We start from the raw sequence: 115,343 nt of genomic DNA, 5'->3' as shown, positions 1-115,343 counted from the left end.
GCGCGACCTGCGCGTGCTGCAAAAGCAGGGGAAAGTTGTTCGTCAGCATGGGCGGGCAAAGCGTATTAATCGCGGAGCCGATGAAAGCAGCGACCCGTTTACGGCGCGTCTGAAAAGCCATCTCAACAGTAAAGCGGATATCGCCCACCGAGCGCTTGCCTGGATTGTGCCGGGAATGGTAGTGGCGCTGGATGCCAGCTCAACCTGCTGGTATCTGGCGCGCTTGCTGCCGGATATTCCACTCACCGTTTTTACCAACAGTGAACGTATCTGCCATGAGCTTGGGAAGCGTGAACAGATCCAGCTCATCAGTACCGGTGGCGTACTCCAACGCAAAGATGCCTGCTATATCAAAGCCCCGCTCGCAGCACACCTTAAGTCTCTGGAGATCGATCTGTTTGTGTTTTCCTGCGAAGGGGTCGACAGCAACGGCACGTTATGGGACACGCGCAGCTGGAATGCTGAATATAAAACCCTGCTGCTTAAGCGTTCAGCTCAGTCGATATTGCTGATCGACAAGAGCAAGTTTGATCGTGTGAGCGATGTACGGATCGGTGAGCGGGTTGATATCACTGAAATTATTACGGAAGGCGAGGCGACTTCACTCGCTACAGGTAAAGTTTAACGCCTTATAAATAAGGCGTTTTGTAGTTGTCTTCCAGCAGAGCACGAGTCCGCGACAGCGATTGTGCTTCCTCATCTCTGAGTTGTTGATAAACCGCCTCAAGCCGGGCGAGGATTGCATTTTTCATCCGTGGCTGGTGGGCGAGAATTTCACTGAGCACGGACCCATAAATTTCTTCTTTCACGCGATAAGGATGCATTTGATGGCGGTTGTGCCACTTTTGCTCAACAAGTGCTGAAGTAATATTGATATTTCCTTCCGTAAACCGGGCGATATTTTCATTTTTTATCAGCACCAGCGCGGCGATATTATCACGCAATAAAGTGTTCTCGGGCGTCGTATCGTTTGTTGAAACGGTATCCTGCACAATGGGTAATTGTATATCTGACATTGAGATTACTCGTCGAAGGAATAAAATATCGGCCAGCCTTTTTCCTGGGTTAACTGATTTACCCAGATTTGCGGCGCATGTTGACTTATCTGCAATTTTTTATCTTCTATTAGCATTTGCAAATCGGCCGAACTGATTTTTTCTTGTTCTATAAGTTCATTTAACACCGTCACCATGGCTTCAATTTTCACCGCGCAAAATAAACGCTCTTTTAAATGGCGATCGTTTTCTTCAAGCAGTGTATTTTTTGCCTGCCCGGCGTAATGATTGACGCTGAGAATTGTTTTCTCTAAATCTAAAAGATTATCCCGAGGATTTACGGTTAGGGCGCTATCTTCTGCTGATGGAGTAATTTCAACCTGCAATGCAGGAAGCATGACTGGCACCAGGTTGTTGGGCAGCATTTGAGATGTCCTTTAAAATCAACGGAATGAAGTTCATAGAAACCACGTGTGGCGTTGACATTAGTTTGCCTCAAAATTACTATAAAAAAAACAGGAGCCCTCATGCAAAGCGTCTTTTATTCAATTGTATTAATACTGTTGTTGCTGTGCGGCGTATTGGTGCTAATGCGTGAAAAATCCCATGCCAGAGTCAATCCAATCCCTCAAGCTTCCCCTAAATTAAATTTCTCTGACACCGATGAACGAGAAGATTACTTTGCAAAGTTAATTTCGAAAATAACGCCTGACTATTATTGGCGAGTCAGTCATGAATATGTGGATTTTGCCTACGCCACGATAAAGCAGATGAGAGTCGAAGAGTTGAGTGTGAACCGTGAACTGTTTAATGCCCAGCGGCGATGCAGTGACTTAAATTCAGCCATTTATCGCTATTACGATAACCTGCGCAAACGCTGTGCAGAAGGTGAAAAAGTCCCGTTTGCCGATATTGAAGTACTCAATCTTCGCCAGTGTTTCGATGAGTTCAGCCAGCATGCCTATCCCGAGTTGGTGGCTTTGGTGTGGCCGCATTACCAGCGTCCAGAGGTCGATCTCGCCAACGTTTAAGCACCCCTCACTTTCAGCTTGAATTCCTATCAGGCTGTTTTTTCAAGTTTAATAGCCAGTGTCTATTAATGGACTAAATTATGAGTGGCTAAATTTCACTCACTGGTTATTATTTGCTCACCCAAAAGGAGTTGTTCGTCACGTTGCCATTAATCAGGTAATAGTCTGTTTGCCTTATTTTGAAAGATATTATTTATGCCTCGTTTTAAAAATCTCGTAGCCCTGATATTTGTTGTTGCACCTTTAATGTTTAGTGCCAATTCCTTTGCTTTTAATATGCCAAAGGAATTTGCATCAATAGGAACAAAATCTGTTTCTCATAAAAATAGTTTTTTTGAAAAAGAAAATTATACAAAACAAATTAATGGTAGCGATGACGGTAATATTCGCTCGGCCATACTGTCGCAATATTCCAACTGGAAAGGAACGCGTTATCACCTTGGTGGCACGACGCACAAAGGAGTGGATTGCTCAGCGTTGATGCAGCATATCTTCAGTGAATCGTTTGGCAAGTCACTACCAAGAACGACCACACAGCAAATCCAAAATGGTGAGCAGGTCAGCAAAGAAACGCTTAAACCCGGCGATTTAGTCTTTTTTAAAACTTCACCAGGCATGCGCCACGTGGGGGTTTATGTTGGTGATAATAAGTTTATTCATGCTTCCAGCAGCGAGGGTGTCACGATGTCATCGCTCGCCAATCATTATTGGGTTGATCATTACGAAACGGCACGCCGTCTGAATGTGATGAGTTAAACAACAATTATTAGCTGATATTTAACGCTAATCTTTTGCCACCTCTTCGCCGCTTTTGCCTTTTACCCAGGCAATGCGGCGGCGGAGCATTTTTTTCACCGCCCGCCCTGTGGTGTTTAACCAACCGGTTGGGCGCGGATCTGCAAGCATGCTCAAAGCGCGGGCATAATCCAGCACCAGCCCCGGCGTCCACGCCATGGTTTCGGCACGTTTGCGCAGTTGCAACGCAACCCACAGCTCGGGTGTCGACATCAATTTACCCATCGCCACCCAGAATCCACGCTTTTGCCACAACCTGCCGACCGACCCCTCAAGTGCCGCTTCTAATGCGCGCGCAACACTACTCGAACAGTTTCTGTAGGTCAGGTTGTAGGAATCATTCTGCCGATAGGTTTGCCAAAATTCTTTAAGCCGCGCTTCGCTGTAATTACGGATGCGTACTTTTCTTGTGGATGGGCACCACTTTGCGGACTCGGTCGCATAATCTGGCTGGAAAACTCCCGGTACATTGTTTTCCGGTGTGGCTCGTAACAGACGAGCAAACTCATCCGGTGACTGATCAATCAGTTCTGCAGGATAGAGGCTTATGTAAACGCCGCCTGGGGATTCAAGTGCCGCATGGCCCGTTGAGATAACGCCATTGCGATCGACAGCGGCGATATAACGGCTAATGACTGGGCGGGGTATGGTCTCGCCGGGTGCTGAGCCAACGGGCGTCCAGACATGCACAGTCAGTGCTTTTTCGTCGTCGTCCGGTGGGCCGTCCCACTCAACGATGTCTGGGGGAAGATGATCGGCTTCTTCCATAAACACCGAGCCTTTAAGTCCCGGATTTTCTGCGGCATTTTTAACACGATTGGCGAGTATAAACAGGTTCCAGCCCGCAAACGCTAAACCTAAACCGAGGCAATAAGGTACCGTCCCGACGTAGTTCGTCGGCCAGGGCTGGAAGAAAAATATCGCCAGCAAAATTTCGGCAATCCCTCCCCATAATGCGGGTCGCCATCGGCGATAACGCACCACCACCGCTGAAGCGATTTGCAAAGCGCCATCGAATAAAAACAACAAGCCAAAGATCATCGCCAGCACGAAGTTACCATCATGCTGACCGGCTAAAATCAGCAATGCTGCAACGGTAAATACGCCACCTTTTACGTAGCGCAATATGCGCTGCCCGCCCATGCCGCTATGAGCAACCATCAGGGTTGCGCCGCCTTCGAGCAATAATAAACAGGCAAAAGGTTCGATAGGGAAGAACAGCGAGCCATCCAAAGCATCAATAAAGATAACCACGCCAGCAATGAGTGTCATCCAGCCGAAACGACGCAGCCCGCGCCAGTGAGAACGCAGAAAATCAACGCCGAGCAAGATCAGGGTAAGCCGCATCATGGAGATTTTTCCGTTAATCATTCCCCCCAATATATAGTCCACCTGGTGCAAGTCCGATATCACCATCAATGACAAAAATTATCAGGTAGCGTAATAATTCGTGATTCATATTTTTATGATTAACTGAAAAAGATGAATGATTAAATTAGTTACCACGCTCACGATTTTATCCAAAACTGAGCGTTTGAAATGGATAATGCCAGTTCCATTGCTAGTATCGTTTTGCGAGTCTTTCATCCGTAAGAGGATACAATGAAAAATAAAAATGGCCTTGTAGTGAGTTGCTTTCTGACAGGAGTGGCTGCGTTATGGAGTGCGCAAGGGACGGCAGCGGAACAAAACAAGGAAGTAAAAATCATTCGTGATGAATATGGCGTTCCCCATATTTATGCCAACGACACCCGAAATCTGTTTTATGGCTATGGCTACGTCGTGGCGCAGGACAGACTTTTTCAAATGGAAATGGCACGCCGCAGCACGCAGGGAATCGTCGCAGAAGTGCTGGGCCAAAAGTATCTCGAGTTTGATAAAGACATCCGGCTTAACTATTGGCCTGCCAGTATTCAGGCCCAGATTGATGCATTACCCGCCGAAGAAAAAGCGATCCTTCAGGGCTATGCCGATGGCATGAACGCCTGGATCGATAAGATTAATGCCGATCCCGGCAAACTACTGCCAAAAGAGTTTTCTACGCTCGGCTTTAAACCGCAGCACTGGCAGCCTTTTGATGTGGCGATGATCTTCGTTGGCACGATGGCGAACCGTTTCTCTGACAGCACCAGTGAAATTGATAACCTTGCGCTCTATAACGCGCTGAAAGATAAATATGGTGAAAAGCAAGGCATGGGGGTTTTCAACCAAATCAAATGGTTAGTTAACCCTTCAGCCGCAACCACCATCGAACCTGCCGAACATCGCTATCCGTATCAGCTCACAAATCAGGCCACGCAGCTTGCCTACAATTTACCGCGCTACGACCAGACTCCACCGATGCTTGAAAGGCTGGCAAAAGGCAATGATGGTGCTTTGCTGGCGCTGAGCCATGAGCAAAATAAACAGGTTATCGAAGATCAGTTTGAACGTAGTGGCGCGAATGGCCTCGCGGGCTTTCCTACCACCAGTAATATGTGGGTCATCGGCAAGGCAAAAGCGGCGGATGCAAAGGCCATTATGGTTAATGGGCCGCAGTTTGGCTGGTACGCACCGGCATATACTTATGGAATTGGCCTGCACGGCGCAGGCTACGATGTGGTGGGCAACACGCCATTTGCCTATCCGGGCCTGGTGTTTGGCCATAACGGAACCCTCTCCTGGGGAGCGACCGCAGGCTTTGGCGATGATGTCGATATCTTCGCCGAGAAACTCGATGCCAAACGGCCTGATTATTACCAGCATCAAGGGCAGTGGGTGAAAATGCTCAGCCGCAGCGAAATCATTAATGTGAAGGATGGCGCACCGGTTTCTTTCACTATCTACCGAACGGTTCACGGCAACGTTATCAAAAACGATCCGCAAACCTCCACGGCGTATGCAAAATCCCGCGCCTGGGAAGGCAAAGAAGTCGCTTCATTGCTGGCCTGGACGCATCAGATGCAGGCCAAAACCTGGTCGCAGTGGACGAATCAAGCGGCAAAGCAGGCGCTAACCATCAACTGGTATTATGCTGATAAACAAGGAAATATCGGTTATGTACATACAGGTGCGTATCCGCAGCGTAAACCTGGTCACGATCCTCGCCTGCCGGTTCCCGGAACGGGTGAATGGGACTGGGATGGCATCCTGCCATTCGCCAGCAATCCGCAAATCTACAATCCGAAATCGGGCTACATCGCTAACTGGAACAATGCGCCAGAAGAGGGTTATCCGGCATCGGATCTTTTTGCTTTCTTGTGGGGAGGGGCGGATCGAGTTGATGAGATCAAAAAGCTTATCGATGAACAGCCGAAACTCACTCACGAGCAGGCATGGGGCATTATTGCGAAGACCAGTCGGCAGGATCTGAATCTACGTTTATTCCTGCCATCCATAAAGCATGCGGTTCAGGAATTGCCAGCCAACGATCCGCGCCGCCAGCTTGCCGACATGCTTGCGAGCTGGAATGGTAATAATCAAATGAATACGGATGACAAAACCTGGCAGCATCCAGGCTCGGCGATCTTAAACGCCTGGCTGACCAGCATGCTAAAACAAACGGTTGTCACTGCGGTTCCCGCGCCGTTTAACAAATGGTACAGCGCCAGCGGTTATGAAACGACGCAGGATGGCCCAACGGGTTCTATGAATATCAGCGTGGGTGCCAAAATTCTCTACGAAGCATTACAAGGTACGCGTTCGCCCGTTCCGCAGGCGGTCGATATCTTTGGTGGAAAGTCGCAGGATGAGGTTGTCAGAAACGCTCTGCAAGAAGCCTGGCAACAACTTTCACAACGCTATGGCACCCAACCGGCAAGCTGGAAGACGCCTGCGATGCCGCTGACCTTCAGAGCGAATAACTTCTTTGGTGTTCCCCAGGCAAACGCCGATGAAGCGGTGCACCAGGCGGAGTATCAAAACCGTGGCACAGAAAACGACATGATTGTGTTTGGCGCGCAGGGTGAGGAAGTGCAGGCGTGGGATGTGGTTGCACCCGGGCAAAGTGGGTTTGTCGCACCTGACGGTACACCTGCGAAGCACTATCGCGACCAGCTTGAGATGTATAAAACCTTTGGCCGAAAACCGCTGTGGCTCACCCCTGACGAGGTCAGTGCACATAAAGAAAGTGAAGAGGTTATTCAGGTTGAGTAGCAGGGGGTAATCGATTAAAAGCATGCACCCGTCTGTTAGACGGGTGTTTTGTTAGCTTAAACAACGGCTATTTCTTCTTTGTTGCGCCTCATCACACCTTCAACTCCTCCGCCAGCTGTCTGGTCTATACCACATTGAATCTGCGTGAATGAAAGTTGAGGATTTTCAGTATTACCTTAAGGCAGCACCATCATTAATCAACCAGACTTATCCTTTACCTTAATAAGGATGTCTTGTTATGCGCCATTTTTTTATGTCGATTTTCTCAAGCCCGGAGTCGTTGCTACAGGTCATCAGTCATCAGGAAATTATCGAAGCCCTGGAGGATGGTGACCGGATTATTATTGACCAGGACGGTTACGCCTCGGTTAACTTTAAAAGCAAAGAGGTACGACAAGACTTCCTGCGTCATGTTAACGCTCTGAAGAGGGCGTAACATGGGAACGGCAATATTCATGGTGCTAATGGTTTGCGGTTACTGGTACACCAGTCGCGACCTGTCTACACGCTTTAAAATCAAGCGCTCCTTCGGCTGGGATGTCTATTTTCTTGTCGCGCTGTATGGCTGTATTTTCGTCCTGCAAGGCGTGCTCGCAACTGCTCTGATCTGGTTGCTGTTGCTCGGCTTGTCAGTCGGCGTTAATACTTTCCACCTTGCACCTCAGCACTATGCCAACTGGCAAATTGAGTTTATGAACTGGAGCTTTCTCGGCATTCAGGCTCCGGTCGTTATTATGCTGGCATTTGCCATATTATTTTGTCTCTATCGTTCTAACTGGGCTGGCAGCGCCAGACTGGATGGTGACGGCAGGAAAAAGCTGTATAAACGCCTGGCGCAATCGAGCGGTATCGAACAACTCCTGTATCAGTGTATGGAAGAGGGTGAGCTGGCGCTGGTGACGCTTAAGTCGAGGCGGATTTATGTAGGGATGATACATACGGCGACTCTGGAGTATGAAAAGACGGCAAATATCGTGCTGATCCCGATGCTGAGCGGCTATCGTGATGGTGAGAAAATGAATTTATGTATCGAGCATAATTACAGTAAGTGGTATGCAGAACATGACATTACTCTTGATTCAGAGCCCAGGAGTGCAATGGAATTCAGAAGGGTGATTATACTGGGTCAAATTGAGAGTCTTTCCCTGTTTGATCCCGCCAGTGCCAGCGCGCTGGCAATGGAGCAGCATCCTGAGAAAATAGACTGAGCCAGTTTCCAGGCCAGGATACAAACCCTTTCTCGACATTAATGTTGTGGTTAGTGGAGGGGAAAATGGGGTCTGTGCAGATTTTACAGGGATGGCGGCCACAGGGCCGCCCGATATTATTTTTTAGCTGATTTGGCTTTTCCGGATTTCTTCTGCGCTGCTGGTTCAATTTCAACCGGAGGTACCTTGCCAAGGTCAGTCCCGGTGACTGGATTTACCCCAGGGTCAGAGGCCGTACGGTTTGCCAGTTTTTCCAGATTCGCTTTCTGAGTTGCGGATAACGTGACACTAGCCGTCCCATCTCCACCATCAACAGCCGGTTCAGGCTGTGCCACATAGGTGAAGTTCTCGTCTGAATTCCAGCTGCCGCGGACATCGTTTCCTTCGGACATGTTGTAATAAACCGTCGCGTATTTCTCCACTGGAGGGAGTTTACCTGGCGGGAAATTGTTGCTGATAGCGTACAGCGCTTTTTCAAAAGACATCTGATGCGCCACTTCGCGAGTCATCAGAAAACCGAGTGCATCTTTCACGCCCACATCATCCGTGACATTAATCAGGCGTTCATAGAGGATCTTTGCCCGAGCCTCAGCAGCGATATTGGATCGCAAATCAGCTGTCACCTCGCCAATGGTATCGACATAGGCCGCTGTCCACGGCACGCCTGCGGAATTCGTTAGCGCAGGGCCGCCGCCATACAGAAGCGACGTCAGGTGGCTGTCATTACCGTTGCCAGTGATATTGCGGTATAACTCACCTTCTTTTTCCGCGCCTTCTGCAAGGTCACCTTTAGCGCCTTTATTAAGCATGCCAACCAGAGAACCAATAATCTCAAGGTGACTCAGCTCTTCTGTGGCGATATCCATCAGCAGATCTTTACGTCCCGGATCCTCATCACCCAGTCCCTGAGTAAAATACCTGCACGCAGCTGCAAGTTCCCCCTGGGGGCCGCCGAACTGTTCAAGAAGAAGATTAGCGAGGCCCGGATTAGGACCCGCAACACGAACGGTATACTGCAGTTGTTTTACATGTCTGAACATAGCTCACTCCGATTAAGGAAAAGGTAACAGGTGCCAGCTCTGTGGCCGGTCACGCGTCATTTTTTGTCGGCTTCACTGGCGTGAATAATTTCCTTATCTGCGCAGTCAATATCAGACAGGTCATGAATAAATAAATTTTCAAATGGACTGTTCTTTATCTCTGGCAGGTTTCCCTATAGCCAATGAAAAATGCGATGCATCTTGCCTGTGCGGTGTTTAAGCCTGGCACAACTTTGCTGATGGTGAATTCGCTAAAGTCTGTTAGCGTCCGTCCAGCAAATTTTTGCTTCGAGTGTTTAAATATTGATGCGATTGTAAATCATTGAAATTGATGAAAATAAAAAGAAAGAGGAAAAAGTGTGAAACTGTTTTAAAAGCAAAATAGAATAGTCTTAAAGTGTCACTAAGCCGCTTTATGGCAATTCAGTGGAAATGATATTGTGAAAATTAACACTCGCGTTGCCATATTATTGAGGTCAGAAAAGAGTCACGAAAATTATTTAATGGCACGGTGATGAGAGTTTTGATTGGATCCTGAGTCTGTGTCAGACCAGCTATTATCTTGCTGGTCTATGGTTTAAATTTTTCTTTCTGGTTTAATCACTCAAAATGCATATAAAAGAGGGTGGTGGGAGTTCACTCCCTGAGAAAAATGATTAAAATTAAAGATCATCCGGGGTGGTGCGTAGCAAGCTTTCCAGAACATTCCTAAAAATGTCTTTCTGCACATCACACTTTTCTGTTTCCAGAAGTTCAATGAGTTTAATTATAATGTCTTTATTGGTCACTAAGGCTTTGGATGACATGAGTTGCTGAGTAATGGTTCTCAAGGCCATATGTTCATTTTCATACGGAAGAGGTGTTTCTGACTGAGGAAGAGCGGGCTTAAAATCTGTATGGGGTAATATCATTCATTTCTCTAAAATAGTGTTGCAGGAATAAATATCTGCATTGTTTTGATGCAGCCATTTCAAGGTAGTTTAAAAACAAGTAATTTACAAGTTGTTAACTTTTTATTTTCTCAAGCGGGCTTTTCTTACCCGACAATTTTCATTTAGCATTATGACGATAAATCATGCTGATAGATTAATTAGCGTAATGTATTTCTAATGTTACTTTTCGACATGTTTGTTCATTTTTTATCTGTTTAATCATTTATTCTTGCCGGGATTGTCAGCAAGGATTTTTTTATTTATCGCTGTTGTACAATTTGCATTATCGCAACTACATTTATTGCTCATTTAACAAAAGAGAGTTGATGTTCCAGATGGCCGATATGATGCATGATCAGGTGGTTCACTGTATTCCAGAGCAGTTTCTGGCTAATTCAGCGCTGCTTATTTCTGTTAAACAGGAATTGTTGATCAAAAACCAGGTGGTAACCCGTGACAGTCTTAAAATGGCACTTGTTAATAAAATGAAGCGTGAGCCTAATGCTATTCTTGCTGATCTATACAAGCAGATAATTGGTTATTACAGCTAAAAAATTACTTTAACTAATTCTGCCGGATAGCGTAAATATTATTTTATAATGCTACCACCCTTGCCGCGTTAAATTTTCACGTAGGGTGGTCAACTGGTTAATTCTGGGTCGTGATGGAAGATTGAGTAACCCTGTTCACGCCAGTATTCCAACTGTTCTTTCTGACGAGCGGTAATGAGTTTTCCGGCCCATACAAATATATGGTGACCTGGGAAGAATTCGGGGCGCGGTAATTCAACGGGTTCTGCCAGAATATCTATATGCCAGCCCTGAGTGGACAGGCGCCATGCTTCAAGCCACAAACGAGTCCGGTCGGGATCATCCCAACTTATCAGCAGGGCAGGTTTTCCCTTCCGTTTACGGGATAAAATGAGCTGGTTTGCAACATATTCAATCAGTGCACCATCGAGCAGACCACAAATATTGCGCACCGTATTTTGTTCGAACCCAAGCCGTTGACGAACGGGAATGTAGACGTGATCAATCAGAGTCGCAGCATCAAATTGCTGACTATATTCCACAATTTTGCAACGTAGAGCATCCGGGCGCACACACCTTAAAATACTGATCAACTCTTCCTGTTGTGTTACCCAACCTTTATCTAAAGCCCCCTGGTTTGTATCAAGAATCGCCTTTACCTTACTTACCGATATCCCTGACTTTATCCAGCGTTGAATTTCTTCAATACGCTGAATATCTGCTTCATCAAACTGGCGGTGCCCGCCTTCACTGCGCAGGGGTTTGAGCAATCCATATCTGCGTTGCCAGGCGCGCAAAGTCACTGGGTTAATTCCGCACTTGTCTGCCACATCACCGATACTGTAAGAAGCCATAAGTCCCCCTTAAAGGTATGCCATCCTTGTTTAAAACTTCCAAAAACATTGTACAACTTAGTCGAGACTGTACAACATTAATTTAATCTTATTCCTATATGTATACAAACTCAGATGATATGCGAGAAGGCAGAACATCGGGCGTTTAGTGCATTGCCAGCACCGCTTACTCATAAAAATTTCTCATACTTTCAACATTATAGGATTTTTCTGAGTTTCCAGTAACCAGAAAAATTGCTCCGCTATGACCAGTACCAGGCTACTGAAAACAAGTACTGTGAATACAATAGCGGCAGGAGGTTGTTAAGTTCAGAACGTAATGGTGTACAGTTTTTAAAAATTCACAATCAACGTAACTAATTGATATTAAATCGCATTACCTTTATGCGATATTAATTTTTAAAAAATTGTACAACTTTGCCTGTACAAAACGAGCATGTGCATTTAACTTTAACCAAAACTTAACTACTGGCAGTAAAAGAGAAGCTTATATGCAACAGGGCGCTTACAATCCTTCCATCAATGCATCCGTGGCAGATTTTATGTCTGCCGTGAATGAGCCATCCGAGCAGGCGGTGATGGGTAAAGTGGTCAGGGATCTACTTAATGATGGGCAGCGTTTGAGCCGGAGAACACTGTGCACCAGGCTGTTAAGCCAGCTAGAGCGGGCTTCTTGCAAAAAAGAACAAGCCATTTATCAGACTCTGGTTGGATATCTTTTTGTTCGGTAATGCATTAATAACGAGTCCTGTACTAAATGATGAGTTCTGAATTTTTTGCATTGTCAGAGATGAAGGGAAATAGATTGTAGCATGATGCGAAAACTGTAATCTTCGCAGTAACACTCTGTGGAAAAATCCATATCTGATGATAAGTTAGATGCGTGTCTTAATATAAAAACCTGAATAACAGGTGCCAGTTGGCACAGCATTTTGATGATAAACAAAATTTTAATTTCAACCGGAGTCCATTATGATTCAGACATTATCAGATAATTTACATCATCTGCCTTCAGGGACTCGGGATATAGTCAAAGCGATTGAGGCTGGTTTATTAGCTCAGCATGGTTACATTGCTGAACAGGATGTGGTGTTTGAATTACTTTCCTGGATGGAAAAAAATGAACACAGCATCCTTCGTGAAATATATGCTCAGGCGCTAGAGTACGTGATCAGCAAGGATTATGTTCCTTCACAGCAGGACATTGCGGCTCACACAGAATATAACCACAGCGTCGTCCAAAATATTATCGTCCAGGAATAATCTATATTTAAGGCTTCATGCAGCAATTTCTCGATTCATGTCTAAAATTAAAGTGTATCACCCATCACCATTCATACCGCTACGGCGGTAATAAGGAGTCACTTCATGAACGAAGATCGTATCAGTGGAAACTGGAAACAATTTAAGGGAAAAGTGAAAGAGAAGTGGGGGCAGTTGACCGACGATGATCTGGATGTGGTTGAGGGCAAGCGTGAACAACTGGCTGGCCGTATTCAGGAGCGCTATGGTTATAATAAAGACCAGGCCGAGAAAGAGCTTAAAACCTGGGAAGATGATAATCGCTATAAGTGGTAATCTTCTCTACGGCAGCCTGAACAGGCTGCCGTAAGCAATACCTGTTAACGCCTTTATTTTTCAAATCTGAATTAATTCTGCACTAATCCGTAAACCGACTATTCTCTGCAGCAAACTTATTTTATCTGAATGACCATAAAGCCTCGGTATGCTTTAACGTTGCTCATTAAATTAACACCAGCATTATTTGGTGCGATATATATTAGCGTGTGGAATAACAAACGGGTAGTTTGTCGTTCAGAGGCAATGTCACTCCAGGCGAAAGGGCTGCTTGTTGATTAACTATCCGTTCCGGCAAGCTCTCCTAGCCAGGCAATAAGCTGACTACTTCCAGGTTGGCTCAGGGTTCGTTGAGGCCATGCGAGAAAATAGGGCTTACTGAGCGGAAGACTGAGCTCATCCACGATGACAAGCGTGCCTGATGCGAGTTCATTGGCAATCAAATTCCGCTGGCCAAGTATCACCCCCGCGCCTGCAACAGCTGCATCCAGTGCCAGTGAAGTGAGATTAAAGATAAAGGAGGGTTGCGGTTCCGGTTCTTCCATCTCTTTAGCATGAAACCAGTCACGCCAGTTGGGTAGAAAACGCCCCTCATTCCCCCAGTCGAGATGAATCAGTGGCGCTTCGCTTAACAGCTCCCGCCCCTGATAACGCGCAATCAGTTTCGGGCTGGCTACAGGTAGCACCTCGTCGTGAAATAAAAACTTCTTTTCCAGTTGGGCGTAGCGTTCTTCACCAAAACAGATGACAAAATCGGCATGCATGGTGTTGAAATCTACCTGCGCATGGGTGCCGTGTAACGCCAGGTCAACATCCGGGGTGCGGGCACGCCAGTTATGTAGCTCAGGCAGTAGCCATTTGGTTGCCAGTGAAGGCAACGTGTAGAGCGTTAATCGTGGGGCTGCAGCGGCATAGCGAAGGTTTTGCTGACCCAGAAGCAAAATATCAAAGGCTTCAGTGACATAGCGTAGATATTCTTTGCCTGTTTCGGTCAGCATCACGCCGTTGGGGGTGCGGACAAAAAGAGCGCTGCCTAGTTGTTCCTCCAACTGACGAATTTGTTGGCTAACCGCGGCAGGGGTGAGGGCCAACTGAGCTGCCGCTTTTGCAAGGCTTCCCAATTCAGCCGCCGCTTTGAACGAGTTGATCAGGCTGATTTTGGGTAATCGCAGCTGGGGTGCAGGCATTAATATTTCCTTTTCAAGGTATTAAGTATTTATCGTTATCTACTCAGCGCGCAGGGGATTACAGTGAAATCACACCTGCTAACGATGAGAATTGCACATATGCCTGAATCCATTATTAGTCTCGATGCGCACCCGATTAATGATATCGCCTGGCGCCGTTCTTGCCGGGAGCAGTTGAACGCCAATGGTGTGCTGGTACTACGCCGGTTTTTGCAACCCGCAGCCCTGAATGCCATTATCGGTGAGGCCGAAAAACAGTGCCATCAGGCTTATCACACTTCCAGCAACCATAATGCCTACCTGATGAAAACCGACCCGGAATTCAGTGCTGAACATCCTCGCAACCGCGACATCGTCAGCACCAAGGGTTGTATTACCGATGATTTGATTGCCAGAGATTCGCCTTTGCGCGCGCTCTACAATAATGATCATTTTCAGTCGTTTCTCTGCGATGTATTGGGCGAAACGGCTCTCTATCCCTACGCTGATCCCCTCTCATCCATCAATATTCACTACGCACCGCACGGTAAGGAATTGGGCTGGCACTTTGATAACTCATCTTTCGCCATCACCTTGTTGTTACAAAAACCACTGGCGGGCGGAGTTTTTCAATATGTGAAGGATTTGCGTGATGCAGATGCCGGAGAGATGAATTACGACGGCGTGGGGGAAGTACTTGATGAGCGTCGTGCGGTGGATCAACTGGCGATGGATCCTGGCGATCTGGTGCTATTCCGCGGCCGTAATTCGCTACATCGCGTCACACCCACCGAAGGTGAGGTGACGCGAATGTTGGTGGTTCTGGCTTACAACACTAAACCAGGCATCGCACTGTCAGAAAATGCACGCATGACCTTCTATGGCCGCCTTTAATCGTCCGACCCGTTAAGTAACGCACGCCACCCACGCGCAAAGAATTGCTGAGTACGGAATGCCACCAGAGCCCGCCAGTCCTCATCGGCGGGCCAGAAGGCTTCGACTAAATCACGCTTGATTTCCTGGCCCTCGACATTGGCAGGATCGCCGGTGAGATGTAACCAGTGATCCTCACGTAAACGTCGATGCATCTCTTCTGCGGGATAGGTTCCACATTCCACTACCAGCGGCAGAATATGGGTGTCACGCAGCGCATTGAGCAGAAACTGAGACAAATAACCCGTTGCTGATGCCGCTATGCCAGTAGCGCTGTCGCGGCCTGCAGCGGTAAACACCAGCGTGAGTGCTTCCCCATAGATCCTCTTGCCCCACGCGTGGGCGGGATACTGTTGCTCGGCAACAGAAAGCAGCATCGGATGGCCCCAGGCTCCGGCACCGGTATGCAGATCAAAGCTGATAATGGTTCGAGCTATGCTGAGATGGCGTTCAATGATGGTTTGCATGGTTTTATAGGACCAGCCTGGTTGGCTGCCACCATAAAATAAACCCGTCGGATTTTGATATTGTCCAGCTTCGACTACCCGCTTCAGCGCGGGCCACCCTTCGGTGGACAACGCTGATATCAGTTGCTTATCGGACTGCGCCCGCTCACCGGAGTAGATATTGTGCCAGCGCAGATAATCGGGATTGCTGGGGAAGGGTTGCGAAAAATCGATGAAGTTACGGTTGAGATCGATATTATCTTCATTCACGCGTCGCAGGTGGGCTGCTCCCCAGGGATTAAGCAAATGAATCATCACCAGCGCGGTATCCGCAGGCAACTGTTCTTTTTCAAATCCCGCCAACCAGGCAATCTGACTTTCGGAACCGTAATAACCTTCCACCCCATGCGTACCTGAAATCACAAGCATCAAACGTGAGGCCGTCTCACTGCCAAAAAGTGCAACATCGGTAAAAAGTGATTCACCCTTTTGGCCACTAAGTGGATGCGGATACGAATGAAGCGTCCCGCCTTTGGTCTGCGCCATGGAAATAAAACGTGATCGCTGCGTGGTATAATCCGGTAATGGAATATTCGCTGACATCATGATTTATTTCCTTATGGATAAACCGAGTAATTAAAATATTTTTTCGCCAGACGATCATAAGTACCATTCTTATGCATCTCTGCCAGTGCCTGGTTAATTAATTGCAAGTTCTGGTTATCGTCTTTTCGTAATGCAATACCGGTGCCTTCACCAAATACTTTATTGTCGACAATAATGGCTTTTACCGCAAAATTCTTGCCTTGTTGCTGGTTAAGAAAGCCCTGCTCGGCGGAGACAATATTGGTCAGGCTGCCATCAAGGCGCCCGGAAACCAGATCAGGATAAATCTCCATCTGATTGGCGTAGGAGATGATATTGACGCCTTCCGATGCCCATTTGTCTTTGGCATAGGTTTCATGAATAGTGCCCTGTGCTACGCCAATGTTTTTGCCCCGTAGTGAAGCCATATCTTTGCTCAGTGTGCTGCTGTTCAGTGCGACCAGCGCATTCGGAGTGTTATACAGCATGTCACTAAATGCGACCTGTTCACGGCGCTTATCAGTCATTGCCATGGCTGAAAGAATCGCATCAAACTTCCTCGCATTCAGCGCAGGAATGGTTGCATCAAATCCAATTTCTACCCATTGGCAAGTCACTTTCGCCTGTGCGCAGATTGCATTGCCTAAATCAATATCAAACCCCTGAAGTGAGCCGTCAGTGGCTTTCGATTCAAACGGCGCAAACGTTGGGTCGACACCCAGACGTAAGATTTGCTGGGCGTAAACAGTATGACTTAATCCTGAAAATGCGAGTATCAGTGAGGCGAGAATATGTTTTTTCATTTTTATCTCCGAGGGGAGGTGCGCAGGTGAAATTATTATTCACACATAAATTAATTAACATGACGTTACTGTTTCCGCCAGTAAATATCTTACTTGATCCCTATTTTTTTCTTATAATTTCGGATGTGACACTGACGTAAGTAAAACTATCTACAGCATTAAATATTATTTAATACCGTGAATGGGAATGAATGTGGTTTATTTATATTAAATATTAAGCAGGTAATATATTGATTAAATTAACAGTTAAATACCCACGGGATAAATATGGAATATGCCGGTTTATCGATAGTGCTTAATGACCAGGGATGCGACGAATAATCGAACGAAGTTCGATGGAGAGTCCAAACTCCAGAAAGCAAAAAACCCGCCATAGGCGTAACGCCGTTAGTTTAAGAACGAGATTTCCGGGGCGACCACCGGGTTTGGCGTCCCTCCGGGAACCAAATCCCGGCATTTCCCCTAATTCATTGGCTTAAGTGAACGGCGTTAGCCATAGGCGGGTTCTTCTAAATGTGGTGCCCGGACTCGGACAAAAACGTCGGGAACGTTTTTGAATAGCATTTATGCTAGCCCCGAAGGGGTGAGTCGCAGGGATGCGACGAATAATCGAACGTAGTTCGATGAAGAGTCCAAACCCCAGAAAGCAAAAAACCCGCCATAGGCGGGTTCTTCTAAATGTGGTGCCCGGACTCGGAATCGAACCAAGGACACGGGGATTTTCAATCCCCTGCTCTACCGACTGAGCTATCCGGGCAACGGGGCGCATTAAACCGTAAAGGCCGTTTGGCGTCAACGCTTTTGTATTAATATGCCGTGCGTTTGCACGAATAGTGTGCTCCAGGTAGCAGCGTCGCCTTGAACAGCGGTGCAGAAGGTGCCATGATTGCGCGAAATTTCACATATCTGCAACGGGGCGCTTATTGATGTATATAGTCAATGATTACCAGCATCTCTCTATGGCGCTCTGCTGTATCCCGAAGACCCTTGCTCACCATGCGGTGAGGGCAACGCACGCTCACTGCAGGACAACAGTAAAATCAGGTGATGCCTGGTTTTACTGATGTCTGGCGGTCGGAGTGGGTATTATCCATCAGACCATCAAGACACATTCGCCGGGGAATGCTCCCTTTGCCGTGCCACAAGGCACTCACTCATCCTTGACCTCTGGGATTTGTGCATATGAAATCTTTGAAAATTGCCGCCAGCCACGATGTGGTTGCCTCACTTGAAACACATCGTGAAGTGGTTGCGCTTGATAGCACGGACTTTACCGATATCGCCGCCGTCGTCCTTTCTGTGGCGGATAGCCGCAGCGGTATTCTGGCATTACTGAAACGCACCGGCTTTTCGATTCCTGTTTTTTTAGCGGCTGATAGCGGTTCTAGCGTGCAAGAAGGCATCACAGGGCTGATAACCGGTACTGCGCAGGATTATCTGGAGCTGGAAACGGCAGCCGCTGGTTATGAAGATGCTCTGCTACCGCCGTTTTTCGATACGCTGACCAAATATGTGGCGATGGAAAACAGCACCTTTGCCTGTCCTGGTCACCAACACGGTGAGTTTTTCAAAAAGCACCCTGCGGGGCGCCAGTTCTATGATTTCTTCGGCGAGAATTTGTTTCGCGCGGATATGTGCAATGCCGACGTTAAACTCGGTGATTTGCTGATCCACGAAGGCTCTGCCAAACATGCGCAGAAGTTTGCTGCCAAAGTGTTTAACGCTGATAAAACCTATTTCGTGTTAAACGGCACCTCGGCTGCGAATAAAGTCGTCACCAATGCGTTGCTGACCCGGGGCGACCTGGTACTTTTCGACCGTAACAATCATAAATCCAACCATCACGGCGCGTTGATTCAGGCTGGGGCAACACCGGTTTATCTCGAGACGGCTCGCAATCCGTTTGGTTTTATTGGCGGTATTGATGCGCACTGTTTTGATGAAAAGTACCTGCGGGAATTGATCGCTGAAGTGGCTCCTGAACGTGCGCAAGAGAAACGCCCGTTTCGCCTCGCGGTTATCCAGCTTGGTACCTACGACGGCACAATTTATAACGCCCGTCAGGTGGTGGATAACATCGGCCATCTTTGCGATTACATCCTGTTTGATTCCGCATGGGTCGGTTACGAACAATTTATCCCGATGATGGCTGACTGTTCGCCACTGCTGCTGGATCTTAACGAGAACGATCCGGGTATTTTTGTCACTCAGTCGGTGCATAAACAGCAGGCCGGTTTCTCACAGACTTCCCAGATCCATAAAAAAGATAACCATCTGCGTGGGCAAGCGCGTTTTTGCCCGCATAAGCGACTGAATAATGCGTTTATGCTGCATGCCTCTACCAGCCCGTTTTATCCGCTTTTTGCCGCCCTTGATGTGAATGCGAAAATTCATGAAGGGGAGAGTGGCCGCCGTTTGTGGGCAGAATGTGTGGTGCAGGGGATCGAAGCGCGCAAAGCGATCATTAATAGCTGCACGATGATCAAACCGTTTATCCCACCCGTGGTTGCGGGTAAACCGTGGCAGGATCATCCAACGGATCTTATCGCACAGGAACGCCGTTTCTTCAGCTTTGAACCCGGTGAGAAGTGGCACGGCTTTGAAGGCTATGCGCAGGATGAGTATTTTGTCGATCCTTGCAAACTGCTGCTGACCACGCCGGGAATTGATCCGCAAACCGGGCAATACACGAAATTTGGCGTGCCTGCGGCGATCCTCGCAAACTATCTGCGCGAGAACGGTATTGTCCCTGAGAAGTCGGATCTGAATTCGATTCTGTTCTTGCTAACGCCTGCTGAAAGTAGCGGGAAAATGGCGCATCTGGTGGCGATGCTGGCGCAGTTTGAGCAGCATATTGAAGACGATACGCCATTGGCGGACGTACTCCCGACTATCTATCAGAAGTATTCACAACGCTACAAAGGCTACACGTTGCGTCAACTTTGCCAGGAGATGCACGATCTTTACGTCAGCTTTGCGGTGAAGGATCTGCAAAAAGCGATGTTCCGCAAAGCCAGCCTGCCTTCAGTCGCCATGAATCCACAGGATGCGAATAGTGAGTTTATTCGCGGTAACGTCGAACTGGTGCGTTTGAGTGCATCAGAAGGGCGTATTGCTGCCGAAGGCGCGTTGCCATATCCGCCAGGCGTGCTGTGCGTAGTGCCGGGTGAGGTGTGGGGCAGCGCTGCCCTGCGTTATTTCCTTGCACTGGAAGAAGGTGTGAACATGCTGCCGGGCTTCTCGCCGGAATTGCAGGGTGTGTATAGCGAAACGGATGCGGATGGGATTAAGCGACTGTACGGCTACATGATAAAATAACCGTCATACTTCAAGTTGCAGGTGCGTTGACTGCACCCGTGCGCCCCAGTCACATAGTTTCCTATGCTCCTGGGGACTTACGGTCTGGTCGCCTGCCTGCACCTCGAATTATTTAGGTTATTGCAACTCGTATCTTAGCAATCAGGCGACTGGCTGAACGGCCGCTGGTGTTCTGACGTGTTTATATTTGAAGAGTGCGACGAAGGCGAAGGCCAGTACCAGTGAGTAACCAGCGAAAATCAGCCATACGCTTTGCCAGTCGGTGATACCCGCCGTAGTGTAGTTCTCCACCACTTTCCCGCTGACAATCCCACCCAGGATGCAACCAAACCCGTTAGTCATCATCAGGAACATACCCTGTGCGCTGGCACGGATCTCTGGCTTCACTTCTTGTTCCACGAACACGGAACCAGAGATGTTGAAGAAGTCGAAGGCGCAACCGTAGACGATCATCGACAATACCAGCAAGATCGTGCCCATTGGTGTTGGATCGCCATAGGCAAACAAGCCGAAGCGCAACATCCAGGCGACGATACTGATAAGCATCACGTTCTTGATGCCGTAACGAATCAGGAAGAATGGAATCGTCAGGATAAATACGGTTTCAGAAATCTGCGAAATAGACATTAGCACTGACGCATGTTCGACAATAAAGCTGCTGGCGAACAGTGGATTCTGATCAAAGCTGTGGAGGAAGGTGTTACCAAACATATTGGTAATTTGCAGCTCGGCACCCAGCAACATAGAGAAGATGAAGAAAATCGCCATGCGCTTGTTTTTGAACAGTGCGAAGGCATCCAGCCCTAACATTGAGCTCCAGCTTTGGTTTTTCTGTTCGTTGGCAACCGGAATGTGTGGCAGCGTCAGGGTGAAAACCGCTAACACTAATGACAGCGTTGCACCGATATAAAGCTGCATATGGCTTAACTCAAAGCCTGAGAAGCTCACGCCCCACATGGCGAAAATGAAGCCGATGGTTCCCCAAATACGAATAGGTGGGAAGTCGCTGACGATATTCATTCCTGCGGATTGCAGGCGATAGTAAGAAATTGTATTTACCAGCCCAAGCGTTGGCATGTATGCGAGTGAGTTCAACAGGATAACAATGAACATCGCGCTCGGTGTGGTGACCTGTGCAGCAAAATACAAGGTGATGGCGCCTACCACATGACAGGCTGCGTAAATCCAGCGCGCACTAATCCATTTGTCCGCAATAATACCCAGCAGCGTGGGCATAAATACCGCAGCAATACCCAATGAACTGTATACCGCGCCAATGGACGCACCATCGAACTTGAGGGTGACGAACATGTATGAGCCGAGTGTAGTCAGCCAGCTCCCCCACAAGCAGAACTGCAGAAACGAAAGTACTTTAAGCTGCAGCTTAAGGTTCATGTAAATTTCCTCACAGGATTTTGATCATCAATGTTGCATTTCTAACATATACGTTTCGATATGTTGTAATCGTAACATTAGCAGTGCTGCGGGAGCATTTTTGGTACATTCAGCAAATAAATGAAAACATTCTCAAGTTACATTCGAGAATAGTGACCGGGGTTGCATTTTTTGCTCAAGAAAACGTGGAAAGCGCAGGGGAGTGGTATCTCCCGCCACCACAATGAGTGGCAGGAGACACAATAAACAGCGGATTAACGACGACGATAGCTCTTCTGCGCGGTGTTCACTTTGTACAGATAATGACGTGATTCCGATGAAGGGTGGCGTGTGGTCAGTGTTTGGTACACATCCCCTGGCGTCATGCTGTTAATAATGCTGTAGGCGCGGTTCTTATCGTTATTGAACACACGAAGCACACTGCCCGCACCACCGTTATACGCAGTGATCACGGCGTAGCGGCGTGAGGTTGGGTTATCAATCCCGCTCAAATAGCTGTCTTGCAAAATCGCCAGATAAGCCGTACCGGTATCGATATTGCTTTCAGGATCAAACAAGTAGCTACGACTCGGCTTGCCCCATTTGCCTTGTGATTTAAAGACATCAACCCCTGCGCTGTGCTGAACAACCTGCATCAGACCCAGTGCATCTGCGTGGCTTACCGCATACGGGTTAAAGCTCGATTCGGTCTGCATAATTGCCAGAATCAGGGATTCATCAACGCCATATTTCTTCGACGCTTTGCGCACCATGCCAAGGTATTTATGAGCACGTTTATCAAGGTGGTTTGGTACCAGATTGATAGTCACGCTATAAACAATTTTCAGCCCGGTACTGCGGCTTTTCATGCGTGTTTGTAGCAAGTAATCAGCAAATTTTGATGCCCGGCCTTCCCAGCGAATCGGCTGACCGGTGTTATCAAGAACCTGGCCATACAGGAACGGTTCTTTAGAGATAACCACATCGTTAACATCGGAATAGAGGTCGATCGAGCCCGGATCATCGCCCATCAGCAGCGTGCTGATAATCGCCTGACGCAAGTGCGCAGCAGGTTCAGTGCCGGCAATGGTTTCGATGGTAATCGTACCGTCGTCAAAGTTGATGTGGCTACGGGTCAGGTATTGGTCGGTATATTTCACGTAGTCTTTTGGACCCGCAATCAACACTTCCTTCATGCCCCAAATATTCTCGATGTTATGAGCAAATTGCCCCATCAAAATATCGAAACCATTCGTGTCCTTAACAAAAGCCTCGTTATAGGAGTCTTCTTTTTTGCTCGAACATGAGATGAGCAACGGGACAACCAGAGCTAGCGCGAGAAATTTTTTCATCGTTCCGTGTATGCGTTGTGCTTGATGTGTTGTGCATAAGGGCCGATGGCCCCTGTATTTTTATTTTTCTGGCGGCGTGTAGCCTTCGATATGGACTTCTTTGCCTTCGAACAGGAAGTTGACCATTTCAGCTTCCAGCTCTTTGCGGTGCTCTGGATTCATCATGCTCATTTTACGTTCGTTAATCAGCATGGTTTGTTTGGTCTGCCACAGAGCCCATGCTTCTTTAGAGATTTCGTTATAAATACGTTTGCCGAGTTCACCTGGATATAACTGGAAATCCTGGCCTTCTGCTTCACGTTGCAGGTAAGTACAAAAAATAGTTCTGCTCATTATTAATCCTCTTCAACGACTCGGGCGGGTTTCAGTACCACCGGATCGGCGTGTAATTGCTGTAAAAGACGCTCTACCGGGGCGGCCAGTCCTACGGACGGAGGCTGCGCTAAGTTATACCAGAGAGCGGTTCCTTCATCCATGCACCCGCTAAATGAAAGCACCGGGAGCCACATCGGAATAATATCTAAATGGAAGTGGCTGAAAGTATGACGGAATGCGGTTAATTGCGTGAGATTATCTGCTGGAATCTGGCGTTGTGCCAGCCAGTCGCGTAACTGCTGTTCTGTCTCAAACTGTGGGAAGCAGTACAAACCACCCCAAAGACCTACCGCCGGACGCTGAGAAAGCAAAATACTTTGCTGATGCTGCATCATCAGGAAATAGCCGGTGCGCTCGGGGATTGTCACCTTCGGTTTTTTTCCTGGGTAACTCGCCCAGCTATTATTGGCATAAGCGACACAAATATTATTCACCGGGCAAAGTTCGCATTTTGGCTTCGAACGCGTGCAAACCATCGCGCCCAGATCCATCATCGCCTGGTTAAACTGGCTAACACCTTTGGCTGGGGTGACTTGCTCGCTGATATCCCAAAGCTTCTTCTCAACATCTTTTTTCCCCGGCCAGCCCGACACGGCGTAACAACGTGCGAGTACACGTTTTACGTTGCCATCGAGGATCGGGAAATGTTTACCCAGTGAAAGTGAAAGAATAGCGCCAGCAGTCGAGCGCCCGACGCCGGGTAGCGCAGCCACTTCTTCATAGGTTTCCGGAAACACGCCATTGTGTTGATTCGCCACCATTTGTGCCGCTTTATGCAGATTACGGGCACGGGCGTAATAACCCAAACCGGTCCACAGATGCAGTACTTCGTCGAGCGGGGCATTGGCAAGATCGGTCACGGTTGGGAAGCGATCCATAAAGCGCTCAAAGTAAGGAATGACGGTGGTAACTTGCGTTTGTTGCAACATCACCTCAGACAGCCATACTTTATAAGGCGTTTTTTCGAGTTGCCATGGCAGGGTTTTGCGCCCGTATTTTTGATACCAGTCGAGAACCTGGTTGGCGAATTGCGGCGCTTGTATCATTGTGCCAGGTCATCCGATAAAAATATAAATTAGGGGGGCTGATTCCAGCACAGACGACTCCATACTGTAAACCGGAACTTTCTGGTGCTTGCTTCTCATCATTAACTTTGGATAATGCCCGTTTCCCGAACACTAACTCAAAGCCTGAACACCATGAAAAATGACGTCATCTCACCGGAATTTAATGAAGAAGGCCGCGCAATGCGCCGGATTCGTAGTTTTGTGCGCCGCCAGGGCCGCCTGACTAAAGGGCAGGAGCACGCACTGGAAAACTATTGGCCGGTGATGGGCGTTGAGTATCAAGACGCGCCGGTTGATTTTGCCGGGCTGTTTGGCAGCCAAGCGCCAGTGACGCTGGAAATCGGTTTCGGCATGGGGACGTCACTGGTCGCAATGGCAAAGGCTAATCCACAGCAGAACTTTTTAGGCATTGAAGTGCACTCGCCGGGCGTTGGGGCATGCCTTGCAACCGCTCATGAAGAGGGCGTTGAGAACCTGCGCGTGATGTGCCACGACGCGGTTGAAGTGCTGCAAAAAATGGTTCCTGACAATTCTTTATCTATGGTTCAGCTCTTTTTCCCTGATCCATGGCACAAAGCACGTCATAATAAGCGCCGTATCGTTCAGGTGCCGTTTGCCGAGTTGGTGAAAAGCAAACTGAAACTGGGTGGCGTGTTCCATATGGCAACCGACTGGGAACCTTATGCCGAACACATGCTCGAAGTGATGTCCTCTATCGATGGTTATCAGAACCAGTCTGAGAGTAACGACTACGTACCGCGCCCGGATTCGCGTCCGGTGACCAAATTTGAACAACGTGGCCATCGTCTTGGTCACGGCGTATGGGACTTAATGTTCGAGAGGGTAAAGTAATGGCAATTAATCGTAGCCGTCGTTTGCGTAAGAAAATGCACATCGACGAATTCCAGGAAGTGGGGTTCTCTGTTGCATGGCGTTTCCCTGAAGGCACCTCCGAAGAACAAATCGATAAAATCGTTGATGAGTTCATCGATGAAGTTATCGATAAAAATGGTCTGGCTTTTGATGGCGGCGGCCACCTTTCCTGGGAAGGCTTAATTTGCCTGCAGGAAATCGGCAAATGCACCGAAGAGCATCAGGCTCTGGTGCGCAAATGGCTAGAAGATCACAAGGCTGAAGACGTTCGCACTAGCGACCTGTTTGATGTCTGGTGGGATTGATCTTTACCCTAATCTTTCAAGCTGCATGTGCGTTGGCTTTCCTCGCTCACCCCAGTCACTTACTTAAGTAAGCTCCTGGGGATTCACTGCGTCGCCGCCTTCCTGCAACTCGAAATCTTTGGGTATAGACAGAATAAACAGGTCGGTGAAAACCGGCCTTTTTTTCAGGAGTAACTATGATTCGTAAGGCTCTAATGGGCGTTTTGCTGCTCACCGCGATGCAGGCGCAGGCCGACTATAAATGCAGCGTCACGCCTCGCGATGACGTGGTAATCAGCCCGCAATCAGTTCAGGTTGTTGGTGAGAACGGTAATCTGGTTATTGCCCCGGACGGCAGTCTGCAGTTCAACGGCAAACCCCACACATTAAACGCAACGCAGCGCCAGTTGGCGATGAATTATCAGCAAGCGTTGCGTACAGATCTCCCCTGGATTAACAACGGCGCATTGACCCGCGTTGAAAAAGGCCGTGTCGCGCTGGATAAAGTCATCGCTCAGGAAGTTGGGGAGAGCAGCAATATGCGTGGCCGCCTGACAAAACTGGATGCGCAGCTTAAAGAGCAAATGAGCCGTATTATCGAAACGCGTCAGGATGGTTTAACGTTCCACTATAAAGCGATTGATCAGGTGCGTGCCGATGGGCAACAACTGGTGAATCAAGCGATGGGTGGCATCTTGCAGGACAGCATCAATGAAATGGGTGCTAAAGCCGTTCTGAAAGGTGGCGGTAATCCGTTGCAGGGCGTGTTGGGTAGCCTCGGTGGGTTGCAGACCGCAGTGCAGAATGAGTGGAAAAATCAGGAAAAAGATTTCGAGCAGTTTGGCCGCGATGTTTGTAGCAAAGTCGTGACGCTGGAAGGGCAGCGCAAAGGGCTGGTCGAAACATTAAAATAAGGTTTTAGCCGTTGTAGGGTAGATAAGCGTAGCGTCATCCACCATTTGTCGGGTGACGCTGCGCTTACCCGACCTACAAAAAAGCTGTGTCATTAGTCTAATGGCGGGTGAAACACCCGCCATTATGATTAACGCATAAACGCGGGCTGTTTTTGCTCGTAAGCAGAAATGGAACCTTCGTGTTGCAGCGTCAGGCCGATGCTATCCAGCCCTTCTAACATGCAGTGGCGGCGGAAAGTATCGATGTTAAACGAGTAGCTTTTCTCACCCGCTTTGACCGTTTGCGCTTCCAGATCCACAACGAATGTGATCCCCGGATTTGCCGCAACCAGTTTGAACAACTCATCCACTTCTTCTTCGCTCAACGTAACCGGTAACAGCTGGTTGTTGAATGAGTTACCGTAGAAGATATCTGCAAAGCTTGGTGCGATAACCACTTTAAAACCGTAATCGGTTAACGCCCACGGTGCGTGTTCGCGTGAAGAGCCACAACCGAAGTTTTCTCGCGCCAGCAAAATCGAGGCACCTTTAAACTCCGGGAAATTCAGAACGAATTCTGGGTTTGGCTGCTGGCCTGCATCATCCAGAAAACGCCAGTCGTTAAACAGGTGCGCACCAAAACCTGTGCGAGTCACTTTCTGCAAAAATTGCTTAGGAATGATTGCGTCGGTATCAACGTTTGCGGCATCCAGCGGAACGACCAGGCCGGTATGTTGGATAAATTTCTCTGCCATGGTGTTTTCCCTTATTTCAACGTACGGATGTCAGCAAAATGACCGGATACAGCGGCTGCTGCTGCCATCGCCGGGCTCACCAGATGTGTGCGACCACCGCGGCCCTGACGGCCTTCAAAGTTACGGTTGCTGGTGGAGGCACAACGCTCACCCGGTTCCAGACGGTCGTTGTTCATCGCCAGACACATCGAGCAGCCTGGCAGGCGCCATTCAAATCCAGCTTCGATGAAAATCTTATCCAGGCCTTCAGCTTCAGCTTGAGCTTTTACCGGTCCAGAGCCTGGGACGACCAACGCTTGCACGCCTGGTGCGACTTTGCGACCCTTGGCAATCTCTGCTGCGGCACGTAAATCTTCAATGCGCGAGTTGGTGCATGAGCCGATAAATACTTTATCGATAGCCACTTCGGTCAGTGGGATCCCTGGTTTAAGGCCCATATACGCCAGTGCTTTTTCAGCGGAAGCGCGTTCAACCGGGTCGGCGAACGATTCTGGATTTGGGATATTTTCCGTAACCGAAATCACCTGGCCTGGGTTGGTGCCCCAGGTCACTTGCGGTGCGATATCAGCAGCATCCAGCGTGACAACCGTATCGAATTTTGCACCTTCATCGGTGCTGAACGTTTTCCACCAGGCGACGGCATCGTCCCAGTCTGTAGCTTTTGGTGCGTGCAAACGGCCTTTCACATAGTTGAAGGTTGTTTCGTCTGGCGCAACGATACCGGCTTTGGCACCCATTTCGATAGCCATGTTGCACAACGTCATACGTCCTTCCATCGACAGCGCCTGAATCGCGCTACCGCAGAACTCCACTACATGCCCGGTGCCGCCAGCGCTGCCGGTTTTACCGATAATTGCCAGCACGATGTCTTTGGCTGTGATGCCTGGTGCGGCGGTGCCGGTGACTTCAATCTTCATGGTTTTCGCGCGGCCCTGTTTCAGGGTTTGCGTTGCCAGAACATGCTCAACCTCAGAAGTCCCGATACCAAATGCCAGCGCGCCAAATGCGCCGTGGGTGGCGGTATGGGAGTCACCACAAACAATCGTCATACCTGGCAAAGTAATACCTTGCTCCGGACCCATCACGTGGACGATGCCCTGGAATGGATGGTTCAGGTCATACAGCTCAACGCCGAATTCTTTGCAGTTTTTCATCAATTCCTGCATTTGAATACGGGCCATCTCGCCAGAAGCATTGATGTCTTTGGTCTGCGTAGAAACGTTGTGGTCCATGGTGGCAAATGTTTTGCCTGGCTGACGCACCGGGCGCTTATGCGCACGCAAACCATCAAACGCCTGCGGAGAGGTGACTTCATGAACCAGATGACGGTCGATATACAGCAGCGGCGTTTCATCCACTGCTTCGTAGACGACATGGGCATCGTACAATTTTTGATATAACGTCTTCGCCATGATTATTTCCCCTCGGCCACGAAACGAGCAATAGTATCGCCCATTTCTTCGGTGCTGATTGCATTGCCATTGCGCGCTAAATCACCGGTACGGAAACCTTCTTCCAGCGCGATATTGATGGCGTTTTCGATGGCCTGAGCGGCCTCTTCAGCATCCAGGCTGTAGCGCAGTAACAGAGCTAAAGACAGAATCTGCGCAATTGGGTTAGCAATATTTTTACCTGCGATATCTGGCGCAGAACCGCCAGCAGGTTCGTACAGGCCAAAACCTTGTTCGTTCAGGCTGGCAGATGGCAGCATGCCCATCGAACCGGTGATCATCGCGCATTCGTCTGACAGAATGTCGCCAAACAGGTTGGAGCACAGCAGCACGTCAAACTGGGACGGATCTTTAATCAGCTGCATCGTGGCGTTATCAATGTACATATGAGACAGCTCAACGTCCGGATACTCTTTTGCGATTTCACCGACGATTTCACGCCACATCACCGAACTCTGCAGGACGTTAGCCTTATCAATCGATGTCACTTTATTACGACGTTTGCGGGCAGACTGGAAAGCAATGTGTGCGATACGTTCGATCTCGAAGCGGTAATAAACTTCAGTATCAAAAGCTTTTTCATGTGCGCCGGTGCCTTCGCGGCCTTTTGGCTGACCGAAGTAAATCCCGCCAGTCAATTCACGAACGCACAGGATGTCGAAACCGTTAGCGGCGATGTCAGCACGCAGCGGGCAAAATTCTTCCAGGCCCTGGTACAAACGTGCAGGGCGCAGGTTACTGAACAATTTAAAGTGCTTACGCAGTGGCAACAACGCACCACGTTCAGGTTGTTGAGCAGGCGGCAGGTGTTCCCATTTCGGGCCACCGACGGAACCAAACAGAATCGCATCGGCTTGTTCGCAGCCTTCAACGGTCACCGGTGGCAGCGGGTTGCCGTGACGATCAATGGCAATACCGCCAACGTCATATTGACTGGTGGTAATGCGCATATCGAAGCGCTTACGAACTGCATCCAGCACTTTCAGCGCCTGAGCCATAACTTCTGGGCCAATGCCGTCACCCGGCAATACTGCTATATGATGAGTTTTTGACATGTCACACGGTTTCCTGATTATTTTCTTTATTATGAGCTTTGCGTTGCAATTCTTTTTCGACGATGCCTGCACGCCAGATGTTATTCAGCACGTTGACCATCGCTTTTGCTGAAGATTCCACGATATCGGTCGCCAGACCTACGCCATGGAAACGGCGGCCTTTATGGGTCACAACAATATCTACCTGACCCAATGCGTCTTTACCTTGTCCTTTCGCAGACAACTGGTATTTCACCAGTTCAACATCGTAATGGGTGATGCGGTTAATCGCCTGGTAGACCGCGTCGACCGGGCCGTTACCTGTTGCCGCTTCAGACTGGGTTTCTTCGCCACATTGCAGCTGGACTGAGGCGGTAGAAATCACGCTTGAGCCAGATTGCACGTTGAAGTACTCCATGCGGAAATGTTCTGGCTCTTCTTGTTGCTTACCGATGAAGGCCAGGGCTTCCAAATCGTAGTCAAAGACCTGACCTTTTTTGTCGGCCAGTTTCAGGAAGGCGTCGTACAAAGAGTCCAGATTGTAATCGTCTTCTTTATATCCCATCTCTTCCATGCGGTGTTTCACTGCCGCGCGGCCTGAACGTGAAGTTAAGTTCAGCTGCACCTGATTCAGACCGATCGTTTCCGGGGTCATGATTTCGTAGTTTTCGCGGTTTTTCAGTACGCCATCCTGGTGAATACCGGAGGAGTGTGCGAAAGCATTGGAACCGACAATGGCTTTGTTGGCCGGAATTGGCATGTTGCACAACTGGCTGACAATTTGACTGGTACGGTAAATTTCATGGTGATTGATATTGGTATGCACGCCCAACATTTGACTGCGCACTTTAATCGCCATAATGACTTCTTCCAGCGCGGTGTTACCGGCTCGTTCGCCGATACCGTTCAGCGTACCTTCGACCTGGCGTGCACCCGCCTGGATCGCCGCGATGGAGTTACCGGTCGCCATCCCTAAATCGTCGTGGCAGTGAACAGAGATAATCGCTTTATCAATGTTTGGCACCCGGTTATACAGCGTCTGAATGATGCCACCGAATTGAACTGGGGTGGTGTAACCGACGGTATCTGGAATGTTGATAGTGGTAGCACCTGCGCCAATCGCGGCTTCAACAATGCGGCACAGGTTGTCGATTGGGGTACGGCCAGCATCTTCACAGGAGAACTCAACGTCATCGGTGTAGTTACGGGCGCGTTTTACGGAGTGGACTGCTCGAGCTAATACATCATCGAAGGTACTGCGTAATTTGGTTTCGATGTGCATGGTAGAGGTTGCCAGGAACACGTGTATACGAAACGCTTCGGCGATTTTCAATGCTTCAGCTGCAACATCAATATCTTTATCTACACAACGAGCGAGGCCACACACACGGCTATTTTTGATATTGCGGGCGATGGTTTGTACCGATTCGAAATCACCAGGAGAGGAAACCGGGAAACCCACTTCCATCACGTCAACACCCATACGTTCAAGTGCCATCGCTATTTGCAGTTTCTCTTTAACACTCAGACTTGCTTGTAATGCCTGCTCACCATCACGTAAGGTCGTATCGAAAATAATGACTTGTTGGCTCATGTTGTGGTCCTTTCTTGTCTTGGGGCCGTTGCTACGAGCAAAAAAAAACCCGCGCAGTGGCGCGGGTTTTTTTGTCTGGAGGCTTGAATCAACGCTTGTTGTCGCCCACCAGTCTACCGCGCAATGAAGTTGCGTTTAGTAGTAGACCTAGTAGGCGGACGGTGCGAATCATGTTTCAAGCTCCTGTGAATTCGTTATGCATTTATTGGTACTTGATCTGTCTTGCTGTGTCAACACTCGATTCTTTTAGTACGGGGTAATGGGGTGTAACTCTGGAATGGACAGTAGCAAATCATGCTGACAGATGCGGATTTCGTAACATATATAAAAAGTATGAAAAAGGATTTCTTACCTTCACAAGTAAAAATGAAATTATCAGAAACAGTTATAAACATGATGTTTAATACTTACGTTATTCATCATGGTTATGATTTGGGGGGATTATTGGTCATTTAGATTATTTTTAGGACTTTGGTATCTATTTTTATTAGCAGTTTTTTAGTAGAACGTTTGTTTCTGAAAAGGATATGTTATCAATGCTTAATATATTATTCATTGGACGAATCATTGTGTGTTAAGTCATTTTGTGATTTGATTAGCATGATCCAGAAATCAACTGACGAAGAAAAACCATATGAATTTAATGATTTATCAGGCTTGTCAGTCGCTAAAGTCGTGTTGGTGCATTAGAAGCCATTAGTTTATTCATTAATATCTAAACTATTTAGATGGCGTATTAATAGCATTAATCAGCATGTTCTGTTTAGCAAATGATAATAGGGGTAGCTCGCAGAGTGAATCTGCGAAAAAGGAATTGCAATCTTAGTGGAGTCTGACATGTCTGATGAATATGTAGAACAACCGGCAGTTCATGATGGATTTAAACCTCAACTGCGTTCTGTTGATTTAAATTTATTAACCGTATTTGATGCTGTAATGCAAATGCAGAATATTACACGCGCAGCGCAATCTCTGGGAATGTCTCAACCCGCAGTGAGTAATGCCGTCGCCCGACTTAAAGTGATGTTCAACGATGAGCTTTTTGTACGCTATGGGCGTGGCATCCAGCCTACTGCGCGGGCATTTCAGTTATTTGGTTCAATTCGCCAGGCATTGCAACTCGTGCAAAATGAGTTGCCTGGAGCAGGTTTCGAACCCACCAGTAGTGAAAGAATATTTAATATCTGCGTCAGTAGCCCTTTAGATAATATGCTGACCTCTGTCATTTTCAATAATATGAAACGCTTTGCGCCGGGTATTCAATTACTGTTTAAATCAGCTTTAAATAAAGATATTGAACACCAGTTGCGTTATCAGGAGACCGAGTTTGTAATTAGCTATAACGAATTCCGTCGCCCAGAGTTCACTTGTATCCCATTGTTTGAAGATGAAATGGTGCTGGTGGCCAATCAGAAACATCCACGCTTAATTAAACCGATTACCGAAGAAGATGTGTATAACGAAAAACATGCGGTGGTCTCTCTTGAGCGTTTTGCCTCATTTAGTGCTCCCTGGTATCAAACACCCGAAAAGTTAGCCTGCATCGCTTATCAGGGAATGGCATTGACCAGTGTTTTAAATGTCGTCTCGCAAACTCACCTGGTTGCTATCGCGCCACGCTGGTTAGCGGAAGAGTTTGCTGATTCACTACATTTGCAAACCTTCGAATTACCTCTCAAAAATAATACCGCGACCTGCTATTTATCATGGCATGAAGCTGCCGGCCGCGACAAAGGGCACCAGTGGATGGAAAAACTTCTGACCACGGTGTGCAGTAAATAGATTTAGGCGTTGAGACTTCATTCAGCCGGATGGTGGAAGCTATCCGGTTATTCTTCATTTGTTTAAATTTGTAGTTTTTTCCGCTGTTATTGCTTTCGCTCATTATCTCCTGCCAGACTAATAAACCCTCCAGCTAATTAGATTTAACCTGCAAATCATCCTTTCATGATATTTCCAATCATACTATTTGCTTATGCTCAGAGTTTTACTTCGTCAGATTAGGGTTTTGTAGTGTTCGTCAGGAACCGGTGTTTTGACGCGTGAAGATTGGCAATTGATTGCCTGATTTTCAACGGTTATGTTAGGCAGACTATCAAAATTAAAAAGACATATGCAGGGCGCAACAACCTGTCTCAACGACTTAGCCGAAATGGTTTCAGCGGTCGGTCAAACACGTAAGCCTGGAGGCAAACCATGGAGATGTTGTCAGGAGCCGAGATGGTCGTCCGATCGCTTATCGATCAGGGCGTTAAACATGTATTCGGTTATCCCGGAGGCGCAGTACTTGATATTTACGATGCGCTTCATACGATTGGCGGCATTGATCATGTGCTGGTGCGCCATGAACAAGCGGCAGTGCATATGGCTGATGGCCTGGCACGTGCGACGGGTGAAGTCGGTGTCGTACTGGTGACATCGGGGCCGGGGGCCACAAACGCGATAACCGGTATTGCTACGGCTTATATGGACTCCATTCCAATGGTGGTGCTGTCAGGCCAGGTCGCGACCTCCCTCATTGGTTATGATGCTTTCCAGGAATGCGACATGGTGGGGATTTCTCGCCCGGTCGTGAAGCACAGCTTTTTAGTGAAACAGGCGGAAGATATTCCTGCCGTTATCAAAAAAGCCTTCTGGCTCGCTGCAAGTGGTCGTCCAGGGCCGGTGGTGGTGGATTTGCCGAAGGACATTATGAGTCCGGCAAACAAGTTCCCGTATAGCTACCCTGAATCGGTCAGCATGCGTTCTTACAACCCGACGACTCAGGGCCACAAAGGGCAGATTAAACGCGCACTACAAACGTTGTTGGCCGCGAAAAAACCAGTCATGTACGTTGGCGGTGGTGCGATCACATCTGCCTGCCATGACGAACTACGCGTGCTGGCTGAAAAACTCAATATTCCCGTTGTCTCCTCCTTAATGGGGTTGGGGGCATTCCCGGGTACGCATCGCCAGGCATTAGGCATGCTCGGGATGCACGGAACTTACGAAGCCAACATGGTGATGCACAACTCCGACGTTATTTTCGGTGTCGGCGTGCGTTTCGATGACCGTACCACCAACAATCTGGCGAAGTACTGCCCGAATGCGACCGTGCTGCATATTGATATCGACCCGACTTCTATATCCAAAACTGTCGGTGCGGATATTCCTATAGTTGGCGATGCGCGGCAGGTGTTACAGCAGATGTTGGAATTGCTGGCGCAGGAAGATACCTCGCAATCTTGTGATGAAATTCGCGACTGGTGGCAGCAGATTGAACACTGGCGCGCGCGTCAGTGCCTCGAATTTGACAGAACTAGCGACAAAATTAAGCCTCAGGCGGTTATCGAAACCATCTATCGTCTGACAAAAGGCGAAGCTTACGTCACGTCGGATGTTGGCCAGCATCAGATGTTTGCCGCACTCTATTACACCTTTGATAAACCACGGCGATGGATTAACTCTGGTGGCCTTGGCACCATGGGCTTTGGGTTGCCGGCGGCACTGGGTGTGAAGCTAGCACTGCCGGAAGAAACCGTGGTTTGTGTCACCGGTGATGGCAGTATTCAGATGAATATCCAGGAGCTTTCCACTGCGCTGCAATATGGATTGCCGGTACTGGTATTAAACCTCAACAACCGTTACCTCGGCATGGTTAAGCAGTGGCAGGACATGATTTATTCTGGTCGTCACTCCCAGTCTTATATGGAATCTTTGCCTGACTTTGTGCGCGTCGCAGAAGCTTATGGGCACGTAGGGATCGGTATCAGCAAACCTGAAGAGCTGGAAAGCAAACTGATTGAAGCCCTGGAAGCGGTGCGCAACCAGCGTCTGGTCTTCGTTGATGTCACAGTAGATGGCACTGAGCATGTGTACCCAATGCAGATCCGTGGCGGTGGTATGGATGAGATGTGGTTAAGTAAAACGGAGAGAACCTGATTATGCGCCGGATATTATCTGTATTACTCGAAAATGAGTCCGGGGCGTTGTCCCGAGTGATAGGCTTGTTCGCTCAGCGCGGTTACAACATTGAAAGCCTGACGGTGGCTCCGACTGACGATCCTACGCTTTCACGGATGACTATCCAGACGGTAGGGGACGCGAAAGTTCTTGAGCAGATTGAGAAGCAACTGCACAAGCTGGTGGATGTCCTGCGGGTAAGCGAACTGGTGCAGGGCGCACACGTTGAGCGTGAAATCATGCTTGTGAAAGTGCAGGCCAGCGGTTACGGGCGTGAAGAAGTGAAGCGCAACGCAGAAATCTTCCGTGGGCAAATCATTGACGTCACGCCAACGCTGTACACGGTGCAGTTGGCAGGAACCAGCGATAAGCTGGACGCATTCCTGAATACCATTCGTGAAGTGGCAAAAATTGTCGAAGTGGCTCGCTCAGGCATTGTAGGCGTATCGCGCGGCGATAAAATCATGCGCTAGCATGTGGAAAGTGACTGAAAAGTAACCCGGTGAACGATGCCGGGTTTTTTTTTGCAAATTACCCATCAACTGCCAGCAAAAGCGGTTGCCCGAGTTATTATTCTGCGCTTAGATGATAAAATGAAACCATGACCAGGGTATGGTTATGGAAATCCTATATTAAGGGGCTACTGTGAAATTGGATGAAATCGCGCGCCTGGCTGGAGTTTCGCGCACCACGGCGAGCTACGTCATCAACGGTAAGGCAAAGCAGTATCGCGTCAGCGATAAGACCGTTGAGAAAGTTATGGCGGTTGTTCGCGAACATAACTACCACCCGAATGCGGTGGCCGCGGGATTACGTGCCGGGCGTACGCGTTCTATCGGATTAGTTATTCCAGACCTTGAGAACACCAGTTATACCCGTATTGCAAACTATCTGGAGCGTCAGGCTCGCCAGCGTGGCTACCAGTTGCTGATTGCCTGCTCTGAAGATCAGCCAGATAATGAAATGCGCTGCATCGAACACCTCTTGCAACGCCAGGTGGACGCCATCATTGTTTCCACCTCATTGCCGCCTGAGCATCCTTTCTACCAGCGTTGGGCGAACGACTCATTTCCGATCATTGCACTCGATCGCGCATTAGACCGTGAAAACTTCATTAGCGTCGTCGGTGCCGATCAGGAAGATGCGGAAATGCTGGCCAGCGAGCTGCGTACGTTCCCAGCTGAAACCGTACTTTATCTCGGCGCGTTGCCGGAGCTTTCCGTCAGCTACCTGCGTGAACAAGGTTTTCGCACTGCCTGGAAAGACGATCCTCGTGAAGTGCATTTCCTGTATGCCAACAGCTACGAACGCGAAGCCGCAGCGCAGTTGTTTGATAAATGGCTGGAAACCCATCCCATGCCGCAGGCTCTGTACACCACTTCATTTGCATTATTACAAGGTGTTATGGATGTAACCTTGCGACGCGAAGGGCAATTACCGACTGAGCTGGCTATTGCCACCTTCGGTGACCATGAGCTGCTCGACTTCCTGCAATGCCCGGTTTTGGCCGTTGCACAGCGCCACCGTGACGTTGCTGAACGTGTGCTGGAGTTAGTTCTTGCGAGTCTGGATGAGCCGCGTAAGCCGAAACCAGGCCTGACCCGTATTCGTCGTAATCTATACCGCCGTGGAAGTTTAAGTCGCCACTAACAAAAGATGGCAGTTCCGGCTGCCATTCTTAATTAAGAATATTCCCGTGTTATTTTTATTAGTCATTCTGGTAATTATTTTTCGCGGGTAATAGAGGAAACTTTATTTCATTAATCGATATAAGATGACCTTTAGAATTATTTTGTTACATAGCAATGTGTAAAAATGCCGGATAAATAAACAATAGCCATCTGATAAGTATCAATCTTCGCTCCAGCCCGCGCTTCGCCTGCATCTGGCGCTGTTATCCTCTCGAGAAATACCTTAAAATGCCGACCGCGTCGCAAACTGAACACTTCATATTTTACCTGTCAGGTTTTCAGTCGATTTAACGATATTTATGCTTATTGGCCATTTTTCTTTCAAATATTCATAACGTTAATTTTGCATCGTGAATGTAGCGCCTTTTCACGCCAGTCATTTATCAATCGCTTACGAGATGAAAATTATTTCCATCAGCGTTGTAGCTTGCTTGACAAGGTTTTCCTCCGCTCCGTAAACTCCTTTGGGTGGGAATTTGTGGGTGAAAGTGGTGGAAAGAGGATTTTAAGGGTGAGGCTGGCATGTTCCGTGGGGCAACATTAGTCAATCTCGACAGCAAAGGGCGGCTCGCCGTACCTACCCGTTACCGGGATGCGCTTGTCGAAACCTCTGAAGGTCAGATGGTCTGTACCATCGACATCCATCACCCATGCCTGCTGCTTTATACCCTTCCCGAGTGGGAAATTATTGAACAAAAGCTAGCTCGTCTGTCGAGCATGAACCCTGTAGAGCGTCGCGTGCAGCGACTGTTACTGGGCCATGCCAGTGAATGTCAGATGGATAGTGCCGGGCGTTTACTGTTGGCACCTGTTTTGCGCCAACACGCCGGGCTAACCAAAGAAGTGATGCTGGTTGGGCAGTTCAATAAATTTGAACTGTGGGATGAAACGACCTGGCATCAACAGGTCAAGGAAGACATCGACGCTGAGCAGGCCACGACGACTACGTTGTCGGATAGGCTGCAGGACTTGTCACTATAAATAATGATGGAAAATTTTAAACATACTTCGGTGCTGCTTGATGAGGCCGTGAATGGTCTCAACATTCGTCAGGATGGCATCTACATTGATGGCACGTTTGGTCGTGGCGGACATTCTCGATTGATTCTTTCCCAGTTGGGACCAGAAGGACGTCTGCTGGCTATCGACCGTGACCCACAAGCCATTGCTGCAGCACAAGCAATTGATGACCCGCGCTTCTCTATCATTCATGGACCTTTCTCTGAATTAGCTCAATACGCAAGCGAACGCGATTTGCTCGGCAAAATTGACGGCATTCTGCTGGACCTGGGTGTCTCTTCCCCTCAGCTTGATGATGCCGAACGTGGTTTCTCGTTTATGCGTGATGGACCACTGGATATGCGTATGGATCCGACTCGCGGCCAATCGGCTGCGGAATGGTTGCTGAGTGCAGATGAAGCGGACATTGCCTGGGTTATCAAAACCTTCGGTGAAGAGAAGTTCGGCAAACGTATCGCGCGCGCCATTATCGAACGTAATCGTGAACAGCCAATGACTCGAACTAAAGAGTTGGCAACGGTTGTGGCCGCGGCAATGCCGGTTAAAGACAAGTTTAAACACCCGGCAACCCGTACGTTCCAGGCTATTCGTATCTGGATCAACAGTGAACTGGAAGAAATTGAACAGGCGCTTAAAGGTTCAATTCCAACACTTTCACCTGGTGGCCGTCTGTCGATCATCAGTTTCCACTCTTTGGAAGACCGAATTGTTAAGCGCTTTATGCGTGAAAACACCCGTGGGCCACAGGTTCCGGCGGGGATCCCAATGACGGAAGCACAGCTGAATAAGCTCGGCGGCAGATACTTAAAATCGATTGGCAAAATGATGCCAGGCGATGAAGAAGTGGCGGAAAACCCGCGTGCACGTAGTTCAGTACTGCGCATAGCAGAAAGGACGAACGCATGATCGGCAAGGTGGCAGAAGCCCTGACTAAAGTTACTGGCCAACTGAGCAGTGGCGAGCGACATGCGCTACCAGCAGTGATTGGTGGTGACTTGTTGCGTAATGGGAAAATGCCACTGATTTTGTTTACCGCCATTATCGTTACCGCCATTTTCGTTGTCACCACCGCGCACCACACCCGTCTGCTTACCGCACAGCGCGAGCAAATGGTGGTGGAGCGTGATGCGTTAGATATCGAATGGCGTAACCTGATTCTGGAAGAAAACGCACTGGGCGATCATAGCCGGGTGGAGCGGGTCGCGACGGAAAAGCTGCAATTGCAGCATGTCGACCCATCGCAGGAAAACATCGTAGTTCAGCAATAAGGAATCGCGTGACAGATGAGAGCAGCGGCAAAAACGCTTAAACCGAAACGCCAGGAAGAACAGGCCAACTTTGTAAGTTGGCGTTTTGCGTTGCTTTGCGGTTGCATTTTGCTGGCGCTGGTTTTCCTGTTGGGGCGCGTTGCCTGGCTGCAAATCATTGCGCCGGACATGTTGGTACGTCAGGGCGATATGCGCTCCTTACGTGTTCAGGAAGTTTCGACTTCTCGCGGTATGATCAGTGACCGCGCGGGCCGTCCATTAGCAGTGAGTGTGCCGGTTAAAGCCATTTGGGCTGACCCGAAAGAGTTGCATGACGCAGGTGGCATCACGCTGGATAACCGCTGGAAAGCGCTGGCCGATGCACTGAAAATTCCTCTTGATCAGCTCGCTTCCCGAGTAAACAGTAACCCGAAAGGTCGCTTCATTTATCTTGCACGTCAGGTGAATCCAGATATTGGCGATTACATCAAAAAACTCAAACTTCCAGGTATTCATCTACGCGAAGAATCTCGCCGCTACTACCCTTCTGGCGAAGTAACCGCTCACCTCATTGGCTTCACCAACGTCGATAGCCAGGGGATTGAAGGCGTTGAAAAAAGCTTCGATAAATGGCTAACCGGTCAACCTGGCGAGCGAATCGTCCGTAAAGACCGCTTTGGTCGCGTCATTGAAGACATCTCCTCTACTGACAGCCAGGCCGCTCATAACCTGGCTTTGAGCATTGATGAACGCCTGCAAGCACTGGTTTACCGTGAGCTAAACAACGCTGTGGCTTTCAACAAAGCCGAATCGGGCAGTGCGGTACTGGTAGATGTGAACACCGGTGAAGTTCTGGCGATGGCAAACAGCCCATCCTACAACCCAAATAATCTTAGCGGCACGCCAAAAGACGTGATGCGTAACCGTACCATTACGGACGTTTTCGAGCCGGGTTCGACGGTTAAACCGATGGTGGTAATGACTGCGCTGCAACGTGGCGTGGTGCGTGAGAATACCGTCCTGAATACCGTGCCGTACCGCATCAATGGTCATGAGATCAAAGATGTGGCGCGCTACAGCGAATTGACCCTTACCGGGGTACTACAGAAGTCGAGTAACGTCGGGGTTTCCAAACTGGCGTTAGCGATGCCCTCCTCAGCGTTGGTAGATACTTACTCACGTTTTGGATTGGGAAAAGCGACCAACTTGGGGCTGGTCGGAGAACGCAGTGGCTTATATCCGCAAAAACAACGGTGGTCTGACATAGAGAGGGCCACCTTCTCTTTCGGCTACGGGCTAATGGTAACTCCGTTACAGTTAGCGCGTGTCTACGCAACGATTGGCAGCTACGGCGTGTATCGTCCGCTGTCGATTACGAAGGTTGATCCTCCGGTTCCAGGTGAGCGTATTTTCCCTGAGCCTTTGGTTCGTACCGTCGTTCATATGATGGAAAGTGTGGCATTGCCTGGTGGTGGCGGCGTGAAAGCGGCTATCAAGGGCTACCGCATCGCAATTAAAACCGGTACTGCGAAAAAAGTCGGTCCGGATGGACGTTACGTTAACAAATACATTGCTTACACCGCAGGCGTAGCACCAGCCAGTAATCCGCGATTCGCATTGGTAGTAGTAATTAACGATCCACAAGCAGGTAAGTATTACGGTGGTGCCGTCTCTGCACCTGTGTTCGGTGCCATCATGGGCGGCGTTCTACGCACCATGAATATCGAACCGGATGCTCTGGCGACAGGTGAAAAAAGTGAATTTGTAATCAATCAAAAAGAGGGATCAGGTGGCAGATCGTAATTTGCGCGACCTTCTCGCTCCGTGGGTGCCAGCATTACCTGCGAGAGCTCTGCGAGAAATGACACTCGATAGTCGCGTGGCGGCATCGGGCGACCTTTTTGTGGCTGTAGTCGGTCATCAGGCGGACGGGCGTCGATATATCCCGCAGGCAATAGCGCAAGGCGTAGCCGCTGTCGTTGCTGAAGCTGAAGGCGAAGCAACGGATGGCGAAATCCGTGAAATGCACGGTGTGCCGGTTATTTATCTGAGCCAACTGCATCAACGTCTTTCTGCTCTGGCGGGGCGTTTTTACAACGAGCCTTCGAGTGCATTACGTTTGGTGGGTGTTACCGGGACTAACGGGAAAACTACCACCGCACAACTGCTTGCCCAGTGGAGCCAGTTGTTAGGCGAAACCAGTGCTGTTATGGGTACTGTGGGTAACGGCCTGCTTGGCAATGTGAAACCCACTGAAAACACCACCGGTTCTGCCGTTGATGTACAGCAAGTGCTTGCTAACCTTGCCGATCAGGGGGCGACCTTTGCCGCTATGGAAGTATCTTCTCATGGCCTGGTCCAGCATCGTGTTTCCGCTCTGAAATTTGCTGCCAGTGTGTTCACTAACCTAAGCCGTGACCACCTCGATTACCACGGTGATATGGCAGGCTACGAAGCGGCCAAATGGCTGCTGTTCTCTGAACATGATTACGGCAATGCCATCATCAATGCTGATGATGAAGTCGGACGCAACTGGTTAACGCGTTTACCTGACGCCGTTGCCGTTACTATGGAAGACAATTTACAGCCGGGCTGTCGTGGCCGTTGGTTAAAAGCAACCGACGTGCGCTATCACGATGGCGGGGCGACCATTCGCTTCAGCTCTTCCTGGGGCGACGGAGAGATCGAAAGCCGCCTGATGGGCGCCTTCAACGTCAGCAACTTACTGTTAGCGTTGGCAACCCTGTTAGTGCTGGATTATCCCCTTCAAGAACTGCTGAAAACGGCCCCGAGCCTGCAACCGGTTTGCGGCCGTATGGAAGTTTTCAGCGCACCGGGTAAACCGACGGTGGTGGTGGATTATGCCCACACCCCGGATGCTCTGGAAAAAGCGTTACAAGCGGCTCGTTTGCATTGCAGCGGTAAGCTGTGGTGCGTATTTGGTTGCGGTGGCGATCGCGATAAAGGCAAGCGTCCGATTATGGGCGGCATTGCTGAACAGTATGCAGATATCGTGGTTGTTACCGATGACAATCCACGTACCGAAGAGCCGAATGCAATTGTGGCTGACATTCTGGTTGGCATGCTGGACGCGGGTCGCGCATATGTCGTTGCAGGCCGTGCCGAAGCGGTAACCAATGCAATAATGCAGGCGCAAGAAAATGATGTAGTTCTGCTGGCCGGTAAAGGCCACGAGGACTACCAGATTGTTGGTATACGCCGTCTGGACTACTCCGACCGTGTCACTGCCGCCCGTTTGTTGGGGGTTGTGGCATGATCCGCGTTTCATTAAGCCATCTTGCCACGGTGTTGCATGGCGAATTGTACGGGGCTGATGCCGACATCATTGATGTCACTACCGACACGCGCAAATTAACTCCTGGTTGCCTGTTTGTCGCATTAAAGGGCGAGCGCTTTGATGCGCACGACTTTGCGCAAGATGCGGTAAACGGCGGGGCAGGGGCGTTGTTGGTTTCCCGTAAGCTCGATGTTAACGTTCCACAACTTGTGGTAGCGGATACTCATCAGGCATTCGGTGAACTGGCAGCCTGGGTTCGTCAGCAGGTTCCAACGCGTATTGTTGCCCTGACCGGTTCTTCTGGCAAAACCTCTGTAAAAGAGATGACCGCCGCGATTTTGCGCGAGTGCGGTAACACGTTATACACCGCTGGAAATCTGAATAACGATATTGGCGTGCCAATGACGTTATTACGCCTGACGCCAGAATATGAGTATGCGGTCATTGAGCTGGGTGCAAACCATCAGGGTGAAATCGCCTGGACCGTCAATTTGACGCGTCCGGAGGCTGCACTGGTGAACAACCTGGCCGCCGCGCATCTTGAAGGTTTTGGTTCACTGGCAGGCGTGGCGAAAGCCAAAGGTGAGATCTTCGCCGGGCTGCCTGCAAACGGCATCGCCATTCTCAACGCCGATAATAATGACTGGCTGAACTGGCAAGAGATCATTGGTGAGCGCAAAACCTGGCGCTTCTCACCCAATGCTACCGGCAGCGATTTCACCGCGACCAACGTGCATATCACTGCACATGGCACCGAATTCACCATCAAAACGCCAGACGGCGACATTGATGTGAATTTGCCACTTCCTGGCCGCCATAACATTGCTAACGCACTGGCTGCGACATCACTTGCAATGGCGGTAGGTGCGCCACTGGAAGCGATCAAAGCAGGTCTTGCGGACTTAAAAGCTGTTCCTGGACGTTTGTTCCCGATTCAACTTTCTGAAAACCAACTTCTGCTCGACGACAGTTACAACGCCAATGTGGGGTCAATGACCGCCGCAGCACAGGTGCTGTCCGAAATGCCTGGTTTCCGTGTGATGGTTGTCGGGGATATGGCTGAACTTGGCGATGACTCTGTTGAGTGCCATCGCCAGGTAGGCGAAGCCGCGAAAGCGTCCGGCATTGATTGCGTATTGAGCGTGGGCTCACTGAGCGAAACAATCAGTCTGGCCTCTGAAGTTGGCGAACATTTTACCGATAAGCCTTCTTTAATCGCGCATTTGAAGACGTTGCTCGCCGAGCATTCGATGATGACTATTTTAGTGAAAGGTTCACGTAGTGCCGCCATGGAACAGGTAGTACGCGCATTACAGGAGAATGGAACATGTTAGTTTGGCTGGCCGAACACTTGGTCAAATATTATTCCGGCTTTAACGTCTTTTCTTATCTGACGTTTCGCGCCATCGTCAGCCTGCTGACTGCTCTGTTCATCTCGTTATGGATGGGGCCGCGTATGATTGCTCGTTTACAGCAACTCTCTTTCGGCCAGGTTGTCCGTAACGACGGTCCTGAATCCCATTTCAGTAAGCGCGGAACCCCAACGATGGGCGGGATTATGATCCTGACTTCTATCGTTATTTCTGTACTGATGTGGGCATATCCATCTAACCCTTATGTCTGGTGCGTGTTGTTCGTGCTGGTGGGCTACGGCGCGATTGGCTTTGTCGATGATTACCGCAAAGTGGTGCGTAAAGATACCAAGGGCCTAATTGCTCGCTGGAAATATTTCTGGATGTCCGTCATCGCGTTGGCTGTGGCCTTCACGATGTACAGCGCAGGGAAAGGAACGCCAGCCACTGAGCTGGTTGTGCCGTTCTTTAAAGACGTGATGCCTCAGCTTGGCCTGTTTTATGTGCTGCTGGCGTATTTCGTTATCGTCGGCACCGGTAATGCGGTCAACCTGACAGATGGCCTGGATGGCCTGGCCATTATGCCAACTGTTCTGGTAGCAGCCGGTTTTGCGCTGGTGGCCTGGGCTACCGGTAACATTAAGTTCGCTGAATACCTGCATATTCCTTATCTGCGTCACTCTGGTGAACTGGTTATCGTCTGTACGGCAATCGTCGGTGCAGGCCTTGGATTCTTGTGGTTCAACACCTATCCAGCGCAAGTATTTATGGGCGATGTGGGCTCTCTGGCTCTGGGCGGTGCGCTCGGGACTATCGCCGTATTGCTGCGTCAGGAATTCCTGTTAGTGATTATGGGCGGTGTGTTTGTTGTTGAGACACTGTCGGTCATCTTGCAGGTCGGTTCCTTCAAATTGCGCGGACAACGCATTTTCCGTATGGCCCCTATTCATCACCATTATGAATTGAAAGGTTGGCCGGAGCCGCGAGTCATTGTGCGCTTCTGGATTATTTCGCTGATGCTGGTCCTGATTGGCCTGGCTACCCTGAAGGTGCGTTAACTATGGCTGATTACCAGGGTAAAAAAGTCGTTATTATCGGATTAGGCCTCACTGGCCTTTCCTGCGTGGATTTCTTCCTTGCGCGCGGTGTAACGCCACGCGTGATGGACACCCGCATCTCACCGCCAGGCCTTGAAAAACTGCCAGAAGCGGTAGAACGACATACTGGCTCACTCAATGAAGACTGGTTGTTAGCGGCTGACTTGATTGTTGCCAGTCCTGGTATCGCTGTAGCCCATCCTGCACTCAGCCGCGCGGCTGATGCGGGTGTTGAAATCGTGGGTGATATCGAGCTGTTTTGCCGTGAAGCACAAGCGCCGATTGTGGCGATTACCGGTTCTAACGGTAAAAGCACCGTCACAACTTTAGTCGGTGAAATGGCAAAAGCGGCAGGTATAAATGTGGGCGTGGGGGGCAACATCGGCTTGCCTGCGTTGATGCTGCTTGATCCTGCTCGGGAGCTTTATGTACTTGAGTTATCCAGCTTCCAGTTAGAAACCACTTCGAGCCTGAAAGCTGCAGCGGCGACCATTCTTAACGTCACTGAAGATCATATGGATCGCTATCCGTTTGGTCTGCAGCAGTACCGTGCGGCTAAACTGCGTGTTTATGAAAACGCGGCGGTGTGTGTGGTGAACGCGGATGACGCGTTGACCATGCCAGTGCGTGGTGCAGACGATCGTTGCATCAGTTTTGGCGTAGATGTCGGTGACTATCACCTTAACCATCAGCAGGGCGATACCTGGCTGCGGGTGAAAGGCGAGAAAATCCTCAACACCAAAGAGATGAAAGTGGTGGGTCGCCATAACTACACCAACGCTCTTGCTGCGCTGGCGCTGGCTGATGCGGTGAAACTCCCGCGCTCCAGCAGCCTGAAAGCGCTGACCACCTTCACCGGTCTTGCTCACCGCTTCCAGCTGGCATGGGAACGTAACGGTGTGCGCTGGATTAACGACTCCAAAGCGACCAACGTTGGCAGTACTGAAGCTGCGTTGAATGGTTTGAAAGTCGAAGGGACTTTGCATCTGCTGCTGGGGGGGGACGGTAAATCTGCTGATTTCTCTTCACTGGCTCAATACCTGCAAGGGTCAGCGATTCGTCTTTATTGCTTTGGTCGTGATGGTACAGAACTTGCCGCGTTGCGTCCTGATGTCGCTGAACAAACTGAAACGATGGCGCAGGCGATGAAATTGGTCGCCGCGCGCGTACAACCGGGTGACATGGTTCTGTTATCGCCTGCATGCGCGAGCCTTGATCAGTTCAAAAACTTTGAACAGCGTGGCGACCAATTTACTCAACTTGCGAAGGAGCTTGGCTGATGCGCTTCTCTCTCCCTCGCCTGCGAATGCCCCGATTGCCAGGATTTGCCATCCTGAGCTGGCTGGCGTCGGCAGTTAAAGGCTGGGTGATGGGCACCAAAGAAGCTGACTCAAATAGCATCGTAATGTATGACCGCACGATGTTATGGCTGACTTTTGGTCTGGCGGCAGTCGGTTTCATTATGGTGACTTCCGCCTCCATGCCTGTAGGGCAGCGTCTGGCGAATGACCCATTCCTGTTCGCCAAGCGTGACGGTCTGTACATCATCCTGGCGTTTGTATTAGCAATGATCACACTGCGTTTGCCGATGGATTTCTGGCAGCGCCACAGTACTGCAATGCTGCTGTTATCCATTGCGATGCTATTGATTGTACTGGTTGTTGGTAGCTCGGTTAACGGCGCGTCACGTTGGATTGCATTCGGCCCACTACGTATTCAGCCTGCAGAGTTCACGAAGCTGTCGCTGTTCTGTTATCTCGCCAACTACCTGGTTCGTAAAGTGGATGAAGTGCGTAATAACCTGCGCGGCTTCCTCAAACCGATGGGCGTGATCCTGGTATTAGCGGTGCTGCTTCTGGCGCAGCCTGACTTAGGTACGGTAGTTGTGTTGTTCGTGACCACACTGGCGATGCTATTCCTGGCAGGGGCAAAACTTTGGCAGTTCCTGGCCATTATCGGTATGGGGATTTCCGCCGTCGTGCTGCTGATCCTTGCCGAACCGTATCGTATTCGCCGTGTGACCTCCTTCTGGAATCCATGGGATGACCCGTTTGGTAGCGGCTATCAGCTAACACAATCTCTGATGGCATTTGGTCGCGGCGAATTGTGGGGGCAGGGTTTAGGCAATTCGGTGCAAAAACTCGAATATTTACCGGAAGCGCATACCGACTTCATCTTCTCGATTATCGGTGAAGAGCTCGGATATATCGGTGTGGTGCTGGCATTATTGATGGTATTCTTCGTGGCTTTTCGTGCGATGTCCATTGGTAAACGCGCGTTAGAAATGGACCAGCGTTTTGCGGGCTTTTTGGGCTGCTCCATCGGGGTCTGGTTTAGTTTCCAGGCACTGGTAAACGTGGGTGCTGCTGCAGGGATGTTGCCGACCAAAGGTCTGACATTACCCCTGATCAGTTACGGTGGTTCCAGCCTGTTAATTATGTCTACAGCAATCATGATGTTGCTGCGTATTGATTATGAAACACGTCTGGCTAAAGCGCAGGCGTTTACGAAGGGTGTGCGATGAGTAATCAAACCCGGCGGTTAATGGTGATGGCAGGTGGGACGGGTGGACATGTGTTCCCAGGTCTTGCAGTTGCGCATCACTTAATGGCTCAGGGCTGGCAAGTGCGCTGGCTCGGGACCGCCGATCGTATGGAAGCAGATTTGGTTCCTAAGCATGGAATTGAGATCGACTTTATTCGTATTTCAGGTCTGCGTGGTAAGGGCCTGAAAGCAATGCTGCTGGCACCGGTGCGGATTTTCAACGCCTGGCGTCAGGCTCGGGCCATCATGAAAGCCTATCGCCCGGACGTCGTTCTGGGAATGGGTGGTTATGTTTCAGGTCCTGGCGGTCTGGCGGCGTGGTCGCTGGGTATTCCGGTCGTGTTACATGAGCAAAACGGGATCGCCGGGCTGACCAACAAATGGCTGTCAAAGATTGCCAAAAAAGTGATGCAAGCCTTCCCGGGCGCATTCCCGAATGCGGATGTAGTGGGCAACCCGGTGCGTACCGATGTCCTCGCACTGCCGCTGCCGCAAGAGCGTTTAGCGGGGCGAGTAGGCCCGGTTCGGGTTTTAGTGGTCGGTGGTTCTCAGGGCGCACGCGTACTCAACCAGACCATGCCGCAAGTCGCAGGCCGACTGGGAGATGCCTTCACAATCTGGCACCAGTCGGGCAAAGGCGGGCAGGATGTAGTTCTGCAGGCTTACGCTGACGCCGGCCAACCTCAGCATAAAGTGACTGAGTTTATTGATGATATGGCCGCTGCGTATGCATGGGCCGATGTCGTGGTATGTCGCTCAGGTGCATTAACCGTAAGCGAAATCGCGGCGGCAGGATTACCTGCGCTGTTTGTTCCCTTCCAGCATAAAGACCGTCAGCAGTACTGGAATGCACTGCCGCTGGAAAAAGCTGGAGCGGCAAAAATACTGGAGCAACCGCAGTTTACTGTGGATGCCGTTACCCAGACTCTCGCCGGGTGGGACAGAGCAACGTTACTGGCAATGGCCGAACGTGCGCGTGCTGTTTCCATTCCTGATGCCACAGAGCGGGTAGCAAAAGAAGTGAGCGCCGCAGCAATGGCGTAATCATTGTGGGTGGCCGTTTAGCCCATGAATATTTGAAGTAATGGCGTTTTACGCTGCAGGTTAGAGAATGAATACACAACAACTGGCGAAACTGCGTTCTATCGTGCCCGAGATGCGTCGCGTCCGGCACATACACTTTGTTGGCATCGGCGGCGCCGGTATGGGCGGTATTGCCGAAGTTTTAGCTAATGAAGGTTACCAAATCAGTGGGTCTGATTTGGCTCCGAACCCGGTTACTCAGCAGTTGTCGGCGCTGGGCGCCACGATTTATTTCAACCATCGCCCGGAAAACGTGCTGGATGCGAGTGTTGTCGTGGTTTCTACCGCAATCTCTATGGATAACCCGGAAATTGTTGCCGCTCATGAAGCGCGTATCCCGGTTATTCGTCGTGCTGAAATGCTTGCCGAGTTGATGCGTTTTCGTCACGGCATCGCCATTGCTGGTACGCATGGTAAAACCACCACCACAGCGATGGTTTCCAGCATTTATGCAGAAGCCGGTCTTGATCCTACTTTTGTTAACGGTGGCCTGGTCAAAGCCGCAGGAACGCATGCCCGTTTAGGCAATAGCCGTTACCTGATTGCAGAAGCGGATGAGAGTGATGCGTCATTCCTCCATCTGCAGCCAATGGTTTCCGTGGTGACAAATATCGAAGCCGATCATATGGATACCTACCAGGGCGACTTCGAGAATTTAAAGCAGACGTTTATTAACTTCCTGCACAACCTGCCGTTTTACGGCCTGGCGGTCATGTGTGTGGACGATCCAGTTATCCGTGAGCTGTTGCCGCGTGTGGGCCGTAAAATTACCACTTATGGTTTTAGCGAAGACGCTGATGTTCGCGTCGAAAATTATCATCAGAAAGGGCCGCAGGGGCATTTCACCATCGCGCGACAGGGCAAACCTGCATTGCATGTTACGTTGAATGCTCCTGGTCGCCACAATGCGTTAAACGCCGCAGCTGCGGTGTCGGTGGCGACAGAAGAAGGCATTGATGATGCTGACATCCTGCGCGCGCTGGAGAGCTTCCAGGGAACCGGGCGTCGCTTTGATTTCCTCGGTGAGTATCCGCTTGCCGAAGTAAATGGCAAAGAAGGCACCGCCATGCTGGTTGATGACTACGGTCACCACCCAACAGAAGTTGATGCCACCATTAAAGCGGCACGTGCAGGTTGGCCGGATAAAAATCTGGTTATGATTTTCCAGCCGCACCGTTTCACCCGTACTCGTGATTTGTACGACGACTTTGCTAACGTATTGTCGCAAGTTGATTCTTTGCTGATGCTGGATGTTTATTCTGCGGGCGAAGCCGCGATTCCTGGTGCTGACAGTCGTTCATTGTGTCGCACAATTCGTGGACGTGGAAAAGTCGACCCAATTCTTGTTCCTGACGCAAGCCAAATTGCGGATGTTTTAGCACCAGTTTTGACAGGAAATGATCTTATCCTGGTGCAAGGTGCGGGAAATGTAGGGAAAGTTGCCAGAAACCTGGCTGAATTCAAATTGCAGTCCCACACTAAGGAAGGAGACCAACATGGCTGATAAAATTGCTGTCCTGCTGGGCGGAACTTCCGCTGAACGTGAGGTGTCTTTGCAATCAGGTGCGGCGGTTCTTGCAGGTCTGAGAGAAGCAGGAATTGACGCGCATGAAGTCGACCCGAAAAATACGCCAGTGACTGAGCTGAAAGCCCAGGGTTTTGACAAAGTCTTTATTGCGTTACATGGTCGTGGCGGCGAAGACGGAACCCTTCAAGGGCTGCTGGATTTCCTGAAGTTGCCTTATACCGGAAGTGGCGTGATGGCTTCCGCTATCACCATGGATAAGCTGCGTACCAAATTACTGTGGCAAGGTGCCAATTTACCGGTGGCTCCATCGGTCGCATTAACGCGCCGTGATGTAGAAGCCGGTATCAGTGCATCCACTGTAGAACGGATTGCAGGCTTGGGGATGCCAGTCATCGTTAAGCCAAGCCGAGAAGGTTCAAGCGTCGGTATGTCGAAGGTCGATAATGTTGCGGCACTGCCAGCAGCACTGGAACTGGCCTTTAAACATGACGAAGAAGTGTTGATCGAAAAATGGTTAAGCGGCCCTGAATATACGGTAGCTATCCTTGGCGAAGAAATTTTACCGTCAATTCGTATCCAACCCGCCGGAATTTTCTATGATTATGAGGCGAAGTATCTCTCTGATGAGACACAGTATTTTTGTCCAAGCGGTTTAATCGAGCAGCGCGAGCAAGAGTTGCAGGCTTTAGTGCTGCAAGCCTGGCAAGTGCTGGGTTGCAGCGGTTGGGGACGTGTAGATGTCATGTTAGATAGTGACGGGCAGTTTTACCTGTTGGAGGTGAACACCTCTCCGGGCATGACCAGCCACAGCCTGGTGCCGATGGCGGCTCGTCAGGCTGGAATGACATTCTCTCAACTGGTAGTGCGTATTCTGGAGTTGGCAGACTGATATGTCGCAAGCAGCTCTGAATACGCGTAATCGCCAGGAAGAAGAAGAAACCAGTTCTCGTCGCAGTAACGGTGGGCGACTGGCCGGGATAATTTTCCTGAGCGCAGTACTGTTTACGGTATTTATTGGCGGCTGGATTGTGGTCGGCTGGATGGAAGATGCACAGCGTCTTCCTCTGTCTAAGTTAGTGGTTACTGGTGAACGGCATTACACCCGTAACGATGATATTCGTCAGTCAATTCTGGCGCTGGGTCCGCCTGGTACATTCATGACTCAGGATGTGAATATCATTCAGCAGCAAATTGAACGTTTGCCATGGATTAAACAGGCGAGTGTGAGAAAGCAGTGGCCTGATGAATTGAAGATTCATCTGGTTGAATATGTGCCCATCGCGCGCTGGAATGATCAACATATGATTGATGCGCAAGGAAATGCGTTCAGTGTTCCAGCAGAACGCGCTGTAAAGCAGACTTTACCTATGTTATCTGGGCCGGAAGGCAGTGAAGGTGAAGTATTGCAAGGCTATCGCGCAATGGGCGATGTGCTGGCAAAGGATAAATTTACGTTGAAAGAAGCGGCAATGACCGCTCGTCGTTCCTGGCAATTGACGTTGAATAATGGCATTAAGCTTAATTTGGGCCGGGGCGATACGATGAAACGCTTGAGTCGCTTTGTAGAACTTTACCCTGTTCTGCAGCAGCAAGAGCAAGCCGACAATAAAAGGATTAGCTATGTCGATTTGCGTTATGACTCGGGCGCGGCAGTGGGTTGGCAACCTGCTCCCGTAGAAGAACCTAATCCTAATCAGCAACAGAATCAGGCACAGGCAGAATAACAATGATCAAGGCGACGGACAGAAAACTGGTAGTAGGACTGGAGATCGGTACCGCAAAGGTTGCCGCTTTAGTAGGGGAAGTTCTGCCTGACGGTATGGTCAATATTATTGGCGTGGGCAGTTGCCCATCGCGTGGTATGGACAAAGGTGGCGTAAACGATCTCGAGTCAGTCGTGAAATGCGTTCAGCGCGCGATTGACCAGGCCGAGTTAATGGCTGATTGCCAAATTTCTTCGGTCTACCTTGCGCTGTCAGGTAAGCACATTAGCTGTCAAAACGAGATTGGCATGGTGCCAATTTCTGAAGAAGAAGTGACGCAGGAAGACGTTGAAAACGTCGTTCACACCGCGAAGTCGGTGCGCGTACGTGACGAACATCGTGTTTTGCACGTTATCCCGCAAGAATATGCAATTGACTACCAGGAAGGCATCAAAAATCCTGTAGGTTTATCGGGTGTGCGCATGCAGGCTAAGGTGCACTTGATTACCTGCCATAACGATATGGCGAAAAACATCGTTAAAGCCGTTGAACGCTGTGGCCTTAAAGTTGACCAACTTATCTTTGCAGGACTTGCGGCAAGCTACGCAGTGTTGACTGAAGATGAACGTGAGTTAGGGGTCTGCGTTGTCGATGTCGGTGGTGGTACTATGGATATCGCGGTCTACACTGGCGGCGCATTGCGCCACACCAAAGTTATCCCTTATGCAGGGAACGTGGTGACCAGCGACATCGCTTATGCCTTCGGGACACCGCCGAGTGACGCTGAAGCTATTAAAGTGCGCCATGGCTGCGCACTGGGTTCGATTGTAGGTAAAGACGAAAACGTTGAAGTGCCAAGTGTCGGTGGACGTCCACCACGTAGCCTGCAACGTCAGACGCTCGCTGAAGTTATCGAGCCTCGATATACCGAACTGTTGAATCTGGTTAACGAAGAGATATTGCAATTACAAGAGCAACTTCGCCAGCAAGGTGTAAAGCACCACCTGGCGGCGGGGATTGTACTAACGGGTGGCGCGGCGCAAATTGAAGGGCTGGCAGCCTGTGCGCAACGTGTATTCCATACACAAGTTCGTATCGGACAACCGTTAAATATTACTGGCCTGACTGATTATGCTCAGGAGTCTTATTACTCCACAGCAGTCGGCTTGCTGCACTACGGGAAAGAAACACATCTCAGTGGTGAAGCAGAAGTGGAAAAAAGGACCTCTGTCGGCTCATGGATTAAGCGAATCAACAGCTGGCTGAGAAAAGAGTTTTAAATTTTATAAGAGACCAGACAAAATTAGCGGTCTCAGGCGACAGGCACAAAACGGAGAGAAACTATGTTTGAACCTATGGAACTGACCAACGACGCGGTGATTAAAGTCATCGGCGTCGGTGGTGGCGGCGGCAATGCCGTTGAACACATGGTGCGTGAACGCATCGAAGGTGTTGAATTCTTTGCAGTGAATACTGACGCTCAAGCGTTACGTAAAACTGCGGTAGGCCAGACTATTCAGATTGGTAATGGTATTACCAAAGGTCTGGGTGCCGGTGCTAACCCTGAAGTGGGCCGTACTGCTGCGGAAGAAGACCGTGATGCATTACGTGCTGCACTGGAAGGCGCAGACATGGTATTTATCGCCGCAGGTATGGGTGGCGGTACAGGTACAGGTGCAGCACCTGTAGTAGCAGAAGTCGCTAAAGATTTGGGTATCCTGACTGTCGCTGTTGTGACTAAGCCTTTCAACTTCGAAGGCAAGAAGCGCATGGCATTCGCGGAGCAGGGGATTGCCGAACTGTCTAAGCATGTTGACTCATTGATCACCATCCCAAATGACAAACTGCTGAAAGTTCTGGGCCGAGGTATTTCTTTGCTTGACGCTTTTGGCGCAGCAAACGACGTATTGAAAGGCGCAGTGCAGGGTATCGCTGAACTGATTACCCGCCCGGGTCTGATGAACGTCGACTTTGCTGACGTTCGCACCGTAATGTCCGAAATGGGTTATGCCATGATGGGTTCTGGAGTGGCAAGTGGCGAAGACCGTGCAGAAGAAGCAGCAGAAATGGCGATTTCCAGCCCGCTGTTGGAAGACATCGATCTGTCTGGCGCGCGCGGCGTGCTGGTCAACATCACCGCTGGCTTTGATCTGCGTCTGGATGAGTTTGAAACTGTGGGTAACACCATCCGTGCATTCGCATCTGATAACGCCACTGTCGTTATCGGTACATCTCTGGATCCAGAGATGAACGACGAACTGCGTGTGACCGTTGTTGCAACCGGTATTGGTATGGACAAACGTCCAGAAATCACCCTGGTGACCAACAAGCAAACTCAGCAGCCAGTAATGGATCGCTACCAACAGCACGGAATGGCTCCGCTTCAACAAGAGCAAAAGCCAGTCGCTAAAGTAGTGAATGACAATACGCCACAAACAACGAAAGAGCCTGATTATCTGGATATTCCAGCCTTCTTGCGCAAGCAAGCTGACTAAGAATAAACCGGAAGTTGGGGATCTCCGCTCTTTGTGCTAAACTGGTCCACCGATTGTGATATACACTTCGGTTGGATAGGTAATTTGGCGAGATTATACGATGATCAAACAAAGGACACTTAAACGTATCGTTCAGGCGACTGGCGTCGGTTTACATACCGGCAAGAAAGTCACACTGACGTTGCGCCCTGCGCCGGCAAATACCGGGGTCATCTATCGTCGCACCGACTTGAATCCTCCGGTAGATTTTCCGGCAGATGCCAAATCTGTGCGTGATACCATGCTCTGTACTTGCCTGGTGAACGAGCACGATGTGCGGATTTCTACCGTTGAGCATTTAAACGCCGCCCTTGCGGGATTAGGTATTGATAACATTATTGTTGAAGTCAATGCCCCAGAAATCCCAATCATGGACGGTAGTGCAGCGCCGTTCGTCTACCTGCTGCTTGACGCCGGGATTGACGAATTAAACTGTGCGAAGAAATTTGTTCGCGTTAAAGAAACAGTTCGCGTCGAAGATGGCGATAAATGGGCTGAATTCAAGCCGTACAATGGTTTCTCGTTGGACTTCACCATCGACTTTAACCATCCGGCGATTGATGCAAGTACCCAACGCTACAGCATGAACTTCTCTGCAGACGCCTTTATGCGCCAGATTAGTCGTGCTCGTACCTTCGGTTTTATGCGTGATATCGAATATCTGCAGTCCCGTGGTTTGTGCCTGGGCGGTAGCTTCGATTGTGCCATCGTTGTTGACGATTATCGCGTACTGAACGAAGACGGCCTGCGTTTTGAAGATGAATTCGTTCGTCACAAAATGCTCGACGCGATTGGTGACTTGTTCATGTGCGGCCACAACATTATTGGCGCGTTTACCGCCTATAAGTCAGGTCATGCGCTGAATAACAAATTGCTTCAAGCGGTTCTGGCGAAGCAAGAAGCCTGGGAATGGGCAACCTTCCAGGACGATGCCGAACTTCCGTTAGCGTTCAAAGCACCGAAAATGGTTCTGGCATAACACCAGAATTATTTATTGCGACTGGTTTCATTGGTACTCTCTCCGGCCAATGATGCCAGTCGTTCTATTGCTGCCTTTAATTTCTCCGGACTACGTTCAGCCACCATCCGTAATGCTTGAGCACTTTGCTGGCTCAACTCTCTATTGACCCCTTCAGTTTTGCCCTTCACTGCTTGATTGCTGTTTTCTTGTACTGATTCTTGCCCAATTGCGGCCAGTGATGGATTAATCCTGATGTCGATTGATGTCAATGATGGTAATATTTGTGCACGTAATGCACTCAGTAGCGTGGCTTGTTCATAGCGTAAACGCATCAGCCAGCTAGCATTTGCAGTTTCAAGTACGAGTATGCCTTGTCGGAAATTAGCTACCCGGCACCAGGGATGCAGTTGAGCGGGTAATATCCCTCTTACCGCCCTGTTGAGCTTAAGTAGCGCAGTTGCGCGTTGCTGCACGTTTTGCAACACGCTTTCGGCACCAGCATCATCGAACAAATGATCTAAAGATTGTGGGCGACTATCACGCATACATAATGCTCCGGCGGATAAAGTGATTGGTATTCTAAATCGTTGGCGACAGTTTGGCAGACGTTATTTCTGGCCGCATCTCCTGTTGGGGATGGTCGCGGCGAGTTTTGGCATGCCTGCGCTCAGCCAAAATACCGAGCCTACAGCACCTGCGGAAACATCGACCAGCAGTCATGACTACCTGAATAAGGTCAGCTTCAATAGTCTGGCATTATTGCAGGAAAGTACCCGGCGGCCATCATTTAGTGTCGATTACTGGCATCAACATGCCATTCGCACAGTTATTCGCCACCTTTCCTTCGCTATGGCACCCCAAACGCTGCCAGTAGCTGAAGAAAGCTTGCCGCTTCAGGCACACAAACTCGCTTTACTGGATACGCTCACTGCGCTTCTTACCCAGGAAAGCAAACCCCCTGTTATTGTGCGCCATATTGCACTTTGGCAATCCCCATCGGTTGAGACTTTTAGTCCTGCCATCTGGATTAGCCAGGTTCACGGTATCCGCGCCGGTCCGCAGCGCCTCAGCTAAAACCATTCCTTTTAATTATAACGCTATTTTTAGCTCTGCCCTGAAGGCAGGCGTTTGAGAATTTATTATGCTTATCAAATTATTAACTAAAGTTTTCGGTAGCCGTAACGACCGCACTCTGCGTCGTATGCGTAAAGTTGTAACGCTTATCAACAGTATGGAACCGGAAATCGAAAAGCTTTCCGATGACGAATTAAAGGCAAAAACCAATGAGTTTCGTGCTCGCCTTGAAAAAGGTGAAGTGCTTGAAAATCTGATCCCTGAAGCATTCGCCGTTGTCCGTGAAGCGAGTAAGCGTGTGTTCGGTATGCGTCACTTCGATGTGCAACTGCTGGGCGGCATGGTGCTTAACGATCGCTGTATCGCAGAGATGCGTACGGGTGAAGGTAAAACACTGACCGCGACTCTGCCTGCTTACCTGAATGCCCTGAGTGGCCGTGGTGTTCACGTTGTTACCGTGAACGACTATCTGGCCCAGCGTGATGCTGAAAACAACCGTCCGCTGTTCGAATATCTGGGATTGAGCGTAGGTATCAACCTGCCAAACATGCCAGCTCCGGCTAAGCGTGAAGCTTATGCGGCTGACATTACTTACGGTACTAACAACGAATACGGTTTTGACTACCTGCGTGACAACATGGCCTTCAGCCCTGAAGAACGTGTCCAGCGTAAACTGCACTACGCATTGGTGGATGAGGTTGACTCAATTCTTATCGATGAAGCGCGTACGCCGCTAATCATCTCCGGCCCTGCTGAAGATAGTTCCGAGATGTACAGAAAAGTAAACAAAATCATCCCGAGCCTGATCCGTCAGGAAAAAGAAGATTCTGATACTTTCCAGGGCGAAGGCCACTTCTCCGTGGACGAAAAATCTCGTCAGGTAAACATTACCGAACGCGGTCTGGTACTGGTTGAAGAACTGCTGGTACGTGAAGGCATCATGGAGGAAGGCGAGTCACTTTACTCCCCAACCAATATCATGCTGATGCACCACGTGACTGCTGCATTGCGCGCACATGTGCTGTTCACCCGTGACGTTGACTACATCGTAAAAGATGGCGAAGTCATCATCGTTGATGAACATACCGGTCGTACCATGCAAGGTCGTCGCTGGTCTGATGGCCTGCACCAGGCTGTCGAAGCTAAAGAAGGCGTCGACATTCAGAACGAAAACCAAACGCTGGCATCTATCACCTTCCAGAACTACTTCCGCCTGTATGAAAAACTGGCTGGTATGACGGGTACTGCAGATACTGAAGCGTTTGAGTTCAGCTCAATTTACAAACTCGATACCATCGTTGTGCCAACTAACCGCCCAATGATCCGTAAAGACATGCCTGACCTGGTCTACATGACAGAAGCAGACAAGATTGCGGCAATTATCGAAGATATTAAAGAACGTACAACCAACGGTCAGCCTGTATTGGTCGGTACTATCTCTATCGAAAAATCCGAAGTGGTCTCGGAAGAGTTGACCAAAGCGGGTATCAAGCACAACGTTCTGAACGCCAAGTTCCACGCTAATGAGGCAGGGATTGTTGCCCAGGCGGGTTATCCTGCTGCCGTGACCATCGCAACGAACATGGCGGGTCGTGGTACGGATATCGTGTTGGGTGGTAGCTGGCAGGCAGAAGTTGCTGAGCTGGAAAATCCAACTCCAGAACAGATCGCGCAGATTAAAGCAGAGTGGCAGGTTCGCCATGACGCGGTTCTGGCATCCGGTGGTTTGCATATCATCGGTACTGAGCGTCACGAATCTCGCCGTATCGATAATCAGTTGCGCGGCCGCTCGGGTCGTCAGGGTGATGCCGGTTCATCTCGTTTCTATCTGTCTATGGAAGATTCCCTGATGCGTATTTTCGCATCGGATCGTGTTTCAGGCATGATGCGTAAACTGGGTATGAAGCCTGGTGAAGCGATTGAACACCCATGGGTAACCAAAGCGATTGCTAACGCACAACGTAAAGTTGAAAGCCGCAACTTTGATATCCGTAAACAGCTTCTTGAATATGATGATGTGGCGAACGACCAACGTCGTGCGATCTACAGCCAGCGTAACGAATTGCTCGATGTGAGCGACGTTAGCGAAACCATCAACAGCATTCGTGAAGATGTCTTCAAAGTGACCATAGACACGCACATTCCACCACAATCGCTGGAAGAAATGTGGGATGTTGAAGGGCTGGAAGAACGTCTGAAAAACGATTTCGACCTCGAACTGCCAATCAAAGAGTGGCTGGATAAAGAGCCCGAACTGCACGAAGAGACATTGCGCGAGCGTATTTTGCAAAACGCCGTAGAAGTGTATAAGCGTAAAGAAGAAGTGGTTGGCATTGAAATGATGCGTCATTTCGAAAAAGGGGTGATGCTGCAAACTCTGGATTCATTGTGGAAAGAGCACCTGGCGGCAATGGACTACTTGCGTCAGGGCATCCACCTGCGCGGCTACGCGCAAAAAGATCCTAAGCAAGAATACAAACGTGAATCTTTTGCCATGTTTGCTTCAATGCTCGAAGCGCTGAAATATGAAGTCATCAGCACGTTGAGCAAAGTTCAGGTTCGTATGCCTGAAGAAGTTGAAGCGATGGAACAGCAACGTCGTGAAGAAGCAGAGCGTCTGGCACAGATGCAACAGCTGAGCCACCAGGATGACGACACGCTTGCTGCAGAAGCACTGGCAGAAGAAACGGGTGAGCGCAAAGTGGGTCGTAACGATCCTTGCCCATGCGGTTCTGGTAAGAAATTCAAACAGTGTCACGGCCGTTTAAGCTAAGAACTTAATTGTCGACGAAGGCGCAGCTTGCTGCGCCTTTTTTCTATGGAGCACCTGCACAAAAATGAAACAACTAGAAATTGCCGTCGGGATCATTCGCAACGCCGAACGGAAGATTTTTATCACCCAACGAGCCGCTGATGCTCACATGGCAAATAAGCTGGAGTTCCCCGGCGGGAAAATCGAAGCCGGTGAAACGCCAGAGCAAGCCTTAGTTCGTGAACTACAGGAAGAGACAGGGATTACTGCTACCCAGTTTGAGTTGTTTGATAAGCTGTCTTACGAGTTCCCGGACAGGTTTATTACTTTGTGGTTCTTCATGGTGGAAAGCTGGGAAGGGGAACCGTGGGGTAAAGAAGGGCAACCGGGCCAATGGGTTGCACAAAATTCGCTGGTGGCGGCAGATTTCCCACCAGCAAATGAACCGGTTATCAGCAAATTGCTGCAGGGCTAACGCAGGTCTTCTTCACTCCAGTCATCACTCTCTGACAAATCGCCGCTGCTTGGAATACGTTTTTCCTCGGCGGCCCATTCACCTAGATCAATGAGCTGGCAGCGTTTGCTGCAAAACGGGCGATACGGACTGGTTTCATTCCAGATAACGACTTTGCCGCAACCCGGGCAGTTTACTTTTGTAGGTTCAGACATATTCGCTCCTTAACAGCATGCCAGTTCGAAATCGAGACGCTCAGGGATAATTCCATTCTCGCTATCAAGCGGTAAGAAACGGATCGCAAAACGGCTTTTATGACCAGACACCTGTGGGTAAAGCTGCGATGAGAGAGAAAGCTGTAAACGCAGCAAATCAGCATCGTCACCGTTGTCCTGATAAAAACCGTTAAGGCTGGTCTGCTTACGGAAGGGGGCAGAATTACGGATGATTTCCAGTAATAGATCCAGAGCCTGCTTTAACGGCTGCAAAGTCGCAAGCCAGGTATTAATTTGTGTATTGCGCTGCTCTTGTGGCGAATAAAGCCAGATATGCAATGTTGGTAAATCAAAACTACAGCAACCGCCTGGAATACTCAGACGCTGACGCACAAGAGCAATCAGACGGTCTTCACGTAAAGACTGTCCGAGGCGAGGAGCTGCCATTAACACACTGCCGCGTTCTTTGAGTTGGCTACGCAGCGAATCGATAAGCTGCATATCTACACCCGGAACTTCAGACCAGTTCAGTAATTTACGCTGCTGGCGCTCCAGCTCTTTGAGGATATCTGTGCGAATTTCGCCTCGCTCAAAGACGTCTAGCAGGTCACCGACATTACGGAAAAAATGAAGGGCTTTAGACGTCTCATCTACCGGTAATGAACTCTCGAGTTGTTGGATTAAAAACTCGATACGCAACCAGGTACGCATTTTTTCATTTAGTGGGTGCTCAAAAAGAATCTGGGTGCTCATTATTAATTTTCCTGCTGTGCGGCCTGTGCCGCCAGTTCCAGATACTGGCGGTGCAGACGGTCAACATGTGCGGCCACCTGTTCGGCAGCACCATCATTATTAATTACATCATCGGCAGCGCTCAAGCGTGCCTCGCGTGTTGCCTGTGCAGCAAGGATTTGTTGCACATGTTCGCAACTGACTTTATCGCGCGCAATAGTACGTGCGATTTGCACCTCTGGCGAGACATCAACAACCAGTACGCGATCGGCCATTTGTTGAAGGTTATTCTCAATTAACAATGGAACAACCCACAAAACGTAGGGAGAAACGGCTTGATTGATTTCAGTTCGGGTTCGCTGGTGGATAAGTGGATGTAGCAGCGCATTGAGCCACTGTTTTTCCTCAGGAGAGGAGAAGATCTTTTCGCGAAGAACACGGCGGTTAAGAGAGCCATCCTGAAGAAGAATTTCGTTACCAAAATGGTCAGAAATAATTGTAAGAGCAGATTGCCCTGGCTCAACAACCTGACGAGCAATCACGTCAGCATCTACAACGGTAATACCTAATCGGGAAAAGTTATCGGCGACAGTACTTTTACCACTGCCAATCCCACCCGTTAATGCCACCGTATAAACCATAAAAACCAGACCCTAAATCTACGTTTTATCAAGGATATAAAAAGTTAATTTGTACCTGCTGTGTTTCAGGGAAGCGCGGAGGCATTGGAAAAAATGAACCTCGCATAACGATTTCCTGTTTCTCAGGTAAATTTTAACGATTGTAGCGCAAAAAAGACTGTTTTCGCAGTCTTGCGGCGGCATTAATAGTGCGTATGATAACGTCACTGGAATTGGTGTCTAAATCACCAATTGCGTTCACGCGTCCTTCGCCATTCGACCCAGGAATCTGCAACATGCGTATTGAAGAAGATTTGAAGTTAGGTTTTAAAGACGTTCTTATTCGCCCAAAACGTTCCACTCTTAAAAGCCGCTCTGATGTAGAGCTTGAGCGCCAATTCACTTTCAAACACTCCGGTATGTCATGGTCAGGTGTTCCGATCATTGCAGCTAATATGGACACCGTTGGTACATTCGGTATGGCCCAGGCGTTAGCTTCGTTTGATATCCTTACCGCAGTCCATAAACACTACTCTGTTGAGCAGTGGGGCGACTTCGTTAAGTCTGTTTCAGACGATATCCTGAAGTTCATTATGGTCTCAACTGGTACTTCAGACGCTGACTTCCAGAAAACAAAGCAAATTCTTGCTCAGAATCCTGCTCTGAAATTTATCTGCATCGATGTGGCTAACGGCTACTCCGAACATTTCACTCAGTTCGTGTCTAAAGCACGTGAAGCATGGCCTGATAAAGTGATCTGCGCAGGTAACGTTGTGACTGGCGAAATGTGCGAAGAATTGATCCTTTCAGGTGCTGATATTGTTAAAGTCGGCATCGGCCCAGGCTCCGTATGTACGACTCGCGTGAAAACTGGTGTGGGTTACCCGCAACTGTCTGCTGTGATTGAATGTGCTGATGCAGCTCATGGCCTTGGCGGCCAGATTGTTAGCGACGGCGGCTGTACTGTCCCGGGTGATGTTGCTAAAGCATTCGGTGGTGGCGCTGATTTCGTGATGCTCGGTGGTATGCTGGCTGGCCACGAAGAAAGCGGCGGTACCGTTGTTGAAGAGAATGGCGAGAAATTCATGCTGTTCTACGGCATGAGCTCTGAGTCTGCGATGACTCGCCACGTTGGTGGTGTTGCACAGTACCGCGCAGCGGAAGGCAAAACAGTGAAATTGCCATTACGTGGCCCGGTAGAAAACACGGCCCGTGATATTCTGGGCGGCTTGCGTTCTGCTTGTACCTACGTTGGTGCTTCTCGCCTGAAAGAGTTGACCAAGCGCACCACGTTTATTCGTGTTGCCGAGCAGGAAAACCGCGTTTTCAATAGCCTCTAAGCTATAGATGCCAACGGCGCGGCATTCGCTGCGCCTCATCCCGCACTCATTGCATCGCCTAACTGAAAAATGGGCAGATACATCGCAATCACCAGCGTCCCAATAATCCCTCCCACGACTAACATCATTATCGGTTCCAGCGCAGCGGCCAGGTTATCAGCCCGTTCCTCGGTATTGTTTTGATGCCAGCTTGCCAGTTTTTCCAGCATTAAATCTAAAGCTCCTGACTCTTCACCCACTCGTACTAACTGACAACACAACGGTGTGAATCGCTCGCTCTCAGTGAGTGCAAGCCAGAACGGGACGCCTTGAATCACTTTGGTCGTAATCTGTGAAATAACCTTCTTCCATAACAATGGCGTAAGTGTTGTTTCCACTGCAGCTAGTCCTTGCAGCAAAGGGATTCCGGCCTGTTGAGAGAGTGACAGGGTGGTGTAGATTTGGCTGAGAACTTGCCCGCGCCAGAGTGGGGCAATCAGGGGAAGACGCAGCAAGAGATTTTGCTCATACTCTTGCCAGTGAGGTTTCCGTTGCCGAAGGAAATATCCACCGACGAAGAGGATCACGGATGCCATGAGCCACACGAGACCTTGTGTTGTGACCCAACTTGAAATAGCCATGACTGCCACGGTGACCGCAGGGAGCGGAGCGTTAAAGGAGCGATAGATATTGGCAAACTCCGGGAGAACAAATCCCATCATCCCGATAGTGACAAGCAGGGCGACAACCATGATAAACAGTGGGTATCGCAAGGCTTTCATGACCTTTTTATGCAGCCGGTAGAGCTTTTCTTGTTGGTCTGCCAGCCTTTTACAGCATTCGTCTAGCTTCCCCGTTAGCTCGCCAATGTGAATCAACGCAATAAACAATGCCGGGAAAATCTTCGGCCAGTGGCTTAATGCTGCTGAAAAGGGTGTCCCGCTTGATACACGTTGTTCGATGTCTTTTAGTAATGCGCTCCATTCTTCAAAGGGATGCTGCTGCGCGATAAGTAACAGTCCATCAGACAAGGAAATCCCTGCCTGAAGCAGAGTAGCCAGCTGCCGGAATACCTGAATTTTTTGCTGAATATGCCAACAGCCACGGCGTGTTCGTGACGTTTTACGAAGCTGTAAAAGCTGAAGATTGTCACTGAAAAGTTTATCGGTGACGGATGCAATATCTTCTGCAAATAACGAGCCCTTCTGTATCTGTCCGAGTGGGTCGACCGCTTTCCAGTGCCAGAGCAATAGCTTAGCCATGAGGGACTCCGAGTACCCGATAACACTCTTCGAGCGTGGTAAGTCCTTGTTCCACCGCCAGACAGCCACTTTCGAATAGCGTCAACATGCCTTGTTGGCGTGCGAGTGCATCGATTTCATGTGCGGGCATGCCCTGGATAATTGAAGACTGAATAATCGGGTCGACAAGCAAGATTTCAAACAATGCGCTTCGCCCGTAATAACCGCCGTAGCAGCGTTCACATCCTGTGGCATGCCAGTCTGGCAAAGCTCGTTTCCAGAGAGTTGTCGGAATGGCGATGTCATCAGGGCGTTGTTGTTTGCAGTGAGGGCAGAGTTTTCGAACCAGACGCTGTGCGACCACCATGTTCAACGCAGAGGCTAACATCCAGCGTTCCACCCCCATTTGTTGCAGGCGCACGACGGTCTCGGCCGTCGAGTTGGTATGGAGTGTTGAAAGAACAAGATGCCCGGTCTGCGCAGCCTTAATGGCAATTTCCGCGGTGTCGCTATCCCGAATCTCACCCACCATTATGATATCGGGATCCTGGCGCAACAAGGCGCGTAATACGCTGTGGAAACTTAGCCCCGCTTTGCTGTTTATTTGTGTTTGATTGAGCCCGCGCATCGGAATTTCTATAGGGTCTTCGACGCTACAAAGGTTGCTGGAAATCTGGTTGAGTATTTTTAGCGCGCTATAAAGCGTGATGGTTTTACCGCTCCCGGTGGGGCCAGTCACCAGAATCATACCTTGCGGATTGGCTAAGCAACGTTGAAAGCGAGTGCAATCATCCTGTGACATGCCTAAATCCGAAAGCTCAAAAGTTTGTTCGGTCTGGCTCATTAAGCGTAAAACAACCTTTTCCCCGTGATACACCGGTAACGTCGCAATGCGAAATGAACATTTATGCTTTTCGACTTCAATCTCCATTTGCCCATCCTGAGGTAAACGACGCTCTGCAATATCCAGATTCCCCAGTACTTTTAGCCGTGCCGTTAACGGGGCGGCCAGATGTGCTGGCAGGAGAGGCTGCAGTTGCAGCACGCCGTCGACCCGAAAACGAATCTGGTAGCCTTGCTCAATCGGTTCAAAGTGAATATCTGATGCGCGCAGTTGAATCGCTTTATGTAGCGTTTCTTGAAGCAGCTGAACCACTGGCGCGATGTTTTCAGTTTGTTCATCGGTGTTTACCAACGCTCCTGAATGCCGTGCTTTCTCTAACTGTTCGGCGGGCCAGTATTCAATGTTGATCGGCTTATCGCAGATAAAGCGCAATGCTTCAAAAAACTGAGCGGATGGATTGGGTGAAATAGCAATATGGAGTGTTGGATCTTCAGAAAGTAATACCGCCTGATACTGATTACACAGAGCGAGGATCTGCCGATTTTCCATGGCTTAGTTACCCGCAGGGTTATTATCAAAACGGAAAACTTCTTCGCAGCTCTGTTTCAGCGAGCTGCCATCGGTAGTGGCACAGCTCCGGTTCCAGCCTTCCACACCTTCGGCGTCATTCCAGCGGGGGGATAACGAAACGGTGAGACCACTCAGGCTTTCTTGCCCAGTTAACGTGACAACGCCGCTTTCAACGCTCATACCGCTGACATAACGTGTCGTTTTAGGCGAGGGGATACTGTTGCTCCCGGCATTGCACTGGCTAATCCCGCCTCGTTCAATGGCACAAAGCTCAATGGCGGTGCGGTAGGGGACAAAGGTTTGTAGCATGTCGGTCAATGCCGCTTTTCGCAGGTAATTCTGATAGGCGGGAATACCGATGGCACTGAGAATCGCGATAATGCCGATAACCACCATCAGCTCAATAAGTGTAAATCCTTGTTGTCTTTTCATATGCCGCTCCTGATTGAGATAGCGGCACTTTGCGCTGTAAGAATCCCTCAGGCGAGAGCGAGTGATAGCATCAGGAAGGCGCTTTCCAGCATTTATGTGAAGTTTGCAGGAGGCAACAATGAAAATGCGAGCAGTGACGCAAGAGAAGGAAAAAGGCAGATGAGTTTTACCCCATCTGCCCGGCAGGAATTAGCGGAAGCGCATAGAGAGATCGAGTGCGCGGACATGCTTAGTCAGCGCGCCCACAGAGATAAAGTCGACACCAGTTTCGGCAAATTCACGGATGGTTTCTTTCGTCACGTTTCCGGACACTTCCAGACGCGCTTTACCATTGGTGAGAACGACAGCTTTTCGCATATCTTCAACGTTGAAATTATCGAGCATAATGATGTCAGCGCCGGCAAGCAGCGCCTGTTCCAGCTCTTCAAGTGACTCAACTTCAACTTCTACAGGCACATCAGGGTGGTACCAGAATGCTTTTTCTACCGCCTGGCGAATGGAGCCGGAGGAGATGATATGGTTTTCTTTAATCAGAAAAGCATCGGACAGGCCCAGGCGATGGTTGCTGCCGCCACCGCAAAGCACTGCGTATTTCAGGGCTGTACGCAGGCCAGGCAGGGTTTTACGTGTATCAAGCAGTTGCGTATTGGTTCCCGCCAGAAGATCCACATAAGTGCGAACTTCGCTGGCTACGCCTGACAGCGTTTGAACAAAGTTCAACGCCGTACGTTCTCCGGTAAGCAATACGCGCGAAAGCCCCGTCAGTTCGAACAAAGGCTGGTCTACCACCACGGTTTGGCCATCCTCAACATGCCAGGTGACTTTGACATCCCCACCAAGCTGAATAAACACCTCTTCGACCCAACGTTTGCCACAGAACACACCGTTTTCACGGGTGATCACTACAGCATGTGAACAATGCTCTGCATCCAGTAATTGTGCGGTGATATCGTTATTAGGGTCAATCTCGCCACCCAAGTCTTCGCGCAAAGCCTGGGAAACAGCTTGTGGAATATCAAGGTTAATACGGTCGAGAAGCTCGTCACGTCGGCGGTCTGAGTTATAACGGCGAGGCGGCATGATAAAACTCCGAAATGGCTTAGTTAATGTCGAAACATGCTACATTGATGCGACGTCAAGTACCACTCTAAGGAGACCGCGGATGCAGCTAAAAAACGGCTGGCTGGTGGGTGTAAAGCATGTTCCTTCCCCACATTTTGATTGCCGACCGGAGGAGGAGACACCTTCGCTATTGGTGGTGCATAACATCAGTTTGCCACCGGCAGAGTTTGGTGGCCCATGGATTGACGCGCTGTTTACCGGAACGCTGGATGCGAACGCCCATCCCTATTTTGCGGGAATTGCTCATTTGCGTGTTTCCGCACATTGTCTGATTCGCCGTGACGGTGAAATTGTCCAGTATGTTCCTTTCGATAAACGCGCCTGGCATGCCGGGGTTTCTTTATATGATGGGCGTGAGCGCTGCAATGATTTTTCAATTGGTATTGAGCTGGAGGGGACCGATACGCTGCCCTATACTGATGCGCAATATCAACAACTTACTGCGATTACTGACACACTGATTTATGCCTATCCGGCTATAGCTGACCATATGACGGGACACTGCGATATCGCTCCGGGACGCAAAACGGACCCAGGCCCTGTTTTTGACTGGTCGCGTTTTCGCCGCTCGGTTGAGGTAACGTCAAATAAGGAGATGAAATGACGCTGTTTACGTTGTTGCTGGTGATGATTTGGGAACGGCTGTTCAAGCTGGGCGAACACTGGCAGCTGGATCACCGCCTTGAAGTCCTCTTTCGGCGGGTAAAAAACTTTTCGCTGTTTCGCACACTTCTGATGACTGCACTGTGCATGCTGGTGGTTTTCCTCGGCATTCGTGCGTTGCAAGGTTTGTTCTTTAATGTGCCGCTGTTGGTGTTCTGGATTGCACTCGGCGTTCTGTGTATGGGGGCAGGCCAGGTGCGCTTGCATTACCACGCCTATTTAAAGGCCGCGAACCACGACGACATTCATGCTCGTGATGCCATGGCCAGTGAGCTGACGCTTATCCATGGTATTCCGCCAGATTGCGACGAACGCGAATATCTGAAAGAGCTGCAAAACGCGCTTCTGTGGATTAACTTTCGTTTTTACCTCGCACCGCTGTTTTGGTTTATCGTCGGTGGAGTTTGGGGGCCGGTGACGCTGGCAGGTTATGCTTTCCTGCGTGCCTGGCAAACCTGGCTTGCTCGCCATCATTCACCGCAACAGCGTCTACATTCGGGTATCGATGCGATTTTGCATGTGCTGGACTGGGTGCCGGTGCGTCTGGTTGGTGTGGTTTATGCGCTGGTGGGTCACGGTGAGCGCGCACTTCCTGCATGGTTTGCTTCACTGGCTGACCGTCATACTTCGCAATATCAGGTGCTGACTCAACTGGCACAGTTTTCGCTGGCTCGCGAGCCACATCTCGATAAAGTGAAAACACCGAAAGCCGCTGTGACTATGGCCAAGAAAACTTCACTGGTGATTTTGGTGGTCGTTGCGTTACTGACCATTTACGGCACGCTGGTGTAGCCTAAACCCACCAGACTATTTTATTTGCTAGTTTGACCCTGAGCTGTGCTCAAAATCCTCACGTACTACATGTACGCTCCGGTTTTTCCGCGCAGTCCGAGTCCAAACTATCTGCAACAATAGCGCCTGGTGGGAGAGGCTGTTCAGCGTAGTCAGTTTAACGGTTATCTGCAGGCGGTATGCCAAACACCGGCATACCGTTTCCGTCCCATTCGAGCATTTTCAAACGTGTATGACGATTAGGGTCATACAACGGATCGCCTTCAATTTCCGTGTAGTTCCGCGCGTGGTAGACCAACACATCTTGCCCGTCTTTCGTTTTGGTAAAACTGTTATGCCCTGGCCCAAACTGTTTGTTTGGGTAACTGGTGGTAAACATCGGTTGAGGAGACTTATGCCAGTTTGCCGCATCGGTTGGGTCTGCATTCACATCTATCCATAGCAAGCCAATACAGTAGTTTTCATCGGTCGCACTGGCCGAATAACTGACAAATAGTTTGTCGCCGTGAACCACTACCGCTGGCCCTTCATTTACCAGAAAACCCCTGCACTCCCAGTCCAGCTCAGGCTTGCTTAACAACACAGGTTTGCCTTTGATGGCCCACGGGGTTTCCAGTTCGGCAAGATAGATATTGGAGTTACCCGCAATATCGGGATCTTTCTGCGCCCACAAATACCACTGTTTACCTTGATGACTGAAAGTAGTGGCATCCAGACAGAAGCTGTCGAACTGCGTTTTCACCTGACCTTTCTCGACCCATTGTCCCGTAAGCGGGTCTGCATCGGCACACTCCAGGGCAAACATCCGGTGCTGAAACATATTGAGCTTGTCGAGCTCATGAGTGTGGGTTGCGGCAAAGTAGATGTACCATTTCCCATCAATTTGATGCAGTTCCGGTGCCCAGATAAGTTCGCTCATCGGGCCGTGGTTCGGCTTGCGCCACACCACGGTTGGCTGGGCATTTGGCAGCTCGCTGATGGTCGCCGCCCGGCGGATTTCAAGTCGGTCGTACTCAGGCACCGATGCAATAAAGTAGTACCCGTCTCCATGCCGTAAAATAAACGGGTCGGCACGCTGCTCGATAAATGGATTAGGCCATTGCTCCTGATTCATAGCGCTTTCCTTATAGTTTCGCTTCAACAGGTTTGCTGTCGTGATAATCGTTGAGTTCGCGATAGTTACGACGACGTTTTTCAAGATCAGCCTGGATGCGACGCATCGTTTCACTGTCGACCTTCAGCAGGCGGACAACACCTGCGGTAATCAGGTATCCAACGCCTGGGATGATGGTAAATAGCATCACAATACCGTTAATGGATTCTGCACTTTGCTGTTTCGCACCGGCGTCGTAGCCGTACCAGGAAAGCAGGAAACCCACCATCGCACCGGCAATTGCCAGACCCAATTTCAGGAAGAACAAGTTACCTGAGAAGCTAATCCCGGTGATGCGTTTACCGGTTTTCCACTCGCCGTAGTCATCAACGTCAGCCATCAGCGACCAGTGCAGCGGTGAAGGGATCTGGTGCAGAATGTTGAGCAGGAAATACATCACTACAATGAGCGTGGTGGCATGCGGGTCAAGGAAATAGAAGCCGCAAGAGAAAATCGCTAACACGATGTTGGTCCAGAAGAACACTTTCAGTTTGCAGATACGGTCGGTCAACACTTTAGCCAGCATACTGCCGCCCATCATGCCTACTACGCCAAGGCTAATAAACAGGGTGGCGAAGCTGGTGCTTTGGCCCATTACCCAGGTGACGTAATACATAGTGGCTGCCATGCGTATAAAACCAGGGCAAACGTTGCACAGGGTCAGCAGTAAAATCCGCACCCACTGGTCATTTTTCCACACGTCTTTCAGGTCAGATTTTAAATCGTCATTGGTTGGCACAGCTGGACGTACACGTTCTCTGACGGTCGAGAAGCAGAATAAGAACATGAACATGCCGAGCACCGCCAGAACGCCCATCGCCATCTGATAGCCTTTCGCTTTGTCACCGCCACCAAACCAGTCAACCATTGGCAGCAGAGAGAGTGAAAGGATAAGCGTCGCGATACCGACCATGACAAAGCGATATGACTGGCAAGCCACACGCTCTTTCGGATCGTTAGTGATCACGCTTCCCAGGGAGCAATAAGGAATGTTGATGGCGGTATAGGTTAAAGAGAGCAGGAAGTAGGTGACGAAGGCATAGATAACTTTGCTGCTATATGCCCAGTCTGGAGTGGTAAACATCAGGTAACTGAAGAAGGCAAACGGGGCAGCCATCCATAAAATCCATGGACGAAAACGTCCCCAACGGCTTTGGGTTCTATCGGCAATCGCACCCATAATTGGGTCAGTAATGGCATCGATGACCCTGATTGAAAGCAGCATAACCCCCACAAGTGCCGGGGCCAGGCCAAAGATATCAGTGTAAAAATAGTTAACAAACAACATAATGGCGCCAAAGATGATATTGCATCCGGCGTCGCCCATTCCATAGCCAATCTTTTCTTTAATTGATAATTTGCTGTTTTCCATTGGGAAAGCTCCTGACCAGTATATGGACAAGAGTATTGGGCTGTTTGAGATTAATTGCGTGTCTGTAATTCGTTGCAGGGATGGACAATTCTGTCGTTATGGGAAAAGTGTGAAGCAGATAACTAATTCGTTGATGGAGTTTGTAGGTCGGATGTCGCTACGCTAATCCGACCTACGCCCCGAGCCTTAATGCATTAAGCTTTAACGCTCTTCAGGTTCTTCTGTTTGATGAAGTATCCGATACCCAGAACGACCACCCACACTGGAATCAACCATACGGAGATTGCCATGCCTGGAGTCATTGCCATGATAACCAGCACCGCTGCCATGAACAGCAAGCAGATATAGTTACCCAACGGATAGAACAGGGCAGGGAAGCGAGTCTTCACGCCTTGTTGATCTTTCGCACGACGGAACTTGATGTGCGCGAGGCTAATCATCGCCCAGTTAATGACCAGTGCAGAGACGACCAGCGCCATCAGCAGGCCGAACGCTTCAGCTGGAGCCAGATAGTTAATCAATACACACAATGCAGTGAACAGCGCAGATACCAGGATGGTATTAACTGGTACGCCACGTTTATCGACTTTCTGCAGCGCTTTTGGCGCGTTGCCTTGCTGAGCCAGACCAAACAGCATGCGGCTGTTGCAGTAAACACAGCTGTTATAAACGGACAGTGCAGCGGTCAGAACCACGATGTTGAGAGCGTTGGCGACAAAGCTGTCACCCAGTTCGTGGAAGATAAGCACGAACGGGCTGGTGTCAGCGGTCACACGAGTCCATGGCATCAGAGACAGCAGAACAGCCAGTGAGCCCACATAGAAAATCAGAATACGGTAAATAACCTGGTTGGTAGCTTTAGGAATGCTGACTTGTGGATTATCCGCTTCTGCAGCAGTAATACCGACCAGCTCAAGCCCACCGAAGGAGAACATGATAATGGCCATCATCATGACTAATCCGGTAAAGCCGTGCGGCAAGAATCCGCCTTGTTCCCAAAGGTTACGAACAGTAGCTTGTGGGCCGGCATTGTCGCTAAACAGCAACCAGCCACCAAACAGAATCATGGCAACGACGGCGATGACTTTGATTATTGCGAACCAGAATTCCATTTCACCGAACACTTTTACGTTGGTCAGGTTAATGGCATTGATCACGACGAAAAACACCGCGGCAGAAGCCCAGGTTGGGATCTCGGGATACCAGAACTGGATGTATTTACCTACCGCAGTAAGCTCTGCCATCGCGACCAGGACATACAGTACCCAGTAGTTCCAGCCAGACGCAAAACCTGCAAATCCACCCCAGTATTTATAAGCAAAGTGGCTAAAAGAACCGGCTACAGGCTCTTCTACAACCATTTCACCCAACTGGCGCATGATCAGAAAGGCAATAAAACCTGCGATCGCGTAGCCAAGAATAATCCCCGGCCCGGCGGATTGGATGACAGACGCACTACCCAGAAACAGGCCTGTTCCTATTGCTCCACCCAGTGCGATGAGCTGAATATGGCGGTTTTTAAGGCCGCGTTTCAGCGTGTCGCCTTGCTGTTGACCTTCCATCGTTTAACCTCGTGTGTGGTTATTTTCAGGGCGCTAATTGCACCTCTGTAAGTTTGTAATTCCGTAATGTGTAGTGTTTATTTTACGGTTTTTAATTCCAGTATTTTGCGCATTGGACTACCGCAGCGCAAAGAATAGTGGTAAGTGCCGGCGTTTGCACCTGCTTTCTATTCTTGTCGTGACGAGTTGAATAAAAAGAAACCAGTTGTTATTCCGCCATCTCTTTCACTTCTGCTGTTATTTGTTCAGATTAAGCGCTACCTGTGAATTAATATTCATATTTTAAACTGATGAATCGCTTCAATTTGCAAGAAAAACCAATTTTTGCTGTTTCGTAAAAGTTAAAAGCGGCTTGGGTGGGTAAATATGACATTTGTGCAAAGTTACAGCTTTGAAACATCATTTCTGTAATGTTGTTAAAATGTGCCTGGTTTAATGATTTCAATCAAAACCAATATGGACAGAAGGTGAATACTTTGTTACTTTAGCGTCAAGAATGTGAAATTGGTCATACCAATTGACTCCCCCAGATAATTTGAAGTCTGAAGGGGATATATCCAAAATAATTCGAGTTGTAGGAAGGCGGCAAACGAGAGAGTCCCGGTGAGCTTACATAAGTAAGTGATTCGGGTGAACGAGCGCAGCTAACGCACCAACAACTTGAAGAATGACGGGTATAGCGCTAATGGCAGAGACAGGGAAAAAATGGCCTACAGCAAAATCCGCCAACCAAAATTATCCGATGTGATTGAGCAGCAGTTGGAGTTTCTCATCCTCGAAGGCACCTTGCGTCCCGGCGAAAAACTCCCTCCAGAGCGCGAATTGGCAAAACAGTTCGACGTTTCTCGTCCTTCACTGCGCGAGGCCATTCAGCGCCTTGAAGCGAAAGGACTCCTGCTTCGTCGTCAGGGCGGCGGTACTTTTGTCCAAAACAGTCTTTGGCAAAGTTTAAGCGACCCGCTGGTCGAACTGCTGTCTGACCATCCTGAATCCCAGTTTGATCTGCTTGAAACCCGCCACGCACTTGAAGGTATCGCTGCGTATTACGCTGCTTTGCGTGGTACGGACGAAGATCTCAAACGTATTGGCGACTGCCATTTAGCCATTCAAAAAGCGCAAGAGTCCGGCGATCTGGATGCTGAATCCGATGCGGTTATGCAGTATCAAATCGCTGTAACCGAAGCCGCTCACAACGTGGTGCTACTACACTTGTTGCGCTGTATGTCACCAATGCTCGAACAAAACGTTCGTCAGAATTTTGAATTGCTCTATGCGCGCCGTGAAATGCTGGCGCAAGTGAGCAGCCATCGCGCCAGCATTTTTGCGGCGATTATGGCTCGCCAGCCGGAGCAGGCGCGCGAAGCGTCGCACCGTCACCTGGCATTTATCGAAGAAATATTGCTGGATCGCAGCCGCGAACAGAGTCGTCGAGAACGTTCTCTGCGGCGCTTACAGCAACGTAAGGAATGAGAACCTGAAATATCTGGTTCTTTTAAGCGCCACTATTTAGAGCGCGGCAACTAAACGCAGAACCTGTCTTATTGTGTTTTTCCAAGGAAAATACAATGGGACAGGTTCCAGATAATCAACGTATTAGACACAGATAAGGAATACCACCCATGTCAGAACGTTTCCCAAATGACGTGGATCCGATCGAAACTCGCGACTGGCAACAGGCGATCGAATCGGTCATCCGTGAAGAAGGTGTTGAGCGCGCACAGTACCTGATTGATCAGTTATTGAGCGAAGCCCGTAAAGGCGGAGTAAAAGTTGCAGAAGGTTCTTCTGCCCGTCAGTACGTAAACTCCATCGCCGTTGAAGATGAACCGGAATACCCGGGGAATCTGGAGCTGGAACGCCGTATTCGTTCTGCTATCCGTTGGAATGCCATCATGACTGTCCTGCGTGCGTCTAAAAAAGACCTCGATCTGGGCGGCCATATGTCATCTTTCCAGTCTTCTGCAACCGTGTATGACGTGTGTTTCAACCACTTCTTCCGCGCACGCAATGCGAAAGATGGCGGCGATCTGGTTTACTTCCAGGGTCACATCTCCCCAGGCGTTTACGCACGTGCTTTCCTTGAAGGCCGCCTGACTGAAGAGCAGATGAACAATTTCCGTCAGGAAGTTCACGGTAATGGTCTGTCTTCTTACCCGCACCCGAAATTGATGCCTGAATTCTGGCAGTTCCCGACCGTATCTATGGGTCTGGGTCCAATCGGTGCTATCTATCAGGCTAAATTCCAGAAATACCTGGAACACCGTGGTCTGAAAGACACCTCCGCACAGCGCGTTTACGCGTTCCTGGGCGATGGTGAGATGGATGAGCCAGAATCTAAAGGTGCGATCACTATCGCAACCCGTGAAAAACTGGACAACCTGTGCTTCATCATTAACTGTAACCTCCAGCGTCTGGATGGCCCAGTAACCGGTAACGGCAAAATCATTAACGAACTGGAAGGTATCTTCGCGGGTGCTGGCTGGAACGTTATCAAAGTGATTTGGGGCTCTCGTTGGGACGAACTGCTGCGTAAAGATACCAGCGGTAAGCTGCTGCAGCTGATGGGCGAAACCGTTGACGGTGACTACCAGACCTTCAAATCCAAAAATGGCGCTTACGTACGTGAGCACTTCTTCGGTCGTTATCCAGAAACTGCTGCACTGGTTAAAGATATGTCCGACGATGAGATTTGGGCACTGAACCGTGGCGGCCACGATCCTAAGAAAATCTACGCTGCACTGCGCAATGCACAAGAAACCAAAGGCAAAGCAACTGTAATCCTGGCTCATACCGTTAAAGGTTATGGCATGGGTGAGACTGCCGAAGGTAAAAACATCGCGCACCAGGTTAAGAAAATGAACATGGACGGCGTACGTTATGTACGTGACCGTTTCAACGTTCCAGTGACCGATGCTGAAATCGAAAAACTGCCATACATCAAGTTTGAAGAAGGCAGCGAAGAGTACAAATATCTGCATGGCCAGCGTGAAAAACTGAACGGCTACCTGCCGACTCGCCTGCCAAAATTCACCGAGAAACTGGAACTGCCAACACTTGCAGACTTCAACTCGCTGTTAGAAGAGCAGAACAAAGAAATCTCCACCACTATCGCTTTCGTTCGTGCCCTGAACGTGATGCTGAAGAACCCGTCTATCAAAGACCGTCTGGTTCCAATCATTGCCGATGAAGCGCGTACTTTCGGTATGGAAGGTCTGTTCCGTCAGATCGGTATTTACAGCCCGAACGGCCAGCAGTACACCCCGCAGGACCGTGAGCAGGTTGCATACTACAAAGAAGACGAGAAAGGCCAGATCCTGCAAGAAGGTATCAACGAGCTGGGCGCAGGTTCATCCTGGCTGGCTGCTGCGACCTCTTACAGCACCAACGATCTGCCAATGATCCCGTTCTACATCTACTACTCCATGTTCGGTTTCCAACGTATTGGCGACCTGTGCTGGGCTGCGGGTGACCAACAGGCGCGTGGCTTCCTGGTCGGCGGGACTTCCGGTCGTACCACACTCAACGGTGAAGGTTTGCAGCACGAAGATGGCCACAGCCATATTCAGTCTCTGACTATCCCTAACTGTATCTCTTACGATCCAGCGTACGCTTACGAAGTTGCTGTCATCATGCATGACGGTCTGGTGCGTATGTACGGCGAAGCACAAGAGAACATTTACTACTACATCACTACGCTGAACGAAAACTACCACATGCCAGCCATGCCAGAAGGCGCGGAAGAAGGCATCCGTAAAGGTATCTACAAACTGGAAACAGTTGAAGGTACTAAAGGTAAGGTTCAGCTGATGGGCTCTGGTTCCATCCTGCGTCACGTACGTGAAGCAGCACAGATCCTGGCTAAAGACTACGGCGTTGGCTCTGATGTGTTCAGCGTGACTTCCTTCACCGAACTGGCTCGTGATGGTCAGGACTGTGAACGTTGGAACATGCTGCACCCAACTTCAGAACCACGTGTACCGTACGTTGCTCAGATTCTGAGTGATGCACCAGCTGTAGCGTCTACTGACTATATGAAACTGTTCGCTGAGCAGATCCGTAACTTCATCCCAGCAAGCGATTACCGCGTACTGGGTACTGATGGCTTCGGTCGTTCAGACAGCCGCGAAAACCTGCGTCACCACTTCGAAGTGGACGCATCTTACGTGGTTGTTGCGGCACTTGGCGAACTGGCTAAACGTGGCGAAATCGATAAGAAAGTGGTGGCTGACGCTATCACCAAATTCAACATCGATGCAGATAAAGTCAACCCGCGTCTGGCATAAGAGGTAAAGAATAAAATGGCTATCGAAATCAACGTACCGGACATTGGTGCAGACGAAGTTGAAGTCACCGAAATCATGGTGAAAGTGGGCGATAAGGTTGAAGTTGACCAGTCCATCATCTCCGTGGAAGGTGATAAGGCTTCAATGGAAGTTCCTTCACCGCAAGCAGGCGTGGTCAAAGAGATCAAAGTTGCGGTAGGTGACAAAGTTGAAACCGGCAAACTGGTTATGATTTTCGAATCCGCCGAAGGTGCAGCAGCCGCTGCACCTGCTCCGGCCGAAGAGAAGAAAGAAGCAGCGCCAGCAGCCGCTGCGGCCAAAGAAGTGAACGTGCCAGACATCGGCGGTGACGAAGTTGAAGTCACCGAGATTATGGTTAAAGTTGGCGACAAAGTTGAAGCAGAGCAGTCTCTGATCACCGTTGAAGGTGATAAAGCTTCTATGGAAGTCCCGGCGCCGTTCGCAGGCGTTGTCAAAGAAATCAAAATCAATACTGGCGACAAAGTGTCTACCGGTTCCCTGATTATGGTCTTCGAAGTAGCGGGTGCTGCACCGGCTGCGACAGAAGCCAAAGCTGAAGCCGCTCCGGCTGCAGCACCAGCGGCATCTGGCTCTAAAGAAGTGAACGTTCCGGACATCGGCGGTGACGAAGTTGAAGTGACTGAAGTGATGGTTAAAGTTGGCGATAAAGTTGCCGCTGAACAATCACTGATTACTGTAGAAGGCGACAAAGCTTCTATGGAAGTCCCAGCTCCGTTCGCGGGTGTGGTTAAAGAAATCAAAATCAATACTGGCGACAAGGTGTCTACCGGTTCTCTGATTATGGTCTTTGAAGTGGAAGGCGCTGCTCCAGCTCCTGCCGCTAAGCAAGAAGCAGCTGCTCCGGCTCCTGCGGCTCAGAAACCTGCAGCAGCGCCAGCTAAAGCAGAAGGCAAAACTGAATTCGCTGAAAACGACGCATATGTTCACGCAACCCCACTGATTCGCCGTCTGGCGCGTGAGTTCGGTGTGAACCTGGCGAAAGTGAAAGGGACTGGCCGTAAAGGTCGTATCCTGCGCGAAGACGTTCAGGCTTACGTGAAAGATGCGGTTAAACGCGCTGAAACTGCACCAGCTGCTGCTACCGGCGGCGGTCTGCCAGGCATGCTGCCATGGCCGAAAGTAGACTTCAGCAAGTTTGGTGAAATCGAAGAAGTTGAACTGGGCCGTATCCAGAAAATTTCTGGTGCTAACCTGAGCCGTAACTGGGTAATGATCCCGCACGTTACGCACTTCGACAAAACGGATATCACTGAGCTGGAAGCGTTCCGTAAACAGCAGAACGTAGAAGCTGAGAAGAAGAAACTGGGCGTTAAAATTACTCCAGTAGTCTTCATCATGAAAGCCGTTGCCGCTGCACTTGAGCAAATGCCACGCTTCAACAGCTCCCTGTCCGAAGATGGTCAGAAGCTGACGCTGAAAAAGTACATCAACATCGGTGTTGCGGTTGATACGCCAAACGGTCTGGTTGTTCCAGTCTTCAAAGACGTGAACAAGAAAGGCATCGTTGAGCTGTCTCACGAACTGATGGCTATCTCCAAGAAAGCTCGCGATGGCAAGCTGACTGCTGGCGAAATGCAGGGCGGTTGCTTTACTATCTCAAGCCTCGGTGGTATCGGGACGACTCACTTCGCGCCAATCGTTAACGCGCCAGAAGTGGCAATCCTGGGTGTCTCCAAGTCTTCTATGGAGCCGGTCTGGAATGGTAAAGAGTTCACTCCGCGTCTGATGATGCCAATGTCTCTTTCCTTCGATCACCGCGTGATTGACGGTGCTGATGGTGCGCGCTTCATCACCATCATCAACAACATGCTGGCAGACATTCGCCGTCTGGTGATGTAAGCCAAAAAGCCGGCCTTTCGGTCGGCTTTTTTTAGGTCAATCTCGTGATGCAGTTCGAGATTATCTGATGCAAAGGACAATTCGTTTGCCGTTTGTTGTTTCAAAATTGTTAACAGTTTTGTAGACTACGTGCGGATAGAACGTCCCGGTGGATGACGGGCGATAAGGCCAGGGATCACCGGATAGAAAACATAGAGGTCATGATGAGTACTGAAATCAAAACTCAGGTCGTCGTACTTGGGGCAGGCCCGGCAGGTTATTCTGCTGCATTCCGTTGCGCTGATTTAGGTCTGGAGACCGTCATTGTAGAACGTTACAGCACCCTTGGTGGTGTTTGCCTGAACGTTGGCTGTATCCCTTCTAAAGCCCTGCTGCACGTTGCTAAAGTTATCGAAGAAGCGAAAGCGTTAGCAGAGCATGGCATTGTTTTCGGTGAGCCGAAAACTGACATCGACAAGATCCGTACCTGGAAAGAAAAGGTTATCAACCAGTTGACTGGTGGCCTGTCTGGTATGGCGAAAGGTCGTAAAGTTAAAGTGGTGAATGGCCTGGGTAAATTTACCGGCACTAACACCCTGGTTGTTGAAGGTGAAAATGGTCCAACGACTATCAACTTCGATAACGCCATTATCGCGGCGGGTTCTCGTCCGATTCAGCTGCCATTCATTCCGCATGAAGATCCACGCGTATGGGATTCTACCGACGCACTGGAACTGAAATCCGTACCAAAACGCATGCTGGTTATGGGTGGCGGTATCATCGGTCTGGAAATGGGTACTGTGTACCATGCGCTGGGTTCAGAGATTGACGTGGTTGAAATGTTTGACCAGGTTATCCCGGCTGCCGACAAAGACGTGGTGAAAGTCTTCACCAAACGTATCAGCAAGCAATTCAACCTGATGCTGGAAACCAAAGTTACTGCTGTTGAAGCCAAAGAAGATGGCATCTATGTAACAATGGAAGGCAAAAAAGCCCCAGCTGAACCACAGCGTTACGATGCGGTTCTGGTTGCAATCGGTCGCGTACCTAACGGTAAGCTGCTGGATGCGGGCGCTGCTGGCGTTGAAGTTGATGACCGTGGCTTCATCCGTACCGATAAGCAAATGCGCACTAACGTGCCGAATATCTTTGCAATCGGCGACATCGTAGGCCAGCCAATGCTTGCTCACAAAGGTGTTCACGAAGGTCACGTTGCCGCTGAAGTTATCGCGGGCATGAAGCACTACTTCGACCCGAAAGTGATCCCTTCTATCGCTTATACCGAACCAGAAGTTGCATGGGTTGGTCTGACCGAGAAAGAAGCGAAAGAAAAAGGCATCAGCTACGAAACCGCCACCTTCCCGTGGGCAGCTTCTGGCCGTGCTATCGCTTCCGACTGCGCAGACGGTATGACCAAACTGATTTTCGACAAAGAAACACACCGTGTTATTGGTGGTGCGATTGTCGGTACTAACGGCGGCGAGCTGTTGGGCGAAATCGGTCTGGCTATCGAAATGGGTTGTGACGCAGAAGATATCGCGCTCACCATCCACGCGCACCCGACTCTGCATGAGTCTGTAGGTCTGGCTGCTGAGATCTTCGAAGGTAGCATCACCGACCTGCCAAACCCGAAAGCGAAGAAGAAGTAATACTCTCACTTTGCTGACTAACGCCTCTTCGGAGGCGTTTTTTTTGCCGGGTCGATTAAGCCTGATTAATCACTTGATACAGCGGGATCATCGCCGCGCCCCACGAGGCGCTTTCGGCACCCATCGGGGAGTTCACCAGCCGGACTTTTGGGCGGTCAGGATCAAGCCTCGCATCGAGTCTTTGCGTTAAAACTTCAGCCAGCCGTTCGGTAATGGCTTCCGGCATAGCTCCACCTAAAATGATTAACTGTGGGTCAATCCATTGCAGACATCCCATAATGCTCTGCTCAACTTGATCACAGCAGCGAGAAAACCAGGCTTCCAGTACGGGATGCTGCTGCGCGGTGAGTGCGGGTAGTTGTGCTTCGCTTAACCCGGCTTGTGTAAGCGTCGCGGCCAGATCTTTATAGGATGGGCGCGGTTTATCGCCTGGAAACGCCATCCCGACTTCACCCGCATTCAGAAAACCGCCGCGCAGCAATTTACCTTCGGCAATGATCCCCGCGCCGATGCCATAGCCCAAATCAATAAACGTCAAATCCTGGTAGTGGTTCCATGTTCCCGAATACAACTCGCCAATCGCCGAAGCGTTGGCGTTGTTTTCCACCCACGTTGGCCACGGTAAATTATGTTCGAATGCCTGTTGCAGGTCGACATCGCGCCAGCTTGAAAGCCAGGCCACACAGTGGCGCTTTTTACTATCAGTTTTTAGAAAACCAGGTACGGCATAACCGACGCCGAGAACGCGCGCATGTTGAAGCTGGCGTTTTTTTAACGTCTGCCCTACCAGGGTTTTGATCTGTTTTAGCGTGCTGGCAAGCGGCTGATTTTCCAGATGAGGCTCGGAAATACTAAAGAGCTTACGACCGCTGAGATCCACCAGCGTCATATGGATAAAGCCAGGGCTGAAAGCCAGCCCGACCGCGCACGCACCGCCTGGATTGAGCCGCAGGGGCAGCGATGGCTGTCCGCGTTGCCCCATATTGCGTTCGCCTTCGATAACCAGACCCGAAAATAATAGCTCCCGACATTGTTGGGTGATCGCGCCTGCGGTGAGATTTGAATAGCGCGCCAGTTCAGCACGAGTTACCGGTGCATGGCGACGAATAAGCTCCAGCAGCAAACGTTGGGTAGGACGCAGTTCCAGACGGTCAGGTTTTACATTCATAATATGGCTATCATTTTCGTTGTCAGGCCCAGCGCAGTCCAGCCTCTTCAATCAGCGCCTGCAGGTAGGGAAGATCATCATGGCTGAGCATATCGATCAGGCCTTCACGCAGCCAGCCCAGGATCTCAGGGCGACTATCATACCCGAATTTGTGCTGGTACTGCTCCAGTGGCGTCATGCCATTTTTCACTTCATGCAGGTATATGCGTACTCCCAGTCCCGCCTGTTTATAGGCGCGAAGATCGTCGACATGGGCGAATTCATATTCAAAACAGACACAACTGGCATGAGAATGTTGCACCGCCGCCAGTTGATTGTTGTAACGCTCAAGCGTCACGACCTGCAATGCCAGGTCGGGTATCTGGGTTTTAACACGGTTAATTAACACATGATTAAACCCCAGCAACTGAATATGTGACAGTGCCGCTGGCATCGATTGCAGCAAGGTGACCAGGTGTTGCACAAACTCTTCATGCCGACGACGCTGCTTCACTTCCACGATCAGACCCATCCCATTGTCTACCGCCCAACGTAAAACATCCTGCAACAAGGGGATCGGGGTGCCCGCAAATTGCGGATGGTACTTAATACCAAAATCGAACTGCCGTAGCTGCGCGAGCGTCATTTGTTCGACAAAACCTGTGCCGGTCGAAACGCGATCAATGCGGTGATCGTGTGTGACCACCAGATGATTATCTGCCGTCAGATGAATATCTAACTCGATGCAATGCGTTCCTGCCTCTTTAGCCCCGATAAACGCGGGCAGAGTGTTTTCTGGATAACGGCTGGAGTAACCGCGGTGGCTGTTTGCCAGCACGATGCCCTGTGCAGCCTGATGAAAGTTAAACGCCATATTCCGTTCCTTTTATGATGTGAACATATGGCAATTAAATTTACTCTTTAAATTTAATTATGTGAATAAAATAATTATAGCAAACGCTTATTTGCTGTATCCACATGATAAATAATAAATTTATGTATATTTATGCTTTGAATATGATTTTAAGGATCTTTGTCACATAAATTTTATATTTAGCGTGTAAATTTAATCATCAAGTTTTAACACAGGATTTGTTCACCATGTCGACGCTTTTACTGGAACAGGTTACAAAGCAATTTGGCGCGTTCTATGCCGCCCGTGAGATCTCCTTTAGCGCCGAGGAAGGTGAATTTGTCACCCTGCTTGGCCCGAGCGGCTGTGGTAAAACCACGCTACTCAAAATGATCGGCGGGTTTCATCAGCCAGACAGCGGACGCATTTTGATTAACGGGCAATCCGTTAATAATCAGCCGCCGGAAAAGCGCAACACAGCAATGTGTTTTCAGTCGTACGCGCTGTTTCCGCACCTGAATGTGGCGCATAACATCTGTTTTGGTTTGAAGCAAAAACGCTTACCTCTTGCCGAGCAGCAACTGCGGCTGGCCCAGGCGCTGAAGCAGGTTGGCTTGCAGGATCAGCGCCTGAAAATGCCGGTGCAACTTTCTGGTGGGCAGCAGCAGCGGGTGGCGCTGGCGAGAGCGATGGTTACACGTCCGGATGTGGTGTTGTTTGACGAGCCGCTATCCAATCTGGATGCGAAGCTGCGTGAAAGTGTGCGTTTTGAAATCAAAGAGTTGCAGCGGCAATATCAACTCACGTCTATTTACGTCACCCATGATCAGGCCGAAGCGCTGACCATGTCCGATAAGATTGTGGTGCTCAATGCGGGCAACGTGGAGCAAATTGGCCCGCCAGAAGAGATTTATTACCGTCCTGCTAACCGCTTCGTCGCCGATTTTATTGGTGCAGCCAATATCGATATCGCCCACATCACTCCGGCGGAACAACCGGGTTTTTATCGGGTTCGCTGCCAGTTGGGTGAGTTTTACGTGCGTTCTCCCCACCCACCGAAGGCTGAGCATTGTTATATCTGCTGGCGGCCCGAAGATGCGCAATTTGTCCCTCAGCCGCAAACCGGTAATAACCATTTCTTCCTCACGCTGCGCAAAATGGCGTTTATGGGCAACCTGACCGAAGCATGGGGCGATAACGATGACGGCAAACTGTCGGTACGTCTGCAACTGATCAAAAAACCGCAGGCAGAAAGCGGGGCGCGAGTTTGCTTCCGTTTACCCGAGGATGCGATTCACTTCCTGGAGCCGGTGGCGGAGGGGCACGATGAAATGGCGTAATGAGCTGACCGCCTGGCTGCTGATGATCAGCGGGCTGGGTACCATTGTGTTGCTGATGGGATCGACCTTTTACGTGGTGCTGGTGCAAAGTGTCGGCTATTTCAATCTGTCCGGCGACAGCCAGTTTTCACTCGAATACTGGCAAAACGTATTACAAGATCCGGTGCTGCACAGCGCCTTGTTTTATTCGGTAAAAGTTTCGGTATTGGGAGCTTTCGGTGCGGTGCTGCTCTCTTACCCGCTGGCGTTGTGGCTTCGTCAGCCGCTGGTGGCGAAAGAGGGGATCGTTGCTGTGCTGCGTGCGCCGATGTTTATTCCCGGCCTCGTGGCGGCATTTCTGTTCATCAACATCATTGCTTATCACGGCGTCATCAACGAGCTATTGCTGGCGCTGGGCGTCATCAGCCAACCGCTGCGTATGCAGAACGATGACTTTGGCTGGGGCGTTGTTATCTTACAAGTCTGGAAGAACCTGCCGTTCGCGTTGATTCTGGTTGGCGGGTCAGTTAACGCGATCCGTACCGACGTGCTCGACGCGGCGAGTAACCTGGGTGCCAGCCGCTGGCGCTGTTTTCGGGACGTTATCTTTCCCCTGACATTACCCGCTGTGCAAGTCTCTCTGATCCTTATTTTTATCGGTGCGCTGGGGGACTTTGCCTTCTTCTCCGTCGCTGGCCCGCGCAATACTTACTCGCTGGCTCGCCTGATGCAGGCCACGGCTATGGAATATGGCGAGTGGAATAACTCTGCGGTTATTGCCGTGATTATCATGCTGACGGCGGCAGTGGGTACGCTGCTTATCGCCATCCTCCTGACACCTCTCGCCACCCGCAAAGGAGAGGTCAAATGAACCGCACGGCGAATGGACGCCTGATCGTCACCATTTCAATGCTGTTCTTTATTCTGGTCAATCTGGTCTGGCTTGGACTGCCGTTTTCGATGGCTGTCTTATGGTCGCTGGTTGACCCGCAACACCCGTGGAGCTACCCGGACATATTTCCGCAAGTGTTGTCCATTAACCGCTGGTTGCTGGTGTGGCAGCAAACTTCACTGTCAGAAGCCCTCTTTAACAGCTACACCATTGCGCCCGCTGTGGCGATGCTGAGTTTATTGCTGTCGTTACCCACCGCTTATGCATTCGGGCGCATGACTTTTCGCGGGAAAGCCGTGGCTGAAATGCTCACGCTGATCCCACTGGTGATGCCTGGCATGATCATCGGGATTTTCTTCAGCGCCATGCTGATGAATCTGGATATCAGCAACCCGTTTATCAGCATCGTGTTAGGGCACACTGTGCTGACGCTGCCTTACTCGATCCGCATTATGTCCGCCGGGTTTAAAGCGGTGCCGCAGGATTTAATTGATGCCAGCCGCGATCTCGGTGCCAGCCATTGGGGAACGTTCTGCAACGCTTTTTTACCGATGCTCAAGCCCAGTTTCCTGGCTGCGTTGATTTTTTGTCTGGTGCGCAGCTTAGAAGAGTTCAGCATTTCATATGTATTGGGTGCGCCAGATTTTATTACTGTGCCGACCATTCTTTATTCCTTCCTCGGCTATTCCTTTGTGCGCCCGGATGCGGCGGTAGTCTCGATGATCCTGGTGATCCCGAACGTAGTCCTGATGGTCATTATTGAGAAGCTGTTGAAAGGAAATTATCTGTCACAGTCAACCGGCAAGGCGTGATCCTTGAATAGGGAGTCATTTACCATGAAAACAAGCACGGTTTTATTCCTCAGTGGCATGTTATTGAGCGGGGCAGCGACTGCGGCGGCCACCACGCCACTGGCTCAACAAGATTGGGATCTCGTCGTTGCACAGGCCAAAAAAGAAGGCTCGGTGACATTTAACGTCTGGTATTTGCAGCCGCAATGGCGCAGTTTCGTGGCTGATTTCGAGAAGCAGTACGGTATTAAGGTGCGTATTCCGGAAGGATCGATTGACGGCAACATGAATAAACTGCTGGCGGAAGCTCGCCGCGAAAAAGGCAAAATGGACGTGGTGGCCTTGTCGGTGGCGCAGTTACCGATCATCCGTAAAGCGAATGCCCTGGCGCAGGTAGACTGGCTGCCGGGTTACGGGGATGCGGTGCATCAGTTACAAAGCGTGAATACTGAAGGCTATGCGGTGGCCTTTTGGGGAAACCAAACCGGTATGGCTTACGATCCACAACAGATGGGCAATCAACCTTTACCGCAATCGCTCGATGATTTACAACGTTTTATTGATGAGAATCCGAAGAAGTTTGGTTACAACGATCCGAATAATGGTGGGGCAGGCGAGGCCTTTATTCAGCGCGTAGTCACCCTCTCGTCTGGCGCATTTGATGCCGATGCTACGCAAGTTGATCCCGCCATTATTAAAAACTGGAAAAAGGGTTGGGAATGGTTTGTCGGCAATAAAGAGAAAATCACCCAGACCGCATCGGGTGCCGATAGCCTGACTCGTCTGAATGACGGTGAATTATTGCTGGTACCCGCCTGGGAAGATCATCTGGCGGGCTTGCAAAAATCCGGTGCGATAACTGGCCGCCTGAAATTTTACATTCCGGCTTTTGGTATGCCGGGAGGGGGCAACATTGCGGCTATTGCCGCAAATAGCACACATCCTGCTGCGTCGGCGGTGTTCCTGAACTGGTTAACGCAAGCGGATACCCAGCGGGCGCTGAATGTGGCTTTCGGTGCGGTGCCGATGAACAAACAAGTGAAAACAGAGGTGGTGCAGCCAGATATTGCCACGCAGTTTTACGGCAAGGAATACAGCATGCAGCTCAGAAAAGAGTTTGTGCGCCAGGTTTCTATGCAATAAATCGTCCACCACGAAAATTTAATTTGCCATAATTTATGACTAAAAAAATGGCCAGAATTAAGCATTCTGGCCGTTTTGAACATTCAGGGAACTTGTTGCCAGCTTTTATCCGGATTGAATTCTTTTATTTCCTGCACTTTTTCAGGTGTCTCTTCCTCTAGATCCTTCTGATAAATCACTCCCTGGTTATCGACCATAAAGGTGGTGACGCCCGTTTCCCCATACTCTACAGGCCAGGCTATTAGCGCAAAGCCATCCGCCATTTTCCCGTCTGAAATATAGTTTTTCGCACCACCTGGTGCGTCTGCGCCTTGAGCGGTAAGAATTCGGAAGTGATAACCGTGATAACCCATACCCGGTTGCTCAGGGCTGAAGCTTGGGCCGAGCGGGCTGGGTTCTTCACCCGGTTTGAGTGGCCAGTACAAACCGTCTTTCTTGCCTTCGCTACTGACAAATTTCTGCGCGTATTGCTGATTGAGTTCGAAGTAATCTTCCTGCGCCGAGACATAGGCATCTATCGCCTGAATCGCTGAAAGCTCGTTAAGGCCAATAGTACGGGTGAGAATTTCATCCGCAGCCTTCTGCATATCGAAGTGCCAGCCCGCATCGGTTTTCACCATCGGGATAGGCAATTGCCAGTTTTCTTGGCCGACATTCAGATGCGCTGTATCTCCGCTCTGCTCAATTTTATGACTCACTTTCCAGTCACGAATAAAACGGGCGACGGCTTCAGGATCGGCTTTATCATCAGGCAAATATTGCCGCCAGTTATCACCCAGCACTTTGGTCAGTGCCGCTTCATCCTGACTAATGACGGCTTTGGCAAATGAGCTGGCTGCCAGTTCAGGTGTGGTAAACAGTTCCTGCGCCTGCACAAAGGCAGGCAGCATAAGCATGACTAGTGCACTTAACTTCATACGAATTTTCATGATGCCTCCTTTTAACGACGATTAAATTCACGACCCTGAGAGCTACGTTCTCTGCCACCACCACTACGTTGTTCGCGGTGGGCCGATGAGCGATTCAGACTTTGCTGTCCTCGCTGGTTTTGTGCCTGCCAGGAAGGGGAACGGCTGTCGTTACCACTTAACGCGGATCTTGATTGTCGTTGGGTTTGTTGCTGACGTTGCCCCACATTTGAGTTGGCTCGATTTTGTGTTTCCCGGTTCTGTGTTCTGGCTACTTCCTGTCGACGTTGCGTTTGTTGATTGGTCGAACGGTTGGCCTGAGTTCTGGCGGCGTTACGGCGAGCATCAGTGTTCGGTGTGTCGTAGCCCCGATAGTTATTGCGCTGAGCAACCTTGTTCAATTGTTGGGAAGATGCCTGACGCTGAGCATCGCGGGAGGCGCGCTGTGGTGCCGATCCCGCCTGGCGCTGCGTCTGCTGCATCTGTGTTCTGGCTGCCTGACGCTGGGCATCACGGTTGACGGTTGCGGCGTTAGGCGTTGCGCTTAGTCCACCGGCGACATTGGTACGGTTATAGCGTTCAGATACGGCATTGGACTGGTAGCCAACACCGCTCCTGTAAGCAGGATTATGCTGGAAGCGCATGTTGCTGCCTTTAGCCAGGTTTTGCCCGGAAACGCGGTTGTAACGGTCAACGTCAATATTGATGTTGTTGTCCCCATTACGGTTATATCCGCCACCACCACCATGGTGGTCGTAGTAATCGTCATCATCCCAGTCGATGCTGCCAAATAAAGCTGCCGTGGTGACGACACCCAGGCCAAATCCCAGTCCGTCGACAAAGTTGTCACCGAACTGATCTTCTGGAGGTGGCAGATAAACCGGTGGATAAGCGGTGTTCGGCCAGGTGCCGTACGCGGTGGTTGGATTGTAAGTCGGAACGTAAACGACCTGCGGATCAGTCGGCTCGATTTTTATCACCGTCGGAGCGGGTGCCGGAGCCGGAGCCGAACTGGTGCCGGAGGACTCTTTAACCGTTGTATTATTCTGGTTCACCGTAACCGGGGCGGTGGTCACCGTCTGTTGCGGAGTCGTTTTCAGAGTGCCGGTCTGCTGCGCCATTGAACGCAGTTTCTGCACGGAGTCCATGACATCTTTCGGTTGTGCGAGGAATGCATCACCCAGATTTTGCACCCACTGTGGATTTTCACCCATCAGCGCGGTTAATTGCGGGAAGGCGACCAGCGATTTTACACTCGGATCCCAGGGTTGATTTGAGACAGCCTGAACTGCGGCATCGCCTTCCAGCTTCGGATTATCATGGGACCATTGCACCGCCTGAACCACGTTCGCCGGGTAGGTCGCCGCCATCAGCACTTGCGATAAAAGCGGGTCAGGGAACAGCGCAACCGGTGCAACCCATTGATCGATTTGGGCTGTGGTAAAGGTTGGTGCATTGGTGAGTGGTGCAGGCGTCCCAGCAACAGGTGTCGCAGGAGCGGCGGGCGCTGCCGCTGGGGCTGGCGTCGCAGGTTGGGCGACCGGTTCAGGGGAAGAGGATGCCGCCTGCGTTGACTGGCTTTTCACAAATAGCATGCCAGATGCCGCTAAAATGACAGCACTCCCTACAAGGGTAAAAATATGAGGCTTGAATGGCAACTTCATTTAACTTCTCCTGGTATTCAGAAGTAGAGAGCCAGGCCGGAAGGCGGCTGTGTCTGGCGAGTATAGGGAGCTGATGGTTTAATTTTTGACTTAAACGGTGATTCTTGCCGTAAATGTTGTCCGAAACCGTGAAATATTATTTCTTGTGGCGCTGAAACATGGCTTCGGCGCGATTGATGTGCCGGGAAGCACCGCATTGATTATTGCTTAACGTAGGTCGGATAAGCCTGCGTCATCCGACACTTCCCGGTGGATGACGCAAGCTTATCCACCCTACAAAAACCTGTTTGTTCCTCTCAAAAACGCCATCCTAAAAGAACCCGCGGGTCATATCGAAAAGTAATATTTTGTCCTTAACGATTCAGCAAGTATTTAATGTTGCTTTTTTGTAAACGGATTAACACCCCCTGAAAATCCTGCTATGCTGCCCGTCGCGGAACCGGGCATTTACCCTACAAACTGCTGTCTCACAGGAGCGTGAAGAGAATAGCCGGAACCGAAATGACAATGAGAGCGAGGAGAACCGTCGTGCTAGAAGAATACCGTAAGCACGTAGCCGAACGTGCTGCAGATGGGATTGTTCCAAAACCTTTAGAAGCATCCCAAATGGCCGCACTGGTCGAGCTGCTGAAAACCCCACCAGCGGGTGAAGAAGAATTCCTTTTAGATCTTATTACCAATCGTGTTCCGCCAGGTGTTGATGAAGCCGCCTACGTTAAAGCCGGATTCCTGGCTGCTCTCACTAGAGGTGAGGCGACTTCCCCGTTAATCTCCCCCGAGAAAGCTGTAGAACTGCTTGGCACCATGCAAGGTGGCTACAACATTCATCCGCTGATTGACGCGCTGGATAGCGAAAAGCTGGCACCGATCGCCGCTAAAGCGTTGTCCCATACGCTGCTGATGTTTGATAACTTCTACGATGTAGAAGAAAAAGCAAAAGCCGGTAACACCCACGCACAACAAGTGCTGAAATCCTGGGCTGATGCCGAGTGGTTCCTGTCTCGCCCTAAACTGGCTGACAAAATCACGGTTACCGTATTTAAAGTGACCGGTGAAACTAACACCGATGACTTGTCTCCAGCGCCTGACGCCTGGTCCCGCCCGGATATCCCACTGCACGCTCTGGCGATGCTGAAAAATGCCCGCGAAGGGATTGTGCCGGATCAACCAGGTAGCGTTGGCCCGATCAAACAGATCGAAGAATTAAATAAGAAAGGTTTCCCACTGGCCTATGTAGGCGACGTGGTCGGTACCGGTTCTTCTCGTAAATCTGCGACCAACTCCGTGCTGTGGTTTATGGGCGACGACATCCCGAACGTGCCGAACAAGCGCGGCGGTGGTGTGGTGCTCGGTGGCAAAATTGCGCCAATCTTCTTTAACACCATGGAAGATGCCGGTGCGCTGCCAATCGAAGTGGACGTCAACGACCTGAACATGGGCGATGTTATCGACATCTATCCGTATAAAGGCGAAGTGCGTAACCACGAAACCAACGAAGTCATCGCGAATTTCGAACTGAAAACCGATGTGCTGCTGGACGAAGTGCGCGCTGGCGGTCGTATCCCACTGATCATCGGTCGTGGCCTGACAACCAAAGCACGCGAAGCGCTGGATCTGCCACGCAGCGAAGTGTTTGTGCAGGCGAAAGATGTTGCGGAAAGTTCTCGTGGCTACTCGCTGGCGCAGAAAATGGTTGGCCGTGCTTGTGGCGTAGAAGGCATTCGTCCGAACCAGTACTGCGAACCAAAAATGACTTCTGTCGGTTCTCAGGACACCACCGGTCCAATGACTCGTGATGAACTGAAAGACCTGGCGTGCCTGGGCTTCTCGGCTGATTTGGTGATGCAGTCCTTCTGCCACACGGCCGCTTATCCTAAGCCGGTGGATGTGAATACACACCACACGCTGCCAGACTTCATTATGAACCGTGGCGGCGTCTCGCTGCGTCCGGGCGATGGCGTTATCCACTCCTGGCTGAACCGTATGCTGCTGCCTGATACCGTCGGTACTGGCGGTGACTCCCACACCCGCTTCCCAATCGGTATCTCCTTCCCGGCGGGTTCTGGTCTGGTGGCGTTTGCTGCGGCAACCGGCGTGATGCCACTGGATATGCCTGAGTCAGTACTGGTGCGCTTTAAAGGCAAAATGCAGCCGGGGATCACCCTGCGTGATTTGGTTCATGCGATCCCACTGTATGCGATTAAACAAGGCCTGCTGACTGTTGAGAAGAAAGGTAAGAAAAACATCTTCTCGGGTCGTATCCTGGAAATCGAAGGTCTGCCTACGCTAAAAGTTGAACAAGCGTTTGAGCTAACCGATGCTTCTGCTGAGCGTTCTGCTGCTGGCTGTACCATCAAGCTTGATCGTGAACCGATCGAAGAGTACCTGAGCTCTAACATCGTGCTGCTGAAGTGGATGATCGCAGAAGGTTACGGCGATCGTCGTACGCTTGAGCGCCGTATCCAGGGCATGGAAAAATGGCTGGCGGATCCTCAGTTGATGGAAGCCGATGCTGATGCGGAATACGCAGAGATCATCGAAATCGATCTGAACGATATTAAAGAGCCTATCCTGTGCGCACCAAACGATCCGGATGACGCTCGTCTGCTGTCTGATGTTCAGGGCGAGAAAATCGACGAAGTATTTATCGGTTCTTGCATGACCAACATCGGTCACTTCCGTGCGGCAGGTAAACTGCTTGATAGCCACAAAGGCCAGCTGCCAACTCGCCTGTGGGTTGCGCCACCAACGCGTATGGATGCCGCTCAGTTGACTGAAGAAGGCTACTACAGCGTGTTTGGTAAGAGCGGTGCGCGTATTGAAATCCCTGGCTGTTCACTGTGCATGGGTAACCAGGCACGTGTGGCTGATGGCTCAACCGTGGTTTCAACCTCTACGCGTAACTTCCCGAACCGTTTAGGAACTGGGGCGAACGTGTTCCTGGCGTCAGCAGAACTCGCCGCAGTATCTTCACTGTTGGGTAAATTGCCATCGCCTGAGGAATACCAAACCTTCATGGCGCAAGTCGATAAGACTGCGGTTGATACCTACCGTTACCTGAACTTCGACAAACTTTCTCAGTACACCGAGAAAGCAGACGGAGTGATTTTCCAGACTGCTGTTTAAAAGCCACATACCCTCACTCTGTGTTCTCCCTCTCCCTGTGGGAGAGGGCTGGGGTGAGGGCACCACTCAACTCAATCTCCCCCCCTTTTTTATTTGCCGCTCTGCGTGTTACTCGCTGTTTTTCGCCGGTTTTGCTGCGATAATTACCTTATACGCTAAGGGGTACTGTATTTCCCCTGGCCGGGTAGAGGAAAACACCATGGAATATGAATTTTTGCGCGATGTCACCGGGTTGGTGAAGGTGCGTATGTCGATGGGTCACGAAGTGGTGGGTCATTGGTTTAACGAAGAAGTAAAAGATAATCTCACCCTGCTCGATGAAGTTGAAGAGGCCGCAAATTCAGTAAAAGGTAGCGAGCGCCAGTGGCAACGTATAGGACACGAATACACGTTGTGGCTTGACGGTGAAGAGGTGATTATCCGCGCCAATCAGCTGGAAATTACCGGTGATGAAATGGAAGACGGGATGAACTACTACGACGAAGAGAGTTTATCTTTCTGTGGCGTGGAAGATTTCATGCAGGTTGTCACAGCGTATCGCGAATTTGTGAATCACCGATAAAAAAAACAGGCCCTCGCGGGCCTGAAATGATAATGAGCTATTTTTTTAATACATCAACGACTCGAATGTTGTAAGTCATCGTGGCTCCCGGTGGCACTTTCGGCGGCAATCCTTTGCTGCCGTATGCAAGCTCCGCAGGGATAACGACAGTAATACTGCCATGATTACCCAGGCGCTTAATCGGACCGCTAAACACAGGCGGATACGCTTCCAGAGGTTGTGACCATTCTTTGCCCGCGGCTTCCATATCGCTGATAACCGTACCGTCGGTGAGCGTCTCTTTCATCACTACAATTACGGTATCTTTTGCATCAATGGCTCCCTGGCCTGCGTAATCAATGCGGCTGTAGACACCATCTTTGAACTCAACGCCTTTCTGTTTAGCGAAATTCTGCTGGTACAGTTTCCCTTCTTTAAGCGAGTTAGTTTCCGCTTTTGACAGGTTTTCGTACAACGCTTTAGACGCAGCGGCGAGCGAGGCATTTCGTGTGCTTTCATCAAGAGCAAGCGTGCCCTTAAACACATCATTGATACCCAGCATCACCGCATCGTGGTCGACCTTCACTCCCTGAGCTTCACGGGTCGTTATCTCCTGCAAAACGTCATTCCCAAGCGAAACGCCAATGGAATAGGCTTGTTGTTGAGGAGCAAGCTTTAAATCCACTGGGGAGGCTTTCTTAGCGGTTTCATCTTTGAATGCTGTGAAATCACTGGAGACTTTTGCAAGCTCATCTTGCTTCGCTTTTAAAGTCTGATTTGCCTGAGTGAATTGTTCCTGTAGTGCCGTAATCTGCGCTGTCAGCTTCGCTTCATTTTGCGAAGCTATTTCACCTTGTGCATTCTTATCGGCAAGCTGAGCCTGAAGTTGGTGAATGGTGGCATCTTTTTGCGTCAGCCAGATTTGTTGCCGGGTATATTTAGCATCGGGTGAACCGGTCTTATCATTTGCCGAAACCCGCTTTTGGCTTTTAGGTGCAACCTTCACCGATCCGGATGAAGGGTTATTTTGTGCCTGCTGGGCATAATTCAGAATTGCGGGAACAGAATTATCGAAATTAGCATTCGCGGTTACCGCGACTAAAGGATCTTCTTGTGCATTCACTGCATGGGTAAAACCCATCAGGCCCGTTATCGCCAGCGGATAGCATAATATTAGAGAATAACGTTTCATCGACTTGCACTCTCACCGCGCTGAACCAGACTATCCATTAATTCCTTATCAATATCGGCACACAGTTTAATACTCTTGAAGTGATACATAGAGTCAATTGCCTGACGAGTGGTGGTACCGACTTGCCCACGAACTGCGTTATATTGAGAGGCTGCGCTAACTAATGCATTAAAATCGGTATTTAATTTACGGGCGCGCGAAGGGTTTACTTTCTGCAACGAATCAAGCGCCTGGCGGCAAAAGGTAATTTGTTCTTCCTGTGTCGTCTTGACGACAGGCTCAGGTGCCGGGCTGATTTCAGTAACTGGCTGAATCGGCTGTGTAATAGGGGCGTTAGTAACTGGCTTTATTTTATGCGCAGACTGAGTACTACAGCCGCTTGACAACATGATCACAAGAGTTGCAATCACCGGATAAATTCCGTGAACTGCATTTTTAATTTTCATGGTCCCGTATATCCATCCTTTGGTTATATTTTAATGCTCATGCTGATTTCCATACCCAACACTACGCACTGGTTATTAGCTAATAAATGAATGGTTGTTATTTTTTAAAATAAATAGCCTGGCGTTGGTGTCGAATGTCTTCACCAAATTAATAGATAAAAAGCACAATAAATAATGTTGTATTTATTTCAATGGTTTCAGGTAACCATTTGTATGGACAAGAATAACTATTTTTAATTTTTACGCAATTAGCTAACGTAATTTTCGGAAATTGTTATGGTCGGAGTTAACATGTTGAGTCGTGGAATATCAGACACCAGTAGCCGCGTAAGCGCGGCTATCTGTTCAATGTTGGTAAGATGAGGAGGGTTATTTCACGTAGGCGAGCAGGCTCAATGAGTCCCGGGCAAGGGATTTGCATTTGTTCGCAGTAGGAATGGCAATACCGCTCAGATCACGATAGCTATCTTCACCGAGCGCTTTCATGTTGAAGGTGTCGTAATTACTCAAATCCCACTGGTTTTGCTGAGCAAAAAACACCAAGGCGCGACGAATTTGTCCGTTAGGCAGATTTTGGTAGCCGCAATCATTTTTCAGGAACACAAAAACCGCAGTAAGATCGGCCATATCTTCTGCTTCAGACTCGCTAAGTGCCTGACTGCTGGTAGAAAAAGCCAGCAACAATCCCAGCAATAATGCCCTAACACCCATCTTCATCACATCTACCACTTTTTATTAGATACGAAACGTTAACACAGTTAAATGAGGCTCGACGAGATATATTCGTAGCTCCATACCTTGGGTAAAACTTGACCTTCCCGTAAGGGCAGGGTTTATGCTTATTCACACGCCTGCGAAAGAAAGGAATTGAATATGCATCGCCGTGATTTTCTAAAGTATTCTGCCATCATGGGGGCGTTTAGCGCCTTGCCGCTCTGGAGTAAAGCCGCGCTGGCAGCAGACAGACCACCATTACCCATCCCCGAACTTCTTTCCCCTGATGCAAAGAATAGCATCCGTTTAGCGGTACAAGCGGGCAAAAGTACATTTAAGGGAAAATCAGCCACCACCTGGGGTTATAACGGCAATTTGCTGGGGCCAGCTTTGCAGCTAAACCAAGGAGAAGAAGTCACTGTTGAGATCAATAACACGCTCGCAGAAGAAACCACCCTTCACTGGCATGGTTTAGAAGTCCCAGGCGATGTCGACGGCGGTCCGCACGGCGTGATTGCCGCAGGTGGCAAACGCACGGTGAAATTTACGCCGCAGCAACGCGCCGCGACCTGCTGGTTTCACCCGCATCAACATGGCAAAACCGGACACCAGGTCGCGATGGGTCTGGCAGGCATGGTATTAATCGACGATAGCGAAAGCCGTGCGCTGCGCATCCCCAAACAGTGGGGCATCGATGATGTGCCGCTGATTATTCAGGACAAGCGATTTGCTGCCGATGGGCAAATTGATTATCAGTTGGATCTGATGAGTGCGGCGGTTGGCTGGTTTGGCGACACGCTGTTGTGTAACGGTGCGGTGTATCCGCAACATGCCAACCCACGCGGCTGGCTGCGTTTACGCTTGCTGAATGGCTGTAACGCTCGTTCACTCAATATCGCCGCCAGCGATAACCGCCCACTGTACGTTATTGCCAGCGATGGCGGACTGTTAGCTGAGCCGGTCAAAGTTACCGAACTCCCTATGTTGATGGGGGAGCGCTTCGAAGTGCTGGTGGATACCCGTGACGGCAAAGCGTTTGATATCGTCACGCTGCCGGTTAAACAAATGGGTATGACGGTAGCACCTTTCGACCAGCCCGTGCCGGTAGTGCGTATCCAACCGCTGATTATCGCCGCTTCTGGCGACCTGCCCGATAAACTGGTGACCGTCCCGGCGATACCGAATCATGAGGGAGTGACCGAACGCTGGTTACAACTCATGATGGATCCGATGCTGGATATGATGGGGATGCAGGCGTTGATGGAAAAATATGGCTCTCAGGCGATGGCCGGCATGAACATGTCCGGACATGGCAATATGGGCGGCATGGGGAATATGAACCACGGCAAGATGAATCATGGCGGCATGAATCACGGTAAGCAGAGCGCGGGTTACGATTTCCAAAATGCCAATAAGATTAACGGCAAAGCGTTTGATATGAACGCTCCCGCGTTTACCGTCGAGAAAGGTAAATACGAGAAATGGACCATTTCCGGTGAAGGCGACATGATGCTGCATCCTTTCCATATTCATGGAACGCAGTTCCGTATTCTCAGTGAGAATGGACAACCGGTCGCGGCGCATCGTCAGGGCTGGAAAGATACCGTACGGGTGGAAGGGGCACGCAGTGAAGTGTTAGTGCGCTTTGATCATGTTGCTTCGAAGGAGCATGCATATATGGCGCATTGCCATCTGTTGGAGCATGAGGACACCGGCATGATGCTTGGGTTTACGGTGGCGTAAAAAAGGCGGATGACGCTTACGCTTATCCGCCCTACAGAGTGTTCATCCGCTAGCTTCGTAGGTCGGATAAGCGTAGCGCCATCCGACTGTTTTTTTACTTAGCGTCCGGCAAAGCGTAAGCGACAATATAGTCGCCCATTTTCGTCCCGAACGAACCATGGCCACCCGCAGAAATGACGACGTACTGCTTGCCATTCACTTCATAGGTCATCGGCGTTGCCTGCCCACCTGCTGGCAGACGTGCTTCCCACAGTTTGTCACCGTTGCTCATGTTATATGCGCGCAGGTAGTTATCTGCGGTTGCGCCAATAAACAGCACGTTCCCTGCGGTAGAAATTGGGCCGCCCAACATTGGCATCCCCATTTTAAACGGCAGTGGAAGAGGTGAGCTATCACGCACCGTACCGATACGTTTTTTCCACACCACTTCGTTGGTTTTCAAATCAACCGCAGAGATGTAGCCCCAAGCCGGTTGCTTACACGGTAAGCCGAACGGAGAGAGGAACGGATTGAGCGTAACGCCATACGGCACGCCATACTGCGGCTGAATGCCAGATTCTGTACCGCTACCTTTCGCATCTTTCGGTGCTTCCATCGGGTTACCTGGACCGCGTGGCATCAGTTTAGAAACAAACGGCAGAGCCATTGGGTTGGCAATCGCGACCTGACGATTAGGATCAACCGAAATCCCACCCCACTCGAACATCCCCAGGTTACCCGGGAAGACCAGCGTGCCTTGCTCAGATGGCGGTGTGAAAATGCCTTCATAACGCAGGTTGTGGAAGATAATGCGGCAGACCATCTGGTCGTACAGCGTTGCACCCCACATATCTGCGCCGCTCAGATCTTTCTTCGGACGGAAGCTAAGGTCGGAGAACGGTTGGGTAGGTGTAACGTAATCGCCTTTCGCTGCACCCTGTGGAACAGGTTTTTCAGGAGCCGGAACAACCAGCTTCCCATCGCGACGATCCAGCACAAAAATGTTACCGGTTTTCGCAGGTGCATAGACAACCGGAACGGTTTGGCCGTTAACGGTAATATCCGCAAGCGTTGGCTGCGAAGGCATGTCCATATCCCACAGATCGTGGTGAACTGTTTGATAAGACCACGCCAGTTTCCCGGTCGTTGCATTAAGCGCTACGATGCTGCTGGCGAAACGTTCCTGTTCCGGTGTGCGGTTACCGCCCCAGATATCCGGCGTGGTGACACCCATCGGCAGGTAGACCAAATCAAGCTTCGCATCGTAGGCAGCTGGCGCCCAGGAGTTCGGCGAGTTAAGACTGAAATGATGCTCGTCACCTGGAATGGTATTCGGATCTTTCGCACCCGGATCGAATGCCCATAGCAGTTTGCCGCTGTTCACATCAAAACCACGGATAACACCAGACGGCTCGCGAGTAGAGAAGTTATCTGTAACCGCACCGGCAATCACAATCACTTTATCGGTGATGATTGGCGGCGACGTTGGCTCATACATGCCTGGTGTGGTGACCGGCATATTGGTTTGCAGATTCAAAATGCCTTTGTTAGCAAAGCTTTCGCACAGCTGACCGTTATCGGCATTGATTGCAAACAGACGCCCGTCATTCACCGGAAGGATAATACGACGAGGACAATCAGACACCACATCTGGCGTCGCGTTATCCGCTGTGGCTTCGTGGTAAGAGACCCCACGGCACGTCACGTGCTGGAACGAAGGATTGGTATCCAGACGCGGATCGAATTTCCACTTCTGCTTCCCGGTTGCCGCATCCAGCGCAAACAGCTGCTGGTGAGCAGTACACAGGTAAAGCGTGTCGCGGATTTTAATCGGCGTGACTTCGTTAGTGATTTCACCGGGATCGCTTGGGCGTTTCACGTCACCGGTCTGGAAGGTCCAGGCTTCTTTAAGCTCACCAACGTTTTTATCGTTGATCTGTTTTAAAGGAGAGTAGCGCTGACCTTCCTGATTGCGGCCATAGGCAGGCCAGTCTGCATCAGGAATGCTGGAGCTTGCTGTTGCTGCGACTGCATCGGTTTTCAGCGTGCCGTTGATTTCCTGCGGATCGTTAAATACCGCCCAGGCCAGTCCCACCACGGTAATCGCCAGAACTGCCCCAAGCGCGGGAGCTGCACCTGCAGAAGGTAGAATCAGATGACGATAAACAAACGGCAGCAGTAACCATACGCCGAAGAAGAAGAGTACGTCTAAACGCGGTGTTAACGCCCAGAAGTCGAAACCAACTTCCCACACGGACCATACCGCGGTGCAAAGCAGTAATGCGGCGTAGATCCACAGTGCCAGAGCTTTGCGTTGCCAAAGTAACCATGCGGTGACAAGCATCACCACCCCTGCAATTGGGTAATACCAGGAACCCCCAATTGCAACTAACCATATCCCGCCAATAAGTAAATACAGCCCCGTCAGTACGGCAAAAAGGGCTGTTAAGGTTGCGATGACTCGCGAACCTGAGTTATTTGTTTTCACAATTATCACGCTCTTAAAAGTTTGATAGCAATTCATTATAGTTATTAACAAGTGTGAGATTCATCACATAAATGGCTTTTTTTCAGATAGCGGATGCGAATGTCATTTGCTGTTATAATGCTGGCCTGAATATTTTGTATTGGTTTAAATTTAACCGATATCGAATGATTTATTTTTAAATCATATGGTTATAACTATGAAACATACTGTTGATGTGATGATCCCCGAAGCGGAGATCAAAGCCCGTATCGCTGAATTGGGTCGTGAGATCACTGAACATTATCGTGATAGCGGTAGTGATATGGTGCTGGTTGGTCTGCTGCGTGGCTCATTTATGTTCATGGCGGACTTGTGCCGTGAAGTTCAGGTGCCACACGAAGTCGATTTTATGACGGCATCGAGCTATGGCAGTGGCATGTCCACCACCCGCGATGTGAAAATCCTGAAAGATCTCGATGAAGATATTCGCGGCAAAGACGTACTGATCGTCGAAGATATTATCGACTCCGGTAATACACTGAGCAAAGTGCGCGAGATCCTGAGCCTGCGTGAGCCGAAGTCACTGGCCATTTGTACGCTGCTGGATAAACCGGAGCGTCGTGAAGTTGACGTGAACGTCGAGTGGGTGGGTTTCGCCATTCCTGACGAATTCGTAGTGGGCTATGGTATTGATTACGCACAGCGTTATCGCCATCTGCCCTACGTCGGTAAAGTGGTTCTGCTGGACGAGTAATTTGCCGGATATTCAAGCTAATCCGAGCTATGAAAAAGGGCCTTTAAGGCCCTTTTTGCTATCTGCGTTACTGTGAAGGTGTTCTATTCTTGTGGCTTCGATGGGAGTTCTGAAGGTTCGAAATCCCGCTGCGATAACGCTGTTCTAGTGATTCGCGGGTGGTGGCGGTCACTTCCAGGTCACGCAGGCGACCATCGTGAATACCATAAGCCCAACCGTGAATGGTGACTTTCTGGCCGCGTTTCCATGCTGACTGCATGATGGTGGAATGGCCGAGGTTATAAACCTGCTCCATCACATTCAGCTCGCAAAGCGTATCCAGACGCTGCTCCGGTGGGAGTTCACCCAGCAGGGAACTATGCTTGAACCAGATATCGCGGATGTGCAGCAGCCAGTTGTTGATAAGCCCTAAATCCGGGTTCTCAACCGCCGCTTGTACACCACCGCATCCGTAGTGACCGCAGATAATAATGTGTTCAACTTCAAGAACATCTACCGCGTACTGAACAACAGAAAGGCAATTTAAATCCGTATGAATTACCAGGTTTGCCACGTTACGGTGAACAAACAACTCGCCGGGTTCAAGGCCTGTCAGACGTTCAGCGGGAACGCGACTATCAGAACAGCCAATCCACAAGAAGCGAGGTTTTTGGGCTTGAGACAAACGTTCAAAGAAGCCCGGATCTTCGTCCTCCATCAGTTTTGACCAGACCTGGTTATTGCTGATGAGGGTATCAATGTCTTTCATGGAGGTTAACAACCTGTAACGGAATAAGTGCGTTGAGGTAATATAGGGGAACTGAATAAATTTTAAAACTGCTATCCCCGTCATACTTCAACTTGCAGGGGAGTTGGCTGCACCCTGATTCATTTGGGGCATAACTTTTAGTACCGGAAAAGGCAACCGTAAATAATGACAATTGCACTAGAACTGGAACAGTTAACGAAAACCTATCCCGGCGGTGTACAGGCGCTGCGCGGCATAGATCTTCGTGTTGAAGCAGGGGACTTTTACGCTCTGCTGGGGCCAAATGGCGCAGGAAAATCCACCACTATCGGCATTATCAGCTCGCTGGTAAATAAAACCTCTGGCCGGGTTCGCGTGTTTGGTTACGACCTGCAAAAAGACATTGTTAACGCCAAACGCCAGCTTGGGCTGGTGCCGCAGGAATTTAACTTTAACCCGTTTGAAACGGTGCAACAGATTGTTGTTCATCAGGCGGGCTACTACGGTGTTGAACGCAGCGAAGCCATCGCGCGTAGCGAAAAATACCTCAAACAGCTCGATTTGTGGGAAAAACGCAACGAACGTGCGCGCATGTTGTCCGGCGGCATGAAGCGCCGTTTGATGATTGCCCGCGCGTTAATGCATGAACCAAAATTGCTGATCCTTGATGAACCAACAGCGGGCGTTGATATCGAACTGCGTCGCTCGATGTGGGGTTTCCTGAAGGATTTGAACGACAAAGGCACCACCATCATTCTGACCACTCACTATCTTGAAGAAGCAGAAATGCTGTGCCGTAACATCGGCATTATTCAAAATGGCGAGCTGGTAGAAAATACGTCAATGAAATCACTGCTCTCCAAGCTTAAGTCAGAGACGTTTATCCTCGACTTAGCGCCGAAAAGTCCATTGCCACAGTTAGATGGTTATCAGTACCGTTTGGTAGATACCTCGACACTGGAAGTGGAAGTGTTGCGTGAGCAGGGAATTAATAGCGTATTCAGCCAGTTAAGCTCTCAAGGGATTCAGGTATTAAGTATGCGTAACAAAGCAAACCGTCTGGAAGAGCTGTTCGTCACGCTAGTCAACGGTCCGAAAGGAGGCCAGGCATGATGCATCTCTATTGGGTGGCGTTAAAAAGTATCTGGACCAAAGAAATCCACCGTTTTACGCGTATCTGGATACAAACCCTGGTCCCGCCGGTCATCACCATGACCTTGTATTTTATCATTTTCGGTAATTTGATCGGTTCGCAAATTGGTTCAATGCATGGTTTTACCTACATGCAATTCATCGTGCCGGGTTTGATCATGATGGCGGTGATTACCAACTCCTATGCCAACGTGGCCTCTTCATTCTTTAGCGCCAAGTTCCAGCGCAACATTGAAGAGCTGCTGGTGGCTCCAGTGCCGACGCACATTATTATTGCCGGTTATGTTGGTGGCGGTGTGGCGCGTGGCCTGTGTGTTGGGATTCTGGTGACGGCGGTATCGCTGTTCTTTGTCCCATTCCAGGTGCATTCGTGGCTGTTTGTGGCATTAACATTGCTGCTGACCGCTATCCTGTTCTCGCTGGCCGGTTTGCTGAACGCCGTGTTCGCCAAAACGTTTGATGACATCAGCCTGATCCCTACATTCGTGCTGACACCCCTGACCTATTTGGGTGGCGTGTTCTACTCATTAACGCTGCTACCTCCGTTCTGGCAGGCGTTGTCTCACCTGAACCCGGTCGTGTATATGATCAGCGGATTCCGCTACGGTTTCTTAGGCATTAATGACGTGCCGTTGCTGTTCACGATTACGGTATTGGTGGGCTTTATCGCCGCGTTCTACATTCTTTGCTGGTATCTGATCCAGCGTGGGCGTGGTTTGCGCAGTTAACCAGATTTCCCCCAACTTCTGGATTCTATTTTCAGAAGTTGGGGGATGGTCGTGTACAATAGTGCTGCAAGATAAATGTTAATTTGTTAAGAATTTTAAAATGAAGGGAATATTAGCGTATATTTCTCATTGTCCCTTGATTAAACGATAATATTTCATGCTGATAATTTGCTGAGATTAATTTTGTTATTGACGATATGCCCCGTAGCTGTTCTTTTCTCATCAATAACTCATAGTCGCGGAGATTAGCCCTGCGGGCTGTATCTAATGAGCCACATTTAAATGTTGCTATATTATTGATAACAGATTTTTTATATCCGAAGCGTAAAAGGCCGAGAATTTCTCTGGCTGTCACAACATGAAAACCGCTCTGGTAGTTCCAAAGGTTGTCAGGCGACAGCGGCGACATGAGTCGGAAATCTGCATATCGGTGTATACCGCCCATTATCCAACAGTCATTAAGCACTCCAAGCCATTTGTCCATCGCCAGGATATTGCCTTTGGCCTCTTGCTTCCAGAGATTGTCACCTTGTGCAAGATTACATTTCTGTAAAATATCTTTCCGCCATAAATCACCGGTACGACCAATTAACATGGCGCCGGAGGCTGTATTGGCTTTCATATATGCGTGCCAGCAATATTCAACAAGATCGTTAAGATTATTTTTTCTTCGTGTATGGTTGAAAAATTGGCTTGATATACTGCTATTAACTATGCCTTGTTGCCCTTCTTGTTCCCAGATAAAAGAATCATGAGTGCGGGAAAAACCTATACTTTCTAAATCTCTTCTCAGAGTTAATATATTATACACTAAATGAAATCCTGGAAATAAAATCACATCAAACATTATTAACAATGATTGGTATATTTTCATATGCGGCGAGATATTTCTTAATATGGAAAATACAATAAATACTATCTGTTATTATGTCTACTTAATAAATAATGTTCTGGAATTGAGATTGATAACAAACCTCTGTCGCAGGTCGGGTGAACGTAGCATCACCCGACACTTTCACCTGTCATTATAGATAGATAGAGTGGGGGCGCTTACGCTTATCTACGCTATAAACCCCGTTTAGCAACAGCCTGACTGAATATATTTAAGAACTGGGGTCTACAAAACGACCAGTATGCTGAAGCGTTGTCTATCAGCAACAACCGAGCAAGATTTTTTTTGCTCAGAATTGATTAGTATCACAGAGCTAATTTTTCCCTCTGGCACACTGTCGCTCCGCAAACAGGAGAACGCCATGCTAGGTTGGGTTATTGCCGGTCATGACTACTACGCTCAGGATATGCTGGATGCTATTGAGCGTCGTTTTGGGCCTCAGCCTCAATGTTGTGCTGTGAATTACTGGAAGGGGCTGAGCACCAATATGCTGAGCCGTATGATGTGTGACGCACTTTATAACTGCGATTCTGGGGACGGCGTTATTTTTCTGACGGATATAACCGGTGCTGCGCCTTATCGCACGGCGGCATTAATCAGCCACCAGCATACCCATTGTGAAGTGATCTCCGGTGTGACGCTGCCCGTGTTGTTCGCGATGCGTGCCTGTCGCAACACCTTGACCAGTGAAGAGTTCCGCGAGCGTATCGTTGAGCAGGGCGGGGACGACATCACCAGCCTTTGGCATCAACAACAAAAAAATCCTCCCTTCGTATTACTCCACCAATATTGATCTGAAAGGTTGGTATTGGGTGGGCTTTTGTTAGAATGACCGCTTCTTTTCGTCATTGAGACACTCTGTGCAATCAAATCCGTTATGCTAACTCGTCTTATCTTTGCCGCCCTGATGCTGATTTGTGGCACCAGCGCTAATGCCAGCCTGCTCAGCAGTCACCATACTCCCGCGCAATATATGCAAACCACCGAAGATGCCGATATTTGGGCGCAAGTGGGGGATAAAGTCATCTCTGTCGGTACCATTCAGGAAGGACAAATTCTGGCAGTCGTCCCGACGGCGGCCGATTATTATGAGTTCAGTTTTGGCTTCGGTACCGGCTTTATCGATAAAACACATCTGGAGCCGGTGCAGGGAAAACAGCGTGTTGAAGACCGTCTGGGGGATTTGCACAAGCCATTGAGCAACCAGAACCTCGTGACCTTCCGCGATGTTGCGGTGTACAACGCGCCAGATAATGGTAGCGCCCCGTTTGGTACGCTGGCCGATAACATACGTTATCCAATTATTGCCCGGCTAAAAGACCGGCTCAACCAGACCTGGTTTCAGATTCGAATTGGCAACCGTCTGGGGTATGTCAGTAGCCTTGATGCCCAGCAGGACGAGGGTATTCCTGTACTCACTTATCACCATATCCTGCGTGATGAAGAGAACACCCGTTTCCGTCATACCTCCACTACCACGTCTGTTGTGGCATTCGGCAACCAAATGGCGTGGTTGCGGGACCGGGGTTACACCACACTGACGATGTATCAGCTTGAAGGTTATGTGCGCAATCGCATGAACATGCCGGCGCGTGCGGTAGTGATTACGTTTGATGACGGGCTTAAGTCGGTTTATCGCTACGCTTACCCGATCCTCAAGCAGTACGGTTTCAAGGCGACGTCATTCATTATCTCGTCACGCATTAAAGCGCATCCGCAACCCTGGAACCCGAAGGGGCTACAGTTTATGAGTATTTCGGAGTTGCAGGCGAGCAAAGATGTGTTTGATATCCAGTCGCACACCCACTTCTTACATCGTGTTGATGCAAACCGTCAGCCGACACTGTTACGCCGTACTTACCGTAATATCCTGCTGGATTTTGAACACTCAAGACGGGCTCTGTCGCAGTTTAATCCGCATGTTATCTACCTTTCGTATCCGTTTGGGGGCTACAACGATAAAGCCGTACAAGCGGCTAATGACGCGGGATACCATATGGCGGTGACGACAGTACGCGGGAAAGTGAAGCCGGGAGATAACCCGTTTTTGCTGAAACGGCTTTATATATTACGTACCGACTCGTTAGAAACGATGTCGCGGCTTATTAGTAACCAGCCGCAGTCTTGAGTTTTGTAGGGTGGATAAGCGAAAGCGTCATCCACCAACTACGTCAATTTTGTCGGGTGACGCTTCGCTTACCCGACCTACAAATTCTCAGAAACGATCTGACTAGGCCACCTGAACCGGTACGGCTTTCGCCAGGCGTTTCATTTCGTTGTCGCCATCGAAATAAGCCACTTTCGGCTGCCAGCTACGCGCTTGCTCATCTGGCATCGTCACGTAAGTAGCGATAATCAGAATGTCGCCCACATCGGCACAATGTGCCGCAGCGCCGTTCACCGAAATGATTTTAGAACCGCGTTCGCCAGCGATTGCGTAAGTAGAAAAACGCTTACCGTTGGTGACGTTATAAATATCAATGGCTTCATATTCCAGAATGCCAGCCGCCTCAAGGAAGTCCTGATCGATGGCGCAGGAGCCTTCATAGTGCAAATCCGCCTGCGTCACTTTGACACGGTGAAGTTTGCCTTGCAGCATGGTGCGTATCATAGCTTAAACCTTCGTCACTATTGGGTTACAGAAATGGCAAGCGCAGCGCTTGCCACCGGAAATTAGTGGGGCAGTATTGCCCGATTTTGCCAGGCTGTCTACTGCGCGAGCTCGACCTGAATATTATCAATTAAACGCGCCTGGCCTAGCCATGCGGCCATCAACACCACTGCGCGTTTGCTCTCAACATCCAGCTCCAGCAACGTATCCGCATCGCGAATTTGCAGGTCGTCTGAACGGAAGCCTTTTTCATTGAGTTCCGTTGCCGCGATTGCCAGCAATTCTTCAGTATCGCGCTCACCGGCACGCAGTTTGTCCGCCAGAGTTTGCATCACTTGATGCAGGCCCGGTGCGATTTTGCGTTGTTCAGCAGTCAGATAGCCGTTGCGCGAACTCAGCGCCAGGCCATCTTTCGCGCGCACGGTTGGCACACCAATGATTTCGATGTCATAACCCATGTCCGCAACCATCTTGCGAATTAACGCGAGTTGTTGGAAATCTTTCTCACCGAAACAGGCGACGTCAGGCTGCACCATGTTAAACAGTTTGCTGACGATGGTGGACACGCCGCGGAAATGCCCCGGACGGCTTGCACCTTCGAGCATGGTAGAAAGCCCAGGAACGTCGACGAAGGTCTGCGAATCCAGCCCTTTCGGGAAAATGTCACCCGGCGCTGGTGCAAATACCAGGTCGACTTTGCGGCGATTGAGCTTCTCGCAATCTTCCTGCAAGGTGCGTGGGTAGCGCGTTAAGTCATCCGGGCGGTCAAACTGCATCGGATTAACAAAAATGGTGGTGACCACCACATCGGCGCTGCTTTTCGCCTCATCGACCAGCTTCATATGCCCGTCGTGCAGGTTCCCCATGGTAGGGACCACCGCAATGCGCTTGCCTTCCTGGCGCCAACGGCGGATCTGCTGACGCAGCATTGGTATCGTTTCGATAATCAACACAACCCTTCTCCTGTCAGTGGAAACTATGTTCTTCACCTGGATAGGTGCCGGACTCAACTTCGTTGATGTACTGGCGCACCGCAGCGCGCATGTCGCCGGTTCCTGTAAGGAAGTTTTTCGCAAATTTTGGAATATGGCCACCGGTGATGCCGAATGCATCATGCATCACCAAAATCTGTCCGTCAGTGACGTTGCCAGCGCCGATACCAATAACCGGGATAGTCAGCGCGTCAGTCACACGTTTTGCCAGCGCAACCGGCACGCACTCCAGTACTAACAGTTGCGCACCTGCAGCTTCGAGCGCCAGGGCATCATCAAGCAACGTTTGTGCCGCAGTTTCATCACGGCCCTGGATTTTATATCCGCCGAAGATATTCACCGATTGCGGCGTTAAACCCAAATGTCCGCATACTGGAACCGCACGCTCAGTCAGCATTTTGACGGTATCAACCAGCCAGCGACCCCCTTCAATTTTGACCATGTTCGCACCCGCGCGCATCACTTCAGCCGAGTTAGCAAAAGTTTGCTCAGGGGTGGCGTATGCCATAAACGGCAGGTCAGCCAGCAACAGGCAATGCGGCGCACCACGGCGTACCGCGCGCGTGTGGTAGACAATATCTTCTACGGTGACGGGCAGTGTGGAGTCGTGGCCTTGAACGGTCATTCCTAAGGAATCGCCAACCAGCATGACGCCAATGCCTTCCTCGGCAAACAGTTTTGCGAAGCTGAAATCATAAGCTGTGATGGTGGCAAACTTGCGTTGAGCCTGTTTCCATTGGCGCAACTGAGACATGGTGATTGGTTTCATGGCAGTCCCTGAGAATTAAGGGTGGGGAGTGAAATCTAAATACCCTTCAACGAATAAGTGGCAGGGTATAACAAATAAAACACGTCCGTGGTTACCAAAAAGTAATCCCATCCTGGGAGATATTTTCTAAAACTTTAGCGACAGGCAGGCCGCCTGGGAAGGCGCAATCAGGCGCGATTTCCAGTAATGGAACTAACATGAACGCACGGTTTTTCATATCGTAATGCGGCACGGTAAGAGTTGGCGTGGCCAGCGTCAGATTACCGAACAACATGATGTCGAGATCCAGTGTACGTGGCCCCCAGCGTTCGGCTTTGCGTACCCGTCCGTGCTCCAGCTCAATACGTTGAGTATGAGCCAGTAAGCCTTCCGGAGACAGTTCCGTTTCCAGCGCGACAGCAGCATTCAGGTAATCGGGTTGGTCTTGCGGGCCAAGTGGCGGAGTGCGATAGAAAGAGGAGATAGCAACCACCCGGCTTTGCGGGATGGTTGCAATAGCGTCCAGCGCATGAGTCACTTGCTCAAGCGGGGCGTCCTGGTTGCTGCCAAGGGCGATATACGCCAGTGTCATGCACTTCCTCCGCTACGCGGTGCACGTTTACGCGGACGACGATGACGGCGGCGTACCGCTGGTTCATCACCTAATACATCGAGCATATCTTTTTGCGCAGGGGGAGCGGCCACCTGGAATTCACCCCACCATTTGGTCAGGCGCAGTAATTCCTGGTTATTTTCCACTTCAGCACGCAAGGCCAGCAAATCATACGCCGCGCGGAATTTAGGATGCTCCATCAGCTTCCAGGCGCGTTTGCCCTGGCGGCGCGACAGACGAAGCTGCAAGCCCCAGATGTCACGAACCAGCGTAGTAATACGTTTTGGAATAGCCAGCGCACGGCAGGCTTCATCCAGCACTTCGTTCATCGCTAATGCGAAGGCGTCCATATAGGCAAGGCCGCTCTCCTGGGTCAGCTTTTGGGCCATCTCCAGTTGCGGATACCAGAAAATAGCCGAGAACAAGAAGGCCGGATTGACACGCATATCGTTATGAATGCGGTTATCGGTATTCTTCAGCACCTGAGCGATCATGCGCTCCATCGGGCTGTCACCCTGCTCGGTAAAGTAGCGGGTGATGGTCGGGAATAACGGCTGGAAGAGCTGATATTCACGCAGTAATTCATAAGTGTCGTACCCGTGACCGGCTTGCAGAAGTTTCAGCGACTCTTCAAACAAACGGGCTGGCGGGACGTCATTAATCAAGGTTGCTAAGCGCGGAATAGGTTCGCCTGTTTCCGGGCTAATCGTCATATTCAGCTTCGCGGCAAAGCGCACGGCACGCAGCATGCGAACCGGATCTTCGCGATAACGCGTTTCAGGATCGCCAATCAGACGGATGACGCCATTGCGTAAATCACGCAGGCCACCGACATAATCACGAACGGAGAAATCCGCCACGCTGTAATAAAGGCTGTTGATAGTGAAATCGCGGCGCTGAGCATCTTCTTCGATGGAACCGAAGATGTTATCGCGAAGCAGCATGCCGTTTTGACCGGTCTGCGAAGTCTGTTTATCAGACTTTTGCTCTTCGTGGTGACCACGGAAAGTCGCAACTTCGATGATTTCCGGCCCAAACATCACGTGTGCCAGGCGGAAGCGACGGCCAACCAGACGGCAGTTGCGGAACAGTTTACGCACCTGATCCGGTGTGGCGCTGGTGGTGACATCAAAGTCTTTCGGCTGTTTGCCGAGCAATAGGTCACGGACACCGCCGCCCACGAGGTAAGCCTCGTAGCCTGCTTTGTTCAGACGATAGAGCACCTTGAGGGCATTTTCACTGATATCTTTGCGGGACAGAGCGTGCTGGTCACGCGGAATTACCGTGATTTGCGGGAGATCTTCACTCTCCTCGACCACGACGTCATCGCGGTTAAGCACCTTGCGGCAAAAATTAGCGACTCGGGTAAAAATAGTACACCTCGGCAGTGTCAATCATAGGGACAAAAAAAACAGCGGCTAATCATAGCTCAGTGCGTGGCATTTGAGAATGACGTATTCACGAAGAGCCAGACACAACAGCCTGCAGCGACCAGTTTTGCACCGCCAGACTGAGTAACTCACTGAGCGACAAATCTTGCCAGCCAGCAATTTCTGGTTGGTTTAAAAAACCCATAGCTGCATGAAGAACCGGACGTGGATCGCCCTGTGGTAGGGCTGGCGCATGATTTTGCTTAGATAACTTGGCGCCATTTTCGTTGAGTACCAACGGCAAATGGACGTAATCAGGCACCGTCCAGCCAAACTGTTGATAGAGTGAAATTTGTCGAACCGTCGGCTCAATTAAATCAGCACCGCGCACAATTTCAGTCACACCCTGAAAATTATCGTCCACAACTACAGCAAGATTATAGGCAAATAACCCATCACGGCGGTGAATGATAAAATCTTCGCGAGCGAGTTTTTCATCGGCAATTAATTTTCCGTGCAGTTTATCGGCAAAACTTAATACCGGATGATGTTGCACAAACCGTAACGCGGCATTCTCTGGTCCGTGATTTAACGTGCGGCAATGGCCGTCGTAGTAACCACCGATTTGCTGAATGCGGCTGCGGGTACAGGTGCAGAAATAACTCATACCTTGCTGCTGCAAGAAGGCGAGGGCTTCACGGTAGGCTTCGTGGCGTTGGGATTGCCATAAAACGTCACCATCCCAGTGCAATCCATAATGTTCTAATTGCTGCAAGATGGTGGTAGCGGCACCAGGGATTTCTCGAGGTGGGTCGATATCTTCGATGCGAACCAACCAGCGGCCCTGCTGCGCGCGGGCTTGCAGATAACTGCCCAGTGCGGCAATCAGCGACCCAAAATGGAGTTCACCGGAAGGCGAGGGTGCAAAGCGTCCAATATAGCGAGATGTGGTCATCAGTGTTGTGAAAGGCTGGAAATGAATAAGGCGGGAGAGTCTCCCGCCTTTGAAAGTGGTGAAATTGCGGGCCGTTAGCCAGCCATTTGTTTTTCGCGAATTTCTGCCAACGTTTTACAGTCAATGCACAAATCAGCTGTCGGGCGAGCTTCGAGACGGCGGATGCCGATTTCAACGCCACAGGATTCGCAGAAACCGAAATCTTCGTCTTCTACTTTCTTGAGGGTCTTCTCGATTTTCTTGATCAGTTTACGTTCCCTGTCACGGTTACGCAGTTCGAGGCTGAATTCTTCTTCCTGGGCTGCACGGTCAACCGGGTCCGGGAAGTTTGCTGCTTCATCCTGCATATGCGTTACCGTGCGATCAACTTCATCCATAAGTTGGCTACGCCAGGCTTCAAGAATACGCTTGAAGTGCGACAGCTGGGCTTCGTTCATATATTCTTCGCCCGTTTTCTCCTGATATGGCTCCACCCCAGCGATGGCGAGGATACTCAGGGACGATGTTTTACGCTTTTGCCCTTCTTGCATGTTGTTTCTCCTTAACACGCACTATCGGTCCCCTGGTAGGGGGAAAATCAGGCCGCTATAAATAGCAGATGCTTTTCAGGATGGCAATTATATAAATTCCTCTCTTGACAAGCCTGTGAAGAAAAGCGTATTTACGCGAGCCGCCAGCACACAAAACAGACAAACATTAATACCCATCATCTTTCAAGTTACAGGTACGTTAGCTGCTATCGCTCACCCTAATCTCTTACTTGAGTAAGCTCATCGGGATTCGCTCGTTTGCTGCCTTCCTGCATCTTGAAATCTATTGGGTATATTCAGGATAAAAGAACAGGCAACGGCGAAATTAGAGTTAAGCCACTTGCTGAAAGTTCAGCTTTATAAGCAAGAAGTTCGACTCCGCACTGTTGCGCCTCAGATAACAACTGCGCATATTTTGCATCGATGTGGCGTGCCGGGGAGACCTGGGTAATTGCCGAATGCAAAACGGTAAACAGCAGCACCGCGCGTTCGCCCTGCAAAACCACATTCATTAATTCCCGCAAATGCTTCTGCCCGCGCAGGCTAACGGCATCAGGGAAATAGCCACAATCTTGTTGTGATAACGTGACTGATTTCACTTCAATATAGCAGTTAACCTTGCAATCTGCTTGCAACATAAAATCAATACGGCTGCGCTCCGCGCCGTACTTTACTTCGCTTTTAATTGTGCTGTAACCCGATAGTTCTGAAATAGTTTCAGCGCCTAAGGCTTCTTTCACGACGCTATTCGCGCGCAGGGTATTTACACAGATAAAGTCGCCATTTTGCGTCTGAGTGATTTCCCAGGTGTGGGGATATTTACGCGTCGGGTTATCTGATGTGGAATACCAGACGGTATCGCCGGGCGTAGCACAACCGGTCATTGCGCCAGTATTTGGGCAATGAAGGGTTAATTCTTCGCCGGAAAGCGTGACGACATCGGCCAAAAAGCGTTTATAACGTTTAATTAGTGTGGCCTGCTGCAACGGTGGGCTAAATTCCATTCATTCTTCCTTTACCCGTCATACTTCAAGTTGTTGATGTGTTGGCTGCTCGCTCTCACCCCAGTCACACAGTTACCTATGCTCCTGGGGATTCACACGCTTGCCGCCTGCCAACAACCCGAATTATTTAGGGTCATTTATTTAATGACCAGCGTTGTAACTCCTGGTAACGCGTTCGCCCTTGTTTGAAAACAGACTCATACAGCACAAATTCATCTACCTGATATTGCCAGCGGAAATTGGGGGATGGAATGGAGACCGCACGCGGCGTATTGCGATAAAGGGTGATGTGCGGATGAAATGGCTGTGGGCTTTGGTAACAGCCACTGCGCGCCGCCTGAGAGCGTAACATGTTTGCCAGTTGAATGAGCCCTAAAGGCGCATGGCGCGGACCAATCCACACAACACTCGAACGCAGCCATTGCCCGGCATCATCAATGGTCAGAGTAAATCCGCGCTGGCGGATGCGCCCGGCTAACTGGCAAAGTGCCTTTTGCTTTTCCGCGCTGATGTCACCCAAAAAGGCGAGCGTCAGATGCAGGTTAGCGGCGGCAATTGGCCGCCCGGTATCTTCAGGAAACTGAGTGGCGCGCCACTGGATAATCTGTTTTTGCACATCAGCAGGCAGTTCGAGGGCAAAGAACAGACGGCGAGTTTCAGCCATGGTGGTCTCTCGGTAATAGATTGCTACAATAGCGAACTTCGCATCATACCTTTTTGGAGCCGTTTGTGCCGTCATTACCGGTCGCCGCAGTGCTACCCGACATTCTTCACGCTTTGCAAAATGCACCGCAAGTTTTATTGAGCGCGCCAACGGGTGCCGGTAAATCGACCTGGCTGCCGTTGCAGATTTTGCAGCAGGCAAACTTAGATGGGCGCATTCTGCTGCTCGAACCGCGTCGCCTGGCGGCACGTAATGTTGCACAACGTCTGGCGGAATTATTGGGTGAGAAACCCGGTGAAACAGTCGGTTATCGTATGCGTGCCGAAACGTGTGTCGGGCCCAATACGCAGCTCGAAGTGGTCACTGAGGGCATTTTGACGCGCATGATCCAGAACGATCCTGAGCTTGATGGGGTGGCGCTGGTTATTCTTGATGAGTTTCATGAACGTAGCCTGCAAGCTGACCTGGCGTTAGCGTTGTTGCTCGATGTGCAGCAGGGATTACGCGATGACCTCAAACTTTTGATCATGTCGGCAACCCTTGATAACCCGCGTCTGCAACAGTGTTTACCTGATGCCCCGGTCATTATCTCTGAAGGGCGGGCATTCCCTGTTGAGCGCCGTTACAGTCCGCTTTCCACTCATCAGCGTTTTGATGAAGCGGTGGCCATTGTGGTGGCGAATTTGCTGTGCGAAGAGTCGGGCTCGCTGTTGCTGTTTTTACCGGGCGTTGCTGAAATCCAGCGTGTTCAACAACAGTTACAAGAGCGCGTCGCAAGCGACGTGCAGCTTTGCCCGTTATACGGTGCGTTGCCGTTAAACGAACAGCGCAAAGCGATTTTGCCTGCAGCAAATGGCATGCGCAAAGTCGTGCTGGCGACCAACATTGCTGAAACCAGTCTCACCATCGAAGGCATCCGCCTGGTGGTGGACACCGCGCTTGAACGCGTGGCGCGTTTTGATGTGCGTAGCGGATTAACGCGGCTTATCACGCAGCGTATAAGCCAGGCGTCGATGGTTCAACGTGCCGGACGAGCAGGGCGACTGGAAGCGGGTATTTGCCTGCACTTAACCAGCGCTGAGCAAGCCGAGCGTGCGGCGACCCAAAGTGAGCCCGAAATACTGCAAAGCGATCTTTCCGGCCTGATGCTCGATTTGCTGCAATGGGGTTGTCAGGATCCGCATCAGCTCACGTGGCTTGATTCTCCTCCCGCCGCCAACCTTAGCGCCGCACAGGCATTATTACGCCAGCTCAATGCACTCGACGCGCAAAACCGGCTCACGCCGGTCGGCCAGAAGATGGCAAATTTGGGCAACGAACCTCGCCTTGCCGCGGTGTTGGTCAATGCAAAAACCGCTGATGAACAAGTCACTGCCGCACGCCTGGTCGCGATCCTTGAAGAGCCGCCCCGTGGTCATGACAGTGATTTGCGAAACGCATTGAGCCGGCGGCAGGAAAACTGGCAGCAGCGCAGTTCACAGCTGTTGAAGCGGCTGAATAATCGTGGTGGTGCCGCCGATTTATCTCTTGTCGCCCCGTTACTGGCTCAAGCTTTCCCCGATCGTATCGCACGGCGTCGCGGCCAGGAAGGTCGCTATCAATTAGCTAACGGCATGGGGGCGATGCTTAATCAGGACGATCCGTTAACGCGTTATGAATGGCTGTTAGCACCTTTACTACTGCAGGGGAGCAATACGCCAGACGCGCGGATCTTGCAGGCCATTCCTCTTGAGATCGATACGTTAACCGCGCAATGCCCATCGTTATTAACCCAAAGTGATTCCATTGAGTGGGATGAAACTCAGGGCACCTTGAAAGCTTTTCGTCGCACGCAGATTGGCAAACTGGTGGTGAAAGTCCAGCCGCTGGCGAAACCGTCTGAAGAAGAATTGCATCAAGCCATGCTCAACGGCATTCGCGAAAAGGGTCTGGCTGTTCTTAACTGGTCATCCCATGCGCAACAGTTTCGTTTGCGCCTGGCTTGTGCAGCAAAATGGTTGCCGGAACTTGCGTGGCCGGATGTTTCGGATGATGCTTTGCTACGAAATTTAGACAGCTGGTTATTACCTGAACTGCATGGTGTACACTCGCTTCGCGCGCTTAAAAACATCGATGTCACACGCGCGTTACACAATCTACTCGACTGGAACGCACGCGTTCGTCTGGATAGTGCGCTGCCAACTCATTACACTGTGCCGACAGGAAGCCAGATAGCAATTCGCTATGATGATGAAAATCCGCCAGTTCTTGCTGTTCGTATGCAAGAAATGTTTGGTGAAGCGCGAACCCCAGTGATCGCCGAAGGCCGTGTGCCACTGGTTCTGGAACTGCTCTCCCCGGCACAACGCCCCTTACAGATAACGCGTGATTTAACCGCGTTCTGGAAGGGTGCCTATCGGGAAGTGCAAAAAGAGATGAAAGGACGTTATCCAAAACACGTCTGGCCGGATTCGCCAGCAGACGCGCTGCCCACGCGGCGTACTAAAAAGTACCAATGACTTTGAGAGATTTCCTCTTCCGACTTATGCGGAAGACAGGAGAATCAGGCCTTGCGCCTTTTTTTGGTGGA

At 50.0% G+C, this 115,343-nt stretch carries 105 protein-coding genes, 1 tRNA gene and 1 pseudogene (1 of these 107 only partly in view); 58 read left to right on the top strand and 49 right to left on the bottom strand.

Annotated elements, in window-relative coordinates; all coding sequences use genetic code 11:
* On the top strand, positions 1 to 625 hold the 3' portion of the coding sequence (fucR, locus tag WBL83_RS19610) for an L-fucose operon activator (RefSeq protein ID WP_424590688.1). Its footprint begins 107 nt before the window's first position; only the last 625 of its 732 coding nucleotides appear in the window; its start codon lies off the left edge, out of view; its stop codon occupies positions 623 to 625.
* A gap of 4 nt (positions 626 to 629) precedes the next feature.
* Here the strand turns inward: fucR and WBL83_RS19605 are convergent, their stop codons facing one another.
* Complete coding sequence (locus WBL83_RS19605) at positions 630 to 1,016, bottom strand: cytoplasmic protein (RefSeq protein ID WP_424590687.1); 387 nt, start codon at positions 1,014 to 1,016, stop codon at positions 630 to 632.
* A gap of 5 nt (positions 1,017 to 1,021) precedes the next feature.
* Positions 1,022 to 1,420, bottom strand: coding sequence for a hypothetical protein (locus WBL83_RS19600; protein ID WP_424590686.1), 399 nt, complete (start codon positions 1,418 to 1,420; stop codon positions 1,022 to 1,024).
* 102 nt (positions 1,421 to 1,522) lie between these two features.
* Between WBL83_RS19600 and WBL83_RS19595 the strand changes: the two genes are divergently transcribed.
* The gene (locus WBL83_RS19595; protein WP_424590685.1) at positions 1,523 to 2,026 is read left to right on the top strand and encodes an ESA_00282 family adhesion-associated protein; all 504 of its coding nucleotides are present in this window, start codon (positions 1,523 to 1,525) and stop codon (positions 2,024 to 2,026) included.
* 195 nt (positions 2,027 to 2,221) lie between these two features.
* The gene (locus WBL83_RS19590) at positions 2,222 to 2,782 is read left to right on the top strand and encodes an NlpC/P60 family protein (RefSeq protein WP_424590684.1); all 561 of its coding nucleotides are present in this window, start codon (positions 2,222 to 2,224) and stop codon (positions 2,780 to 2,782) included.
* A gap of 27 nt (positions 2,783 to 2,809) precedes the next feature.
* On the opposite strand, the gene WBL83_RS19585 is transcribed toward WBL83_RS19590, so the two are convergent.
* Positions 2,810 to 4,171 carry an HdeD family acid-resistance protein gene (locus WBL83_RS19585; RefSeq protein WP_424590683.1) on the bottom strand — a complete coding sequence of 454 codons (1,362 nt, stop codon included), beginning with the start codon at positions 4,169 to 4,171 and terminating at the stop codon, positions 2,810 to 2,812.
* 252 nt (positions 4,172 to 4,423) lie between these two features.
* Between WBL83_RS19585 and WBL83_RS19580 the strand changes: the two genes are divergently transcribed.
* The 3 genes from WBL83_RS19580 to WBL83_RS19570 all read left to right on the top strand — a co-directional run bounded on the left by WBL83_RS19580 (position 4,424) and on the right by WBL83_RS19570 (position 8,163).
* Entirely contained in the window at positions 4,424 to 6,955 is a 2,532-nt protein-coding gene (locus tag WBL83_RS19580; RefSeq protein ID WP_424590682.1) for a penicillin acylase family protein, read from the top strand.
* 238 nt (positions 6,956 to 7,193) lie between these two features.
* Positions 7,194 to 7,391, top strand: coding sequence for a hypothetical protein (locus WBL83_RS19575; protein WP_424590681.1), 198 nt, complete (start codon positions 7,194 to 7,196; stop codon positions 7,389 to 7,391).
* Position 7,392: 1 nt separating this feature from the next.
* Entirely contained in the window at positions 7,393 to 8,163 is a 771-nt protein-coding gene (locus tag WBL83_RS19570) for a hypothetical protein (protein ID WP_424590680.1), read from the top strand.
* A gap of 116 nt (positions 8,164 to 8,279) precedes the next feature.
* On the opposite strand, the gene WBL83_RS19565 is transcribed toward WBL83_RS19570, so the two are convergent.
* Positions 8,280 to 9,203: a manganese catalase family protein gene (locus WBL83_RS19565; RefSeq protein ID WP_424590679.1), complete on the bottom strand. Its 924-nt coding sequence runs from the start codon at positions 9,201 to 9,203 to the stop codon at positions 8,280 to 8,282.
* A gap of 662 nt (positions 9,204 to 9,865) precedes the next feature.
* Complete coding sequence (locus WBL83_RS19560; RefSeq protein ID WP_424590678.1) at positions 9,866 to 10,114, bottom strand: biofilm development regulator YmgB/AriR family protein; 249 nt, start codon at positions 10,112 to 10,114, stop codon at positions 9,866 to 9,868.
* 347 nt (positions 10,115 to 10,461) lie between these two features.
* On the opposite strand from WBL83_RS19560, the gene WBL83_RS19555 reads away from it, so the two are divergent.
* Positions 10,462 to 10,686, top strand: a complete 225-nt coding sequence (locus WBL83_RS19555; RefSeq protein ID WP_424590677.1) for a hypothetical protein — start codon at positions 10,462 to 10,464, stop codon at positions 10,684 to 10,686.
* A gap of 89 nt (positions 10,687 to 10,775) precedes the next feature.
* Here WBL83_RS19555 and WBL83_RS19550 read toward each other — a convergent pair whose 3' ends face one another.
* Positions 10,776 to 11,519, bottom strand: coding sequence for a MerR family transcriptional regulator (locus WBL83_RS19550; protein ID WP_424590676.1), 744 nt, complete (start codon positions 11,517 to 11,519; stop codon positions 10,776 to 10,778).
* A gap of 491 nt (positions 11,520 to 12,010) precedes the next feature.
* On the opposite strand from WBL83_RS19550, the gene WBL83_RS19545 reads away from it, so the two are divergent.
* The 3 genes from WBL83_RS19545 (at position 12,011) to WBL83_RS19535 (ending at position 13,097) form a co-directional block, all read left to right on the top strand.
* Complete coding sequence (locus WBL83_RS19545; RefSeq protein WP_424590675.1) at positions 12,011 to 12,250, top strand: regulatory protein YcgZ; 240 nt, start codon at positions 12,011 to 12,013, stop codon at positions 12,248 to 12,250.
* A gap of 241 nt (positions 12,251 to 12,491) precedes the next feature.
* Positions 12,492 to 12,782 (top strand): hypothetical protein, encoded by a 291-nt coding sequence (locus WBL83_RS19540; protein ID WP_424590674.1) that lies wholly within the window; start codon positions 12,492 to 12,494, stop codon positions 12,780 to 12,782.
* 105 nt (positions 12,783 to 12,887) lie between these two features.
* A complete protein-coding gene (locus WBL83_RS19535) occupies positions 12,888 to 13,097 on the top strand; it encodes a CsbD family protein (RefSeq protein ID WP_064518165.1) in 210 nt (69 codons plus the stop codon).
* A gap of 278 nt (positions 13,098 to 13,375) precedes the next feature.
* Here WBL83_RS19535 and WBL83_RS19530 read toward each other — a convergent pair whose 3' ends face one another.
* Positions 13,376 to 14,284, bottom strand: coding sequence for a LysR substrate-binding domain-containing protein (locus WBL83_RS19530; RefSeq protein WP_424590673.1), 909 nt, complete (start codon positions 14,282 to 14,284; stop codon positions 13,376 to 13,378).
* A gap of 99 nt (positions 14,285 to 14,383) precedes the next feature.
* Here WBL83_RS19530 and WBL83_RS19525 point away from each other — a divergent pair, with 99 nt between their 5' ends.
* A complete protein-coding gene (locus WBL83_RS19525) occupies positions 14,384 to 15,157 on the top strand; it encodes a HalD/BesD family halogenase (RefSeq protein WP_424590672.1) in 774 nt (257 codons plus the stop codon).
* On the opposite strand, the gene WBL83_RS19520 is transcribed toward WBL83_RS19525, so the two are convergent.
* The 3 genes from WBL83_RS19520 to WBL83_RS19510 all read right to left on the bottom strand — a co-directional run bounded on the left by WBL83_RS19520 (position 15,154) and on the right by WBL83_RS19510 (position 17,787).
* Complete coding sequence (locus WBL83_RS19520; protein WP_424590754.1) at positions 15,154 to 16,233, bottom strand: DUF2817 domain-containing protein; 1,080 nt, start codon at positions 16,231 to 16,233, stop codon at positions 15,154 to 15,156. The two genes, WBL83_RS19525 and WBL83_RS19520, sit on opposite strands and share 4 nt — an antisense overlap.
* A 26-nt stretch (positions 16,234 to 16,259) precedes the next feature.
* Positions 16,260 to 17,030, bottom strand: a complete 771-nt coding sequence (locus tag WBL83_RS19515; protein ID WP_424590671.1) for an ABC transporter substrate-binding protein — start codon at positions 17,028 to 17,030, stop codon at positions 16,260 to 16,262.
* 681 nt (positions 17,031 to 17,711) lie between these two features.
* Positions 17,712 to 17,787 (bottom strand) — tRNA-Phe (locus WBL83_RS19510).
* A 425-nt stretch (positions 17,788 to 18,212) separates the two neighbouring features.
* Here WBL83_RS19510 and WBL83_RS19505 point away from each other — a divergent pair.
* A complete protein-coding gene (locus tag WBL83_RS19505; RefSeq protein WP_424590670.1) occupies positions 18,213 to 20,348 on the top strand; it encodes an ornithine decarboxylase in 2,136 nt (711 codons plus the stop codon).
* A gap of 141 nt (positions 20,349 to 20,489) precedes the next feature.
* On the opposite strand, the gene WBL83_RS19500 is transcribed toward WBL83_RS19505, so the two are convergent.
* The 4 genes from WBL83_RS19500 to mutY all read right to left on the bottom strand — a co-directional run bounded on the left by WBL83_RS19500 (position 20,490) and on the right by mutY (position 24,492).
* The gene (locus WBL83_RS19500) at positions 20,490 to 21,743 is read right to left on the bottom strand and encodes a nucleoside permease (RefSeq protein WP_424590669.1); all 1,254 of its coding nucleotides are present in this window, start codon (positions 21,741 to 21,743) and stop codon (positions 20,490 to 20,492) included.
* Positions 21,744 to 21,997: 254 nt separating this feature from the next.
* The gene (gene mltC / locus WBL83_RS19495) at positions 21,998 to 23,074 is read right to left on the bottom strand and encodes a membrane-bound lytic murein transglycosylase MltC (protein WP_424590668.1); all 1,077 of its coding nucleotides are present in this window, start codon (positions 23,072 to 23,074) and stop codon (positions 21,998 to 22,000) included.
* Positions 23,075 to 23,134: 60 nt separating this feature from the next.
* Positions 23,135 to 23,407 carry an oxidative damage protection protein gene (locus WBL83_RS19490; RefSeq protein WP_424590667.1) on the bottom strand — a complete coding sequence of 91 codons (273 nt, stop codon included), beginning with the start codon at positions 23,405 to 23,407 and terminating at the stop codon, positions 23,135 to 23,137.
* Positions 23,408 to 23,409: 2 nt separating this feature from the next.
* The gene (gene mutY, locus WBL83_RS19485) at positions 23,410 to 24,492 is read right to left on the bottom strand and encodes an A/G-specific adenine glycosylase (RefSeq protein WP_424590753.1); all 1,083 of its coding nucleotides are present in this window, start codon (positions 24,490 to 24,492) and stop codon (positions 23,410 to 23,412) included.
* A 156-nt stretch (positions 24,493 to 24,648) separates the two neighbouring features.
* On the opposite strand from mutY, the gene trmB reads away from it, so the two are divergent.
* The 3 genes from trmB (at position 24,649) to WBL83_RS19470 (ending at position 26,587) form a co-directional block, all read left to right on the top strand.
* Positions 24,649 to 25,368, top strand: a complete 720-nt coding sequence (trmB, locus tag WBL83_RS19480; RefSeq protein WP_424590666.1) for a tRNA (guanosine(46)-N7)-methyltransferase TrmB — start codon at positions 24,649 to 24,651, stop codon at positions 25,366 to 25,368.
* On the top strand, positions 25,368 to 25,694 hold the full coding sequence (locus WBL83_RS19475) for a YggL family protein (RefSeq protein ID WP_064516156.1): 327 nt from the start codon (positions 25,368 to 25,370) through the stop codon (positions 25,692 to 25,694). The genes trmB and WBL83_RS19475 overlap by 1 nt, the downstream gene beginning before the upstream one ends.
* A gap of 176 nt (positions 25,695 to 25,870) precedes the next feature.
* Positions 25,871 to 26,587, top strand: a complete 717-nt coding sequence (locus WBL83_RS19470; RefSeq protein WP_424590665.1) for a DUF2884 domain-containing protein — start codon at positions 25,871 to 25,873, stop codon at positions 26,585 to 26,587.
* A 128-nt stretch (positions 26,588 to 26,715) separates the two neighbouring features.
* On the opposite strand, the gene leuD is transcribed toward WBL83_RS19470, so the two are convergent.
* The 5 genes from leuD to leuL all read right to left on the bottom strand — a co-directional run bounded on the left by leuD (position 26,716) and on the right by leuL (position 31,572).
* Positions 26,716 to 27,321 (bottom strand): 3-isopropylmalate dehydratase small subunit, encoded by a 606-nt coding sequence (gene leuD, locus WBL83_RS19465; protein ID WP_424590664.1) that lies wholly within the window; start codon positions 27,319 to 27,321, stop codon positions 26,716 to 26,718.
* Positions 27,322 to 27,332: 11 nt separating this feature from the next.
* Positions 27,333 to 28,733, bottom strand: a complete 1,401-nt coding sequence (gene leuC, locus WBL83_RS19460) for a 3-isopropylmalate dehydratase large subunit (RefSeq protein WP_424590663.1) — start codon at positions 28,731 to 28,733, stop codon at positions 27,333 to 27,335.
* Between the two features lie 2 nt (positions 28,734 to 28,735).
* The gene (gene leuB, locus WBL83_RS19455; protein WP_424590662.1) at positions 28,736 to 29,827 is read right to left on the bottom strand and encodes a 3-isopropylmalate dehydrogenase; all 1,092 of its coding nucleotides are present in this window, start codon (positions 29,825 to 29,827) and stop codon (positions 28,736 to 28,738) included.
* 1 nt (position 29,828) lies between these two features.
* Positions 29,829 to 31,400, bottom strand: coding sequence for a 2-isopropylmalate synthase (gene leuA, locus WBL83_RS19450; RefSeq protein WP_424590661.1), 1,572 nt, complete (start codon positions 31,398 to 31,400; stop codon positions 29,829 to 29,831).
* 88 nt (positions 31,401 to 31,488) lie between these two features.
* Positions 31,489 to 31,572, bottom strand: coding sequence for a leu operon leader peptide (leuL, locus tag WBL83_RS19445; protein ID WP_424590752.1), 84 nt, complete (start codon positions 31,570 to 31,572; stop codon positions 31,489 to 31,491).
* A gap of 665 nt (positions 31,573 to 32,237) precedes the next feature.
* On the opposite strand from leuL, the gene leuO reads away from it, so the two are divergent.
* The 20 genes from leuO to lpxC all read left to right on the top strand — a co-directional run bounded on the left by leuO (position 32,238) and on the right by lpxC (position 55,418).
* Complete coding sequence (gene leuO / locus WBL83_RS19440) at positions 32,238 to 33,182, top strand: transcriptional regulator LeuO (RefSeq protein WP_424590660.1); 945 nt, start codon at positions 32,238 to 32,240, stop codon at positions 33,180 to 33,182.
* Positions 33,183 to 33,596: 414 nt separating this feature from the next.
* Positions 33,597 to 35,321: an acetolactate synthase 3 large subunit gene (gene ilvI / locus WBL83_RS19435; RefSeq protein ID WP_424590659.1), complete on the top strand. Its 1,725-nt coding sequence runs from the start codon at positions 33,597 to 33,599 to the stop codon at positions 35,319 to 35,321.
* Between the two features lie 2 nt (positions 35,322 to 35,323).
* Positions 35,324 to 35,815 carry an acetolactate synthase small subunit gene (gene ilvN / locus WBL83_RS19430; protein ID WP_034460956.1) on the top strand — a complete coding sequence of 164 codons (492 nt, stop codon included), beginning with the start codon at positions 35,324 to 35,326 and terminating at the stop codon, positions 35,813 to 35,815.
* A gap of 172 nt (positions 35,816 to 35,987) precedes the next feature.
* Complete coding sequence (gene cra, locus WBL83_RS19425; protein ID WP_424590658.1) at positions 35,988 to 36,992, top strand: catabolite repressor/activator; 1,005 nt, start codon at positions 35,988 to 35,990, stop codon at positions 36,990 to 36,992.
* Positions 36,993 to 37,555: 563 nt separating this feature from the next.
* Entirely contained in the window at positions 37,556 to 38,014 is a 459-nt protein-coding gene (mraZ, locus tag WBL83_RS19420) for a division/cell wall cluster transcriptional repressor MraZ (RefSeq protein WP_064539946.1), read from the top strand.
* Positions 38,015 to 38,017: 3 nt separating this feature from the next.
* Positions 38,018 to 38,959 carry a 16S rRNA (cytosine(1402)-N(4))-methyltransferase RsmH gene (gene rsmH, locus WBL83_RS19415; protein WP_424590657.1) on the top strand — a complete coding sequence of 314 codons (942 nt, stop codon included), beginning with the start codon at positions 38,018 to 38,020 and terminating at the stop codon, positions 38,957 to 38,959.
* Positions 38,956 to 39,321 (top strand): cell division protein FtsL, encoded by a 366-nt coding sequence (gene ftsL, locus WBL83_RS19410; RefSeq protein WP_424590656.1) that lies wholly within the window; start codon positions 38,956 to 38,958, stop codon positions 39,319 to 39,321. Before rsmH ends, ftsL begins: the two co-directional genes overlap by 4 nt.
* A 15-nt stretch (positions 39,322 to 39,336) precedes the next feature.
* Positions 39,337 to 41,103: a peptidoglycan glycosyltransferase FtsI gene (locus WBL83_RS19405; RefSeq protein ID WP_424590655.1), complete on the top strand. Its 1,767-nt coding sequence runs from the start codon at positions 39,337 to 39,339 to the stop codon at positions 41,101 to 41,103.
* Positions 41,090 to 42,577: a UDP-N-acetylmuramoyl-L-alanyl-D-glutamate--2,6-diaminopimelate ligase gene (gene murE / locus WBL83_RS19400; RefSeq protein ID WP_424590654.1), complete on the top strand. Its 1,488-nt coding sequence runs from the start codon at positions 41,090 to 41,092 to the stop codon at positions 42,575 to 42,577. The genes WBL83_RS19405 and murE overlap by 14 nt, the downstream gene beginning before the upstream one ends.
* Positions 42,574 to 43,932: a UDP-N-acetylmuramoyl-tripeptide--D-alanyl-D-alanine ligase gene (gene murF / locus WBL83_RS19395; protein ID WP_424590653.1), complete on the top strand. Its 1,359-nt coding sequence runs from the start codon at positions 42,574 to 42,576 to the stop codon at positions 43,930 to 43,932. The genes murE and murF overlap by 4 nt, the downstream gene beginning before the upstream one ends.
* Positions 43,926 to 45,008 carry a phospho-N-acetylmuramoyl-pentapeptide-transferase gene (mraY, locus tag WBL83_RS19390; RefSeq protein ID WP_424590652.1) on the top strand — a complete coding sequence of 361 codons (1,083 nt, stop codon included), beginning with the start codon at positions 43,926 to 43,928 and terminating at the stop codon, positions 45,006 to 45,008. Before murF ends, mraY begins: the two co-directional genes overlap by 7 nt.
* Positions 45,009 to 45,010: 2 nt before the next feature.
* Positions 45,011 to 46,327 (top strand): UDP-N-acetylmuramoyl-L-alanine--D-glutamate ligase, encoded by a 1,317-nt coding sequence (murD, locus tag WBL83_RS19385; RefSeq protein WP_424590651.1) that lies wholly within the window; start codon positions 45,011 to 45,013, stop codon positions 46,325 to 46,327.
* Complete coding sequence (gene ftsW / locus WBL83_RS19380; protein ID WP_424590650.1) at positions 46,327 to 47,571, top strand: cell division protein FtsW; 1,245 nt, start codon at positions 46,327 to 46,329, stop codon at positions 47,569 to 47,571. The genes murD and ftsW overlap by 1 nt, the downstream gene beginning before the upstream one ends.
* The gene (murG, locus tag WBL83_RS19375) at positions 47,568 to 48,635 is read left to right on the top strand and encodes an undecaprenyldiphospho-muramoylpentapeptide beta-N-acetylglucosaminyltransferase (protein WP_424590649.1); all 1,068 of its coding nucleotides are present in this window, start codon (positions 47,568 to 47,570) and stop codon (positions 48,633 to 48,635) included. Before ftsW ends, murG begins: the two co-directional genes overlap by 4 nt.
* 67 nt (positions 48,636 to 48,702) lie before the next feature.
* Entirely contained in the window at positions 48,703 to 50,178 is a 1,476-nt protein-coding gene (murC, locus tag WBL83_RS19370) for a UDP-N-acetylmuramate--L-alanine ligase (RefSeq protein ID WP_424590648.1), read from the top strand.
* Positions 50,171 to 51,091 carry a D-alanine--D-alanine ligase gene (locus WBL83_RS19365; protein WP_424590647.1) on the top strand — a complete coding sequence of 307 codons (921 nt, stop codon included), beginning with the start codon at positions 50,171 to 50,173 and terminating at the stop codon, positions 51,089 to 51,091. The genes murC and WBL83_RS19365 overlap by 8 nt, the downstream gene beginning before the upstream one ends.
* Position 51,092: 1 nt before the next feature.
* Positions 51,093 to 51,926, top strand: coding sequence for a cell division protein FtsQ (gene ftsQ, locus WBL83_RS19360; RefSeq protein ID WP_424590646.1), 834 nt, complete (start codon positions 51,093 to 51,095; stop codon positions 51,924 to 51,926).
* 2 nt (positions 51,927 to 51,928) lie between these two features.
* Positions 51,929 to 53,185 carry a cell division protein FtsA gene (ftsA, locus tag WBL83_RS19355; RefSeq protein WP_034460940.1) on the top strand — a complete coding sequence of 419 codons (1,257 nt, stop codon included), beginning with the start codon at positions 51,929 to 51,931 and terminating at the stop codon, positions 53,183 to 53,185.
* A 63-nt stretch (positions 53,186 to 53,248) separates the two neighbouring features.
* On the top strand, positions 53,249 to 54,400 hold the full coding sequence (ftsZ, locus tag WBL83_RS19350) for a cell division protein FtsZ (protein WP_064539921.1): 1,152 nt from the start codon (positions 53,249 to 53,251) through the stop codon (positions 54,398 to 54,400).
* Positions 54,401 to 54,500: 100 nt separating this feature from the next.
* Complete coding sequence (lpxC, locus tag WBL83_RS19345) at positions 54,501 to 55,418, top strand: UDP-3-O-acyl-N-acetylglucosamine deacetylase (protein ID WP_424590645.1); 918 nt, start codon at positions 54,501 to 54,503, stop codon at positions 55,416 to 55,418.
* 8 nt (positions 55,419 to 55,426) lie between these two features.
* Here lpxC and WBL83_RS19340 read toward each other — a convergent pair whose 3' ends face one another.
* A complete protein-coding gene (locus WBL83_RS19340; protein ID WP_424590644.1) occupies positions 55,427 to 55,945 on the bottom strand; it encodes a DUF721 domain-containing protein in 519 nt (172 codons plus the stop codon).
* 22 nt (positions 55,946 to 55,967) lie between these two features.
* Between WBL83_RS19340 and secM the strand changes: the two genes are divergently transcribed.
* The 3 genes from secM (at position 55,968) to mutT (ending at position 59,701) form a co-directional block, all read left to right on the top strand.
* Positions 55,968 to 56,474, top strand: a complete 507-nt coding sequence (secM, locus tag WBL83_RS19335; protein WP_424590643.1) for a secA translation cis-regulator SecM — start codon at positions 55,968 to 55,970, stop codon at positions 56,472 to 56,474.
* A 67-nt stretch (positions 56,475 to 56,541) separates the two neighbouring features.
* Complete coding sequence (secA, locus tag WBL83_RS19330; protein WP_424590642.1) at positions 56,542 to 59,247, top strand: preprotein translocase subunit SecA; 2,706 nt, start codon at positions 56,542 to 56,544, stop codon at positions 59,245 to 59,247.
* 64 nt (positions 59,248 to 59,311) lie between these two features.
* Positions 59,312 to 59,701 carry an 8-oxo-dGTP diphosphatase MutT gene (gene mutT, locus WBL83_RS19325; protein ID WP_424590641.1) on the top strand — a complete coding sequence of 130 codons (390 nt, stop codon included), beginning with the start codon at positions 59,312 to 59,314 and terminating at the stop codon, positions 59,699 to 59,701.
* On the opposite strand, the gene yacG is transcribed toward mutT, so the two are convergent.
* Genes yacG through coaE form a run of 3 tightly spaced genes read right to left on the bottom strand, consistent with a single transcriptional unit; the run spans position 59,698 to position 61,268 of the window.
* Entirely contained in the window at positions 59,698 to 59,895 is a 198-nt protein-coding gene (gene yacG / locus WBL83_RS19320; protein ID WP_183272781.1) for a DNA gyrase inhibitor YacG, read from the bottom strand. The genes mutT and yacG overlap by 4 nt on opposite strands.
* Positions 59,896 to 59,904: 9 nt before the next feature.
* Positions 59,905 to 60,648 (bottom strand): cell division protein ZapD, encoded by a 744-nt coding sequence (gene zapD / locus WBL83_RS19315; protein ID WP_424590640.1) that lies wholly within the window; start codon positions 60,646 to 60,648, stop codon positions 59,905 to 59,907.
* A 2-nt stretch (positions 60,649 to 60,650) separates the two neighbouring features.
* Entirely contained in the window at positions 60,651 to 61,268 is a 618-nt protein-coding gene (gene coaE / locus WBL83_RS19310) for a dephospho-CoA kinase (RefSeq protein ID WP_424590639.1), read from the bottom strand.
* A 275-nt stretch (positions 61,269 to 61,543) separates the two neighbouring features.
* Between coaE and WBL83_RS19305 the strand changes: the two genes are divergently transcribed.
* Positions 61,544 to 62,587 (top strand): GMP reductase, encoded by a 1,044-nt coding sequence (locus WBL83_RS19305; RefSeq protein ID WP_424590638.1) that lies wholly within the window; start codon positions 61,544 to 61,546, stop codon positions 62,585 to 62,587.
* A 35-nt stretch (positions 62,588 to 62,622) separates the two neighbouring features.
* On the opposite strand, the gene hofC is transcribed toward WBL83_RS19305, so the two are convergent.
* From hofC to nadC, 4 genes are all read right to left on the bottom strand, one after another.
* Positions 62,623 to 63,828 carry a protein transport protein HofC gene (hofC, locus tag WBL83_RS19300; protein WP_424590637.1) on the bottom strand — a complete coding sequence of 402 codons (1,206 nt, stop codon included), beginning with the start codon at positions 63,826 to 63,828 and terminating at the stop codon, positions 62,623 to 62,625.
* Complete coding sequence (gene gspE / locus WBL83_RS19295; RefSeq protein ID WP_424590636.1) at positions 63,821 to 65,200, bottom strand: type II secretion system protein GspE; 1,380 nt, start codon at positions 65,198 to 65,200, stop codon at positions 63,821 to 63,823. Before gspE ends, hofC begins: the two co-directional genes overlap by 8 nt.
* Before the next feature lie 3 nt (positions 65,201 to 65,203).
* Complete coding sequence (gene ppdD, locus WBL83_RS19290) at positions 65,204 to 65,653, bottom strand: prepilin peptidase-dependent pilin (RefSeq protein ID WP_424590635.1); 450 nt, start codon at positions 65,651 to 65,653, stop codon at positions 65,204 to 65,206.
* Positions 65,654 to 65,842: 189 nt separating this feature from the next.
* Positions 65,843 to 66,733 (bottom strand): carboxylating nicotinate-nucleotide diphosphorylase, encoded by an 891-nt coding sequence (nadC, locus tag WBL83_RS19285; protein WP_424590634.1) that lies wholly within the window; start codon positions 66,731 to 66,733, stop codon positions 65,843 to 65,845.
* 82 nt (positions 66,734 to 66,815) lie between these two features.
* Between nadC and ampD the strand changes: the two genes are divergently transcribed.
* Complete coding sequence (gene ampD, locus WBL83_RS19280) at positions 66,816 to 67,379, top strand: 1,6-anhydro-N-acetylmuramyl-L-alanine amidase AmpD (protein WP_424590633.1); 564 nt, start codon at positions 66,816 to 66,818, stop codon at positions 67,377 to 67,379.
* The gene (ampE, locus tag WBL83_RS19275) at positions 67,376 to 68,230 is read left to right on the top strand and encodes a beta-lactamase regulator AmpE (RefSeq protein ID WP_424590632.1); all 855 of its coding nucleotides are present in this window, start codon (positions 67,376 to 67,378) and stop codon (positions 68,228 to 68,230) included. The genes ampD and ampE overlap by 4 nt, the downstream gene beginning before the upstream one ends.
* A gap of 157 nt (positions 68,231 to 68,387) precedes the next feature.
* Here the strand turns inward: ampE and WBL83_RS19270 are convergent, their stop codons facing one another.
* The 3 genes from WBL83_RS19270 to aroP form a co-directional block, all read right to left on the bottom strand.
* A complete protein-coding gene (locus tag WBL83_RS19270; RefSeq protein WP_424590631.1) occupies positions 68,388 to 69,344 on the bottom strand; it encodes a family 43 glycosylhydrolase in 957 nt (318 codons plus the stop codon).
* 10 nt (positions 69,345 to 69,354) lie between these two features.
* Positions 69,355 to 70,755, bottom strand: coding sequence for a glycoside-pentoside-hexuronide (GPH):cation symporter (locus WBL83_RS19265; protein ID WP_424590630.1), 1,401 nt, complete (start codon positions 70,753 to 70,755; stop codon positions 69,355 to 69,357).
* Positions 70,756 to 70,949: 194 nt separating this feature from the next.
* Positions 70,950 to 72,317, bottom strand: a complete 1,368-nt coding sequence (aroP, locus tag WBL83_RS19260; protein WP_424590629.1) for an aromatic amino acid transporter AroP — start codon at positions 72,315 to 72,317, stop codon at positions 70,950 to 70,952.
* Positions 72,318 to 73,022: 705 nt separating this feature from the next.
* Between aroP and pdhR the strand changes: the two genes are divergently transcribed.
* From pdhR to lpdA, 4 genes are all read left to right on the top strand, one after another.
* Positions 73,023 to 73,787, top strand: coding sequence for a pyruvate dehydrogenase complex transcriptional repressor PdhR (gene pdhR, locus WBL83_RS19255; protein WP_064516235.1), 765 nt, complete (start codon positions 73,023 to 73,025; stop codon positions 73,785 to 73,787).
* Between the two features lie 149 nt (positions 73,788 to 73,936).
* A complete protein-coding gene (aceE, locus tag WBL83_RS19250; protein ID WP_424590628.1) occupies positions 73,937 to 76,600 on the top strand; it encodes a pyruvate dehydrogenase (acetyl-transferring), homodimeric type in 2,664 nt (887 codons plus the stop codon).
* Between the two features lie 15 nt (positions 76,601 to 76,615).
* Complete coding sequence (aceF, locus tag WBL83_RS19245; protein ID WP_424590627.1) at positions 76,616 to 78,481, top strand: pyruvate dehydrogenase complex dihydrolipoyllysine-residue acetyltransferase; 1,866 nt, start codon at positions 76,616 to 76,618, stop codon at positions 78,479 to 78,481.
* Positions 78,482 to 78,684: 203 nt separating this feature from the next.
* The gene (lpdA, locus tag WBL83_RS19240) at positions 78,685 to 80,109 is read left to right on the top strand and encodes a dihydrolipoyl dehydrogenase (RefSeq protein ID WP_424590626.1); all 1,425 of its coding nucleotides are present in this window, start codon (positions 78,685 to 78,687) and stop codon (positions 80,107 to 80,109) included.
* Between the two features lie 55 nt (positions 80,110 to 80,164).
* Here the strand turns inward: lpdA and WBL83_RS19235 are convergent, their stop codons facing one another.
* Together WBL83_RS19235 and WBL83_RS19230 are read right to left on the bottom strand one after the other, a co-directional pair.
* Positions 80,165 to 81,277, bottom strand: coding sequence for an ROK family transcriptional regulator (locus WBL83_RS19235; RefSeq protein WP_424590625.1), 1,113 nt, complete (start codon positions 81,275 to 81,277; stop codon positions 80,165 to 80,167).
* Positions 81,278 to 81,299: 22 nt separating this feature from the next.
* The gene (locus WBL83_RS19230) at positions 81,300 to 82,130 is read right to left on the bottom strand and encodes a glycerophosphodiester phosphodiesterase (protein WP_424590624.1); all 831 of its coding nucleotides are present in this window, start codon (positions 82,128 to 82,130) and stop codon (positions 81,300 to 81,302) included.
* Positions 82,131 to 82,357: 227 nt separating this feature from the next.
* Between WBL83_RS19230 and WBL83_RS19225 the strand changes: the two genes are divergently transcribed.
* The 4 genes from WBL83_RS19225 to WBL83_RS19210 are packed head-to-tail and all read left to right on the top strand — an operon-like array spanning position 82,358 to position 86,254.
* The gene (locus tag WBL83_RS19225; protein WP_424590623.1) at positions 82,358 to 83,449 is read left to right on the top strand and encodes an ABC transporter ATP-binding protein; all 1,092 of its coding nucleotides are present in this window, start codon (positions 82,358 to 82,360) and stop codon (positions 83,447 to 83,449) included.
* A complete protein-coding gene (locus WBL83_RS19220; RefSeq protein ID WP_424590622.1) occupies positions 83,436 to 84,299 on the top strand; it encodes an ABC transporter permease in 864 nt (287 codons plus the stop codon). Before WBL83_RS19225 ends, WBL83_RS19220 begins: the two co-directional genes overlap by 14 nt.
* Positions 84,296 to 85,132, top strand: a complete 837-nt coding sequence (locus WBL83_RS19215) for an ABC transporter permease (RefSeq protein ID WP_424590621.1) — start codon at positions 84,296 to 84,298, stop codon at positions 85,130 to 85,132. Before WBL83_RS19220 ends, WBL83_RS19215 begins: the two co-directional genes overlap by 4 nt.
* Before the next feature lie 24 nt (positions 85,133 to 85,156).
* The gene (locus tag WBL83_RS19210) at positions 85,157 to 86,254 is read left to right on the top strand and encodes an extracellular solute-binding protein (protein ID WP_424590620.1); all 1,098 of its coding nucleotides are present in this window, start codon (positions 85,157 to 85,159) and stop codon (positions 86,252 to 86,254) included.
* Positions 86,255 to 86,337: 83 nt separating this feature from the next.
* Here the strand turns inward: WBL83_RS19210 and WBL83_RS19205 are convergent, their stop codons facing one another.
* Together WBL83_RS19205 and WBL83_RS19200 are read right to left on the bottom strand one after the other, a co-directional pair.
* On the bottom strand, positions 86,338 to 87,183 hold the full coding sequence (locus WBL83_RS19205; protein WP_424590619.1) for a DUF2950 domain-containing protein: 846 nt from the start codon (positions 87,181 to 87,183) through the stop codon (positions 86,338 to 86,340).
* Between the two features lie 11 nt (positions 87,184 to 87,194).
* Positions 87,195 to 88,826 (bottom strand): DUF3300 domain-containing protein, encoded by a 1,632-nt coding sequence (locus WBL83_RS19200; RefSeq protein ID WP_424590618.1) that lies wholly within the window; start codon positions 88,824 to 88,826, stop codon positions 87,195 to 87,197.
* Between the two features lie 528 nt (positions 88,827 to 89,354).
* Here WBL83_RS19200 and acnB point away from each other — a divergent pair.
* Positions 89,355 to 91,952: a bifunctional aconitate hydratase 2/2-methylisocitrate dehydratase gene (gene acnB, locus WBL83_RS19195; RefSeq protein ID WP_424590617.1), complete on the top strand. Its 2,598-nt coding sequence runs from the start codon at positions 89,355 to 89,357 to the stop codon at positions 91,950 to 91,952.
* A 199-nt stretch (positions 91,953 to 92,151) separates the two neighbouring features.
* On the top strand, positions 92,152 to 92,514 hold the full coding sequence (gene yacL, locus WBL83_RS19190; protein WP_424590616.1) for a protein YacL: 363 nt from the start codon (positions 92,152 to 92,154) through the stop codon (positions 92,512 to 92,514).
* 37 nt (positions 92,515 to 92,551) lie between these two features.
* Here yacL and WBL83_RS19185 read toward each other — a convergent pair whose 3' ends face one another.
* The 3 genes from WBL83_RS19185 to WBL83_RS19175 form a co-directional block, all read right to left on the bottom strand.
* Complete coding sequence (locus WBL83_RS19185; RefSeq protein ID WP_424590615.1) at positions 92,552 to 93,685, bottom strand: FKBP-type peptidyl-prolyl cis-trans isomerase N-terminal domain-containing protein; 1,134 nt, start codon at positions 93,683 to 93,685, stop codon at positions 92,552 to 92,554.
* Positions 93,682 to 94,131, bottom strand: coding sequence for a hypothetical protein (locus WBL83_RS19180; RefSeq protein WP_424590614.1), 450 nt, complete (start codon positions 94,129 to 94,131; stop codon positions 93,682 to 93,684). Before WBL83_RS19180 ends, WBL83_RS19185 begins: the two co-directional genes overlap by 4 nt.
* Before the next feature lie 369 nt (positions 94,132 to 94,500).
* The gene (locus WBL83_RS19175; RefSeq protein WP_310607334.1) at positions 94,501 to 94,848 is read right to left on the bottom strand and encodes a YacC family pilotin-like protein; all 348 of its coding nucleotides are present in this window, start codon (positions 94,846 to 94,848) and stop codon (positions 94,501 to 94,503) included.
* 156 nt (positions 94,849 to 95,004) lie between these two features.
* Between WBL83_RS19175 and cueO the strand changes: the two genes are divergently transcribed.
* Positions 95,005 to 96,588, top strand: a complete 1,584-nt coding sequence (gene cueO / locus WBL83_RS19170; RefSeq protein WP_424590613.1) for a multicopper oxidase CueO — start codon at positions 95,005 to 95,007, stop codon at positions 96,586 to 96,588.
* A gap of 94 nt (positions 96,589 to 96,682) precedes the next feature.
* Here the strand turns inward: cueO and WBL83_RS19165 are convergent, their stop codons facing one another.
* Positions 96,683 to 99,091 carry a glucose/quinate/shikimate family membrane-bound PQQ-dependent dehydrogenase gene (locus WBL83_RS19165; protein WP_424590612.1) on the bottom strand — a complete coding sequence of 803 codons (2,409 nt, stop codon included), beginning with the start codon at positions 99,089 to 99,091 and terminating at the stop codon, positions 96,683 to 96,685.
* Positions 99,092 to 99,251: 160 nt separating this feature from the next.
* Between WBL83_RS19165 and hpt the strand changes: the two genes are divergently transcribed.
* Entirely contained in the window at positions 99,252 to 99,788 is a 537-nt protein-coding gene (gene hpt, locus WBL83_RS19160; RefSeq protein ID WP_424590611.1) for a hypoxanthine phosphoribosyltransferase, read from the top strand.
* 67 nt (positions 99,789 to 99,855) lie between these two features.
* On the opposite strand, the gene can is transcribed toward hpt, so the two are convergent.
* Positions 99,856 to 100,536 carry a carbonate dehydratase gene (gene can / locus WBL83_RS19155; RefSeq protein ID WP_367595717.1) on the bottom strand — a complete coding sequence of 227 codons (681 nt, stop codon included), beginning with the start codon at positions 100,534 to 100,536 and terminating at the stop codon, positions 99,856 to 99,858.
* A 165-nt stretch (positions 100,537 to 100,701) separates the two neighbouring features.
* On the opposite strand from can, the gene WBL83_RS19150 reads away from it, so the two are divergent.
* Positions 100,702 to 101,628, top strand: coding sequence for an ABC transporter ATP-binding protein (locus WBL83_RS19150; protein WP_424590610.1), 927 nt, complete (start codon positions 100,702 to 100,704; stop codon positions 101,626 to 101,628).
* Complete coding sequence (locus WBL83_RS19145; protein ID WP_424590609.1) at positions 101,625 to 102,395, top strand: ABC transporter permease; 771 nt, start codon at positions 101,625 to 101,627, stop codon at positions 102,393 to 102,395. Before WBL83_RS19150 ends, WBL83_RS19145 begins: the two co-directional genes overlap by 4 nt.
* Before the next feature lie 112 nt (positions 102,396 to 102,507).
* On the opposite strand, the gene WBL83_RS19140 is transcribed toward WBL83_RS19145, so the two are convergent.
* Positions 102,508 to 103,242, bottom strand: coding sequence for a hypothetical protein (locus WBL83_RS19140; protein WP_424590608.1), 735 nt, complete (start codon positions 103,240 to 103,242; stop codon positions 102,508 to 102,510).
* 406 nt (positions 103,243 to 103,648) lie between these two features.
* Here WBL83_RS19140 and WBL83_RS19135 point away from each other — a divergent pair, with 406 nt between their 5' ends.
* Positions 103,649 to 104,080 (top strand): PTS sugar transporter subunit IIA, encoded by a 432-nt coding sequence (locus WBL83_RS19135; protein WP_424590607.1) that lies wholly within the window; start codon positions 103,649 to 103,651, stop codon positions 104,078 to 104,080.
* Between the two features lie 84 nt (positions 104,081 to 104,164).
* Positions 104,165 to 105,415: a polysaccharide deacetylase family protein gene (locus WBL83_RS19130; RefSeq protein WP_424590606.1), complete on the top strand. Its 1,251-nt coding sequence runs from the start codon at positions 104,165 to 104,167 to the stop codon at positions 105,413 to 105,415.
* Positions 105,416 to 105,517: 102 nt separating this feature from the next.
* On the opposite strand, the gene panD is transcribed toward WBL83_RS19130, so the two are convergent.
* The 9 genes and pseudogenes from panD to thpR form a co-directional block, all read right to left on the bottom strand.
* Positions 105,518 to 105,898: an aspartate 1-decarboxylase gene (panD, locus tag WBL83_RS19125; protein ID WP_034493438.1), complete on the bottom strand. Its 381-nt coding sequence runs from the start codon at positions 105,896 to 105,898 to the stop codon at positions 105,518 to 105,520.
* 98 nt (positions 105,899 to 105,996) lie between these two features.
* A complete protein-coding gene (gene panC, locus WBL83_RS19120) occupies positions 105,997 to 106,851 on the bottom strand; it encodes a pantoate--beta-alanine ligase (protein ID WP_424590605.1) in 855 nt (284 codons plus the stop codon).
* Between the two features lie 13 nt (positions 106,852 to 106,864).
* Positions 106,865 to 107,659, bottom strand: a complete 795-nt coding sequence (gene panB, locus WBL83_RS19115; protein ID WP_424590604.1) for a 3-methyl-2-oxobutanoate hydroxymethyltransferase — start codon at positions 107,657 to 107,659, stop codon at positions 106,865 to 106,867.
* Between the two features lie 91 nt (positions 107,660 to 107,750).
* Entirely contained in the window at positions 107,751 to 108,230 is a 480-nt protein-coding gene (gene folK / locus WBL83_RS19110) for a 2-amino-4-hydroxy-6-hydroxymethyldihydropteridine diphosphokinase (protein ID WP_424590603.1), read from the bottom strand.
* On the bottom strand, positions 108,227 to 109,624 hold the full coding sequence (gene pcnB, locus WBL83_RS19105; RefSeq protein ID WP_424590751.1) for a polynucleotide adenylyltransferase PcnB: 1,398 nt from the start codon (positions 109,622 to 109,624) through the stop codon (positions 108,227 to 108,229). The genes folK and pcnB overlap by 4 nt, the downstream gene beginning before the upstream one ends.
* A gap of 56 nt (positions 109,625 to 109,680) precedes the next feature.
* Positions 109,681 to 110,576 (bottom strand): annotated as a pseudogene (gene gluQRS / locus WBL83_RS19100) (tRNA glutamyl-Q(34) synthetase GluQRS).
* A gap of 74 nt (positions 110,577 to 110,650) precedes the next feature.
* Complete coding sequence (dksA, locus tag WBL83_RS19095; RefSeq protein ID WP_183272810.1) at positions 110,651 to 111,106, bottom strand: RNA polymerase-binding protein DksA; 456 nt, start codon at positions 111,104 to 111,106, stop codon at positions 110,651 to 110,653.
* A gap of 296 nt (positions 111,107 to 111,402) precedes the next feature.
* Positions 111,403 to 112,110: a DNA/RNA nuclease SfsA gene (gene sfsA, locus WBL83_RS19090; protein ID WP_424590602.1), complete on the bottom strand. Its 708-nt coding sequence runs from the start codon at positions 112,108 to 112,110 to the stop codon at positions 111,403 to 111,405.
* A 133-nt stretch (positions 112,111 to 112,243) separates the two neighbouring features.
* Positions 112,244 to 112,774 carry an RNA 2',3'-cyclic phosphodiesterase gene (gene thpR, locus WBL83_RS19085; protein WP_424590601.1) on the bottom strand — a complete coding sequence of 177 codons (531 nt, stop codon included), beginning with the start codon at positions 112,772 to 112,774 and terminating at the stop codon, positions 112,244 to 112,246.
* A gap of 65 nt (positions 112,775 to 112,839) precedes the next feature.
* Between thpR and hrpB the strand changes: the two genes are divergently transcribed.
* Positions 112,840 to 115,272, top strand: coding sequence for an ATP-dependent helicase HrpB (gene hrpB / locus WBL83_RS19080; RefSeq protein ID WP_424590600.1), 2,433 nt, complete (start codon positions 112,840 to 112,842; stop codon positions 115,270 to 115,272).
* Positions 115,273 to 115,343 lie beyond the last annotated feature (71 nt).

The organism is Buttiauxella sp. (genome assembly GCF_049686335.1).
Taxonomy (GTDB): Bacteria; Pseudomonadota; Gammaproteobacteria; order Enterobacterales; family Enterobacteriaceae; genus Buttiauxella.
Note: the sequence above shows the minus strand (reverse complement) of the source record. Positions and strands in the feature narration are given on the sequence as shown.

Excerpts from the sequence above, each read along its gene's own strand:
- WBL83_RS19590 (WP_424590684.1), top strand. The coding sequence starts at position 2,222 with ATGCCTCGTTTTAAAAATCTCGTAGCCCTGATATTTGTTGTTGCACCT.
- WBL83_RS19575 (WP_424590681.1), top strand. The coding sequence starts at position 7,194 with ATGCGCCATTTTTTTATGTCGATTTTCTCAAGCCCGGAGTCGTTGCTA.
- murG (WP_424590649.1), top strand. The coding sequence starts at position 47,568 with ATGAGTAATCAAACCCGGCGGTTAATGGTGATGGCAGGTGGGACGGGT.
- WBL83_RS19200 (WP_424590618.1), bottom strand. The coding sequence starts at position 88,826 with ATGAAGTTGCCATTCAAGCCTCATATTTTTACCCTTGTAGGGAGTGCT.
- mltC (WP_424590668.1), bottom strand. The coding sequence starts at position 23,074 with ATGAAAAAATTTCTCGCGCTAGCTCTGGTTGTCCCGTTGCTCATCTCA.
- WBL83_RS19145 (WP_424590609.1), top strand. The coding sequence starts at position 101,625 with ATGATGCATCTCTATTGGGTGGCGTTAAAAAGTATCTGGACCAAAGAA.
- yacG (WP_183272781.1), bottom strand. The coding sequence starts at position 59,895 with ATGTCTGAACCTACAAAAGTAAACTGCCCGGGTTGCGGCAAAGTCGTT.
- coaE (WP_424590639.1), bottom strand. The coding sequence starts at position 61,268 with ATGGTTTATACGGTGGCATTAACGGGTGGGATTGGCAGTGGTAAAAGT.
- sfsA (WP_424590602.1), bottom strand. The coding sequence starts at position 112,110 with ATGGAATTTAGCCCACCGTTGCAGCAGGCCACACTAATTAAACGTTAT.
- hofC (WP_424590637.1), bottom strand. The coding sequence starts at position 63,828 with ATGGCTAAGCTATTGCTCTGGCACTGGAAAGCGGTCGACCCACTCGGA.
- WBL83_RS19365 (WP_424590647.1), top strand. The coding sequence starts at position 50,171 with ATGGCTGATAAAATTGCTGTCCTGCTGGGCGGAACTTCCGCTGAACGT.
- lpxC (WP_424590645.1), top strand. The coding sequence starts at position 54,501 with ATGATCAAACAAAGGACACTTAAACGTATCGTTCAGGCGACTGGCGTC.
- nadC (WP_424590634.1), bottom strand. The coding sequence starts at position 66,733 with ATGCCGCCTCGCCGTTATAACTCAGACCGCCGACGTGACGAGCTTCTC.
- WBL83_RS19560 (WP_424590678.1), bottom strand. The coding sequence starts at position 10,114 with ATGATATTACCCCATACAGATTTTAAGCCCGCTCTTCCTCAGTCAGAA.
- ppdD (WP_424590635.1), bottom strand. The coding sequence starts at position 65,653 with ATGAAAAGACAACAAGGATTTACACTTATTGAGCTGATGGTGGTTATC.
- WBL83_RS19135 (WP_424590607.1), top strand. The coding sequence starts at position 103,649 with ATGCTAGGTTGGGTTATTGCCGGTCATGACTACTACGCTCAGGATATG.
- WBL83_RS19530 (WP_424590673.1), bottom strand. The coding sequence starts at position 14,284 with ATGCCTGCACCCCAGCTGCGATTACCCAAAATCAGCCTGATCAACTCG.
- WBL83_RS19470 (WP_424590665.1), top strand. The coding sequence starts at position 25,871 with ATGATTCGTAAGGCTCTAATGGGCGTTTTGCTGCTCACCGCGATGCAG.
- thpR (WP_424590601.1), bottom strand. The coding sequence starts at position 112,774 with ATGGCTGAAACTCGCCGTCTGTTCTTTGCCCTCGAACTGCCTGCTGAT.
- mutT (WP_424590641.1), top strand. The coding sequence starts at position 59,312 with ATGAAACAACTAGAAATTGCCGTCGGGATCATTCGCAACGCCGAACGG.
- WBL83_RS19535 (WP_064518165.1), top strand. The coding sequence starts at position 12,888 with ATGAACGAAGATCGTATCAGTGGAAACTGGAAACAATTTAAGGGAAAA.
- WBL83_RS19545 (WP_424590675.1), top strand. The coding sequence starts at position 12,011 with ATGCAACAGGGCGCTTACAATCCTTCCATCAATGCATCCGTGGCAGAT.
- WBL83_RS19340 (WP_424590644.1), bottom strand. The coding sequence starts at position 55,945 with ATGCGTGATAGTCGCCCACAATCTTTAGATCATTTGTTCGATGATGCT.
- WBL83_RS19405 (WP_424590655.1), top strand. The coding sequence starts at position 39,337 with ATGAGAGCAGCGGCAAAAACGCTTAAACCGAAACGCCAGGAAGAACAG.
- leuD (WP_424590664.1), bottom strand. The coding sequence starts at position 27,321 with ATGGCAGAGAAATTTATCCAACATACCGGCCTGGTCGTTCCGCTGGAT.
- leuA (WP_424590661.1), bottom strand. The coding sequence starts at position 31,400 with ATGAGCCAACAAGTCATTATTTTCGATACGACCTTACGTGATGGTGAG.
- WBL83_RS19215 (WP_424590621.1), top strand. The coding sequence starts at position 84,296 with ATGAACCGCACGGCGAATGGACGCCTGATCGTCACCATTTCAATGCTG.
- ampD (WP_424590633.1), top strand. The coding sequence starts at position 66,816 with ATGCAGCTAAAAAACGGCTGGCTGGTGGGTGTAAAGCATGTTCCTTCC.
- WBL83_RS19515 (WP_424590671.1), bottom strand. The coding sequence starts at position 17,030 with ATGAAAAAACATATTCTCGCCTCACTGATACTCGCATTTTCAGGATTA.
- mraZ (WP_064539946.1), top strand. The coding sequence starts at position 37,556 with ATGTTCCGTGGGGCAACATTAGTCAATCTCGACAGCAAAGGGCGGCTC.
- WBL83_RS19595 (WP_424590685.1), top strand. The coding sequence starts at position 1,523 with ATGCAAAGCGTCTTTTATTCAATTGTATTAATACTGTTGTTGCTGTGC.
- WBL83_RS19500 (WP_424590669.1), bottom strand. The coding sequence starts at position 21,743 with ATGAACCTTAAGCTGCAGCTTAAAGTACTTTCGTTTCTGCAGTTCTGC.
- WBL83_RS19600 (WP_424590686.1), bottom strand. The coding sequence starts at position 1,420 with ATGCTGCCCAACAACCTGGTGCCAGTCATGCTTCCTGCATTGCAGGTT.
- WBL83_RS19225 (WP_424590623.1), top strand. The coding sequence starts at position 82,358 with ATGTCGACGCTTTTACTGGAACAGGTTACAAAGCAATTTGGCGCGTTC.
- ampE (WP_424590632.1), top strand. The coding sequence starts at position 67,376 with ATGACGCTGTTTACGTTGTTGCTGGTGATGATTTGGGAACGGCTGTTC.
- WBL83_RS19210 (WP_424590620.1), top strand. The coding sequence starts at position 85,157 with ATGAAAACAAGCACGGTTTTATTCCTCAGTGGCATGTTATTGAGCGGG.
- WBL83_RS19270 (WP_424590631.1), bottom strand. The coding sequence starts at position 69,344 with ATGAATCAGGAGCAATGGCCTAATCCATTTATCGAGCAGCGTGCCGAC.
- WBL83_RS19555 (WP_424590677.1), top strand. The coding sequence starts at position 10,462 with ATGTTCCAGATGGCCGATATGATGCATGATCAGGTGGTTCACTGTATT.
- ftsZ (WP_064539921.1), top strand. The coding sequence starts at position 53,249 with ATGTTTGAACCTATGGAACTGACCAACGACGCGGTGATTAAAGTCATC.
- WBL83_RS19180 (WP_424590614.1), bottom strand. The coding sequence starts at position 94,131 with ATGAAAATTAAAAATGCAGTTCACGGAATTTATCCGGTGATTGCAACT.
- WBL83_RS19505 (WP_424590670.1), top strand. The coding sequence starts at position 18,213 with ATGAAATCTTTGAAAATTGCCGCCAGCCACGATGTGGTTGCCTCACTT.
- panD (WP_034493438.1), bottom strand. The coding sequence starts at position 105,898 with ATGATACGCACCATGCTGCAAGGCAAACTTCACCGTGTCAAAGTGACG.
- murC (WP_424590648.1), top strand. The coding sequence starts at position 48,703 with ATGAATACACAACAACTGGCGAAACTGCGTTCTATCGTGCCCGAGATG.
- WBL83_RS19605 (WP_424590687.1), bottom strand. The coding sequence starts at position 1,016 with ATGTCAGATATACAATTACCCATTGTGCAGGATACCGTTTCAACAAAC.
- WBL83_RS19205 (WP_424590619.1), bottom strand. The coding sequence starts at position 87,183 with ATGAAAATTCGTATGAAGTTAAGTGCACTAGTCATGCTTATGCTGCCT.
- ilvN (WP_034460956.1), top strand. The coding sequence starts at position 35,324 with ATGCGCCGGATATTATCTGTATTACTCGAAAATGAGTCCGGGGCGTTG.
- pdhR (WP_064516235.1), top strand. The coding sequence starts at position 73,023 with ATGGCCTACAGCAAAATCCGCCAACCAAAATTATCCGATGTGATTGAG.
- WBL83_RS19235 (WP_424590625.1), bottom strand. The coding sequence starts at position 81,277 with ATGAATGTAAAACCTGACCGTCTGGAACTGCGTCCTACCCAACGTTTG.
- leuB (WP_424590662.1), bottom strand. The coding sequence starts at position 29,827 with ATGTCAAAAACTCATCATATAGCAGTATTGCCGGGTGACGGCATTGGC.
- lpdA (WP_424590626.1), top strand. The coding sequence starts at position 78,685 with ATGAGTACTGAAATCAAAACTCAGGTCGTCGTACTTGGGGCAGGCCCG.
- cueO (WP_424590613.1), top strand. The coding sequence starts at position 95,005 with ATGCATCGCCGTGATTTTCTAAAGTATTCTGCCATCATGGGGGCGTTT.
- trmB (WP_424590666.1), top strand. The coding sequence starts at position 24,649 with ATGAAAAATGACGTCATCTCACCGGAATTTAATGAAGAAGGCCGCGCA.
- aroP (WP_424590629.1), bottom strand. The coding sequence starts at position 72,317 with ATGGAAGGTCAACAGCAAGGCGACACGCTGAAACGCGGCCTTAAAAAC.
- WBL83_RS19585 (WP_424590683.1), bottom strand. The coding sequence starts at position 4,171 with ATGATGCGGCTTACCCTGATCTTGCTCGGCGTTGATTTTCTGCGTTCT.
- WBL83_RS19550 (WP_424590676.1), bottom strand. The coding sequence starts at position 11,519 with ATGGCTTCTTACAGTATCGGTGATGTGGCAGACAAGTGCGGAATTAAC.
- ftsQ (WP_424590646.1), top strand. The coding sequence starts at position 51,093 with ATGTCGCAAGCAGCTCTGAATACGCGTAATCGCCAGGAAGAAGAAGAA.
- aceE (WP_424590628.1), top strand. The coding sequence starts at position 73,937 with ATGTCAGAACGTTTCCCAAATGACGTGGATCCGATCGAAACTCGCGAC.
- yacL (WP_424590616.1), top strand. The coding sequence starts at position 92,152 with ATGGAATATGAATTTTTGCGCGATGTCACCGGGTTGGTGAAGGTGCGT.
- WBL83_RS19475 (WP_064516156.1), top strand. The coding sequence starts at position 25,368 with ATGGCAATTAATCGTAGCCGTCGTTTGCGTAAGAAAATGCACATCGAC.
- panB (WP_424590604.1), bottom strand. The coding sequence starts at position 107,659 with ATGAAACCAATCACCATGTCTCAGTTGCGCCAATGGAAACAGGCTCAA.
- WBL83_RS19525 (WP_424590672.1), top strand. The coding sequence starts at position 14,384 with ATGCCTGAATCCATTATTAGTCTCGATGCGCACCCGATTAATGATATC.
- rsmH (WP_424590657.1), top strand. The coding sequence starts at position 38,018 with ATGATGGAAAATTTTAAACATACTTCGGTGCTGCTTGATGAGGCCGTG.
- ftsA (WP_034460940.1), top strand. The coding sequence starts at position 51,929 with ATGATCAAGGCGACGGACAGAAAACTGGTAGTAGGACTGGAGATCGGT.
- aceF (WP_424590627.1), top strand. The coding sequence starts at position 76,616 with ATGGCTATCGAAATCAACGTACCGGACATTGGTGCAGACGAAGTTGAA.
- secA (WP_424590642.1), top strand. The coding sequence starts at position 56,542 with ATGCTTATCAAATTATTAACTAAAGTTTTCGGTAGCCGTAACGACCGC.
- WBL83_RS19175 (WP_310607334.1), bottom strand. The coding sequence starts at position 94,848 with ATGAAGATGGGTGTTAGGGCATTATTGCTGGGATTGTTGCTGGCTTTT.
- WBL83_RS19540 (WP_424590674.1), top strand. The coding sequence starts at position 12,492 with ATGATTCAGACATTATCAGATAATTTACATCATCTGCCTTCAGGGACT.
- WBL83_RS19580 (WP_424590682.1), top strand. The coding sequence starts at position 4,424 with ATGAAAAATAAAAATGGCCTTGTAGTGAGTTGCTTTCTGACAGGAGTG.
- hpt (WP_424590611.1), top strand. The coding sequence starts at position 99,252 with ATGAAACATACTGTTGATGTGATGATCCCCGAAGCGGAGATCAAAGCC.
- WBL83_RS19230 (WP_424590624.1), bottom strand. The coding sequence starts at position 82,130 with ATGGCGTTTAACTTTCATCAGGCTGCACAGGGCATCGTGCTGGCAAAC.
- WBL83_RS19140 (WP_424590608.1), bottom strand. The coding sequence starts at position 103,242 with ATGTTTGATGTGATTTTATTTCCAGGATTTCATTTAGTGTATAATATA.
- mraY (WP_424590652.1), top strand. The coding sequence starts at position 43,926 with ATGTTAGTTTGGCTGGCCGAACACTTGGTCAAATATTATTCCGGCTTT.
- WBL83_RS19185 (WP_424590615.1), bottom strand. The coding sequence starts at position 93,685 with ATGAAACGTTATTCTCTAATATTATGCTATCCGCTGGCGATAACGGGC.
- murF (WP_424590653.1), top strand. The coding sequence starts at position 42,574 with ATGATCCGCGTTTCATTAAGCCATCTTGCCACGGTGTTGCATGGCGAA.
- leuC (WP_424590663.1), bottom strand. The coding sequence starts at position 28,733 with ATGGCGAAGACGTTATATCAAAAATTGTACGATGCCCATGTCGTCTAC.
- WBL83_RS19570 (WP_424590680.1), top strand. The coding sequence starts at position 7,393 with ATGGGAACGGCAATATTCATGGTGCTAATGGTTTGCGGTTACTGGTAC.
- WBL83_RS19565 (WP_424590679.1), bottom strand. The coding sequence starts at position 9,203 with ATGTTCAGACATGTAAAACAACTGCAGTATACCGTTCGTGTTGCGGGT.
- dksA (WP_183272810.1), bottom strand. The coding sequence starts at position 111,106 with ATGCAAGAAGGGCAAAAGCGTAAAACATCGTCCCTGAGTATCCTCGCC.
- can (WP_367595717.1), bottom strand. The coding sequence starts at position 100,536 with ATGAAAGACATTGATACCCTCATCAGCAATAACCAGGTCTGGTCAAAA.
- WBL83_RS19490 (WP_424590667.1), bottom strand. The coding sequence starts at position 23,407 with ATGAGCAGAACTATTTTTTGTACTTACCTGCAACGTGAAGCAGAAGGC.
- gspE (WP_424590636.1), bottom strand. The coding sequence starts at position 65,200 with ATGGAAAATCGGCAGATCCTCGCTCTGTGTAATCAGTATCAGGCGGTA.
- WBL83_RS19305 (WP_424590638.1), top strand. The coding sequence starts at position 61,544 with ATGCGTATTGAAGAAGATTTGAAGTTAGGTTTTAAAGACGTTCTTATT.
- WBL83_RS19130 (WP_424590606.1), top strand. The coding sequence starts at position 104,165 with ATGCTAACTCGTCTTATCTTTGCCGCCCTGATGCTGATTTGTGGCACC.
- WBL83_RS19150 (WP_424590610.1), top strand. The coding sequence starts at position 100,702 with ATGACAATTGCACTAGAACTGGAACAGTTAACGAAAACCTATCCCGGC.
- WBL83_RS19265 (WP_424590630.1), bottom strand. The coding sequence starts at position 70,755 with ATGGAAAACAGCAAATTATCAATTAAAGAAAAGATTGGCTATGGAATG.
- leuO (WP_424590660.1), top strand. The coding sequence starts at position 32,238 with ATGTCTGATGAATATGTAGAACAACCGGCAGTTCATGATGGATTTAAA.
- zapD (WP_424590640.1), bottom strand. The coding sequence starts at position 60,648 with ATGAGCACCCAGATTCTTTTTGAGCACCCACTAAATGAAAAAATGCGT.
- WBL83_RS19165 (WP_424590612.1), bottom strand. The coding sequence starts at position 99,091 with ATGAATTGCTATCAAACTTTTAAGAGCGTGATAATTGTGAAAACAAAT.
- ftsW (WP_424590650.1), top strand. The coding sequence starts at position 46,327 with ATGCGCTTCTCTCTCCCTCGCCTGCGAATGCCCCGATTGCCAGGATTT.
- WBL83_RS19220 (WP_424590622.1), top strand. The coding sequence starts at position 83,436 with ATGAAATGGCGTAATGAGCTGACCGCCTGGCTGCTGATGATCAGCGGG.
- leuL (WP_424590752.1), bottom strand. The coding sequence starts at position 31,572 with ATGATTCGCACCGTCCGCCTACTAGGTCTACTACTAAACGCAACTTCA.
- murD (WP_424590651.1), top strand. The coding sequence starts at position 45,011 with ATGGCTGATTACCAGGGTAAAAAAGTCGTTATTATCGGATTAGGCCTC.
- ftsL (WP_424590656.1), top strand. The coding sequence starts at position 38,956 with ATGATCGGCAAGGTGGCAGAAGCCCTGACTAAAGTTACTGGCCAACTG.
- ilvI (WP_424590659.1), top strand. The coding sequence starts at position 33,597 with ATGGAGATGTTGTCAGGAGCCGAGATGGTCGTCCGATCGCTTATCGAT.
- folK (WP_424590603.1), bottom strand. The coding sequence starts at position 108,230 with ATGACACTGGCGTATATCGCCCTTGGCAGCAACCAGGACGCCCCGCTT.